General features: G+C 69.5%; 110 protein-coding genes, 2 tRNA genes, 5 pseudogenes and 1 riboswitch (2 of these 118 cut by a window edge). Of the genes and pseudogenes, 73 read left to right on the top strand and 44 right to left on the bottom strand.

Features of this window, described 5'->3' with window-relative positions:
- Positions 1 to 1,042 carry the 5' portion of a UDP-N-acetylglucosamine 1-carboxyvinyltransferase gene (murA, locus tag OG524_RS14045; protein ID WP_361884629.1) on the bottom strand. 299 nt of this gene lie to the left of the window's left edge, so 1,042 of the gene's 1,341 nt are visible here — the first part of the coding sequence; its start codon is at positions 1,040 to 1,042; its stop codon lies beyond the left edge, outside the window.
- 298 nt (positions 1,043 to 1,340) lie between these two features.
- Here murA and OG524_RS14040 point away from each other — a divergent pair, with 298 nt between their 5' ends.
- The 16 genes and pseudogenes from OG524_RS14040 (at position 1,341) to OG524_RS13965 (ending at position 20,827) form a co-directional block, all read left to right on the top strand.
- Positions 1,341 to 1,901 carry a YqgE/AlgH family protein gene (locus OG524_RS14040; protein ID WP_384498964.1) on the top strand — a complete coding sequence of 187 codons (561 nt, stop codon included), beginning with the start codon at positions 1,341 to 1,343 and terminating at the stop codon, positions 1,899 to 1,901.
- 30 nt (positions 1,902 to 1,931) lie between these two features.
- Entirely contained in the window at positions 1,932 to 2,231 is a 300-nt protein-coding gene (locus OG524_RS14035) for a DUF3039 domain-containing protein (RefSeq protein WP_383561538.1), read from the top strand.
- 275 nt (positions 2,232 to 2,506) lie between these two features.
- A complete protein-coding gene (locus tag OG524_RS14030; protein ID WP_405390476.1) occupies positions 2,507 to 3,811 on the top strand; it encodes an extracellular solute-binding protein in 1,305 nt (434 codons plus the stop codon).
- Positions 3,812 to 3,813: 2 nt separating this feature from the next.
- Entirely contained in the window at positions 3,814 to 4,785 is a 972-nt protein-coding gene (locus tag OG524_RS14025) for a carbohydrate ABC transporter permease (RefSeq protein ID WP_405390477.1), read from the top strand.
- Positions 4,786 to 4,793: 8 nt separating this feature from the next.
- Positions 4,794 to 5,633, top strand: a complete 840-nt coding sequence (locus OG524_RS14020; RefSeq protein WP_405393202.1) for a carbohydrate ABC transporter permease — start codon at positions 4,794 to 4,796, stop codon at positions 5,631 to 5,633.
- Position 5,634: 1 nt separating this feature from the next.
- On the top strand, positions 5,635 to 7,272 hold the full coding sequence (locus tag OG524_RS14015; RefSeq protein ID WP_405810469.1) for a beta-N-acetylhexosaminidase: 1,638 nt from the start codon (positions 5,635 to 5,637) through the stop codon (positions 7,270 to 7,272).
- A 339-nt stretch (positions 7,273 to 7,611) separates the two neighbouring features.
- Positions 7,612 to 8,505 carry an FAD binding domain-containing protein gene (locus OG524_RS14010; RefSeq protein WP_405390479.1) on the top strand — a complete coding sequence of 298 codons (894 nt, stop codon included), beginning with the start codon at positions 7,612 to 7,614 and terminating at the stop codon, positions 8,503 to 8,505.
- Complete coding sequence (locus OG524_RS14005; RefSeq protein WP_405810467.1) at positions 8,502 to 10,082, top strand: 2Fe-2S iron-sulfur cluster-binding protein; 1,581 nt, start codon at positions 8,502 to 8,504, stop codon at positions 10,080 to 10,082. Before OG524_RS14010 ends, OG524_RS14005 begins: the two co-directional genes overlap by 4 nt.
- A 79-nt stretch (positions 10,083 to 10,161) precedes the next feature.
- Positions 10,162 to 12,495, top strand: a complete 2,334-nt coding sequence (locus OG524_RS14000) for a xanthine dehydrogenase family protein molybdopterin-binding subunit (RefSeq protein ID WP_405810465.1) — start codon at positions 10,162 to 10,164, stop codon at positions 12,493 to 12,495.
- Positions 12,496 to 12,677: 182 nt separating this feature from the next.
- Positions 12,678 to 13,136: a hypothetical protein gene (locus OG524_RS13995; protein WP_405810463.1), complete on the top strand. Its 459-nt coding sequence runs from the start codon at positions 12,678 to 12,680 to the stop codon at positions 13,134 to 13,136.
- 48 nt (positions 13,137 to 13,184) lie between these two features.
- Positions 13,185 to 14,657: a hypothetical protein gene (locus OG524_RS13990; protein ID WP_405810461.1), complete on the top strand. Its 1,473-nt coding sequence runs from the start codon at positions 13,185 to 13,187 to the stop codon at positions 14,655 to 14,657.
- A 28-nt stretch (positions 14,658 to 14,685) separates the two neighbouring features.
- Positions 14,686 to 16,059: a type VII secretion-associated serine protease mycosin gene (gene mycP / locus OG524_RS13985; protein WP_405810459.1), complete on the top strand. Its 1,374-nt coding sequence runs from the start codon at positions 14,686 to 14,688 to the stop codon at positions 16,057 to 16,059.
- A gap of 431 nt (positions 16,060 to 16,490) precedes the next feature.
- Positions 16,491 to 16,921: pseudogene (locus tag OG524_RS13980) on the top strand (hypothetical protein).
- Positions 16,922 to 16,935: 14 nt separating this feature from the next.
- Positions 16,936 to 19,295 (top strand): annotated as a pseudogene (locus OG524_RS13975) (hypothetical protein).
- 46 nt (positions 19,296 to 19,341) lie between these two features.
- On the top strand, positions 19,342 to 20,001 hold the full coding sequence (locus OG524_RS13970; protein ID WP_405390486.1) for a hypothetical protein: 660 nt from the start codon (positions 19,342 to 19,344) through the stop codon (positions 19,999 to 20,001).
- Positions 20,002 to 20,176: 175 nt separating this feature from the next.
- Positions 20,177 to 20,827: a hypothetical protein gene (locus OG524_RS13965; RefSeq protein WP_405390487.1), complete on the top strand. Its 651-nt coding sequence runs from the start codon at positions 20,177 to 20,179 to the stop codon at positions 20,825 to 20,827.
- 437 nt (positions 20,828 to 21,264) lie between these two features.
- Here OG524_RS13965 and tnpB read toward each other — a convergent pair whose 3' ends face one another.
- Positions 21,265 to 22,743, bottom strand: coding sequence for an IS607 family element RNA-guided endonuclease TnpB (gene tnpB, locus OG524_RS13960; RefSeq protein WP_405810455.1), 1,479 nt, complete (start codon positions 22,741 to 22,743; stop codon positions 21,265 to 21,267).
- A gap of 373 nt (positions 22,744 to 23,116) precedes the next feature.
- Here tnpB and OG524_RS13955 point away from each other — a divergent pair, with 373 nt between their 5' ends.
- From OG524_RS13955 to OG524_RS13940, 4 genes are all read left to right on the top strand, one after another.
- Positions 23,117 to 23,551 carry a hypothetical protein gene (locus OG524_RS13955; protein ID WP_405390489.1) on the top strand — a complete coding sequence of 145 codons (435 nt, stop codon included), beginning with the start codon at positions 23,117 to 23,119 and terminating at the stop codon, positions 23,549 to 23,551.
- Positions 23,552 to 23,568: 17 nt separating this feature from the next.
- Positions 23,569 to 25,914, top strand: a complete 2,346-nt coding sequence (locus OG524_RS13950) for a hypothetical protein (RefSeq protein WP_405810453.1) — start codon at positions 23,569 to 23,571, stop codon at positions 25,912 to 25,914.
- Between the two features lie 34 nt (positions 25,915 to 25,948).
- Positions 25,949 to 26,620 (top strand): hypothetical protein, encoded by a 672-nt coding sequence (locus tag OG524_RS13945; RefSeq protein WP_405810451.1) that lies wholly within the window; start codon positions 25,949 to 25,951, stop codon positions 26,618 to 26,620.
- Between the two features lie 393 nt (positions 26,621 to 27,013).
- Entirely contained in the window at positions 27,014 to 28,045 is a 1,032-nt protein-coding gene (locus OG524_RS13940; protein WP_405810449.1) for a MarR family transcriptional regulator, read from the top strand.
- Positions 28,046 to 28,049: 4 nt separating this feature from the next.
- On the opposite strand, the gene OG524_RS13935 is transcribed toward OG524_RS13940, so the two are convergent.
- The gene (locus OG524_RS13935) at positions 28,050 to 28,475 is read right to left on the bottom strand and encodes a hypothetical protein (protein WP_405390493.1); all 426 of its coding nucleotides are present in this window, start codon (positions 28,473 to 28,475) and stop codon (positions 28,050 to 28,052) included.
- Between the two features lie 78 nt (positions 28,476 to 28,553).
- Between OG524_RS13935 and OG524_RS13930 the strand changes: the two genes are divergently transcribed.
- From OG524_RS13930 to OG524_RS13920, 3 genes are all read left to right on the top strand, one after another.
- Positions 28,554 to 29,375, top strand: coding sequence for a Scr1 family TA system antitoxin-like transcriptional regulator (locus OG524_RS13930; protein WP_405390494.1), 822 nt, complete (start codon positions 28,554 to 28,556; stop codon positions 29,373 to 29,375).
- A complete protein-coding gene (locus OG524_RS13925) occupies positions 29,372 to 29,620 on the top strand; it encodes a DUF397 domain-containing protein (RefSeq protein ID WP_405390495.1) in 249 nt (82 codons plus the stop codon). The genes OG524_RS13930 and OG524_RS13925 overlap by 4 nt, the downstream gene beginning before the upstream one ends.
- 96 nt (positions 29,621 to 29,716) lie before the next feature.
- A complete protein-coding gene (locus tag OG524_RS13920; RefSeq protein ID WP_405390496.1) occupies positions 29,717 to 30,124 on the top strand; it encodes a hypothetical protein in 408 nt (135 codons plus the stop codon).
- A 250-nt stretch (positions 30,125 to 30,374) separates the two neighbouring features.
- On the opposite strand, the gene OG524_RS13915 is transcribed toward OG524_RS13920, so the two are convergent.
- Positions 30,375 to 30,449 (bottom strand) — tRNA-Cys (locus tag OG524_RS13915).
- 186 nt (positions 30,450 to 30,635) lie between these two features.
- Here OG524_RS13915 and OG524_RS13910 point away from each other — a divergent pair.
- The 6 genes from OG524_RS13910 to OG524_RS13885 all read left to right on the top strand — a co-directional run bounded on the left by OG524_RS13910 (position 30,636) and on the right by OG524_RS13885 (position 36,677).
- Positions 30,636 to 32,102 (top strand): MFS transporter, encoded by a 1,467-nt coding sequence (locus OG524_RS13910; RefSeq protein ID WP_405810446.1) that lies wholly within the window; start codon positions 30,636 to 30,638, stop codon positions 32,100 to 32,102.
- Positions 32,103 to 32,134: 32 nt separating this feature from the next.
- Positions 32,135 to 32,332, top strand: coding sequence for an Arc family DNA-binding protein (locus OG524_RS13905; RefSeq protein WP_405810444.1), 198 nt, complete (start codon positions 32,135 to 32,137; stop codon positions 32,330 to 32,332).
- Positions 32,332 to 32,700, top strand: coding sequence for a type II toxin-antitoxin system death-on-curing family toxin (locus tag OG524_RS13900; protein ID WP_405390500.1), 369 nt, complete (start codon positions 32,332 to 32,334; stop codon positions 32,698 to 32,700). The genes OG524_RS13905 and OG524_RS13900 overlap by 1 nt, the downstream gene beginning before the upstream one ends.
- Before the next feature lie 164 nt (positions 32,701 to 32,864).
- The gene (locus tag OG524_RS13895) at positions 32,865 to 34,646 is read left to right on the top strand and encodes a DEAD/DEAH box helicase (protein WP_405390502.1); all 1,782 of its coding nucleotides are present in this window, start codon (positions 32,865 to 32,867) and stop codon (positions 34,644 to 34,646) included.
- Positions 34,647 to 35,160: 514 nt separating this feature from the next.
- Complete coding sequence (locus OG524_RS13890) at positions 35,161 to 35,805, top strand: IclR family transcriptional regulator (protein ID WP_384498937.1); 645 nt, start codon at positions 35,161 to 35,163, stop codon at positions 35,803 to 35,805.
- A gap of 83 nt (positions 35,806 to 35,888) precedes the next feature.
- The gene (locus tag OG524_RS13885; protein ID WP_405810441.1) at positions 35,889 to 36,677 is read left to right on the top strand and encodes a S16 family serine protease; all 789 of its coding nucleotides are present in this window, start codon (positions 35,889 to 35,891) and stop codon (positions 36,675 to 36,677) included.
- A gap of 22 nt (positions 36,678 to 36,699) precedes the next feature.
- Here OG524_RS13885 and OG524_RS13880 read toward each other — a convergent pair.
- From OG524_RS13880 to OG524_RS13845, 8 genes and pseudogenes are all read right to left on the bottom strand, one after another.
- Positions 36,700 to 36,885: pseudogene (locus OG524_RS13880) on the bottom strand (MFS transporter); the annotation flags it as partial.
- Position 36,886: 1 nt separating this feature from the next.
- Positions 36,887 to 37,069 (bottom strand): hypothetical protein, encoded by a 183-nt coding sequence (locus OG524_RS13875; protein WP_405810439.1) that lies wholly within the window; start codon positions 37,067 to 37,069, stop codon positions 36,887 to 36,889.
- A 13-nt stretch (positions 37,070 to 37,082) separates the two neighbouring features.
- Positions 37,083 to 37,706: an ArsR/SmtB family transcription factor gene (locus OG524_RS13870; RefSeq protein ID WP_405810437.1), complete on the bottom strand. Its 624-nt coding sequence runs from the start codon at positions 37,704 to 37,706 to the stop codon at positions 37,083 to 37,085.
- Positions 37,707 to 37,827: 121 nt separating this feature from the next.
- Positions 37,828 to 38,799, bottom strand: coding sequence for a glycine betaine ABC transporter substrate-binding protein (locus tag OG524_RS13865; protein ID WP_405390506.1), 972 nt, complete (start codon positions 38,797 to 38,799; stop codon positions 37,828 to 37,830).
- Positions 38,796 to 39,644, bottom strand: coding sequence for an ABC transporter permease (locus OG524_RS13860; protein ID WP_405390508.1), 849 nt, complete (start codon positions 39,642 to 39,644; stop codon positions 38,796 to 38,798). Before OG524_RS13860 ends, OG524_RS13865 begins: the two co-directional genes overlap by 4 nt.
- On the bottom strand, positions 39,641 to 40,909 hold the full coding sequence (locus tag OG524_RS13855; RefSeq protein WP_405390510.1) for a betaine/proline/choline family ABC transporter ATP-binding protein: 1,269 nt from the start codon (positions 40,907 to 40,909) through the stop codon (positions 39,641 to 39,643). The genes OG524_RS13860 and OG524_RS13855 overlap by 4 nt, the downstream gene beginning before the upstream one ends.
- Positions 40,902 to 41,549, bottom strand: a complete 648-nt coding sequence (locus OG524_RS13850) for an ABC transporter permease (protein ID WP_405810434.1) — start codon at positions 41,547 to 41,549, stop codon at positions 40,902 to 40,904. Before OG524_RS13850 ends, OG524_RS13855 begins: the two co-directional genes overlap by 8 nt.
- A 15-nt stretch (positions 41,550 to 41,564) precedes the next feature.
- The gene (locus OG524_RS13845) at positions 41,565 to 42,038 is read right to left on the bottom strand and encodes an Lrp/AsnC family transcriptional regulator (protein ID WP_405390512.1); all 474 of its coding nucleotides are present in this window, start codon (positions 42,036 to 42,038) and stop codon (positions 41,565 to 41,567) included.
- 122 nt (positions 42,039 to 42,160) lie between these two features.
- Between OG524_RS13845 and hppD the strand changes: the two genes are divergently transcribed.
- Positions 42,161 to 43,306 (top strand): 4-hydroxyphenylpyruvate dioxygenase, encoded by a 1,146-nt coding sequence (gene hppD, locus OG524_RS13840; protein WP_405390514.1) that lies wholly within the window; start codon positions 42,161 to 42,163, stop codon positions 43,304 to 43,306.
- 47 nt (positions 43,307 to 43,353) lie between these two features.
- Here the strand turns inward: hppD and OG524_RS13835 are convergent, their stop codons facing one another.
- Positions 43,354 to 45,030, bottom strand: coding sequence for a tetratricopeptide repeat protein (locus tag OG524_RS13835; protein WP_405810431.1), 1,677 nt, complete (start codon positions 45,028 to 45,030; stop codon positions 43,354 to 43,356).
- A 97-nt stretch (positions 45,031 to 45,127) separates the two neighbouring features.
- Between OG524_RS13835 and OG524_RS13830 the strand changes: the two genes are divergently transcribed.
- Positions 45,128 to 46,495, top strand: a complete 1,368-nt coding sequence (locus OG524_RS13830; RefSeq protein ID WP_405390517.1) for an FAD-binding oxidoreductase — start codon at positions 45,128 to 45,130, stop codon at positions 46,493 to 46,495.
- 108 nt (positions 46,496 to 46,603) lie between these two features.
- Here OG524_RS13830 and OG524_RS13825 read toward each other — a convergent pair whose 3' ends face one another.
- Entirely contained in the window at positions 46,604 to 47,080 is a 477-nt protein-coding gene (locus OG524_RS13825; RefSeq protein WP_405390519.1) for an SsgA family sporulation/cell division regulator, read from the bottom strand.
- Between the two features lie 215 nt (positions 47,081 to 47,295).
- On the opposite strand from OG524_RS13825, the gene OG524_RS13820 reads away from it, so the two are divergent.
- Complete coding sequence (locus OG524_RS13820) at positions 47,296 to 48,885, top strand: RDD family protein (protein ID WP_405810429.1); 1,590 nt, start codon at positions 47,296 to 47,298, stop codon at positions 48,883 to 48,885.
- Positions 48,886 to 49,016: 131 nt separating this feature from the next.
- On the top strand, positions 49,017 to 49,679 hold the full coding sequence (locus tag OG524_RS13815) for an RDD family protein (RefSeq protein WP_405390522.1): 663 nt from the start codon (positions 49,017 to 49,019) through the stop codon (positions 49,677 to 49,679).
- Between the two features lie 38 nt (positions 49,680 to 49,717).
- On the opposite strand, the gene OG524_RS13810 is transcribed toward OG524_RS13815, so the two are convergent.
- Positions 49,718 to 50,011, bottom strand: coding sequence for a hypothetical protein (locus OG524_RS13810; RefSeq protein ID WP_405390523.1), 294 nt, complete (start codon positions 50,009 to 50,011; stop codon positions 49,718 to 49,720).
- Between the two features lie 383 nt (positions 50,012 to 50,394).
- Between OG524_RS13810 and OG524_RS13805 the strand changes: the two genes are divergently transcribed.
- On the top strand, positions 50,395 to 52,794 hold the full coding sequence (locus OG524_RS13805; protein WP_405810426.1) for an immune inhibitor A domain-containing protein: 2,400 nt from the start codon (positions 50,395 to 50,397) through the stop codon (positions 52,792 to 52,794).
- 122 nt (positions 52,795 to 52,916) lie between these two features.
- A complete protein-coding gene (locus OG524_RS13800) occupies positions 52,917 to 53,261 on the top strand; it encodes a hypothetical protein (protein WP_405390525.1) in 345 nt (114 codons plus the stop codon).
- A 14-nt stretch (positions 53,262 to 53,275) separates the two neighbouring features.
- On the opposite strand, the gene OG524_RS13795 is transcribed toward OG524_RS13800, so the two are convergent.
- Positions 53,276 to 53,860 carry an isochorismatase family protein gene (locus OG524_RS13795; protein ID WP_405390526.1) on the bottom strand — a complete coding sequence of 195 codons (585 nt, stop codon included), beginning with the start codon at positions 53,858 to 53,860 and terminating at the stop codon, positions 53,276 to 53,278.
- A gap of 268 nt (positions 53,861 to 54,128) precedes the next feature.
- Positions 54,129 to 55,457: a nicotinate phosphoribosyltransferase gene (locus OG524_RS13790; protein WP_405390527.1), complete on the bottom strand. Its 1,329-nt coding sequence runs from the start codon at positions 55,455 to 55,457 to the stop codon at positions 54,129 to 54,131.
- An 88-nt stretch (positions 55,458 to 55,545) separates the two neighbouring features.
- On the opposite strand from OG524_RS13790, the gene clpS reads away from it, so the two are divergent.
- From clpS to OG524_RS13755, 7 genes are all read left to right on the top strand, one after another.
- The gene (gene clpS, locus OG524_RS13785) at positions 55,546 to 55,854 is read left to right on the top strand and encodes an ATP-dependent Clp protease adapter ClpS (RefSeq protein WP_031100168.1); all 309 of its coding nucleotides are present in this window, start codon (positions 55,546 to 55,548) and stop codon (positions 55,852 to 55,854) included.
- A 42-nt stretch (positions 55,855 to 55,896) separates the two neighbouring features.
- The gene (locus OG524_RS13780; RefSeq protein ID WP_405390528.1) at positions 55,897 to 56,484 is read left to right on the top strand and encodes a DUF2017 domain-containing protein; all 588 of its coding nucleotides are present in this window, start codon (positions 55,897 to 55,899) and stop codon (positions 56,482 to 56,484) included.
- Positions 56,485 to 56,814: 330 nt separating this feature from the next.
- On the top strand, positions 56,815 to 58,245 hold the full coding sequence (locus OG524_RS13775; protein WP_405810423.1) for an amino acid permease: 1,431 nt from the start codon (positions 56,815 to 56,817) through the stop codon (positions 58,243 to 58,245).
- A 117-nt stretch (positions 58,246 to 58,362) separates the two neighbouring features.
- A complete protein-coding gene (locus OG524_RS13770) occupies positions 58,363 to 58,797 on the top strand; it encodes a Mov34/MPN/PAD-1 family protein (protein WP_405390530.1) in 435 nt (144 codons plus the stop codon).
- 122 nt (positions 58,798 to 58,919) lie between these two features.
- Positions 58,920 to 59,033 (top strand): putative leader peptide, encoded by a 114-nt coding sequence (locus tag OG524_RS13765; RefSeq protein WP_015577357.1) that lies wholly within the window; start codon positions 58,920 to 58,922, stop codon positions 59,031 to 59,033.
- Between the two features lie 113 nt (positions 59,034 to 59,146).
- Positions 59,147 to 59,425: a MoaD/ThiS family protein gene (locus OG524_RS13760; protein ID WP_405390531.1), complete on the top strand. Its 279-nt coding sequence runs from the start codon at positions 59,147 to 59,149 to the stop codon at positions 59,423 to 59,425.
- On the top strand, positions 59,425 to 60,375 hold the full coding sequence (locus OG524_RS13755) for a PLP-dependent cysteine synthase family protein (RefSeq protein WP_405810420.1): 951 nt from the start codon (positions 59,425 to 59,427) through the stop codon (positions 60,373 to 60,375). The genes OG524_RS13760 and OG524_RS13755 overlap by 1 nt, the downstream gene beginning before the upstream one ends.
- A gap of 103 nt (positions 60,376 to 60,478) precedes the next feature.
- Here OG524_RS13755 and OG524_RS13750 read toward each other — a convergent pair whose 3' ends face one another.
- Positions 60,479 to 60,949 (bottom strand): type II toxin-antitoxin system PemK/MazF family toxin, encoded by a 471-nt coding sequence (locus tag OG524_RS13750; RefSeq protein WP_405810418.1) that lies wholly within the window; start codon positions 60,947 to 60,949, stop codon positions 60,479 to 60,481.
- A gap of 171 nt (positions 60,950 to 61,120) precedes the next feature.
- Between OG524_RS13750 and OG524_RS13745 the strand changes: the two genes are divergently transcribed.
- Positions 61,121 to 61,873 carry an MBL fold metallo-hydrolase gene (locus tag OG524_RS13745; RefSeq protein WP_405390534.1) on the top strand — a complete coding sequence of 251 codons (753 nt, stop codon included), beginning with the start codon at positions 61,121 to 61,123 and terminating at the stop codon, positions 61,871 to 61,873.
- 91 nt (positions 61,874 to 61,964) lie between these two features.
- On the opposite strand, the gene OG524_RS13740 is transcribed toward OG524_RS13745, so the two are convergent.
- Both OG524_RS13740 and OG524_RS13735 read right to left on the bottom strand, forming a co-directional pair.
- Positions 61,965 to 63,230, bottom strand: a complete 1,266-nt coding sequence (locus tag OG524_RS13740; RefSeq protein WP_405390535.1) for a PTS transporter subunit EIIC — start codon at positions 63,228 to 63,230, stop codon at positions 61,965 to 61,967.
- A gap of 254 nt (positions 63,231 to 63,484) precedes the next feature.
- Positions 63,485 to 64,804: a PTS transporter subunit EIIC gene (locus OG524_RS13735; protein ID WP_405390536.1), complete on the bottom strand. Its 1,320-nt coding sequence runs from the start codon at positions 64,802 to 64,804 to the stop codon at positions 63,485 to 63,487.
- Between the two features lie 221 nt (positions 64,805 to 65,025).
- On the opposite strand from OG524_RS13735, the gene OG524_RS13730 reads away from it, so the two are divergent.
- From OG524_RS13730 to rdgB, 4 genes are all read left to right on the top strand, one after another.
- Positions 65,026 to 65,259 (top strand): glucose PTS transporter subunit EIIB, encoded by a 234-nt coding sequence (locus OG524_RS13730; protein ID WP_014156020.1) that lies wholly within the window; start codon positions 65,026 to 65,028, stop codon positions 65,257 to 65,259.
- Positions 65,260 to 65,392: 133 nt separating this feature from the next.
- Positions 65,393 to 66,130 carry a ribonuclease PH gene (rph, locus tag OG524_RS13725; RefSeq protein WP_405390537.1) on the top strand — a complete coding sequence of 246 codons (738 nt, stop codon included), beginning with the start codon at positions 65,393 to 65,395 and terminating at the stop codon, positions 66,128 to 66,130.
- A 102-nt stretch (positions 66,131 to 66,232) separates the two neighbouring features.
- The gene (locus OG524_RS13720) at positions 66,233 to 66,622 is read left to right on the top strand and encodes a hypothetical protein (protein WP_405390538.1); all 390 of its coding nucleotides are present in this window, start codon (positions 66,233 to 66,235) and stop codon (positions 66,620 to 66,622) included.
- A gap of 20 nt (positions 66,623 to 66,642) precedes the next feature.
- Positions 66,643 to 67,245, top strand: a complete 603-nt coding sequence (gene rdgB, locus OG524_RS13715) for an RdgB/HAM1 family non-canonical purine NTP pyrophosphatase (RefSeq protein ID WP_405390539.1) — start codon at positions 66,643 to 66,645, stop codon at positions 67,243 to 67,245.
- Positions 67,246 to 67,308: 63 nt separating this feature from the next.
- On the opposite strand, the gene OG524_RS13710 is transcribed toward rdgB, so the two are convergent.
- The 4 genes and pseudogenes from OG524_RS13710 to bcp form a co-directional block, all read right to left on the bottom strand.
- Positions 67,309 to 67,392 (bottom strand) — tRNA-Leu (locus OG524_RS13710).
- 48 nt (positions 67,393 to 67,440) lie between these two features.
- A pseudogene (locus tag OG524_RS13705) lies at positions 67,441 to 67,559 on the bottom strand (HNH endonuclease); the annotation flags it as partial.
- Between the two features lie 9 nt (positions 67,560 to 67,568).
- Positions 67,569 to 69,065, bottom strand: coding sequence for a glycine betaine/L-proline transporter ProP (gene proP / locus OG524_RS13700; protein WP_405810414.1), 1,497 nt, complete (start codon positions 69,063 to 69,065; stop codon positions 67,569 to 67,571).
- 108 nt (positions 69,066 to 69,173) lie between these two features.
- Positions 69,174 to 69,641, bottom strand: a complete 468-nt coding sequence (gene bcp / locus OG524_RS13695; protein ID WP_405390541.1) for a thioredoxin-dependent thiol peroxidase — start codon at positions 69,639 to 69,641, stop codon at positions 69,174 to 69,176.
- Positions 69,642 to 69,769: 128 nt separating this feature from the next.
- Here bcp and OG524_RS13690 point away from each other — a divergent pair, with 128 nt between their 5' ends.
- The 3 genes from OG524_RS13690 to OG524_RS13680 all read left to right on the top strand — a co-directional run bounded on the left by OG524_RS13690 (position 69,770) and on the right by OG524_RS13680 (position 70,977).
- Positions 69,770 to 70,090: a DUF3618 domain-containing protein gene (locus OG524_RS13690; protein ID WP_405390542.1), complete on the top strand. Its 321-nt coding sequence runs from the start codon at positions 69,770 to 69,772 to the stop codon at positions 70,088 to 70,090.
- A 61-nt stretch (positions 70,091 to 70,151) separates the two neighbouring features.
- Complete coding sequence (locus tag OG524_RS13685; protein ID WP_384498877.1) at positions 70,152 to 70,490, top strand: GroES family chaperonin; 339 nt, start codon at positions 70,152 to 70,154, stop codon at positions 70,488 to 70,490.
- Between the two features lie 64 nt (positions 70,491 to 70,554).
- Positions 70,555 to 70,621: riboswitch (guanidine-III (ykkC-III) riboswitch) on the top strand.
- Between the two features lie 35 nt (positions 70,622 to 70,656).
- The gene (locus OG524_RS13680; protein ID WP_056798402.1) at positions 70,657 to 70,977 is read left to right on the top strand and encodes a multidrug efflux SMR transporter; all 321 of its coding nucleotides are present in this window, start codon (positions 70,657 to 70,659) and stop codon (positions 70,975 to 70,977) included.
- A 50-nt stretch (positions 70,978 to 71,027) separates the two neighbouring features.
- Here the strand turns inward: OG524_RS13680 and OG524_RS13675 are convergent, their stop codons facing one another.
- The gene (locus OG524_RS13675; RefSeq protein WP_405810411.1) at positions 71,028 to 73,391 is read right to left on the bottom strand and encodes a transglycosylase domain-containing protein; all 2,364 of its coding nucleotides are present in this window, start codon (positions 73,389 to 73,391) and stop codon (positions 71,028 to 71,030) included.
- A 155-nt stretch (positions 73,392 to 73,546) separates the two neighbouring features.
- Here OG524_RS13675 and OG524_RS13670 point away from each other — a divergent pair, with 155 nt between their 5' ends.
- Genes OG524_RS13670 through OG524_RS13655 form a run of 4 tightly spaced genes read left to right on the top strand, consistent with a single transcriptional unit; the run spans position 73,547 to position 76,943 of the window.
- On the top strand, positions 73,547 to 74,347 hold the full coding sequence (locus OG524_RS13670) for an ABC transporter permease (protein WP_405390544.1): 801 nt from the start codon (positions 73,547 to 73,549) through the stop codon (positions 74,345 to 74,347).
- Complete coding sequence (locus OG524_RS13665; RefSeq protein ID WP_405810409.1) at positions 74,340 to 75,221, top strand: ABC transporter permease; 882 nt, start codon at positions 74,340 to 74,342, stop codon at positions 75,219 to 75,221. Before OG524_RS13670 ends, OG524_RS13665 begins: the two co-directional genes overlap by 8 nt.
- Before the next feature lie 9 nt (positions 75,222 to 75,230).
- Entirely contained in the window at positions 75,231 to 76,202 is a 972-nt protein-coding gene (locus tag OG524_RS13660; protein WP_405390546.1) for an ATP-binding cassette domain-containing protein, read from the top strand.
- Positions 76,203 to 76,250: 48 nt separating this feature from the next.
- Entirely contained in the window at positions 76,251 to 76,943 is a 693-nt protein-coding gene (locus OG524_RS13655) for a DUF1707 domain-containing protein (RefSeq protein ID WP_405390547.1), read from the top strand.
- 36 nt (positions 76,944 to 76,979) lie between these two features.
- On the opposite strand, the pseudogene OG524_RS13650 reads toward OG524_RS13655, so the two are convergent.
- A pseudogene (locus OG524_RS13650) lies at positions 76,980 to 78,232 on the bottom strand (SGNH/GDSL hydrolase family protein).
- Positions 78,233 to 78,373: 141 nt separating this feature from the next.
- Here OG524_RS13650 and OG524_RS13645 point away from each other — a divergent pair.
- Complete coding sequence (locus OG524_RS13645; protein ID WP_405390549.1) at positions 78,374 to 79,873, top strand: DUF445 domain-containing protein; 1,500 nt, start codon at positions 78,374 to 78,376, stop codon at positions 79,871 to 79,873.
- Between the two features lie 419 nt (positions 79,874 to 80,292).
- Here OG524_RS13645 and OG524_RS13640 read toward each other — a convergent pair whose 3' ends face one another.
- The gene (locus OG524_RS13640) at positions 80,293 to 80,595 is read right to left on the bottom strand and encodes a hypothetical protein (protein WP_405390550.1); all 303 of its coding nucleotides are present in this window, start codon (positions 80,593 to 80,595) and stop codon (positions 80,293 to 80,295) included.
- A 138-nt stretch (positions 80,596 to 80,733) separates the two neighbouring features.
- Here OG524_RS13640 and OG524_RS13635 point away from each other — a divergent pair, with 138 nt between their 5' ends.
- Both OG524_RS13635 and OG524_RS13630 read left to right on the top strand, forming a co-directional pair.
- Entirely contained in the window at positions 80,734 to 81,039 is a 306-nt protein-coding gene (locus OG524_RS13635) for a hypothetical protein (RefSeq protein WP_405810406.1), read from the top strand.
- A gap of 47 nt (positions 81,040 to 81,086) precedes the next feature.
- On the top strand, positions 81,087 to 81,611 hold the full coding sequence (locus tag OG524_RS13630) for a hypothetical protein (protein WP_405390552.1): 525 nt from the start codon (positions 81,087 to 81,089) through the stop codon (positions 81,609 to 81,611).
- Between the two features lie 27 nt (positions 81,612 to 81,638).
- On the opposite strand, the gene OG524_RS13625 is transcribed toward OG524_RS13630, so the two are convergent.
- Entirely contained in the window at positions 81,639 to 82,424 is a 786-nt protein-coding gene (locus OG524_RS13625) for a DeoR/GlpR family DNA-binding transcription regulator (RefSeq protein WP_405390553.1), read from the bottom strand.
- A 44-nt stretch (positions 82,425 to 82,468) separates the two neighbouring features.
- Positions 82,469 to 83,311, bottom strand: a complete 843-nt coding sequence (locus OG524_RS13620; protein ID WP_405390554.1) for a ketose-bisphosphate aldolase — start codon at positions 83,309 to 83,311, stop codon at positions 82,469 to 82,471.
- A 166-nt stretch (positions 83,312 to 83,477) separates the two neighbouring features.
- On the opposite strand from OG524_RS13620, the gene OG524_RS13615 reads away from it, so the two are divergent.
- Complete coding sequence (locus OG524_RS13615) at positions 83,478 to 83,963, top strand: GNAT family N-acetyltransferase (protein ID WP_405810402.1); 486 nt, start codon at positions 83,478 to 83,480, stop codon at positions 83,961 to 83,963.
- Between the two features lie 177 nt (positions 83,964 to 84,140).
- The gene (locus OG524_RS13610; protein ID WP_405810400.1) at positions 84,141 to 85,154 is read left to right on the top strand and encodes a Ku protein; all 1,014 of its coding nucleotides are present in this window, start codon (positions 84,141 to 84,143) and stop codon (positions 85,152 to 85,154) included.
- 39 nt (positions 85,155 to 85,193) lie between these two features.
- Here OG524_RS13610 and ligD read toward each other — a convergent pair whose 3' ends face one another.
- On the bottom strand, positions 85,194 to 86,153 hold the full coding sequence (ligD, locus tag OG524_RS13605; RefSeq protein ID WP_405390556.1) for a non-homologous end-joining DNA ligase: 960 nt from the start codon (positions 86,151 to 86,153) through the stop codon (positions 85,194 to 85,196).
- A gap of 145 nt (positions 86,154 to 86,298) precedes the next feature.
- On the opposite strand from ligD, the gene OG524_RS13600 reads away from it, so the two are divergent.
- From OG524_RS13600 to OG524_RS13590, 3 genes are all read left to right on the top strand, one after another.
- Positions 86,299 to 86,649 carry a YciI family protein gene (locus tag OG524_RS13600; protein WP_384498855.1) on the top strand — a complete coding sequence of 117 codons (351 nt, stop codon included), beginning with the start codon at positions 86,299 to 86,301 and terminating at the stop codon, positions 86,647 to 86,649.
- A gap of 5 nt (positions 86,650 to 86,654) precedes the next feature.
- The gene (locus OG524_RS13595) at positions 86,655 to 87,941 is read left to right on the top strand and encodes an RNA polymerase sigma factor (protein WP_405390557.1); all 1,287 of its coding nucleotides are present in this window, start codon (positions 86,655 to 86,657) and stop codon (positions 87,939 to 87,941) included.
- A gap of 394 nt (positions 87,942 to 88,335) precedes the next feature.
- Positions 88,336 to 88,890, top strand: coding sequence for a peptidoglycan DD-metalloendopeptidase family protein (locus OG524_RS13590; RefSeq protein WP_405390558.1), 555 nt, complete (start codon positions 88,336 to 88,338; stop codon positions 88,888 to 88,890).
- Positions 88,891 to 89,333: 443 nt separating this feature from the next.
- Here the strand turns inward: OG524_RS13590 and OG524_RS13585 are convergent, their stop codons facing one another.
- Complete coding sequence (locus tag OG524_RS13585) at positions 89,334 to 93,476, bottom strand: CHAT domain-containing protein (RefSeq protein ID WP_405810397.1); 4,143 nt, start codon at positions 93,474 to 93,476, stop codon at positions 89,334 to 89,336.
- A 109-nt stretch (positions 93,477 to 93,585) separates the two neighbouring features.
- Between OG524_RS13585 and OG524_RS13580 the strand changes: the two genes are divergently transcribed.
- Positions 93,586 to 94,020, top strand: coding sequence for a hypothetical protein (locus tag OG524_RS13580; RefSeq protein WP_405810395.1), 435 nt, complete (start codon positions 93,586 to 93,588; stop codon positions 94,018 to 94,020).
- Positions 94,017 to 95,000 carry a hypothetical protein gene (locus OG524_RS13575; RefSeq protein WP_405810393.1) on the top strand — a complete coding sequence of 328 codons (984 nt, stop codon included), beginning with the start codon at positions 94,017 to 94,019 and terminating at the stop codon, positions 94,998 to 95,000. The genes OG524_RS13580 and OG524_RS13575 overlap by 4 nt, the downstream gene beginning before the upstream one ends.
- Before the next feature lie 69 nt (positions 95,001 to 95,069).
- On the opposite strand, the gene OG524_RS13570 is transcribed toward OG524_RS13575, so the two are convergent.
- Positions 95,070 to 95,654 carry a cysteine hydrolase family protein gene (locus tag OG524_RS13570; RefSeq protein WP_405810391.1) on the bottom strand — a complete coding sequence of 195 codons (585 nt, stop codon included), beginning with the start codon at positions 95,652 to 95,654 and terminating at the stop codon, positions 95,070 to 95,072.
- A 112-nt stretch (positions 95,655 to 95,766) separates the two neighbouring features.
- Here OG524_RS13570 and OG524_RS13565 point away from each other — a divergent pair, with 112 nt between their 5' ends.
- The 5 genes from OG524_RS13565 (at position 95,767) to OG524_RS13545 (ending at position 98,475) form a co-directional block, all read left to right on the top strand.
- Positions 95,767 to 96,336: a PadR family transcriptional regulator gene (locus OG524_RS13565; protein WP_405390560.1), complete on the top strand. Its 570-nt coding sequence runs from the start codon at positions 95,767 to 95,769 to the stop codon at positions 96,334 to 96,336.
- Positions 96,323 to 97,126 carry an SGNH/GDSL hydrolase family protein gene (locus OG524_RS13560; RefSeq protein ID WP_405390561.1) on the top strand — a complete coding sequence of 268 codons (804 nt, stop codon included), beginning with the start codon at positions 96,323 to 96,325 and terminating at the stop codon, positions 97,124 to 97,126. Before OG524_RS13565 ends, OG524_RS13560 begins: the two co-directional genes overlap by 14 nt.
- Before the next feature lie 37 nt (positions 97,127 to 97,163).
- Entirely contained in the window at positions 97,164 to 97,379 is a 216-nt protein-coding gene (locus OG524_RS13555) for a hypothetical protein (RefSeq protein WP_405810388.1), read from the top strand.
- 203 nt (positions 97,380 to 97,582) lie between these two features.
- Positions 97,583 to 98,113: a DUF6232 family protein gene (locus OG524_RS13550; RefSeq protein ID WP_405810386.1), complete on the top strand. Its 531-nt coding sequence runs from the start codon at positions 97,583 to 97,585 to the stop codon at positions 98,111 to 98,113.
- Positions 98,110 to 98,475 carry a hypothetical protein gene (locus OG524_RS13545; protein ID WP_405390564.1) on the top strand — a complete coding sequence of 122 codons (366 nt, stop codon included), beginning with the start codon at positions 98,110 to 98,112 and terminating at the stop codon, positions 98,473 to 98,475. Before OG524_RS13550 ends, OG524_RS13545 begins: the two co-directional genes overlap by 4 nt.
- A gap of 15 nt (positions 98,476 to 98,490) precedes the next feature.
- Here the strand turns inward: OG524_RS13545 and OG524_RS13540 are convergent, their stop codons facing one another.
- Positions 98,491 to 98,928: a DUF4240 domain-containing protein gene (locus tag OG524_RS13540; protein ID WP_405810384.1), complete on the bottom strand. Its 438-nt coding sequence runs from the start codon at positions 98,926 to 98,928 to the stop codon at positions 98,491 to 98,493.
- Positions 98,929 to 99,264: 336 nt separating this feature from the next.
- Entirely contained in the window at positions 99,265 to 99,765 is a 501-nt protein-coding gene (locus OG524_RS13535) for a GNAT family N-acetyltransferase (RefSeq protein ID WP_405810382.1), read from the bottom strand.
- Positions 99,766 to 99,863: 98 nt separating this feature from the next.
- Between OG524_RS13535 and OG524_RS13530 the strand changes: the two genes are divergently transcribed.
- Positions 99,864 to 100,409, top strand: coding sequence for an AAA family ATPase (locus OG524_RS13530; protein WP_405810380.1), 546 nt, complete (start codon positions 99,864 to 99,866; stop codon positions 100,407 to 100,409).
- Between the two features lie 27 nt (positions 100,410 to 100,436).
- Here the strand turns inward: OG524_RS13530 and OG524_RS13525 are convergent, their stop codons facing one another.
- On the bottom strand, positions 100,437 to 100,796 hold the full coding sequence (locus OG524_RS13525) for a hypothetical protein (protein ID WP_405810378.1): 360 nt from the start codon (positions 100,794 to 100,796) through the stop codon (positions 100,437 to 100,439).
- A gap of 159 nt (positions 100,797 to 100,955) precedes the next feature.
- A complete protein-coding gene (locus tag OG524_RS13520) occupies positions 100,956 to 101,612 on the bottom strand; it encodes a TetR/AcrR family transcriptional regulator (protein ID WP_405390569.1) in 657 nt (218 codons plus the stop codon).
- A 141-nt stretch (positions 101,613 to 101,753) separates the two neighbouring features.
- On the opposite strand from OG524_RS13520, the gene OG524_RS13515 reads away from it, so the two are divergent.
- On the top strand, positions 101,754 to 102,188 hold the full coding sequence (locus OG524_RS13515; RefSeq protein WP_405810376.1) for a Dabb family protein: 435 nt from the start codon (positions 101,754 to 101,756) through the stop codon (positions 102,186 to 102,188).
- Between the two features lie 28 nt (positions 102,189 to 102,216).
- Here OG524_RS13515 and OG524_RS13510 read toward each other — a convergent pair whose 3' ends face one another.
- Positions 102,217 to 103,059 carry an oxidoreductase gene (locus OG524_RS13510; RefSeq protein ID WP_405390571.1) on the bottom strand — a complete coding sequence of 281 codons (843 nt, stop codon included), beginning with the start codon at positions 103,057 to 103,059 and terminating at the stop codon, positions 102,217 to 102,219.
- Between the two features lie 66 nt (positions 103,060 to 103,125).
- On the opposite strand from OG524_RS13510, the gene OG524_RS13505 reads away from it, so the two are divergent.
- A complete protein-coding gene (locus tag OG524_RS13505; protein WP_405390572.1) occupies positions 103,126 to 103,803 on the top strand; it encodes a DNA-binding response regulator in 678 nt (225 codons plus the stop codon).
- 77 nt (positions 103,804 to 103,880) lie between these two features.
- Here the strand turns inward: OG524_RS13505 and OG524_RS13500 are convergent, their stop codons facing one another.
- From OG524_RS13500 to OG524_RS13470, 7 genes are all read right to left on the bottom strand, one after another.
- The gene (locus tag OG524_RS13500; RefSeq protein WP_405390573.1) at positions 103,881 to 105,578 is read right to left on the bottom strand and encodes a cellulase family glycosylhydrolase; all 1,698 of its coding nucleotides are present in this window, start codon (positions 105,576 to 105,578) and stop codon (positions 103,881 to 103,883) included.
- Positions 105,579 to 105,853: 275 nt separating this feature from the next.
- Positions 105,854 to 106,528 (bottom strand): hypothetical protein, encoded by a 675-nt coding sequence (locus tag OG524_RS13495; RefSeq protein ID WP_405390574.1) that lies wholly within the window; start codon positions 106,526 to 106,528, stop codon positions 105,854 to 105,856.
- A 237-nt stretch (positions 106,529 to 106,765) separates the two neighbouring features.
- On the bottom strand, positions 106,766 to 107,602 hold the full coding sequence (locus tag OG524_RS13490) for a hypothetical protein (protein ID WP_405810373.1): 837 nt from the start codon (positions 107,600 to 107,602) through the stop codon (positions 106,766 to 106,768).
- A gap of 71 nt (positions 107,603 to 107,673) precedes the next feature.
- A complete protein-coding gene (locus OG524_RS13485) occupies positions 107,674 to 108,684 on the bottom strand; it encodes a MarR family transcriptional regulator (RefSeq protein ID WP_405810371.1) in 1,011 nt (336 codons plus the stop codon).
- Positions 108,685 to 109,095: 411 nt separating this feature from the next.
- Positions 109,096 to 109,632: a GNAT family N-acetyltransferase gene (locus OG524_RS13480; RefSeq protein WP_405810369.1), complete on the bottom strand. Its 537-nt coding sequence runs from the start codon at positions 109,630 to 109,632 to the stop codon at positions 109,096 to 109,098.
- A 218-nt stretch (positions 109,633 to 109,850) separates the two neighbouring features.
- On the bottom strand, positions 109,851 to 110,159 hold the full coding sequence (locus tag OG524_RS13475) for a hypothetical protein (RefSeq protein WP_405810367.1): 309 nt from the start codon (positions 110,157 to 110,159) through the stop codon (positions 109,851 to 109,853).
- Positions 110,160 to 110,613: 454 nt separating this feature from the next.
- Positions 110,614 to 111,006, bottom strand: coding sequence for a DUF6415 family natural product biosynthesis protein (locus OG524_RS13470; protein WP_405810365.1), 393 nt, complete (start codon positions 111,004 to 111,006; stop codon positions 110,614 to 110,616).
- A 122-nt stretch (positions 111,007 to 111,128) separates the two neighbouring features.
- Here OG524_RS13470 and OG524_RS13465 point away from each other — a divergent pair, with 122 nt between their 5' ends.
- A protein-coding gene (locus OG524_RS13465; protein ID WP_405810363.1) for a hypothetical protein crosses the window boundary here: on the top strand, positions 111,129 to 112,125 show its 5' portion. It continues 353 nt past the right edge of the window; 997 of the gene's 1,350 nt are visible here — the first part of the coding sequence; the start codon lies at positions 111,129 to 111,131; its stop codon lies beyond the right edge, outside the window.

Below are 112,125 nucleotides of genomic sequence, written 5' to 3'. Positions count from 1 at the left end.
TGAGCGCCGACGTGAAGCCGAGCCGGGACTCGTACACCGTCTCGTGGACGATCGACAGGCCCGCGGCCTGCGTCAGGGCCACCACGAGCGGCTGCTGCCAGTCGGTCTGGAATCCGGGGTGGACGTCCGTCTCCAGCGCGATGGCGTTCAGCGCGCCGCCCGGGTGCCAGAAGCGGATGCCCTCGTCGTCGATCTCGAAGGCACCGCCGACCCGGCGGAAGGTGTTGAGGAACGTCATCATCGAACGCTGCTGGGCACCGCGCACGTAGATGTTGCCCTCGGTCGCCAGCGCCGCCGACGCCCAGGAGGCCGCCTCCAGGCGGTCCGGGATCGCCCGGTGGGTGTAACCGTCGAGCCGGTCGACACCCGTGATCCGGATCGTCCGGTCGGTGTCCATGGAGATGATCGCGCCCATCTTCTGCAGTACGCAGATGAGGTCCTCGATCTCCGGTTCGACGGCCGCGTTGGACAGCTCGGTGACGCCCTCGGCGAGGACGGCGGTCAGCAGCACCTGCTCGGTGGAGCCCACCGACGGGTACGGCAGCCGGATCTTGGTGCCGCGCAGCCGCTGCGGGGCCTCCAGGTACTGGCCGTCCGCCCGTTTCTCGATGGTCGCGCCGAACTGGCGCAGCACCTCGAAGTGGAAGTCGATCGGCCGGCCGCCGATGTCGCAGCCGCCGAGCCCCGGGATGAACGCGTGGCCCAGGCGGTGCAGCAGCGGGCCGCAGAAGAGGATCGGGATGCGCGACGAGCCCGCGTGGGCATCGATGTCGGCGACGTTCGCGCTCTCGACGTGCGACGGGTCGAGGATGAGTTCGCCCGGCTCGTCACCGGGGCGGACGGTCACGCCGTGCAGCTGCAGCAGTCCCCGGACCACCCGCACATCGCGGATGTCGGGCACGTTGCGGAGCCGGCTGGGCCCGCTGCCGAGCAGCGCGGCGACCATTGCCTTCGGCACCAGGTTCTTGGCGCCTCGGACGCGGATCTCGCCCTCCAGCGGGGTGCCGCCGTGGACAAGCAGGACATCGTCTGTGCCGGTCATGTATCTCGCGTTCCGGAGTGGTCGGGCAGGGGGCCATCGAAAAGGGTAATGGCCCCCCACCCCCCTTCCGTAAGTCACGGGGGGGTGTACGAACGTCATGAATCCGCCACAACACGTTCCGCTCGGCATCCCTTGCGGAGGGTTACCGTCCGCAAGGGCTGTTCGACGCGCCCGCACCCGTGCGCTCTCCGCGCGCCTGTGCGGCTCCTGTGCGCCCTGAGCTGCGCACGGGCATCGGCCGGGACCGGGCGGACCGGTTGGGTCCCGCGGAGGGCGAAGATGCGGGATCATTTCTGCCATGACCGAGGTGTCCTCGCTCACAGGGCGACTGCTCGTGGCCACACCCGCCCTGGCGGACCCCAACTTCGACCGCGCGGTCGTGCTGCTCCTCGACCACGACGAGGAGGGCTCGCTCGGCGTTGTCCTGAACCGCCCGACCCCCGTCGGCGTCGGTGACATCCTCGCGTCCTGGGCCGGCCTGACCGGCGAACCGGACGTGGTCTTCCAGGGCGGTCCGGTCTCGCTCGACTCCGCGCTGGGCGTCGCGGTGATCCCCGGCGACGAGGGCCCCCTGGGCTGGCGCCGGGTGCACGGGGCGATCGGCCTGGTGGACCTGGAGGCGCCGCCGGAGCTGCTGGCGGCGGCGCTCGGTTCGCTGCGGATCTTCGCGGGATACGCGGGCTGGGGGCCCGGCCAGCTGGAGACGGAGCTGACCGACGGTGCCTGGTACGTGGTGGAATCGGAGCCCGGCGATGTTTCGTCGCCACGCCCGGAGAGCCTCTGGCGGGCCGTCCTGCGGCGCCAGCGCAGCGAACTGGCGATGATCGCGACGTATCCGGACGACCCTTCGCTGAACTGATGCTCGGAGCTTTCAGTACGCTTGGCAGTTATGAGCACTCTTGAGCCCGAACGCGGGGCAGGTACGGGGACCCTCGTAGAGCCGGCGCCGCAGGTGTCGAACGGCGACGGCGACCACGAGCGCTACGCCCATTACGTCCAGAAGGACAAGATCATGGCGAGCGCCCTGGAGGGCACTCCCGTGGTGGCACTGTGCGGCAAGGTCTGGGTCCCGGGGCGCGACCCCAAGAAGTACCCGGTCTGTCCGATGTGCAAGGAGATCTACGAGTCCATGGGCGCCGGCGGCGACAAGGACAAGGGCAAGGGCGGCAAGGACAGCGGCAAGAAGTAGTCCCGGCCCATCTTCCTCAGGCCCTTCGGGGCCTCGGCCCCCGGGGCGCGCAGCGATGCGTGCCCCGGGGGCCTTTTCGTATGCCCGGCGGCCTTCCGTGCCCCCGGTGCCGGGTGGGCGGCGGGCGGGCGGTGCGTTGCACCGGGTGCGTCCGGTGGTCACGAATTGGTTGAGACCACTTGTCCGGGTGGTGGTGCGCCCTTACTCTCCTGCCAGTTGTGCAGAACGAAACGCACGTTGCAGAGAATGCAACGACTGACCGAAATGGGTCCCGGATGAAGCTTTCTGCCCGAATTGCCGCCCCGGCCGCCGCGCTGGTGCTGGCGGGCCTCACGGCCACCGCCTGTGCACCGCAGACCTCCGACACCGGCGCCGAGGGGGACGAGAAGAGCGGCACGCTCCGCGTGTGGCTCTTCCAGGAAGTCGGCAACAAGCCCAAGGAGAAGGTCGTCGACGCGGCCGTCGCCGACTTCGAGAAGTCCCACGAGGGAGCGGAGGTCGAGGTCGAGTACATACCCGTCGACACCCGCGCCCAGCGCATCAAGGCGGCGTTCAACGACCCGAAGAGCGCCCCCGACCTCATCGAGTACGGCAACACCGACACGGCCGGCTACGTGAAGGACGGCGGACTCGCCGATGTGAGCAAGGAGTTCGCGGCCTGGGACGAGGCCAAGGACACCGACCCGACCGCCAAACAGTCCGTGACCGTCGGCGGCCAGGTGTACGGGGCGCCGCTCTTCGTCGGCGTACGGGCGCTGTACTACCGCACCGACGTCTTCGACGACCTCGGCATCGAACCCCCCAAGTCCCAGGCCGAGCTGATCTCCACCGCCAAGAAGGTCCACGGGGAGAAGCCCGAGCTGTACGGCCTCGTGGTCGGCGGTGCCTACACCTACGGCGCGATGCCCTTCATCTGGGCGAACGGCGGCGAACTGGCCGACGAGACCGGCGTGAGCTACGAGTCGGCCATCAACAGCGAGAAGGCCCGCAAGGGCATCGAGGCCTACACCTCGCTCTTCGGCGACGACAACTGCCCCGCCGCCAAGTGTGCGGCCATGGGCGGCAACGCGACCGTCACCGCCTTCGCGTCCGGCAAGGCGGCCATGGCGATCGGCGGCGACTTCAGCCACGCGGCCGTCGAGGCGGGCAGCGTGAAGGGCAAGTACGCGGTCGTCCCGCTGCCCGGCGTCGAGAAGGGCTCCATCGCGCCCGCGTTCGCGGGCGGCAACAACATCGGCGTACTCAGGAGCAGTTCGCACCGCACCCTGGCCGTCGACCTGATGAAGTCGCTGACCGGCAAGAAGGCGCAGGCGAAGATGTTCGACGCGATGGGCTTCCTGCCGACCTATACGGACGTGCGGGCCACCGTCGCGGAGAAGGAGCCGTTCGTCGGGCCGTTCGTCGACACGCTCGGCGCGGGCGCCAAGTTCGTCCCCGCCTCCCCGGCCTGGGGCCAGATCGATGCCTCGCTGGTCCTGCCGACGATGTTCCAGGAGATCGTCAGCGGCCGTAAGGACGTGGCTGCCGCCTCGGACGACGCGGCGAAGAAGATGGACGCGGCGTTCGCCGACGCGAGCTGACGATGACCGTGGACACGACGGCGTACAAGGCCCCCGAGAAGTCCGGGGCGGGCGGCCCGCCGGCCCGCCCGCCCCGGCGCCGCCCGGCATCCCCGGCGCTGAGCTCCAGCTGGACCCCCTGGCTGTACCTGCTGCCCGCGCTCGTCCTGCTCGGCGGACTCCTCGTCTACCCGATCTACCAGCTGGGCCTGATCTCCTTCCTGGAGTACACCCAGGCCCAGGTCAGCGGCGGCGAACCGACCACGTTCGTGGGCTTCGGCAACTACGCGACACTCTTCGGCGACAGCCAGTTCTGGCAGGTCCTCCTCGCGACCGTGCTCTTCGCCACGGCCTGCGTGCTCGCCACCCTGTTCGTCGGCTGCGCCCTGGCCGTCCTGCTGACCCGCATCCGGGCCCTGCCCCGGCTCGTGCTCATGATGGCCGCGCTGGGCGCCTGGGCGACCCCGGCGATCACCGGCTCCACCGTCTGGGTGTTCCTCTTCGACCCGGACTTCGGACCGGTCAACAGGGTGCTCGGGCTCGGCGACTTCTCCTGGACGTACGGGCGCTACAGCGCCTTCGCCCTGGTGCTCCTCGAAGTGCTCTGGTGCTCGTTCCCGTTCGTGATGGTGACCGTGTACGCGGGCATCCGCGCGATCCCCACCGAGGTGCTGGAGGCGGCGTCCCTGGACGGTGCCTCGCAGTGGCGGATCTGGCGGTCGGTCATGGCGCCGATGCTGCGGCCGATCCTGATCGTCGTCACGATCCAGTCGATCATCTGGGACTTCAAGGTCTTCACCCAGATCTATGTCATGACCAACGGCGGTGGCATCGCCGGCCAGAACCTGGTGCTCAACGTGTACGCGTACCAGAAGGCGTTCGCGTCCTCGCAGTACAGCCTCGGATCGGCGATAGGCGTCGTGATGCTGGTGATCCTGCTGGCCGTGACGCTGGTCTATCTGCGCCTGGTGCGACGCCAGGGAGAGGAACTGTGAGCACGCCGATGACCCGTCTTCGCATCCGGCGTCCAGGCAGGCTGGCGGCGGAGGCGGCCGCCCTCGTCATCGCCGTGCTGGTCGCCTTCCCGCTGTACTGGATGGTCCTCTCCGCGCTCAAGCCGGCGGGCGAGATCCAGTCCACCGAAGCACGGCCCTGGACGCTGTCCCCGTCCCTCGACTCGTTCCGCCGGGTCTTCGAACAGCAGGATTTCGGCCACTACTTCCTCAACAGCCTGCTCGTCGCGGGCACGGTCGTCATCGTCTCCGCGCTGATCGCCTTCCTCGCCGCGACGGCGGTGACGAGATTCCGCTTCAAATTCCGCACGACCCTGCTGATCATGTTCCTGGTCGCGCAGATGGTGCCCGTCGAGGCGCTGACCATTCCGCTGTTCTTCCTCATGCGGGACTTCGGACAGCTGAACACCCTGGGCTCGCTGATCCTCCCGCATCTCGCCTTCTCGCTGCCGTTCGCGATCTGGATGCTGCGCGGTTTCGTCAAGGCCGTTCCCGACGCGCTGGAGGAGGCCGCCTACATCGACGGGGCGAGCCGCACCCGCTTCCTGTGGCAGATCCTCTTCCCGCTCGTCTTCCCGGGGCTTGTGGCGACCAGCGTCTTCTCGTTCATCTCCACCTGGAACGACTTCCTGTTCGCGAAGTCGTTCATCATCAGCGACACCTCCCAGTCGACGCTTCCCATGGCGCTTCTGGTCTTCTTCAAACCCGACGAGAACGACTGGGGAGGGATCATGGCGGCCTCGACGGTGATGACCATTCCCGTCCTGGTCTTCTTCGTACTCGTACAGCGCCGTCTGGTCTCCGGGCTGGGTGGAGCGGTGAAGGACTGACGTGGACAACCTGATTCCGGCCCCCCTACGCACCGAGGGCGAAGGGGGGCGCGGATTCCTCCTGGACCCGTCCACCACCCTCACGGCACAGGCCGGCACCGAGGGCACGGAGCGCTGGCTGCGCACCACCCTCGGCGCCGCCTTCGGCCTGCCCCTCGCCCCGGGCACCCCGGCGGACGGGGCGGGGAACACCGTCGAGCTGCGCGTCGACGCCACCCTGGAACCCGAGGGCTACCGGCTGTCCGTGGCGCCAGGCTCCGGTGTACGCATCACCGGCGGGAGCGCCGCCGGTGTGTTCTGGGGGGCGCAGACCCTCCGTCAGCTCCTGGGACCCGAGGCGTTCCGCCGCGCACCCGTCGGCGCCGGTACAGGCAAGGGCGTCCCTGCCACGGAGATCGAGGACCGGCCCCGCTTCCCCTGGCGCGGCCTGATGCTCGACGTGGCACGGCATTTCATGCCCAAGGACGACGTCCTGCGCTACCTCGACCTCCTCGCCGCACACAAGCTGAACGTCTTTCACTTCCACCTCACCGACGACCAGGGCTGGCGCATCGAGATCAAGCGCCACCCCCGGCTCACGGAGACCGGTGCCTGGCGCGCCCGGACCAAATACGGCCACCGCGCCTCCGAACTGTGGGACGAGACCCCGCACGGCGGTTTCTACACGCAGGACGACATCCGCGAAATCGTCGCGTACGCGGCCGAGCGGCATATCCGGGTCGTCCCCGAAATCGACATCCCGGGGCACTCGCAGGCAGCCATCAGCGCATATCCGGAACTGGGCAACACCGACGTCATCGACACCTCCGCGCTTTCCGTGTGGGACACCTGGGGCATCAACCCGAACGTACTCGCCCCCACCGACACCACCCTGCGCTTCTTCGAAGGCGTCTTCGAGGAGGTGCTCGACCTCTTTCCCGCGGCCACTTCGCCGTTCGTCCACATCGGTGGCGACGAATGCCTCAAGGACCAGTGGAAGGAGTCCCCGGCGGCGCAGGCCCGGATGGCCGAACTCGGCCTGCCCGACGAGGACGCGCTCCAGTCCTGGTTCATCCGGCACTTCGACCGCTGGCTCACCGCCCGGGGACGCCGCCTCATCGGCTGGGACGAGATCCTCGAAGGCGGCCTCCCCGAGGGCGCCGCGGTGTCCTCGTGGCGGGGTTACGCGGGCGGCGTCGCCGCCGCCGAGGCCGGGCACGACGTCGTGATGTGCCCCGAGCAGCAGGTGTACCTGGACCACCGTCAGGACGGCGGCCCCGACGAGCCGATGCCCATCGGATTCGTCCGGACGCTGGAGGACGTCTACCACTTCGAACCCGTACCCCCGGGCCTGTCCGAGGACGCGGCCGGCCACATCATCGGCACCCAGGCCAACGTCTGGACCGAGGTCATGCAGAACCGGGCCCGCGTCGACTACCAGGTCTTCCCCCGGCTCGCGGCGTTCGCCGAGGTCGCCTGGTCCGCGCTGCCGGCCCCCGGCGAGCGGGACTTCGCCGACTTCGAACGCCGCATGGGCACGCACTACGACCGGCTCGACGCCCTGGGGGTCGCCTACCGTCCGGCCGGCGGCCCGCTGCCGTGGCAACGCCGGCCCGGGGTCCTGGGTCGCCCGATCGAGGGACCGCCCCCGCGGGTGTGAGTCCGGGGCCGGCCAGGTGCTTCCGCCCGTGCGGGCCAGGTGCTTCCGCCTGTGCGGGCCGTGTGCTTCCGCCCGGACCGGGTGTCCGGCCCGGACCCCGGACCGTGGCGCGCGCGAACCGAATATGTCGTACGAACTCGCTGAAGAGTGGCAATGCGTGCGCCGGGCGGAAGTCGGGTGGAATGCGACTTATCCCCTGATCGGGGACGGATGTGTCCTTCGTGGACCCTCGCGCCGGTCCGCCCGGAAGATGTGCCAGAGTTGCCACGTCCCGGCCGTGAGCACGTACCGTACGGCGGACGGGCGGGACTGCCGGGACACCGGGAAGGGGCAGCTGGGTTGACCACGCACGCACCGCAGGCGACGCAGTCGGTAACGCTGCCGGCCTCGCTCGACGAGGCCGTGGCGGCTCTAGGAGCCATGCCTGCCGCCGTTCCTGTGGCCGGGGGCACGGACCTCATGGCAGCCGTCAACAAGGGCCTGTTGCGCCCCTCGGGGCTGGTCGGGCTGAGCCGGATCAGCGAGCTGCGCGGCTGGCACTACCAGGACGGCCACGCCCTGCTCGGGGCCGGCCTCACCCACGCACGCATGGGGCGGCCCGACTTCGCCGCCCTCATCCCCGCGCTGGCCGCCTCCGCGCGCGCCGCCGGACCGCCCCAGATCCGCAACGCCGGAACACTCGGCGGCAACATCGCCACCGCGGCCCCGACCGGCGACGCCCTGCCGGTTCTGGCGGCCCTGGAGGCCGAGCTGGTCGTCGCGGGTCCGGGCGGCTCACGCCGCGAGATCCCGGTCTCGCACCTCCTCGCGGGCCGCGAGATGCTGGGGCCCGCCGAGCTGATCGGCTTCGTGCGCGTACCCCTGCTGCACGCGCCCCAGGTGTTCCTCAAGGCGACCGGCCGCACCGGCCCGGGCCGCGCCACCGCCTCCGTCGCGATCGTCCTGGACCCGGCGCGGCGCGGGGTGCGCTGCGCGGTGGGCGCGATCGCCCCGATGCCGCTGAGGCCCCTGGAGGCGGAACGCTGGATCGCCTCCCTGATCGACTGGGACGGCGAACGGGGCCTGGCCCCCGACGCGCTGGCCGCCTTCGGCGAGTACGTCGCCGCGGCCTGCATCCCGGACCAGGCACCCGACGACGGGGGAGAGGCACCACCGCTGCCCCCCGCCGTACTCCACCTGCGGCGCACGGTCGCCGCGCTCGCCCGACGCGCGCTGGGGAGGGCACTGTCGTGAGCAATGAAGAGAATCCCGACCGGCGGCACGGGCAGCCCGACCCGTACGGCGGCTGGCAGCCCACTCCGCAGAGCGGTGAGTACGACGCGGAGGCGACCGCCTTCGTCCACCTGCCCCCGGAGGACCTCGCCAACCTCGGCAACGACCCGCTGGCCGCCCCCGGCCAGGGCTACGTACCGCCGATGATCCTTCCGCTGACCCCGGCGGCGGGGCTCGACCCCGCGACGACGGGCAGCTGGGTCGTGCAGACGCAGAGCCAGCAGGAGCGGGCCGCCCGCGCGGAGACCGCGCCCGACGCGGTGCACTGGCCGGACCCGAACCAGCAGGAGCCCTACGGGCAGCAGTACCCGCAGACCTACCCCTCGACGTCGCAGTACGAGCAGACCTCGTCGACGACGGCCCAGTGGAACTTCACCGAGCCGGTGCCCGCCGCAGAGCCCGACGGCCCGGCGCACCCGCACGCGCCCGGACACGTACCGGCTGCGCCGTCGGCTTCCGCCGCCGCTTCCGCCGAGCCCATGGGGCACACCGGCCAGTGGACGATCCCGGTGGCGAACGGCGACCTCCCGGACGAGTCCGGGGAGTTCGCGGCCTCGGCCCTGGCGTCCCAGTGGTACGCGGACACGCCCCCTGCCACCCTCCCGGGGGGCGCGGCGGCACCGTGGGCCACCCAGGAGCAGCCACTCCCGGAGCCGCCCGCGCCGGAGCCGCTGCCCGAGCCCTCGTCGGAGGTCCCGTCCGAGCCCGACGCGCCGGCGGAGGCTGCCGGGGAGGAGGCGTCCGCCGAGACCCCGTCGGCGCCCGAGCCGCCGGTGGACGGACAGGACGCGCCCGGCACCCCGGCCGGTCCCGACGAGGGGGTGCCCGAGGCCGCCAAGGCTGCCGAGGTATCCGAGACACCCGACGACGCCCTGGCACACGCCACACCCCCCGGTCCGGACCCCGCCCCCGTGGACCTCGCTCCCGCGGACCTCGCCCCCGTGGGTGTGCCGGACAGGCCCAGCGAGCACCCCGCCGCCTCGTACGTCCTGCACGTGAACGGTGCGGACCGTCCCGTCACCGACGCCTGGATCGGCGAATCGCTGCTGTACGTGCTCCGGGAGCGCCTCGGCCTCGCCGGTGCCAAGGACGGCTGCTCGCAGGGCGAGTGCGGTGCCTGCAACGTCCAGGTCGACGGCCGCCTCGTGGCCTCCTGCCTGGTTCCCGCGGCCACCACGGCGGGCAGCGAGGTCCGTACGGTCGAGGGCCTCGCGGTGGACGGCGAACCGTCCGACGTCCAGCGGGCCCTGGCCCGTTGCGGTGCCGTCCAGTGCGGCTTCTGCATCCCCGGGATGGCCATGACCGTCCACGACCTCCTGGAGGGCAACCACGCCCCCAGCGAGCTGGAGACGCGCCAGGCCCTGTGCGGCAACCTCTGCCGCTGTTCCGGCTACCGGGGCGTGCTCGACGCCGTACGCGAGGTCGTCGCCGGCCGGGAAGCGGCCGACACGGACGACGAGGAACCACGGATCCCGCACGAGGCCGCGCCCGGCGCGGGCAGCGTCCAACCGCACGCGCACGAGGGAGACCCCCGGTGAACACCGCGTCTCCCGCAGCACCGGTCATCCACACCACCAACAGCTGCTTCCGCAGCGGGGCGAACGACAAGGAGGCGGCGTGACCAACGACGCAGCCACCGCGACCAGCACCACCCGGACCGCACCGCAGCCCGAGGGCACAAGCCCGGTCCAGGAGCTGCCCGCGCTCGGCCTGGGGGCCTCGCTCCCGCCGGCCGACGCCCGCGCGAAGACCGAGGGCACGTTCCCGTACGCGGCCGACCTCTGGGCCGAGGGCCTGCTGTGGGCCGCGATGCTGCGTTCCCCGCACCCGCACGCGCGCATCCTGTCGATCGACACGTCCGCCGCCCTGGAGATGCCGGGCGTGCGCGCGGTCGTCACGCACGAGGACATCCCCGGGGACAGTTCGTACGGCCGGAGCGTCGTCGACCGCCCCGTCTTCGCCTCCGACCTGGTCCGGCACCACGGCGAGGCCATCGCGGCCGTCGCCGCGGACCACCCCGACACCGCACGCCTGGCCGCCGCCGCGGTCGCCGTCGAGTACGAGGTGCTCGAACCGGTGACCGACCCGGAGAAGGCCTTCGCGGCCGAACCGCTCCACCCCGACGGCAACCTCATCCGCCACATCCCGCTGCGCTTCGGCGACCCGGACACGGTCGGCGAGGTCATCGTCGAGGGCCTGTACCGCATCGGCCGCCAGGACCCCGCCCCGATCGGAGCCGAGGCCGGCCTCGCCGTACCCCGCCCCGACGGCGGCGTCGAGCTCTACACGGCGTCCACGGACCCGCACACCGACCGCGATCTCGCCGCCGCCTGCTTCGGCCTGGACCCCGACCGGGTCAAGGTCGTCGTGACGGGCGTCCCGGGAGCGACCGGCGACCGTGAGGACCCCGGCTTCCAGATCCCGCTCGGCCTCCTCGCCCTGCGCACCGGCTGCCCGGTCAAACTGGCCGCTACGCGCGAAGAGTCCTTCCTCGGCCACGCCCACCGCCACCCCACCCTGCTGCGCTACCGCCACCACGCGGACGCCGAGGGCAGACTGGTCAAGGTCGAGGCCCAGATCCTCCTGGACGCGGGCGCGTACGCCGACTCCTCGTCCGAATCGCTGGCCGCCGCGGTGGCCTTCGCCTGTGGCCCGTACGTCGTCCCGCACGCCTTCATCGAGGGCTGGGCGGTGCGTACGAACAACCCGCCCTCCGGCCATGTGCGCGGCGAGGGCGCGATGCAGGTGTGCGCGGCCTACGAGGGCCAGATGGACAAGCTGGCGGCGAAGCTGGGCATCGACGCGGCCGAGATCCGCCTCCGCAACGTCCTCTCCACCGGCGACATACTCCCCACCAGCCAGACCGTGACGTGCCCGGCCCCGGTGGCGGAACTGCTCCGCGCGGTCCGCGACCACCCGCTCCCCACGCTTCCCAAGGACGCCCCCGAGGACGACTGGCTGCTGCCGGGCGGCCCGGAGGGCGCCGGTGAGCCCGGAGCCGTACGCCGGGGTGTCGGCTACGCACTGGGCATGGTCCACATGCTCGGGGCCGAGGGCACGGACGAGGTCTCCACCGCCACGGTCCGGGTCCACGACGGTGTCGCCACGGTCATCTGCGCGGCCGTGGAGACCGGCCAGGGCTTCACCACCCTCGCCCGGCAGATCGTCCAGGAGACCCTGGGCGTCGAAGAGGTCCACGTGGCGGCGGTGGACACCGACCAGCCCCCCGCGGGCCCGGCGACGCACGGCCGTCACACCTGGGTCTCCGGCGGCGCGGTGGAACGCGCGGCCAAGATGGTCCGCACCCAGCTCCTCCAGCCGCTGGCCCACAAGTTCGGCATGTCCACGGAGCTCCTCCAGATCGCCGACGGCAAGATCACCTCGTACGACGGTGTGCTGTCCACGACGGTCATGGAGGCCATGGACGGCAAGGAACTCTGGGCCACGGCCCAGTGCCGCCCCCACCCGACCGAACCCCTGGACGAGTCCGGCCAGGGAGACGCGTTCGTCGGCCTGGCCTTCTGCGCGGTCCGCGCGGTGGTCGACGTCGACATCGAGCTCGGCTCGATCCGCGTGGTCGAGATGGCGGTCGCCCAGGACGTCGGCCGCATCCTCAACCCCGCCCAGCTGGCGACCCGCATCGAGGCGGGCGTCACGCAGGGCATCGGCGCGGCCCTCACGGAGAACCTCCGCACGGCCCGGGGCCTGATCCGGCATCCCGACCTCACCGGTTACGCACTTCCGACGTCTCTGGACGCTCCGGACATCCGCATCGTCAAACTGATCGAGGAACGCGACGTGGTGGCCCCCTTCGGCGCCAAACCCGCCTCCGCGGCCCCGGTGGTGACGTCCCCCGCGGCGGTGGCCTCGGCAGTCCGCGCGGCCACGGGCCGCCCGGTCAACCGCCTCCCGATCCGCCCGCAGGCGGCGGTGGCCACCCCCAAGTCCTGAGGGCCCGGCCCCCGGTGTGATCCACGTTGCACGTGCAACCCGGGGATGCGGGGTGTCACCGGTGCTGGCTACAGTGATGCCCTTAGCTATAGCCAGCTGCATACGGGGAGGTTGCTGTGGCGAGCGACGCAGGGTCAGGATCGGGGCCGGCTCCGGGATGGCCGTTCGGTGGAATCATCGCCATGGCGCAGGACGCCGTGGGCGATCTGGTCACGGAACTCGAGTCGTTCACGAAGTTCCGCAACCACATCGACGAACTGCTGGCGGACCTCAAGGCGTCCCCGGCCGATGCGAAGAAGCTGAACGAAGTCTCCATCGGAGAGTCCCAGTTCGGGGACCCTGGATGGGCTGAGGCCACGGGGCTGTTCTCCTCGTACAAGAAGGTCGTCACGGAGCTCGAAACCTTCTCGAAGCTGCTGTCGGACTCGATGGAGGGCATGAGCATCGCGGTCCTCGCGTCGCACAAGGGTTACGAGAACCTGGACGACGACATCCGTGAGCGCATGCTGGCGATCCGAGAGGGCGCGCAGGAGCACTACGAGGGCGAGTACGACCCGCAGCCGGAGGGCGGCAACGGGAGCAGTGAGAAGCCGGTTGAGACTCCGGAGCCTTCGTCGACGGAGGAGATCGGGGGCGCGTGATGGTGACGGGGTTCACGTGGGGATCGTTGGTACTGACGGGGGAGCGACATGGCTGAGGCACCCGAGACATCCGGGGCATCCTTGACATCCTTTGAAGGGATGTCACACAAGCAGATGATCGCGTGGCTCGACCAGGCGAACAGTACGGCTGTGCAGGCTGTAGCAGACCGCCTGGCGCACGCTGGGGCGGAGATCGGGAAGATCGCTGCCGAACTGAAGATCCGTCCGCAGTGGGTGAACTGGGAGGGCGAGGGGGCGTTCTCGTTCCGTTTCTGGAGTGCGGACCTGGCCAACGAGACCCAGCGCCTGAGTGATTACAGCAAGGGGGCGGCGGAGGAGCTTGGTCATGCCGCGGACGCGATCGCTCTGGCCAAAGCGGCAGTGCCTCGTCCCAACGCGGGTGATCAGGCCAACCTTGAGGCTGCTCTCTCGGCCCCGAACGACCCGGACGCGTCGATGTTGGCACAGAAGCTGAGTGCGTCTCTGGACAAGGAGGCGCTTGCTGCGGCTGCGGAGATGACGAAGCTCTCTCAGACGTACCAGCAATCGGTGGCGGGTTTCGGTCGGCTGGACAGGCCTGAGTTTCCGCCGCCGCCGAAGGTGATCGCGCCGGACGATGAGCTGGTCGAGCGGGGCGGCACCAGCGGCTCCTTCTCACGCACGGGCTCGCCGACGGGAGTCGACAGCGGCGCGCCAAGCGCCGTTTCGGCGTCTGGAAGCCGTTTCGAGTCGTCTGACACCGCGGCAGTGATCTCTGGACCTCCAAGCGTGACAATGCCGGTCGGTAGCGTGGTGCAGCGCCCGGTAGACATGGAGATCGCCGGAGTCGACACGTTGCCGGCGCCTTCGACGATTCCTTCGGTCGTTCCTCCCGTAGCGCCAGGACCAGGTAGGCCCGACGCCGGCCTTCCGACGACGCCTGTGGTTCTGCCGCCCGGTATCGGCGGCGGACCGGTGCAGCCGTCGACAAACACTGGTGGTCGAACGGGTACTACTCGGCCACCGATGTCCACCGGTGCTGGAAACCTGGGAACGAATCCGATCGGCCGACCGACCCGCGACGGCGGAATCGTCGGTGGCCGCCCTGTTGCCCAGAGTCAGGGGCGTCCTGTGGGAGGTCTCCCTCGCGGCACCGTGATCGGTGGTGACGGCACCCATGCCGGTCGCGGAGCGATGGGGCACGGCGGTGGCATGGGCGGAACCGGGGGAGGCGGCCAGGGCGGAATCACCGGTGGACGCCGACTCGCGGGTGAGACCGGCGGCATGGTGGGCGGCCGTCCACAACAGCCAGGACGCACGACCGGTCGGCCGTTCACGCCCGGTGGCACAGGACTGGTGCGGGGTGCGGCAACGGGCGACGGCAGTCGTGTGGCCGGCCAGGCCGGGCGAGGAGCAGCGGGCTCTCCCCAGCGAGCCCGCGACCCGCGCCGTGATGAGGGGGAGCGGCCGGACTACCTCGTCGAGGACGAGGAAACGTGGCAACAGGGCGGCCGACGCGTCGTCCCGCCAGTGATCGACTGAGCTGCAAGACATAAATAAAGGGAATCGGATGCGTACCAGCAGTGCAGCGGTCACCCGTCGTGGAACCGTCACTTCCATTGCAGCGGCCCTGCTGCTGGTAGGTGCCAGTCCCGTGTACGCGGACTCGGTGCGGTCGAGCCAGTGGCACTTGGATGTAATGCGGGCTGACCAGATGTGGGAATCGAGCACCGGCGAAGACGTAACGATTGCTGTTATCGACTCAGGTGTCGATTCGGCCAACCCTGATCTTCAGGGGCGTGTGCTCGAAGGGAAAGACCTGGCGGAAGGTTCCCCAGGGGGTGAGCATGTGGATTACAGGAATCACGGAACGGGGATTGCTGGACTTATTGCGGGGACGGGAGATGCGAGTGGTGATGGAGCTTTCGGTCTCGCACCCTCGGCTAAAATTCTACCTGTTCGCGTACGGGATAACTTCGGCAAAGTCAATGGAGCTACGGGGGATAAGAACTTCAACGAAGATGTCTCTGTAGGCATTCGCTTCGCGGTCGATAACGGCGCCAAGGTTATTAATATTTCCCTTGGTAATAATACTGGATCGCAACAGCTTACGGATTCGGTGAAATACGCTCTGGATAAGGGGGCTCTCGTATTTGCGGCCGCAGGAAACAGTGCCGATGAGGAAAATGCGGTCGAATACCCGGCCGGAACCCCTGGAGTAGTCGGTGTGGGGTCGGTAGGAAAGGACCTGAAGCGGGCTAAGTCCTCTCAATACGGGCCGCAGGTCGATCTCTCCGCCCCCGGTGTGGACATGGTTCACGCGTGTAGCGGTGGGACCCAGTTGTGCAAGAGCAGCGGCACCAGTGATGCCACCGCCATCGCCTCCGCGTCCGCAGCCCTCATTTGGTCCAAGTACCCTGACTGGACGAACAACCAGGTCCTGCGCGTCATGCTCAACACGGCCGGCGGCCCCATCAGTGGTGATGAGCGTACGGATTACATCGGCTACGGGATCGTCCGCCCTCGCATCGCCCTGAAGACTCCGGGTGACCCCGGCCCGGCCGACGAATACCCGCTGCCGGACCTCGCCGCCGCAGCGTCCCAGAAGCCGTCGTCGGAGCCGTCCAAGGCGACCGGCGGCGCCGAGAAGAGCGACGAGCCGGAGACCGCGGCAGCGGCCTCGGACGGCAGCGGCAACACCGCTCTCTGGGTCGGCATCGGTATCGGCGCAGCGGCGCTCGTCGGCGTCGCGGTGGCTGTCGTAGTGATCCGCTCCCGCCGTCGCAACGCGGCCGTCCCGGCGGCGCCGTCCTATCAGTCGCCGTACGTGTATCAGCAGTCCCAGCCCCCGTACCCGCCCTACTCGCCCCCGTCGGGCGCTCCCGGACCCCAAGCCCCGTACGGCGGCCCCCCGCACCAGGGTGGCCCTGGCCCCACTACGTGAACGTGTTCCTTCCGGTGCCCGGGAGAGGTGTGTCCGCCTTCGCCGCTGGGCCGGCGCTGTTGACGGTCGGCGCATCGGCCACCGCGCCACCGCGGCGGCTGCGGATACGATCCTGTCGCAGCAGTGGCATCTCGAAGCGATGGGCGCAGAAGAGTAGAAGAGATGTGGCGGACCAGCACCGGTGAAGGTGTGGCCGTCGCCCTGCTCGATACCGGAGTGCGCGAAGCCCCCGAGTTGGCAGGGCAACTGCCCGGAGGCCCGTGTATGCGTGCGGGACAGCGCGGACGCCTCGTGATCCGGCCACATTCGGATGCGGCCGTAGCGCGTTTTCTCCCGGCCTGTATCAGCGGAATCCGAAGCGCTAGCGTGAGCGTTACTGAAGGCGAAGTCGATGGCTTCGGCGGTATCCGGGATTGAGTACGGGGGAATTCGTGACGTTTGACGCAGAGTGGCGGCGCTTCGGGCGGAGTCGACGCAACGGGTCGATATGCGGCTCAACGGTGTCGATGACGGCAACGGTGGTCATGGTGCGCCCAGCAGTCCCGATCTGGCGGTCAACCAGGACGACCTGGGGGCTATCGGGCACGACGCGTACGGTCTGCGCACCCGTCTGTCCAAGGACGGCGACCACGCCCGGCCCGCGACCTTCGACGCGGCGATCGCGCTGACCAACGGCAACTCCAGTGGGTCGGCGCTGTTGAATGTCCATGACCGCTGGAACACGCACGTGAAGACGCTCCTCGATGCATGTGCGCAGATTTCGGATCACCTCGATTACACCAAGTCGGCGCACGCGAAGGATGATGTGCAGATCGGTGGCGATCTGATCTCCGTCTCCAAGCTCAACGACTATCTCAAGTAATCGGGGGGTCAGGAATAGTGGAGTACGCGGACATCGTCGACGCGCCCGTGGCGAAGCTGAAGGCCGCGGCCGACGACTGGGCGGACATGGTCACGAAGTTGGACCGGTTGGCCGACGACGCCAACGACGGCATGAAGGTCAAGGCGGACAAGGCCGAGTGGGAGGGCGTCAACGCGGGCGTCACCAAGGCGTTCATAGGCAAGACGGCCAAGGAGTTCAAGGACCCGCCGCCGAGGCCAAGGGGGTCAAGCAGATCCTCGAGGAAGCCCACACGGCCATCAAGAAGGCCAAGGACGACCTCGTCGGCATCAGGGACGACGAGGGGCCCGCGGCTGGCATCCACGTGGATGCCAAAGGCAAGGTCACGGCGAGGGATCCCGTGGAGGACATCCCGCTGCAGCAGCGCCGCAACGACCCCGACATCAACTACCCCGAACTCCTGCGCCAGCAGAAGGCGAACATCCAGGCCTGGCAGAAGAAGATCGATCTCATCGTCGACAACTGCAACGACACCGATGTGTCCTTGAAGAACTCCCTCGAGGCCAACGTCACCGAGGGCAAGGACTTCAGCGCCCCGAAGTACACGAAGATGGACCGGGAGGAGGCCGCGCGCGCCGCTGCCCTGGCAGCCAAGGGCCGCGACATCACGCATACCGAACTCCAGGCGCTCAACGAGCTGCTGCATGACAACAGCAGGTCGCCCGAGTTCTCCAAGAGCTTCTACGAGAAGCTCGGTCCGGAGAAGTCGCTCGCGTTCTTCGGGCAGCTCTCGACGAGTACGTACGTCTACCCCAAGGTCGACAAGGAGCGGCTCAAGGATGTTCAGGCGCTGCAGAAAAACCTGGGACTGAACCTTGCCACGGCTTCCCGGGACAAGGCGTTCACCGCCGAGTGGGGACCGGAGCTGCGCAAACTCGGCACGGAGCGCATCCCACTGGCCAAGTATGACTATACGGGCCCCTTCGGTTACCAACTGTTGGGCGGCATCATGCGGTACGGGAACTACGACGCGAAGTTCCTGAACCCGATTGCCGAGCACGTCGCACAACTGCACCAGAAGAGCCCGGCCATGTTTGCCGACAACAAGGTGGCTAACAACTCGCTCAAGAACCCGTTCAACCCTTCGGGCGTGAACGGATCCGGATACGACCCGACCGTCTCCATGCTGGAAGCGCTCGGAAACAGTCCGGACGCGGCCAAGCGCTTCTTCACCGATGCGCCGACCGCGTACAACGAGGACGGAACGGTCAATCAGGGCGCCAAGGCTGAACTCGGCAAGGACAAGGACGGGGAGAAGATCGAGAACTACCTCGACTTCTTCGGTAACGAGAAGTGGGAGTCCCTCGGGGATATCGATCAATCGGACGAGGCCAAGCGGGAAGAATCGCTCGGCTACATGCCGGATGCCCTGGGCCATGCACTGGAGGCGGCGACGCTTGGCTATCCTGCCGGTCACCCGGACGTGAGCGTGGTGCGGGACGCCGAGAACGCTGAGGTCATGAAGCAGGTGATGGAGAAGTACGGCGCGGACGCGGGGCTCCTCAAGAAGCAGGAGGCGATGGCGGACAGCCTCGGCACGATGGGGGCCGGGTATATCGGAGACATCAACTGGTCGCTAGATAAGAGCAGGGGAGACAGCGTTTTTGCCCCTGGGAGGAACCCGGAAAACCACATTGACTTCTCCGACGGGTCTGAGCGGGACGGCCGCGATATCGCACGGAAGTTCCTCAGCGTCCTGGGGCAGCATCCGGACGCGTACGCCACGCTGTCCACAGCTGAGCAGGTGTATACGGCAAGTGCGCTGGAGGCCCAGGTAGGCCCGGACGGGAAACCTGATCCCGGGGGCGCCAGATCAGTGGTATTCCGTGGCGCTGAGGTGCATGGAATGCTCGACCAGTCCAGGGCCGACCAGGTCGAGGCCGACCACATGAAGACCCATGAGGACTACGAAAAGGCCGTGGCCAAACGAGCGGGCTGGGTGGAATTTGGGGCCACGGTCGGTGTGGCGGCTGGTGTGGCGTTCCTGCCCGTGACCGCTGCGGTGGGCACGGCGGCGGTGCTCGTTACCCTGGCGACCGACACAGTCACCGGGGCGGCGGAGCAGGTCATCAGCCAGGCCGTCGGCAATTTCTCGGAAAGCTCGGTGGAAAAGAGCAAGGAGAAGGCCGAGGATCTCACCGTAACGGAATGGAATAATATCTACCGGTCTGGTGAGTTCATGGCCGAAGCTCCGATGGACAGTTTTCACGATAGACATGCATCCGGCAAAGAGTACGGCGAATTTCGTCAAGAAATGATCGAGTCCTTGGCGCTCGGATACCTGCAAGGTAATGGTCGTGAGAACCAGCAGGGCAGTGCCCCTGAGACCGGTTGATGTAGATGGGGAGGGGTGCGGGATGCCCGTCGTGGGGTGTGCGCGGATGAGGCGATGGCTGACGGCTGCCGGCCTGGTGGTGGTCTTGGGTGCTGGAGGTGTGGCGTGCGCTTCGGGGGAGGAGGCGGAGGAGGTGCACGAGGAGTATGTCGGGGCGGGAGAGGTGTGTGACGGCTTGTTCGCCGGTCCGCTGGCGAAGATGGTCGAAGACGTGACGGGCCAGAAGCTGTTTTCCTGGAGAAATGTGAAGGGCATGGAGAAAGTGGTGAAGGCGCTCAAGGAGGGGTATGCGTCAGGGCGCACCTGGGCCGGAGGGGCCGACCTTTGCCGTTTGCATCCGAAGGGGGCAATGCCAACGGATTCGTTGGGCGGAGCGAAGTTTTCGATGTACGCCCCCCATGACGTGGGTGATTTCAACCTTCCGGTGGGCTCGGAGCTTTACACCATGGGCAAGCAGTCCGAGGTAGGGCGAAGTGGGGCGTCCCTCTATTTCGAGTGCGTCACTCCGCAGTTGAGGGGCTCCCGAGAGCGCCCGTTGCGGATCCTGGGCCATTTCGGGAGAGGGGAGAGCAACGCGCCGGATACGCGCGCATACCGCGACACCAACCTGAGGATTTTGCATGCCGTTTCGCTCAAGTTGGTGAAGGAGTTCGACTGCGAGAACAACGGTGGCCTGCCGAAGACCCCGGTCCTCACTCCAAAGTAGAGAGGTCATGTCCGGCACGGACTCTCCGGAGTGGGTATCCGTGGCCCTCGTGGTGACGGGCGGCCGTGAACCGGCGATGTCAGGCCGCGTTGTGTAAGAGCCGTGCACGTTGGTCGGCCGACGGATCGGCTGATGACGAGAAGAGTTGCCGGATGAGTGAAGTGGGTGTGCACGGATGAGGCGATGGCTGACGGCTGCCGGCCTGGTGATGGTCTTGGGTGCCGGGAGCGTGGCATGCGCTTCGGAGAAGAAAGAGGAGGAGAAGACGTTCGTCGGCGCTGATGAGGTGTGCGGCGATGTGTTCGCCGGTCCTTTGGCGGAGATGGTCGAGAAGGCGACGGGTGACGAACTCTTCTTCGCGGAGAGCCCGAAGGGCATGGAGAGGGTGGTCGCGGCGCTCAAGGAAGGGTACGAGTCCGGGCGTCCGTGGGCTGCGGGGGACACGCTCTGCCCGTTGCACCCGAAAGGTGCGAAGCAGACGGACGAGGGGGGAGCGAAGTTCTCCATGTATGCCCCGCAGGACGTGGAGGACGAAGGGCTTCCGACCGGTCAGGAGTTGTACACCATGGGTGTGCAGTCCACTGTCGGGCGAGGCAACGCGACCATCTTTTTCGAGTGTGTCACCCCCCAGTTGAAGGGTTCGGACAAAACGCCACTGCGCATCCACGGCGGTTTCGGGCGCGGTAAGAGCGACGCGCCGGACACGCGCGAGTACCGCAACCTGAACATGACCATTTTGCATGCCGTTTCGCTCAAGTTGGTGAAGGAGTTCGGCTGCGAGAACAACGGCGGTCTGCCGAAGACCCCGGTCCTCACTCCGAAGTAGAGAGGTCATGTCCGGCACGGACTCTCCGGAGTGGGTATCCGTGGCCCTCGTGGTGACGGGCGGCTGTGAACCGGCGATGTCAGGCCGCGTTGTGTGGGAGTCGTGCACGTTGGTCGGCCGGCGGATCGGCTGATGACGAGAAGGGTTGCCGGATGAGTGAAGTAGGTGTGCGCGGATGAGGCGATGGCTGACGGCTGCCGGCCTGGTGATGGTCTTGGGTGCCGGAGCCCTGCGTCCGCACCCCGTGCGATGTAGCGCCGCTCCGGGACCGGCAGGGCGCCGGGACCGCTCGGGTCGATCCGGGTGACGACGAAGTACGGGCCGATCTGCCGGACGGAGGTGCGGCGCGGCTGTTGCATGGATGAAGATCCCGTTGCTTTGAGTATCAGTAGATCTCAGCAATCCCGGCGTTTCTGCCGGAATGGTCCGTAGCGGTGTCACCAGAGTGCGAGTTGTGTTCTGGTGTCCTGTTGACGGTCTCCCGTTTCTGTCCCGGCTCTGGGGCTGGGGATTGTGCCACCTGCCCGCCCCGCCTGTGCCGTTGTCCGGCTCGGGCGGGTGGTGCGGGTCTTGCGGTCGGCTCCACGGGGCTTCGACCCCACCACGGTGGGGTCCAGGTCTCCGGCCACTCCGGTACCTGTGAGGCAGGTCGTGCGGGTGTTGCGGGTCGCGAGGGCGACCAGGTTGTGTCCGGCGTTCTCGTCCCGGTCCAGGACGAGTCCGCAGGTGTCGCACTCGAAGAAGCGGACGCTCAGGGGCAGTTTGGCTTTCACCGCACCACAGCGTGAGCACGTCTTCGACGAGGGAAACCACCGGTCGGCCACCACAAGCCGTGTCCCGTGCCGACGGGTCTTGTACGTCAGCTGGCGGCGGATCTCGCCGAACGCCGCATCCGCGATCCGGCGCGACAGCCGCCGGTTGCGGCCCATCCCCGCCACGTTGAGGTCCTCGACCACGATCGTGCTGTACTCGCGGGTGAGGCGGGTGGTCAGCTTGTGGAGGGTGTCCTCACGCAGGTTCGCCACCCGGTGATGCACCTTGTTCCGGACCCGGTTGGCCTTCTCCCACCGGCGGGAGGGCTTCTGCCCCGTGCGCCGGTCGGGGCCCTGCCGCCGGGACACGGCACGACCGGCCCGGCGCAGTTGCTTCTGCGCGCGGTCGAGGTGGCGTGGGTTGGGTTCTGCGGTGACCGTGCCGTCGCTGTCGGCGAGGACGGCCAGGGTTTTGATGCCGAGGTCGATCCCGACCGCGGCATCGGGGCGGGCGACCTTCACCAGAGGTTGCTGTTCCTCGACCTGGAAGGAGACGAACCAGCGTCCCCGGTCAAGACGTACCGTCGCGGACAGGATCCGCATGCTCCCGGCGTCGATACGGGCCCGCAGGCCAGGGTGGTGCTCGTGGAGACGGACCGTTCCGATCCTGGGCAAGGTCACATGCCTACCGTCCGGCTCCACACGGATCGCACCGGTCGTGAACCGGCACGTCAGGCGCGCCTTCCGCTTCGACTTGAAACGGGGAACACCCACCCGCGCACCCCTGCGCCCGCCGCCCTTCGACTTCGCGTAGTTGTCGAACGCGGCCGAAGCGTTCGCGAGACCGGTGTTGTAGGCCTCCTTGGAGTTCTCCTCCCACCAGCCGACGAAACGCGGATCGGACCGCTTGCCCTCGTTGAACGCCTTCCGCAACGACGGCAGCGACCACGACCGCCACGCAGTCAGCTCCTCCTCCGGGACACCGTACGAGGCCTCGGCCCCGCGCTGCCACCACACCGCCGTGACATGCCCGACAGCCCAGTTGTACGCAGCCCGCGCAGCACCCGCATGCGAATGCAGACGGCCCACGACCGTCGCATTCGGATCCAGGGCCAGCCTGTACGCGGACACGGTGAAGCCCGGCCGCGGCCTGAACTTCTTCACGCACCCACCCCATCAGGGCGGCGACAACGACTACAGAGCTTCACCACATCAGCATATTCACGGACATGCCACACAACCACTGAAGAAAATGGGAACAGTTGTCTACCCCCGAGCGATGTCGCAGCCAGGGCAGCCTACTTAAGCCGGGTGCGGCGCGCTGCGAGGGCATCCCGGATACCCGTCCTGTGAAGAGCGGGCCCCCGTGTACGCGTCCGGGGCAGCGCTGCCACCTCTTGATCCTGCTATATCCGGATGCGGCCGCAGCGTGTTTCCTCCCGGCCTGTATCAGCGGAAACCGAAGCGCTAGCGTGAGCGTCACTGAGGGCGAAGTCGATGTCTTCGGCGGTATCCGGGATCGAGTACGGGGGAATTCGTGACGTTCGACGCAGAGTGGGCGGCGCTTCGGGCGGAGTCGACGCAACGGGTCGATATGCGGCTCAACGCTGTCGATGACGGCAATGGCGGTCATGGTGCGCCCAGCAGTCCCGATCTGGCAGTCAACCAGGACAACCTGGGAGCCATCGGGCACGACGCGTACGGTCTGCGCACCCGCCTGTCCAAGGACGGCGACCACGCCCGGCCCACGACCTTCGACGCGGCGATCGCGCTGACCAACGGCAACTTCTCCAGCGGTTCCGCGCTGCTGAAGGTTCATGACCGCTGGAGCACACACATGAAGACGCTTCTCGACGCCTGCGCGCAGATTTCGAACCACCTCGACTACACCAAGTCGGCCCACGCGAAGGACGACGTGCAGATCGGCGGCGATCTGATCTCCGTCTCCAAGCTCAACGACTATCTGAAGTAATCGCGGGGGATTCGGAAATGCTGGAGTACGAGGACATTGTCGACGCCCCGGTGGCGAAGCTGAAGACCGCGGCCGACGACTGGGCGGACATGGTCACGAAGCTGGACCGGCTGGCCGACGACGCCAACGACGGCATGAAGGTCAAGGCGGACAAGGCCGAGTGGGAGGGCGTCAACGCGGGCGTCACCAAGGCGTTCATAGGCAAGACGGCCAAGGAGTTCAAGGACGCCTCCGCCGAGGCCAAGGGGGTCAAGCAGATCCTCGAGGAAGCCCACACGGCCATCAAGAAGGCCAAGGACGACCTCATCGGCATCCGGGACGACGAAGGACCCGCCGCGGGGATCCATGTGGATGCCAAGGGCAAGGTCACGGCGAGGCACCCCGTGGAGGACATTCCTCCGCAGCAGCGCCGCAACGACCCCGACTACCCCGATCTCGTGCGTCAGCAGAAGGAGAACATCCAGGCCTGGCAGAAGAAGATCGACCTCATCGTCGACAACTGCAACGACACCGACGTGTCCTTCAAGAACTCCCTCGAGGCCAACGTCACCGAGGGCAAGGACTTCAGCGCCCCGAAGTACACGAAGATGGACCAGGAGGAGGCCGCGCGGGCCGCCGCCCTGGCCGCCAAGGGCCGCGACATCACGCACACCGAACTGCAGGCGCTCAACGAACTGCTCCACGACAACAGCAAGTCGCCCGAGTTCTCCAAGAACTTCTACGAGAAGCTCGGCCCGGAGAAGTCGCTCGCGTTCTTCGGCCAGCTCTCGACGGACACGTACCAGTACGGCAAGGCCGACAAGGAGCGCCTCAAGGACGTCCAGGAGCTCCAGAAGAACCTGGGTCTCAACCTGGCCACCGCCTCCCAGGACAAGGCGTTCAGCGCCGAGTGGGGCCCGGAGCTGCGCAAGCTCGGTACGGAGCGCATCCCGCTGGCGAAGCACGACTACGGCGGGCCGTTCGGCTACCAGCTGCTCGGCGGCATCATGCGGTACGGGAACTACGACGCGAAGTTCCTCAACCCGATCGCCGAGCACGTGGCGCAGCTGCACCAGAAGGACCCGTACATGTTCGCCGAGAACAAGGTGGTGAACAGTCCGTTCAAGAACCCGTTCAACCCGTCCGGCGTCAACGGCGCGGGATACGACCCGGCCACCGCCATGCTGGAGGCGCTCGGCAACAGCCCGGACGCGGCGAAGCACTTCTTCAACGACCCGCCGACCGCGTACAACGAGGACGGAACGGTCAACAAGGGCGCCACGGCCGATCTGGGCAAGAACGGCGACACGCCGATCGGCAACTACCTCGACTTCTTCGGCAACGAGAAGTGGGAGTCCTTCCCCGACGTCAACTCCCTCGACGAGGACGAGCTCAAGAACTCCCTCAACCAGATGCCGGACGCCTTGGGGCACGCCCTGGAGGCGGCCACGCTCGGCTATCCGGCCGGTCACCCCGACGCGGGCGTGGTGCGGGACGCGGACAACGCGGCGGTCATGCAGCAGGTCATGGAGAAGTACGGGGCGGACGCCGGCCTGCTCAAGGAGCAGGAGGCGATGTCCGACAGCCTGGGCACCATGGGCGCCGGCTACATCGACGACATCAACTGGGCCCTGGACAAGGGCGGGACGGACAGTGTCTTCGCCCCCAAGAACTCGGACGGGCACATCGACTTCGAGGACGACACAGAGGGCCGGAGTGTCGCCCGCGGCTTCCTCAGCGCCCTCGGTCAGCACCCGGACGCCTACGCGACGGTCTCGGCCGCGGAAGAGGTGTACACGCGGAGTGTGCTGGAGAACCAGGTCGACGCCAACGGGGTGATCGACAAGGGTAGCGCCCGGTCGGCCGTGCACGTCGGCGCGGAGGTCCAGGGCATGCTGGACCAGTCCCGGGCCGACCAGGTCCAGGCCGACAACATGAAGAGCCACGAGGACTACGAGAAGGCCGTCGCCAAGCGCTCCGGATGGGTGGAGTTCGGCGCGGCGGCTGGCATCGCCGCGGGCGTCGCCTTCCTGCCGGCCACCGCGGCGGTCGGGACGGCCGCCGTGCTCATCCCGCTGGCCACCGACACGGCCAGCGGTGGGGCGGAGCAGCTCATAGGGCAGTTCATCGGTGATATGTCGGACAACTCGGTCGACGCGAACAAGGAGAAGGCCGAGGAGCTGACGAGGGAGGAATGGAACAAGATCTATCGTGCCGGCGAGTCCATGGCCGAAGCGCCGATGGAGGAGTTCCTCGCTCGTAACACCGGGGACACGGACGCGGACAAGGTTTTCCGTCAGGACATGAAGGAGTCCATGAGGCTCGGCTATTCGACCGGTAACGACCGGGAGAACCAGCAGGGCCAGGATCCGGAAACGGGCTGACGGGAACATGGGTACCGGTGGAGGGATGAGGATCGTGGGACTGGCACGGGCAGGGCGCCTGGCAGCCGCTGTCGGCCTGGTCGTGGCCGCGGGGGCAGGCCTGGCGGCCTGCGGCTCGGACGCGGAGGGCAAGAGCGCCGAGGAGACCTTCGTGGGGGCCGACAAGGTCTGCGGCGGTCTGTTCGGCGCGTCCTTGGCGAAGAAGGTCGAGGCGGTCACGGCGGATTCTGAGTTCTTCGCCAATGGCCCCGGCGGCCGGGACAAGGTCGTCGAGGCGCTGACGGACGGATACGAGTCCGGGCGTAGCTGGGCCACGGGGGCGGACCTGTGCGAACTCAGCCCCAAGGGCGGCGGGGCCGGCGATGGAGCGGCGGTCAAGTTCTCCATGTACGCCCCGCAGGACGTGAAGGACCTGAGGACCGACCCCGGCACGGTGTCCTACACGATGGGCAAGAGGTCCGAGGCGAGGGCCACCGGAGCCTCGCTCTACCTCGAGTGCGTGAGTCCGCGACTCAAGGGCTCGGATACCGAACCCCTGCGCATCTACGGGAGCTTCACGGTGGGGGAGAGCGACGCCCCGGACACGCCTGAGACCCGTGACGCCAATCTGGAGATCCTTCACACCGGGGCCCTCTCCGTGGTGAAGGAGCTGGGCTGCGAGAAGAACGCGGGGCTGCCCGAGACTCCCGATCTCGCGCCGAAGTAGATGCTCGGCGGGAGTGTGCCCCGCGGGGTCGGATGGCGGCTCCGGCGCTCGGGCCCCGAGTCTCGGGGCCCGAGCGCCGGGTGCGGCCCTGTCATTCGTTCGGGGGACCCGGGGATGCCTGCGGGCCGGCGCTTGAGCTTCGGGCTTCGAGACCTGAGACGCGAGGATCGGGGTTCGAGACGTGTTGTTCATCCGGGGGGTAGGTAAGGGCTTTTTGGGAAACCCCCCTCCCTCCCCACCCCCGCCACGGCCAGCAAGTATGACTAATCGTGACCGAGTTGCGGCGGAGAGTCGCCGCTGCTTACGGTGCCCACAACGAGACGACCCCGACGCGGTGTTTGGCGCACCGGCCGGGGTCTGACCCAAGATCGATTACCCAAGAAAGACGATCTCGTGGCTATCCAGCAGCTTAGCTCCGCCCCGCCCGCCCCCGCAGCCTCGCGCCCGTACCGCAAGGCGCACACCGGCTACGGCAAGCAGACCGTCCCGGCCCAAAGCCCCTCCGGTGCAGGTGTCTTCGGTGCAGGCGCCTTCGCCCTCCTGCCTGAGCGGGAGCGCTATGTCGCCGGGTATGTCGACCACCTGCCCGACGGTGCTGCCATGGACATCAAGTCGCTGGCCAAGGACCTGCCGCTGTACGGCCAGATGGCCATCGGCACCGCGCTGCGCGCCCTCGCCGTGGCCGGACATCTGCGCCGTGTCCGCTGCCGGGTGGAAGGGGCCGGTCAGTGCCGGTGGGTGACGCTCACCTACTGGTCACGCACCGCCCACGACAACGAGTGGTGGACTGCCAGGCTCGCAGGCGAGGCGGCCACCGCTCCGGAGCAGGGACCCGCACCCTTCGCCGAACGGGCACCCGCACCCGCCGCCGAACCGGCGGCCGTACCCCAACAGCGCACAGCGGAGCGACCCAACCCGAACCCGCCCATGCCTCCGGCACAGGAGGAGTCGAACACAGAGGCCCAGGCCCCTTCCCCCGCCTACCTCACCCTCGCCCAACTCGGCCGCAGTGAACCCCGCCTGGCGCTCTCCGCAGCCGACTGTGCCGCGCTGGAACCGCTCGCCGCCGCTTGGTTCGCGCGAGGTGTCAGCGTCGAGTACCTGACCTCGGCGCTCACCGCCGGGCTGCCCGAGCGCATCGGCTCGCCCGTCGGCCTGGTGCGCCGCCGCCTCACCGACAAGATGCCACCCCACCTGCCCACAGCACCCGCACCGACCCTGGGCCTACCCGTCCGCAGCGTCCTGGTCGAGTGCACCGACTGCGGCCGCCCCGGCCCGGCCGAAGCGCTCCCGGACGGCCTCTGCCGCCCCTGCGGGACCAGGCACCAGCCGGCTGATTCGTCAGGGGCCGCAGCCCCGGCCGAGGTCGAACGCGACGTCCCTGCCCTCGTCGCGAGCCTCCGCAACCTGATGCGCACGCCCTGAGCGGTCACGCGTCGGCGACGTGTGGGGGATCCTCCGGGGCGAGTTGCGCCATCACCAGCCCGTACAGCAGCTCCGCGTCCACGAAGTCCCCGTCCTGCGGAGGCCCGCACCGCCAGCTCAACGGATATGTGTTGCCGTGGGCGGCCGGAATCCCCACGTATTGGTCGCGGGCCGCCGGGCCGAAGCACTTCGCGCCGGGCGGCCAGTCGAAGTCCTGGCTCGCGCCGGGTTCCAGCAGGAAGTACGTCCACCGCGCCCCCGCGATCTCCCGCACGACGGGCCCCGGATCGCCGTCCGTGAGGGTCGCGAGGTGGTGCAGCACCGCCTCCCCCCGGACGCCGCGCAGCCGGATGGCGTCGAAGTGGATGCCGATGAGGCGGAGTTGGAGCCCCGATGCGGGTACCCATTCGGGGAGCTTCTTGCTCGTCATGGCTATGAGCATCGCGGTGACTGCGTAGCGTGACCAGCAGGACGCGATCCACATCCACGCGATGTGGGAAGGGCGGTGATGGCTGTGGGGACGGGTGGCGAGACGACGCGCGGGCGACGGCTGGTGGGGGAGCTGATCCGCATCCACCGGGTGCGGGCGGGTCTCACACAGAAGGAGGCGGCGGAACAGCTGCTGATTTCGGAGTCGCTGATGGGCGCGGTGGAGCGGGCGGAGCGCATTCCTTCGCGCGACCTGCTGATCGACGCGGACCCGGTGTTCGGTGCGGGCGGGGCGCTGAAGGCGTGCTGCGAGCTGGTGGACGAGGAGAAGTACCCGCCGAAGTTCCTGGACTGGGCGAAGCTGGAGCGGAACGCGCGGGTGATCAGCGCGTACGAGACGATGCTGATCCCGGGCCTGCTCCAGACGGAGGCATACGTGCACGCGCTGTACCGGTCGCGGGTACCGGCATACACGGAGGACGAGATCGCCCGGCACGTCGGGGCGCGGCTGGAACGGCAGACGGTGCTGTCGCGCACACCGCCGCCGCGCATCGGGTACGTCATCGAGGAGTCGGTCCTGGACCGGACCCTAGGCGGACCGGAGGTGCTGAAGGAGCAACTGCGGCACGTGCTCGACTGCGTGAAGCGGTTCAACCACTTGACGGTGCAGGTGATGCCGTCGGCTCAGCACACGCATGCGGGGTTGAACGGGCCGATGCAGCTGATGTCCACGGTGGAGGGCCGCACATTGCTGTTCGCGGAGGGGCAGGGCGGAGGTAGGTTGCTTTCGAAGCCGGAGCAGGTGGGCGACATGTTCGACCTCTTCGGCATCCTGCGGGCGCAGGCGCTCAACCCCTGGAAGTCCGCGGAGGTCATCGAGACGAAGGTGAGGCAACTGTGAGCGACGGGCCCGGACTTTCCTGGTTCAAGTCCAGCTACAGCGGCAACGAGGGTGGCGAGTGCCTGGAAGTCGCCTACGACTGGCACAAGTCCAGCTACAGCAACAACGAGGGCGAGGCCTGCGTAGAGGTGGCCACCTGTCCCCACACCGTCCACGTCCGCGACTCCAAGGTCACCGACGGCCCCACCTTCACCGTCAGCCCCGCCGCCTGGACCGCATTCGTGGCGGGTGCGGTCCCGGGCTGACCGACCCGCAGCCCGTCGCAGCCCGCCGGCTGCTCCCGTCAGTCGCAGGATTGCGTGCCCGGACAAGCGAGTTGCACAACCAACGGGAGACTTCTCATGCAATGGCCAGCCCGACAGGAATTCGACCGCTGGGCCGGACGGCAGCAGAGCTGGGGGGCCGGCCTGATGGCGGTGTCCGCAGCCCTGTTCCTCTGGTTGGGGTACTTGCTACTGATCCCGTTCAGTGTGCAGGACTACCGTGATGAAATCGCTTGCGAGGCCCCGGTGTTCTACGACAGTGAGCGCACCTCATACAGCCAAGGCGCGGGAAAGCTGTGCAGCGTCGAGCGAGACTGGCCGGAACTCCTCGGAATCGGATTTCTTGCCGTACCCCCCGCCGTCGCGGGTGCGGCGCTGTTCACGAGCGGGAGCGCACGCAAGCGGGCGAGTTCCCATGTCTTCCGGATCCTCGAGATGCAGGAGTCCGAGGAGCGAGCCCGGCAGAAGACGCGGCCAAAACCTTGAGGGTGGGGGCGGCGGTGGTGGCCTCGCTCCTGGCTGGATGCTCCGGAGAGACCGAGGCGGTTCCGGAACTCCCCGACCGGCTCTGCTCAAGAATTTCGCTGCTTCGCGCAGCGTGAGCTGAAATGCATGTAATTGCACCCAGCAGGCCGGAGCGTGAAGCGCAGCCCTCGCTGGACCCCGCGTAGCCGCTGACGTACGCAGAAACGGCCGCCCCCACGCAAGCGACGTGGGGGCGGCCGTTGTCTTCTGCTGGAGACCGTGACCGGAATCGAACCGGTGTAACTCGAGTTGCAGTCGAGCCCCTGAGCCTCTCGGGCACACGGTCAGGTGTTGTCGTTCTGTGGTCGACCGTACGGGCCGGCGCGACGCCCCTCAAGGGCGCCGGGGGCCCTGCAACGCGACTGCCACACCGCGTTCACGTTTCGGGCGGCCGGGCCTACGACCAAGGACCGATGCCGGCTCCCACCACCGACAGGGTTCATCCGGCATTACGGCCCTTACTCTTGGGTCCATGAGTGCCCTGGAACCGCGTGACGCCGAGGTCACGGCCCCTTTCGAAGACATAGCCGTCGACACCCCCGCGGAGGGTGTGCTGGGGCGGACCCACCGGGCGCTCAGCATCGGCATCGTCTCCGTCGTGCTACTGATCGCCTTCGAGGCGACCGCCGTCGGTACCGCGATGCCGGTCGCCGCCCGTGAGCTGCACGGCATCCCGCTGTACGCGTTCGCGTTCTCCGCGTACTTCACCACCAGCCTCTTCGCCATGGTGCTCTCCGGGCAGTGGGCCGACCGGCGCGGGCCGCTCGCCCCGCTCGCCACCGGGATCGGCTCCTTCGGGGCCGGGCTGCTGCTGTCCGGGACGGCGGGCAGCATGTGGATGTTCATCCTGGGGCGGGCCGTCCAGGGCATCGGCGGCGGGCTCGTGATCGTGGCGCTGTACGTCGTCATCGGGCGGGCCTACCCGGAGCGGATCAGGCCCGCGATCATGGCCGCGTTCTCGGCGGCCTGGGTCGTCCCGTCCGTCGTCGGGCCGCTCGCCTCCGGGACCGTGACCGAACACCTCGGGTGGCGCTGGGTCTTCGTCGGCATCCCGGTGCTCATCCTCCTGCCGCTCGCTCTGGCCCTGCCCGCGATCCGGCGGATGGCGGGAGGCCCGGCCGACGCGGAGTCGGCCGCGAAGCCCTTCGACAGGCGGCGCATCCGGCTGGCCCTGGGCATCTCGCTGGGCGCCGGGCTCCTGCAGTTCGCCGGACAGGAGCTGCGGTGGGTCTCGCTGCTTCCGGCCGCCGTCGGTGCCGCGCTGCTCGTGCCCGCCGTGCGCGGGCTGCTGCCCCGGGGGACCGCACGGGCGGCCCGGGGGCTGCCCGCGGTGATCCTGCTGCGCGGGATATCGGCCGGCTCGTTCATCGCCGCCGAGTCCTTCGTACCGCTGATGCTGGTGACCCAGCGTGGACTGTCCCCGACGATGGCCGGCCTGTCGCTCGCGCTGGGCGGCCTCACCTGGGCCCTCGGCTCGTACGTACTGGCCCGGCCCCGCCTGGAGAAGCACCGGGAGTCGCTGATGGTGGCCGGAATGGTGCTGGTGGCCCTGGCGATAGCGGCCGCGCCGGCCGTGCTGATCGAGTCGGTGCCGGTGTGGACGCTGGCCGCCGCCTGGGGCGTCGGGTGCTTCGGCATGGGCATGGTGATCGCTTCGACGAGCGTGCTGCTGCTGAAGCTGTCGGCGCCGGAGGAGGCGGGCGGCAATTCCGCGGCGCTGCAGATCTCGGACGGGCTGTCCAACGTGCTGCTGCTCGCCGGCGGCGGAGCGGCGTTCGCCGCGCTGGGCGGCGGTGCGGTGGGCGCGGCGGCCCACGGGGCGGTGGGCAGCGGCGCCGCCGGATCGCACCCGGGGGCGTTCACGGCGGTGTTCCTGCCGATGGCGGCGGTGGCCCTGGTGGGGGTGTGGGTGGCTACGCGGGTGAAGGAAAGCTCATAGTGCCGCCTGGTACCGCGCGGTACCATTTTTTCATGGCTGGTCTGAATCTGCGGTTCACCGAAGAAGAGCTGGACGCGTTGCGTGCGCGCGCCGAGGCGGAGGGCCGCAGTATGCAGGCCTTCGCCCACGACGCGGTGATCACCGCCATAAACGAACACTCGCGTCTCTTCGACGAGGCGGCGGATCATGTGCTGAAGGCGAGTGAGGAGCTCAACCGGAGGCTTGCCTGATGCAGTACCTGACACTGCCCGAGCTGCTCAACCTGGCGGAGCGCCTCCGTGCGGCCGAGGTGCGTGACTACGGGCTGCTCGATTCGGCGCTGGCGCGCCCGCAGGCGAGCGTATTCGGCCAGGACGCCTATCCGGACGTGTGGCAGAAGGCCGCGGCGCTGATGGAGTCACTGGCCCGAAACCACGCGCTCGTGGACGGCAACAAGCGCATTGCTTGGTACGCGACCTGGGTTTTCCTGCACATGAACGGGCACCCGCTCGACCCCGGCTTCGACGTGGACGAGGCCGAGCGGTTCGTACTGGACGTATGCCAAGGGGCCTTGGACATGCCCAAGATCGCGGAACAGCTGCCCGGGTTCGCCAGGTAGCCGTCCCCTGTGAAGCGGGTCTCAGCGGCGCCGGGTCACGGCTGGTTCGTACGGGGTTCCGGCCCGCCCGCCGGTAGGGTGGCCCGGTTGTCGTATCGCGTACGAGTCCGTCCCGGCCCGTACGGGCAGCACCCCACGTACCCGAGTGCCCCGAACCGGAGACCGTGACTACTACCGCCTCCCACCACCTCTCACCCGCCTTTCCCGGCCGCGCCCCCTGGGGTACGGCCGGGAAGCTGCGAGCCTGGCAGCAGGGCGCCATGGAGAAGTACGTCCAGGAGCAGCCGCGCGACTTCCTCGCCGTCGCGACGCCCGGCGCAGGGAAGACCACCTTCGCGCTGACCCTCGCCTCATGGCTGCTGCACCACCACGTGGTGCAGCAGATCACCGTGGTCGCGCCCACCGAGCACCTCAAGAAGCAGTGGGCGGAGGCCGCGGCCCGCATAGGCATCAGGCTCGACCCCGAGTACAGCGCCGGTCCCGTGAGCAAGGACTACCACGGGGTCGCGATCACGTACGCCGGTGTCGGCGTGCGCCCGATGCTGCACCGCAACCGCTGCGAGCAGCGCAAGACCCTCGTGATCCTCGACGAGATCCACCACGCCGGTGACTCGAAGTCGTGGGGCGAGGCCTGCCAGGAGGCGTTCGACCCGGCGACCCGGCGCCTCGCGCTCACCGGTACGCCGTTCCGGTCCGACACGAACCCGATCCCGTTCGTGGCGTACGAGGAGGGCAACGACGGCATCCGGCGTTCCTCGGCCGACTACACGTACGGCTACGGCAACGCGCTCGCGGACGGCGTCGTCCGCCCCGTGATCTTCCTCAGCTACAGCGGCAACATGCGCTGGCGCACCAAGGCCGGCGACGAGATCGCCGCCCGGCTCGGCGAGCCGATGACCAGGGACGCCATCGGGCAGGCCTGGCGCACCGCGCTCTCGCCCACCGGTGACTGGATCCCCAATGTGCTGGCCGCCGCCGACAAGCGGCTGACCGAGGTGCGCAAGGGCATTCCTGACGCGGGCGGTCTGGTCATCGCGACGGACCAGGAGTCGGCGCGCGAGTACGCCAAGATCCTGAAGAAGATCACCGGCGACCGCCCTGCCGTCGTGCTCTCCGACGAGAAGGCCGCGTCGAAGAAGATCGACCAGTTCAGCCAGGACGGATCGCGCTGGATGGTCGCGGTCCGCATGGTGTCGGAGGGTGTCGACGTGCCGCGCCTCGCGGTCGGGGTGTACGCCACGACCATCTCGACACCGCTCTTCTTCGCCCAGGCCGTCGGCCGTTTCGTGCGGTCGAGGCGGCGCGGCGAGACCGCGTCCGTGTTCCTGCCGACGATCCCGATGCTGCTCGACTTCGCGAACGAGATGGAGGTCGAGCGCGACCACGTGCTCGACAAGCCGAAGAAGGGCAGCGACGAGGAGAACCCCTTCGCCGAGGAGGACCAGCTCCTCGCGGACGCGGAGAAGCTCGAGGACGAGGAGACCGAGGAGCAGCTGCCCTTCGAGGCGCTGGAGTCCGACGCGGTCTTCGACCGGGTGCTGTACGACGGCGCCGAATTCGGCATGCAGGCGCACCCGGGGAGCGAGGAGGAGCAGGACTACCTGGGAATCCCGGGGCTGCTCGAACCCGACCAGGTGCAGCTGCTCCTCCAGAAGCGGCAGACCCGGCAGATCGCGCACAGCCGCCAGAAGCCGGCCGCGGAGGCCGACCTCCTGGAGAAGGCGGCCGAGGACCGGCCCGTGGTCACGCACAAGAAGCTGCTGGAGTTGCGCAAGCAGCTCAACACGATGGTGTCGGCGTACACGCACCAGAGCGGCAAACCGCACGGCGTGATCCACACCGAGCTGCGGCGGGTGTGCGGCGGCCCGCCGAGCGCCGAGGCGACGGCCGGACAGATCCAGGACCGGATCAAGAAGGTGCAGGAGTGGGCCACCCGGATGCGGTGAGGTGACCCCGGGCGACGGGCCCGGTGCGGGGGAGACCATCCCTCGCACCGGGCCCGTCGCCGTGCCCGGTGCCCGGTGCCCACCGCCCGAGGCCCGGCGAGGCGCCCCGCCCCGGAGCGTGCGGCGCTCGTGAGGGCGTGCGCGAACCCGTTGCGCGGAAAACTTCGTCACATTAATTTACGGTGGGTTAACACCCGTTCACGTCCGGTGCACGGAGCGTCGCGGCGGAGTCACGCGACTAGAACGCGCGTAGATGTTCGCGTTCCGGACGGTTCCGCGCTGACCGGCGGTTATGTCATCGCGTTCCGGAGGGAGACCGGATTCTGGACGAGGTCTTCCGCTGAGCGGACCCGCTCGCTAATGTCCCCGAAACATGAACGCACTGTGGCAGTGTCGCCGCGGTGCGCAGCCGGTGCCATGGCCAGTCGGCGGCCTCTCGGTACGTCGCCGTCGGGTCCGGCGTCGGCACTCCGAAGAGAGATCCGCCCCGCTCACCAAAGAGGGAGAGGGCGTCGTGACCGCGGAGACTTCCCAGACGCTCGACAGAGGACTGCGTGTCCTCAAGCTGCTCGCCGATACCGATCACGGCCTGACCGTCACCGAGCTGTCGAACAAGCTCGGCGTCAACCGCACGGTGGTCTACCGACTCCTCGCCACTCTCGAACAGCACGCTCTCGTCCGGCGTGATCTCGGCGGCCGGGCCAGAGTCGGCCTGGGCGTGCTGCGCCTGGGCCGCCAGGTGCATCCGCTCGTCAGGGAGGCGGCGCTGCCCGCACTGCGCTCGCTGGCCGAGGACATCGGGGCCACCGCCCACCTCACCCTGGTCGACGGCGCGGACGCACTTGCCGTCGCCGTCGTCGAACCCACCTGGACCGACTACCACGTGGCCTACCGGGCGGGCTTCCGGCACGCACTGGACAGGGGCGCCGCAGGCCGGGCGATCCTCACCGCCCGGCAGAAGTCGCTCGCCGACCATCCCGGCTACACCCTCACCCAGGGCGAGCTCGAAGCCGGCGCCTGCGGTGCCGCGGCACCGCTGGTCGGGGTGTCCGGGGTCGAGGGCAGCGTGGGCGTCGTGATGCTCGCGGACGCCGTGCCCGAACGGGTCGGCCCTCGCGTGCTCGACGCGGCCCGGGAGGTCGCGGACGCGCTGCGCTGAGCCCGCCGCGGACGCGCTGCGCCGCCCTGCGCCCGGGGCCGGGGGAGTCGTCCGGGGCGTGCGGCGGCGGATAGATTGGGCGGGTGCTCACTCGTCTCACGCGCCCCCGCGCCCTCGCCCTCTGTGCGCTGCCCGTCCTCGCGCTCTTCGGTACGGCGGCCTTCGCGCCGCTGCCGTTCACCCTGGCGCAGCCCGGCACGACCGCGAACGTGCTGGGCGACGACCAGGGGAAGCCGGTCATCACGATCAAGGGTGCGCCGACCCTCCCCACGGACGGCAAGCTGCTGATGACGACGATCATCGCGACCGGGCCCACGGCCGACGTCACGGCCGGGGACGTGGTCGACAGCTGGTTCAGGACGGACCGAGCGGTCATGCCGCGCGACTCCGTCTACCCCACCGGGGGCTCCGAGAAGGAGATCGAGCAGCACAATCTCCAGGACATGAAGAAGTCGCAGAACGTCGCCGTCGAAGCGGCCTTGGACTACCTGGACAAGGACCCCGGTTCGGTGGACGTCACCCTGCACCTCGCCGATGTCGGAGGTCCCAGCGCCGGGCTGTTCTTCTCGCTCGGCATCATCGACAAACTCGCCGGTGACGGCTCCGGCGGCAGTCTGACCGGTGGCCGTACGGTCGCCGGTACGGGAACGATCGAGGCCGACGGCACGGTCGGAGCCGTCGGCGGGGTCTCCCTGAAGACGCAGGCCGCGCGGCGTGACGGCGCGACCGTCTTCCTGGTGCCGAAGGCCGAGTGCAGGGAGGCGGAGGCGGAGCGCCCCGAGGGTCTGCGGCTGATCCCCGTCACGACACTGAAGAGCGCGGTGTCCTCGCTGCGGGCCCTGGATCAGGGGGACAAGGTTCCGAGCTGCTGACCTGCGGCCCGGGACCCTCCATACCGCGCCACGCGGGGAACACCAGCGGGCTCAGCGTCGCCAGGAAGTACACCCCGCCCATCGTGGTGTCGAGGACGAACCACGGCACGCCGATGAGCGTGAGCGAAGTGCCCGCTGTGGATATCGAGTTGGCCGCGAGAACGGCGGCGAGCGGGATACGGTCCCGCGCCGGCTTCCCCCCGTCCACGTCAGGCCGCTCGCGCGGCACATGCCGGGGGCGGCGCGCTCCGGGCCAGCCGGAGGCCCAGCTCGACCATCGTCCAGCCCATCCGGTGACGCAGTCCGGGGCGTACCGGGGTGAACCCGGCCGCGTCGCGGTGGAGTTCGGCGGCGCGGCAGGTGTGGAGCAGAAGGTGGACATCGCTGTGCATGACGGTGATCCCCTCAGTCGGTGGGACGCGGGAACACGTGCAGGTGGGTGCGGACGACGGCCGACCCCTCGGTGCCCTCGGGGACGCGGCCCCGGTAGCTGTTCACCAGCTCCTGCATCTTCTCCGTGAGTTCCAGGGAGAGTTCAGGGGTGAGGCGCAGCTTGAAGTCGCTCATGTCGAACGCCTGACGCCACTCCTCGGGCCATTCGTGCATCGTCCCGAGCCAGGTGTTCAGCTCCTGGGCGTGCGTGGTCGCCACCTCGTGGAGCACGACTCCGATGGCTCCGCGCACCTCGGGATCCGGGTGCTGCAGGAAGTTCTCCGTGCGCCCGAAGACGGTGCCCGTGTGGACGGCCTTCCACCACCGCTCGCGCCCTTTGCCGCGCTCCGGGTCGTCCTCGACGAAGCCGTACGCGGCGAGCTGGCGCAGGTGGTAGCTGGTGGCACCGCTGGACTCGCCGAGCCGGTCGGCCAGACCGGAGGCGGTGGCGGGACCGAACTCCCGGAGGGCGTTCAGCAGCCGGATACGCAGCGGGTGCGCGAGGCCGCGCAGGGTGCGGGTGTCGACGTGGTGGATCTTCGGGTCGTCGGCGTACGAGGGCGGGGCGGGCCGGTCTTCGGGCTCGTTCGGTGGCATGACACGACCATAAAGTTGCAAAGACTGCTTTGCAACATGTTTTTTGCAACGACTTCTTTGGAAGCTCTCGGTCCCGCCCGAACCCGCTCCCGCCCGGCCTGCTCAGCCCGCCCGCTCCCGCTCAGCCCTCCTCGATGAACCCCTCCTCCAGCAGCCAGTCCTTCGCCACCTCGTGCGGGTCCTGCCCGTCCACGTCCACCTTGGAGTTGAGCTCCTGCGCGAGCTCGGTCGTCAGCTTCTCGGTCACCGGAGCCAGCATCGTGGCGATCTCCGGGTACTTGTCGAGGGTCGCCGTGTGGATGGCGGGGGCGGCGTTGTAGTTGGGGAAGAACTGCCTGTCGTCCTCCATCACGTCCAGGTTCATCGCCTTGATCCGGCCGTCCGTGGTGTACACCTCGCCCAGCAGGCAGGAGTCGGACTTCGACACCTGGGTGTAGATGATCCCGGCGTCCATCTTCTTGATGTTCGCGGACGGAAGCTCCAGCCCGTACTTCTCCTGCATGCCCGGCAGCCCGTCGTCGCGCGACGCGAACTCGTTCTCCACGCAGACCGTCACGGCCCCGGGGTCCTTCTTCGCGAGCGCGGCCACGTCCGAGAGGGTCTTCAGGTGGTGCTCGGCGTTGTTCTCCTTGCTGATGGCCAGGGCGTACGTGTTGTCGAGGGTGGCCGGCGGCAGCCAGGTCACCCCGTTGCCCAGGTCCTCGTCGCGGACCGCCTTCCACTGCTTCTGCGGGTCGGTGATCGGCTCGGCGTGGCCCAGATAGGTGATCCACCCCGTACCCGTGTAGTCGTACATCGCGTCGGCCTCCCCCTGGATGACCGCCTCACGCGCGCTGATGGACCCCGGCAGGTTCGTGCGGTCCAGGACCTCGGCGCCGGCCGCCTTGAAGACCAGCCCGATCACGTTGCCGAGGATGATGTTCTCGCTGAAGTTCTTCGAGGTCACCGTCAGCGAGGCACCCTGGAGCGGCTGCCCCTGCCCCACCGACCCAGGGACCACGTCGTCCACCAGCGGCGACCCGCTCTTCAGCCCGCACCCCGAGAGCACGAGGGCGAGCGTGGCCGCCGATGCCAGGCACGTACGTACCCTCACGCTTCCTCCAGCCCGCGCGGCGTCAGCCACAGTTCGACCAGCGAGGCCAGCCAGTCCACGAGCAGTGCCAGCACCACCGTCAGTACGGAACCGAGCACCAGCACCGGCATGCGCTGCGTCTGGATCCCCGAGGTGATCAGGTCGCCGAGTCCGCCGCCGCCCCCGAAGGTGGCGAGGGTCGCCGTGCCCACGTTGAGCACCAGGGCCGTGCGGACGCCCGCCAGGATCAGCGGGACGGCGAGCGGCAGTTCGACCTTGGTGAGCGTGCCCATCGCGGACATGCCGATGCCCCGGGCGGCCTCCACGAGCGTCGGCTCGATCGAGTTCAGGCCCGCCACGGTGTTGGAGAGCACCGGCAGCACCGCGTAGATCACCATTCCGATGATCGCCGTCGAGGGGCCGATGCCCAGCCAGATCACCAGCAGGGCCAGCAGCCCGATCGCGGGGGTCGCCTGGCCGATGTTGGCGAGGACAGTGACCCCGGGGGCGGCCCTCTTCAGGCCGCGCCGGGTCAGCGCGATGCCGAGCGGGATGGCGATGATCAGCACCCAGAAGGTGGAGATCGCGGTCAGCCTGACGTGCTGCCACCAGCGGACCTCGACGGTGTCGCCGGCCAGCGAGTTCTCGGCGATCGAGTCGAGGTCCACGTTGGAGATCCAGAAGTAGGTGGCGACCAGGACGACCGCGAGGACGGCCGGGACGACCACGAGCTTCTGCCAGGTGATCCGGCGGGCCGGACCGGGCGGCGCCGGGGAGGGCTCCGCCTCCTCGTCGCGGAAGGCGTGGCCCCGCACGTCGTGTTCCCCTGGCGGTCGCGTGGAGGGTGCCCGATGGCTGGGGGTCATAGCCCGCCGCCACCCCCCTCCAGCTCCTGCTCGGTCTGATGGACCCGCAGGTGCTCCAGATCGTGCTGGTGCTCCATCGCGGTGAGCCGGTCGGCCTCCAGCAGTTCCTGCACGGAGTTCATCAGGGTGTGCATGTCGACGACGCCGATGAACTCCCCGCGCCGCCCCGTCACGGCCACCCGCCCTCCGCTGTCGGTCAGCACCGCCTCCAGCGCGTCGTGCAGCGTCGCGTCCCGGGTCACCGTGTCGTGCACCAGCTGCCCGGCCCTGGCGAGCGAACCCTTGGCCCGCATCAGGTCGCCGCGCCGCAGCCACTTGTACGGACGGTTCCTGCGGTCCAGCATCAGCAGCTCGTTGTGCCGGCCGTCCCGGAGCTTGTCGAAGATCGACTGGAGCGGGTCCTCGACGGTCACCGTGGGGAAGTCGGCGATGCCCACATCCCGTACGCGGGTGAGGTTGAGCCGCTTCAGGGCCGCGCCCGCACCCACGAACCCGGAGACGAAGTCGTCCGTGGGGTTGGTGAGGATGGCCTCCGGGGTGTCGAACTGCGCGATGTGCGAACGCTCCCGCAGCACCGCGATCCGGTCGCCCAGCTTGATCGCCTCGTCGAAGTCGTGCGTGACGAAGACGATCGTCTTGTGCAGCTCGTGCTGGAGCCGGATCAGCTCGTCCTGGAGGTGGTCGCGGGTGATGGGGTCGACCGCGCCGAACGGTTCGTCCATCAGCAGCACCGGCGGATCCGCGGCCAGCGCCCGTGCCACGCCGACCCGCTGCTGCTGGCCGCCGGAGAGCTGGCGCGGGTACCGCCCGTGGAACTCCCGCGGATCGAGACCGACCAGGTCGAGCATCTCCTCGACCCGGTCCTTCACCCCCGACTTCGACCAGCCGGTCATCTTCGGCACGAGGGCGATGTTCTCCGCGACGGTCATGTGCGGGAAGAGCCCGGAGGACTGGATCGCGTAGCCGATCTTGCGCCGCAGCTTCACCGGGTCCATGTCGGTGACGTCCTCGTCGTTGATCCTGATCCGCCCGGACGTCGGCTCGATCAGTCTGTTGATCATCTTCAGCGTGGTGGACTTACCGCAGCCGGAGGGCCCCACGAGGATCACGGTCTCGCCGGCCCTGATGTCCATGGAGACGTTGTCGACGGCCGGGGCGGGGCTGCCGGGGTAGGACTTCGTGAGGTTCTCCAGCTGGATGGTGGCCCCCGAGGTCGCGGCGGGGGACGGGGGAGTCTCCTTCGGCCCGGTGACGGTTTCAGACACGGATCCCCCTGGGGATGGTGAGCCGTCCGAGCAGGACGTAGGCGGCGTCGAAGAGCAGGGCGAGGATGACGATGCCGAGCGTGCCCGCGAGGACCTGGTTGATCGCGTTGGCACTGCCCAGCGAGGCGAGACCCCGGAAGATCTCGTTCCCGAGACCGGGCCCCGAGGCGTACGCGGCGATGGCGGCGATACCCATCAGCATCTGCGTGGAGACCCGGATCCCGGTGAGGATGGGCGGCCAGGCGAGCGGCAGCTCCACCCGGCACAGCCGCGCCGTACGTGACATCCCGATGCCCTTCGCCGCGTCGACCAGGGACGGGTCGACGCCGCGCAGTCCGACGATGCAGTTACGGACGATGGGCAGCAGCCCGTACAGGGTCAGGATGATCACGGTGGGCGGGACCCCGAGGCCGACCAGCGGGATCAGCAGGCCGATCGCGGCGAGCGACGGGATGGTGAGGATCATGGCCGTGGACGTGATGGCCAACGGCCCGCCCCAGCTGCTCCGGTAGCTGACCACACCGATCAGGACGCCGAGCAGGGTGGCGATGACCATGCACTGGAAGACGGCGCTGACGTGCTGGAACGCGTCGGTGAGCAGCTGCTGGTGGCGGGTGGTCACGTACTCCCAGAAGTTCACATGCCGCTCCTCGGGTCAGCCGATGTCCTGTGCAGCCTGCTCGACGAGCGGGAGAATACGCAGGGGGACCGGGTTTTCCATGACGATCGCGGTGGAGGCCCGGACAATCCCATCCAAACCGACGACCCGGTCGATCACCCGCTGGAGATCGGCGTTGGAGCGGGCGACGAGCCGGCAGAGCATGTCGCCGTGCCCGGTGGTGGTGTGCAGTTCGAGCACCTCGGGCACCCCACCCAAATGGGCCCGTACATCGGCACCTTGGCCCTGCCTGATCTCCAGCGTGGCGAACGCGGTGACGGGGTAGCCGAGTGCCGCCGGGTCGACGTCCGGACCGAAACCGCGGATGACGCCGTTCGACTGAAGGCGGTCGAGCCGCGCCTGGACCGTCCCGCGCGCCACCCCGAGCCGCCGGGAGGCCTCCAGTACACCGATACGGGGCTCACGGGCCAGCAGCGCGATGAGCCGGCCGTCCAGATGATCGATCGCCATGATCCGTCTCCCGATGGTCACCCTGTACAGATAGCAACCCCATCCTGCCCATCCGCTGGGCAGATTGACCAGCGTTCACGCGAACTGTTGCGCACCTTGCGAAGCGGCGGGAACCTTCGGACATGACTGAGACTCTGCACACCACCCCCGACACCGCCCGGCAGGCCGACCCCTTCCCGGTCAAGGGAATGGACGCGGTGGTCTTCGCCGTGGGCAACGCCAAGCAGGCGGCGCACTACTACTCGACCGCCTTCGGAATGAAGCTCGTCGCCTACTCCGGACCGGAGAACGGCAGTCGCGAGACGGCGAGTTACGTCCTGACGAACGGTTCCGCCCGCTTCGTCCTCACCTCCGTCATCAAGGCCTCCACCGAGTGGGGCACCTTCCTGGCCGACCACGTGAACGCCCACGGTGACGGTGTGGTCGACCTCGCCATCGAGGTCCCGGACGCCCGCGCGGCGTACGCGTACGCGGTCGAGCACGGCGCCAAGGGCATCACGGAGCCGTACGAGCTCAAGGACGAGCACGGCACGGTCGTCCTCGCCGCCATCGCCACGTACGGCAGGACCCGCCACACCCTCGTCGAGCGCTCCGGCTACGACGGCCCCTACCTTCCGGGCTTCGCCACCGCCGCCCCGATCGTCGAGGCGCCCGCCAAGCGGACCTTCCAGGCCATCGACCACTGCGTCGGCAACGTCGAGCTCGGCCGGATGAACGAGTGGGTGGCGTTCTACAACAAGGTCATGGGCTTCACCAACATGAAGGAGTTCGTGGGCGACGACATCGCCACCGAGTACTCCGCCCTGATGTCGAAGGTCGTCGCCGACGGCACGCTGAAGGTGAAGTTCCCGATCAACGAGCCGGCGATCGCGAAGAAGAAGTCGCAGATCGACGAGTACCTGGAGTTCTACGGCGGCGCCGGCGTCCAGCACATCGCGCTCGCCACCAACGACATCGTCGCGTCCGTCAAGGCGATGCGGGCGGCCGGCGTCCAGTTCCTGGACACCCCGGACTCCTACTACGACACCCTCGGCGAGTGGGCGGGCGAGACCCGCGTACCCGTGGAGACACTGCGCGAGCTGAAGATCCTGGTCGACCGTGACGAGGACGGCTACCTCCTGCAGATCTTCACCAAGCCGGTCCAGGACCGGCCGACGGTCTTCTTCGAAATGATCGAGCGCCACGGCTCGATGGGCTTCGGCAAGGGCAACTTCAAGGCCCTGTTCGAGGCGATCGAGCGCGAGCAGGAGAAGCGCGGCAACCTGTAGCCGGCCATGCCCCGGGACGCGCGCGCCCCGCACGTCCCGGGGAAGGGCTACTGAGCCACCGCCTCCGCGCCCGGCTTCGCCTTCGGGGACGGAGCGGCCTCCTGCGCGGACCGCTTCGGCCCCGGCTCGTCCTTCGCCGCCTTCTCCCGGCTCTCCGCCTTCCCAGGCCCGGCGTCCTTTTCGTCCGCCCCGTCCGTCCCGCTCCTCTCCGGCGCCCCGGGGCTCGGTTCCGGCTCCGGAGCGGGCTCAGGGGCCGACGGCTCCATGTCAGCCGGGCCACCGGAGGCCGGTGCGCCCAGCGCGTCCAGGGCCTCCTGGGCCAGGGGCGCGGCCAGCGGGGAGAACTCCGGATTCGTACGGAGGGACTCCTCCAGATCACCGCGGGCCGGACCGCCCTGGCCGAGCGCGCTCTCGATCATGCCCAGGTGGTACGCGTACGAGGCGTTCCGCACTCCCGTCTCCACCGCCCGCTCCGCGTACTGCAGGCCCTCCTCCGACCGGCCCGCCCGGTGCAGCGCCCAGCCCAGGGCGTCCGACACGGCCGAGCTGCGGCGCAGCGCGGACCACTCGGTGCGCATCAGCTCCACGGCCGCTTCGGGGTCGCCGTGGTCCGCCTCGAACAGGGCCTCCGTCACGGACTCGTCGACCCCGTCGGTCCTGCCCTGCGCGAGCAGTTCGCGGAGCCTCGTGTACTGGGTGCGGGCGTCTCCGTCCAGATTCAGCGACTCGTACAGCTCGCCCAGTTCGAGCACGTACTCCGGGCGCGGCAGCTTCGTCGTCACCGTGCGGTAGTCGGCCAGCGCCTCGTCCGTGCGGTCCAGGGCCACCAGCGCGCGGGCCCGGCCGGCCAGGGAGGCGAGGTGCCCCCTGTCGGTGCGCAGGGCCGCGCCGTACTGGGCGACGGCCTCCGCGGGCTCGCCGCGCTCCCACGCCAGGTCGCCCAGCCGGTGCAGCGCCGCCGCCTTCTCCGCGGGGGCGGTGGCGCGGTCCGCCGCCTCCTGCGCGGTGGCAAGGGCGTCCTCGCGCCAGCCCTGGTTCCGGTACATCTCCGCGGTCCTGCCCAGCGCGGGGACGCCCTTGCGCAGCGACCCGAACTTCTCCGTCGCCCTGACCGCGGCCTCGTACTCGCCGAGACCGTTGTACGCGTCGATCAGGACCGGGTACGCCGCCCAGTTCTTCGGCTGCCGCGCGCGTACCGTCTCGCCCCACTTCTTCGCCGCGAGGTGGTCGTGCCGGGCGTTGGCGAGGGCCCCCAGCCCCACCCAGGCCTCCGTGTTCCCGCGCTCACCGGGCTGTGCGGCCAGCGAGCGCTGCAGCGCCTGCTCCGCCCGGGTGTAGTAGGCCGCGTCCGCGGAGCGCCGGCCCCACTCCACGTACGCCGTACCGAGCACCGCCCAGGACGGGGCGTCGGACGGGTGCGTCTCCACCCACTGCTGCCGGTCGCCGATCAGCGCCGTGAGGTCGGACAGCGACGCCGGGGAGCCCGCGGCCGCAGCGGCCTCGGCCCGCGCGACCGGCCCCGGCACGGGGGGTGAGGCATCGTTCGCGTCGTCCGGTACGGCGACCACCGCACCGGCCACGAGTACGGCACCGGCCACCGCACCGAACGCCGCCCTGCGCAGCGTGGTGCGCATCGGCGCGGGGGGCGGGGGAACGGCCGTCGCACCCTCCGGCGGCAGGGTGGAGGGGGGTGGCTCCGGGTTCTGCTGCGGCATGGCATCCATGGCCATCACTCTGCGTCAGTACGAAGATCGCATCGGGTTGCGTGAACCCTGGCGCAGACGGGTTCACACCATTGGCCCCGGGTGTCACCCTTGGATCATGGACGCTCTCCTCGAACAACTGCGCGCGGGCCTTCCGGCCGAGGCACTGATCACGGACGGGGAGGTCACCGCCTCGTACGCCCACGACATGGCGAGCTTCTGCGACGCGGGTGCCCCCGCCGTCGTCGTGCTCCCGCGCACGGTCGAGGAGGTCCAGCACGTCATGCGGACCGCCACGGCGCTGCGTGTCCCCGTGGTGCCCCAGGGGGCGAGGACGGGCCTGTCGGGCGCGGCCAACGCCACCGACGGCTGCATCGTGCTCTCCCTGGTGAAGATGGACCGGATCCTGGAGATCAGTCCGGTCGACCGGATCGCGGTCGTCGAGCCGGGCGTCATCAACGCCACGCTGTCCCGCGCCGTCAACGAACACGGCCTGTGCTACCCGCCGGACCCGTCCAGCTGGGAGATGTGCACCATCGGCGGCAACATCGGCACGGCGTCCGGGGGCCTGTGCTGCGTGAAGTACGGCGTCACCGCCGAGTACGTCCTGGGTCTGGAGGTGGTCCTGGCCGACGGACGTCTGCTGAACACGGGCCGGCGCACGGCCAAGGGCGTCGCCGGATACGACCTGACCCGGCTCTTCGTCGGTTCGGAGGGCAGCCTCGGTATCGTGGTCAAGGCTGTCCTCGCGCTGCGGCCCCAGCCGCCGCAGCAGCTCGTGCTCGCCGCCGAGTTCCCCTCGGCGACCGCCGCGTGCGACGCGGTGTGCCGGATCATGGAGCGCGGACACACGCCGTCACTCCTCGAACTGATGGACCGTACGACCGTGCGTGCCGTCAACGCGATGGCCTCCATGGGCCTCCCCGAATCCACCGAGGCGCTGCTGCTCTGCGCCTTCGACACGCCCGACCCGACCGCCGATCTCGCCGCCGTCGGCGAGCTGTGCCGCGAGGCGGGCGCCACCGAGGTCGTGCCCGCGGACGACGCCGCCGAGTCCGAACTCCTCCTGCAGGCACGCCGGCTCTCGCTGCCCGCGATGGAGACCCTCAAGCCCGCCACGATGATCGACGACGTGTGCGTACCGCGCTCCAGGCTCGGCGCGATGATCGAGGGGACCGCCGCCATCGCCGACAAGTTCGGCCTGACCATCGGCGTCGTCGCCCACGCGGGCGACGGCAACACGCACCCCGTCGTCTGCTTCGACCACACCGACGCCGACGAGTCCCGCAGGGCGCGTGAATCCTTCGACGAGATCATGGCGCTGGGCCTCGAACTCGGCGGCACCATCACCGGCGAACACGGCGTCGGAGTCCTGAAGAAGGAGTGGCTCGCCCGCGAACTCGGCGAGGTGGGGGTCGAGCTGCAGCGCGGTATCAAGGCGGCCTTCGACCCGCTGGGGCTGCTCAACCCCGGCAAGCTGTTCTGACCCGCCCTCCCGGGCGCTCCCCGTCCCTCCCGGGCGCTCCCCGTCCCTCCCGGGCGCTCCCCGTCCCTCCCGGGCGCTCCCCGTCCCGCTCGGACCTCCCCGTCCCACTCAGACGTCCCCGTCCTGCGGCTCGTCCGAGGACCAGGGGTCGCTCAGCCACAGGTCGTCGGCCGGCAGCGGGGTGAGCAGCTCCGCGAGCGCGTCGTCCAGGCCGAGCAGCGAGCTCTCGGACCCCGGCGGCACCACCCGCAGGGTGCGCTCCACCCAGGCGGCCACGGCGGCCGACGGCACCTCCAGGAGGGCGTTCCCGTCGGGCGAGGTGAGCGCGACGCAGATGACACTGCGGTCGTCGACCTTCGTCGGCCAGATCCGCACGTCCCCGTGTCCGCAGGGCCTGAACACCCCTTCCACCAGCAGCTCACGGGCGAACGTCCAGTGCACGGGCGTCTCGGAGCCGATGTGGAAGGTGATGTGCACGGCGTACGGGTCGTCCGTCAGGTAGGACAGCCGGGCGGGCACGGGGACGGACCGCTCGGGCGACAGGACCAGCTTGAGTTCCAGCTCGCGTTCCACGATGTGCTGCATGAGGGTGCACGACCTTCCGATGCTCGTAGGGGCCGGTCCCATGACCGGTCCGCACAAGGAGAGAGCGCCCTCCCGGCGATCCATGACGCGACTTTCCAGAAAAACTTCCCCGGTCCCGGAAAGTGGTCCAAACGGCAGGACGTGCCCGGGGATACGCGGTGGTCTGATAGATGTGGACCCTTGTATTGAGGCCTAAGAGATACGGGACCACGGTGATGAGCGCCCCAACCCCGGCACCCGGTGACGAAAGCCCCCGCGAGGGGTACTACCCCGACCCGTCCATTCCCGGATACGTCCGGTACTGGAACGGCGCGTCATGGGTTCCCGGCACGAGCCGGCCCGCGCCCCAGCAGGGCGGAGCGACCCCTGCGGCGGAGCCCGCCCCGGCGGCGGACGCCGCCCCTCGGCACACCGCGCAGCGGCCTGCGCCGGTCGACGAGACCGGGCCGATGTACCTCGACGACGTCGAGGGATCCGCCGTGTCCGGTGGACGCGGCGAAGCGGGCACGGCCGGCAGCCGCCCCGAACCGTCGTCCGCCTGGCAGGCCGACACCTCCCGGCAGACCGGCTTCGGCGGCGAACGCGACCACCGGGTCTCGTGGGGCGGCCCCGATCCGCGTACGGCGGACGGACCGGCCCCCGCTCCGGCGCCCGCTCCGGCGGACAACGGCCCCGCCGATCCGCGTCGGTCGGCCCAGGACCCGACGCGCGGAGCGCTGCCCGGCATGCGGGACGGCAGCGGCACGGGCCCCGGTACCGGGGAGGTCGGCGCCGTCGCCATACGCCCCCCGTCCGGCGACCGGGGCACCGGCGGTGACACGGGCCGTCCGCCCGCCGACGGGACGGTCACCATGCGCGCCGTGGGACCGGCGGGCACCGCCCGACCCCCACGGCCGCGCGAGGAGAACCCGGCCGACGGCACGATGGCGATCCGCGCCGTGCCCCCCGGCGCCACCCCGCGCACCACGGCCCCGCAGGCGCCCGAGCCGTCCCCCGCACCGCCCCAGGCGCACGCCCCGGCGTGGACGAACTCGCAGAGCCCACAGAACGCACAGAACTCGCAGAGCCCGCAGAGCCCCCAGGGCCCGCCGGGCCCGCAGAACCCCATGACCTCCGGCCCCGGCGGCGGGTCCGCGTCCTGGGTGCAGCAGGCGCACCAGCTCGCCCGGCCGGAGCGGACGGCCCCTCAACAGCCGCAACCGCAGCAGCCGCACCCGATGCCCGCGCAGCAACAGGGCGGCCGGCCCGAGCAGCAGCAGCCCGTCGTGCCCTGGAAGCCGCCGGTCGACGACCACTTCCAGCAGCTGGCCCGGGCCCAGGCGTCCGCCAGGCCCGCCGGGCTCGGCAAGCGGCTGGCCGCCCGTCTGATCGACACGGTCGTGCTCGGCGCGCTCGTCGGCGCGATCGGCTTCCCACTGGTCACGCGGGCGACGGACCACATCGACGGGAAGATCGAGGCGGCGAAGCAGTCCGGCGAGACGGTCACCGTCTGGCTCCTGGACACCACCACGGCCGGGCTGTTCGGTGCGGTGCTCGGCATCTTCCTGGTGTTCGGCCTCGTCCTGGAGGCACTGCCCACCGCCAAGTGGGGCCGCACACTGGGCAAGAAGCTCTGCGGCCTCGAGGTGTGGGACATCGAGTCCCACGGGCCGCCCACTTTCGGAGCGGCGCTGCGCCGCTGGCTCGTGTACGGGGTGCTGGGCCTGCTCCTCGTCGGCGTGGTCAACGTGCTGTGGTGTCTGGTCGACCGCCCCTGGCGCCAGTGCTGGCACGACAAGGCGGCCCGCACCTTCGTAGCCGGCTGAGGCGCGGCCGGGGGGCGCCGGGGCCGGTCCGTACGCCGTGGAGCGGCCCCGTACGCCCGTGTGCTGACGCTCCGTCCCCCGAAAGCACCTCAGCCGTTGCGGGCCTTTGCGGGCCGGGGTGCACTGCCCCCATGAGCAACGAACCGCCTCCGCCGCCGCCCGGTCAGCCGCCCGAGGACGACCCCTTCTCCAAGAAGCCGCCGCAGGGCCCCCCGCCGGGCGGTTCGCCCTACGGCAGCGAGCCGCCCCCGCCGCCGTACGACCCCGGTCCGTACGGCGGCGGCGGTCCGTACGGCGGGGCCGATCCGCTGGCCGGTATGCCGCCGCTCGCCGAGCCCGGCAAGCGGATCCTGGCGCGGCTGATCGACCTCCTCATCATCTCGATCCCGCTGTACCTGATCTCGCTGCCGTTCGGCGGGGCGGTCGACGTCACCTCGGACAACGGCGACGACGACTTCGGTGACGCCATCAGCAACTCCTACAGCGGCCATCAGCTCATCTGGTCGCTGATCGGCCTGGTCGTCTACGTCGCCTACGACACGTATCTGACCCACAAGGACGGCCGGACGCTCGGCAAGCGGCTGCTGAAGATGCGCGTCGCGATGCTCAACGACGGCACGGTGCCCGACACCGGATCCGCGCTGATGCGGGCCGTCGTGCTCTGGCTGCCCGCGCTGCTGTGCTGCCCGTGCCTGTGGTGGCTCATCAACATCGTGCTGATGTTCACCGACAAGCCCTACCGCCAGTGCCTGCAGGACAAGGCGGCCAAGACAGTGGTGGTCACCGTCCCCTGACGCCGCGTCCGCCGGGGCCGCGGCGGCCCGGTGGTCGTTCAGCGGCGCAGGGAATGCCCGCCCACCCGCTCCTTCTGCGCGTCGGCGATCTCGACGTCCTCGACCGGACGCCGTGTACGCGCGGTGGCCGACGCGGTGGTCCGCGGAGCCGTCCTCGCGCGCTTGGGCAGGGGCACGGTCAGAGCCACCAGCAGACCGAGGGCCAGCGCCGCGGCGCAGACGACGGCCACACCGAGGCCCGACTCCGTGCGGGACAGGAGCAGCATGGCGAGGGTCGAGACGATGACGGTGACCGAACCGTAGGAGAACTGTGCGGCAGTCGGACGCGGCATGGCGGTATCCGTCCTCGGGGCGTCGGATGGGGGCAGTCTCTCAACACGTTCGCACTGTCGATCGACCCTATGACGGTGGATGCCCGTGAGGAACAGGTAGTAAGCGTGACCTAACCCACGGTACCGGTGCACGGGGGGCGCATCGAGTCACGCGGCCAGCAAACGGACGCTTCGGCGCGCCGGTCACCCTCCGGCGGCGGACTCAGGTGAACGTCCGGATACCGGGAAGCGACTCCCACATAGTGCACTTGGTATGTGCAAGTCAAGATCTGTCTTTTCTCTCATAACTCCGATCGAATGTCGTCACTTGTGACGCGTTAACGCGCGCGGCCCTTACCACCCCCCTGGCCGCGGACGCGAACGCTGGGGAGGAACTGCATCAAGTGACCACTCAGAGACGGGCGCTACGCGCCACCGCGGTAGCCGTGGCGCTGGCCGCCACCGCCGCGACGGCTTCGGCCTTCGCCACCGCCCAGGCGGATGACAGGACGTCAGGGTCCGGAGCCTCCATCGTCGACCGCCGCGATCCCGCGCCGGTCAAGGCGGGAGAGCACGACCTGGAAGGCCCCTTCAGCAAGGAGCAGGACGCTCAGCGTCAGGCCGCGCTGGAGCAGGTGCTCGCGGGCGACAAGACGGTGTCGACCCGCGGCGGTTCCAAGGTCGTCAAGCTCGGCAAGAGCAAGTACGTCGAGCTGGGCCGGGAGAAGACCGACAAGATCTTCACCATTCTCGTGGAGTTCGGCGACCAGGTCGACGACACCACGATGTTCGACCCCGACGGTGACGGCCCCGAGCCGCCCGTCAAGAAGTACGGCGGCACGCCCGGCCCCCTGCACAACGCGATAGCCGAGCCGGACCCGGCGAAGGACAACAGCACCGCCTGGCAGGCCGACTACAACCAGGCCCACTTCCAGGACCTCTACTTCGGTGAGGGCACGGACAAGGACTCGCTCAAGACGTACTACGAGAAGACGTCCTCCGGGCGCTACTCGGTCGACGGCGAAGTCTCCGACTGGGTCAAGGTCCCGTACAACGAGGCCCGTTACGGCTCCAACTACTGCGGTTCCACCAACTGCGCCAACGTCTGGGACACGGTCCGCGACGGCGTCAACGCGTGGGTCACCGACCAGAAGGCCAAGGGCCGCACACTCGACCAGATCAAGACGGACCTCGCCCAGTACGACGAGTGGGACCGTTACGACTTCGACGGCGACGGCAACTTCAACGAGCCCGACGGCTACATCGACCACTTCCAGCTGGTCCACGCCGGCGAGGACGAGTCCGCGGGCGGCGGCGCGCAGGGCACCGACGCCCTCTGGGCGCACCGCTGGTACGCGTACGGCACCAACGCGGGCGCGACCGGCCCGGCGGGCAACAAGGCCGGCGGCGCGGAGATCGGCGACACGGGCATCTGGGTCGGCGACTACACCGCGCAGCCCGAGAACGGCGGCCTGGGCGTCTTCGCCCACGAGTACGCCCACGACCTCGGCCTGCCGGACCTGTACGACACCTCCGGTGGCGGCGAGAACTCGGTCGGCTTCTGGTCCCTCATGTCGGCGGGCTCCTGGCTCGGCACCGGCCAGGGTGAGATCGGCAACCTGCCCGGGGACATGACCGCCTGGGACAAGCTGCAGCTCGGCTGGCTCGACTACGACACGGCCAAGGCCGCCACGAAGTCGACGCACAAGCTGGGTGTCGCGGAGTACAACACCGAGGACAAGCAGGCGCTCGTCGTCGAGCTGCCCGAGAAGGCCGTCACCACGACTGTCGCGAAGCCCGCCGAGGGCTCGAAGCAGTGGTGGAGCGACATGGGTGACGACCTGTCGAACACCCTGACCCGCTCGGTCGACCTGACCGGCAAGACGTCCGCCTCGCTGGACCTGTCCGGCTGGTACGACATCGAGGCCGACTACGACTACCTCTACACCGAGGTCTCGGACAACGGCGGCTCCTCCTGGACCGCGCTCGACGGCACCGCCGACGGCAAGGCCATCCCGCGCGACGCCAGCGACAAGCCGGCCCTGACCGACGTCTCCGGCGCGGTCAGGAAGCTCTCGTACCCGCTGGACGCCTACGCGGGCAAGAAGGTCGACCTCCGCTTCCGCTACCAGACGGACGGCGGCGCGGGCGGCAAGGGCTTCACGGCCGACGCCATCACGGTCACCGCCGACGGCGCCGTGCTCTTCACGGACAACGCCGAGGGCGACGACAACGGCTGGACCGCCAAGGGCTTCTCGCGGATCGGTGAGTCGTTCACCAACGACTACCCGCAGTACTACATCGCCGAGAACCGCCAGTACGTGTCGTACGACAAGACCCTCGAGGTCGGCCCGTACAACTTCGGCTTCTCCACCACCCGTCCGGACTGGGTCGAGCACTACTCGTACCAGAACGGCCTGATGGTGTGGCTCTGGGACACCTCCCAGAAGGACAACAACACCTCGCAGCACCACGGCCAGGGCCTGATCCTGCCGGTCGACTCGCACGCCAAGCCGCTCACGTGGTCCAACGGCACGCTCCTCCGGAACAAGATCCAGCCGTTCGACGCGCCGTTCAGCTGGTACCCGAACAAGGGCTTCACGCTGCACAGCGCGGACGTGCCGCTGAAGATCAAGCCGTCGCTGGGCGTCCCCGCCTTCGACGACCGCAAGGGCACCTACTGGTACGCGGAGAACCCGACCGGAAGTGTCAAGGTGACTGACACGAACACCCGGATCGCGATCGTCAACGAGCCCCTCAGCGGCTCGACGATCACCGTGAAGGTCGGCCCCTCGGGCAAGTAGTCAGCAACACCGCAGGTCAGAGCATGATCGGCCGTCGCCCTCTAGCGGGCGGCGGCCGATCGTGTTTAGGTGCGTCTTGTTCGATCCTTATTGACGCGATGTCTCACGGGGGAGCGCAAAGCATGGCAGGCGGAGGTTTCTGCAGGTTGCCCAACGGCACGGTGGTGGTCGCACTGGCCCTGAACCGTCCGGCGGACGGAGCCGGGCCCGGCGCTCCGGTCCGGGTGCTGGTCCACGCGGCCAACCGGGCGCGCGCCCTGACCAGGCTGCGCAACCTGGGGCTGCGCTCCGTCTACCTCCGGGGCAACGCCCAGCCGCCCACCCCGGACGAGATCACCGCGGTGCTGCACCATCCGGACGGGCTCCTGTGGCGGACCGCGCCACAGACCGGCCAGGAGCTCTGGCACCCGATCCGGGCCCTGCTGGGACCCACCGGCTACGCGGGACCGGTCCGCCCCGCGGCCTGAGTGCCCGGGAGCGGTCAGACGACCGGCTTGCCGGACAGCGTTACGCCCGCGGCACGGAGCTCCTCCAGGGCCCGCTCCGTGGTCCCCTCGGCGACACCGGCGGTCAGGTCCAGCAGTACGTGCGTGGTGAAGCCCTCACGGACCGCGTCCAGCGCCGTCGCCCGCACACAGTGGTCGGTGGCGATGCCGACGACGTCCACGTCCGTGACGGAACGGTCCCGCAGCCACTGGGCGAGCCCGGTCCCGTTCTCGTCGAGGCCCTCGAAACCGCTGTACGCCGCGGCGTACGCCCCCTTGTCGAAGACGGTGTCGATCGCGCCGGAGGCGACGGCCGGGGCGAAGTTCGGGTGGAAGCCCACGCCCTCCGTTCCGGCGACGCAGTGCGCCGGCCAGGAGTGCTCGAAGTCCGGCTCCGCCGAGAAGTGGTCACCCGGGTCGATGTGATGGTCGCGGGTGGCCACCACATGGCGGTAGCCGGGCTGGGCCTCGCCGATCAGGTCGGTGATGGCGGCGGCGACATCGGCGCCGCCCGCCACCGCGAGGCTGCCGCCCTCGCAGAAGTCGTTCTGAACGTCGACGACGATCAAGGCGCGATGCATGACGGGTGTCCTTCGGTGGGGGTTTCGACGGTGGAGAGGGGACGGCGGTCGTGGGAGCGGGTGGGGATGCCGTCGAGCCTAGAGACTCGGCAGGCCCCGCGGGAGGGGTCACACCTTCCGGGTCTGCGCCCCCGCGCCGCGGGCCTCACGGGCCCGCGGGGCCGTCGCGCCCGCCGTGCGGGGGCCCGCACCCCGGGCCCGGCCGGGGCCCGGTGGACGGCCGCGCCCTCCGGAAGACACCGGTGCGCCGTACCGTCCGGGCGGGTCGTCACACGTACTCCGTGGGGATCACCGGCTCGCCCCGCGACAGCTGGATCGCCGACATGGGCAGGCCCGAACGTGCCGTGACGTGCCGGTCGCGCGCGGTCTCCAGCGGCTCCCGGGCGACCACCTCGCCGCCCCGGACCAGCTCCACCTGGAGCTGCCGGTCCGCCAGCTCCGCCGGGACCGGGCCCGTGCCGATCACCTCGGCCTCGGCCACGCCGTGCTCGTCCAGCCTGCGGGCCGCCCACTTGCGCCCGCCCCGCGACGACTTCGCGCCCAGCGACTTCTTCACGACCGGCAGCAGCGGATCGGCCGGGTCGGCGGACGCCGCGCGCGCCACCAGCTTGTAGACCATCGAGCACGTCGGGTGCCCGCTCCCGGTGACCAGCTGCGTGCCCACCCCGTACGCGTCGACGGGCGCTGCGGCCAGCGACGCGATCGCGTACTCGTCGAGGTCCGACGTCACCACGATCTTCGTCTCCGTGGCGCCCAGCTCGTCCAGCTGCTGCCGCACCCGGTGCGCGACCAGCAGCAGGTCGCCCGAGTCGATCCGTACGGCGCCGAGCTCCGGCCCCGCGATCTCCACCGCCGTACGGACCGCCTCGGTCACGTCGTACGTGTCGACCAGCAGCGACGTGCCCCGGCCCAGCGAGTCCACCTGAGCCCGGAACGCGTCGCGCTCGCTGTCGTGCAGCAGTGTGAAGGCGTGCGCGCTCGTCCCGACGGTCGGGATGTTGTACCGGAAGCCGGCCGCCAGGTCGGAGGTGGTGTGGAAACCACCGATGTAGGCGGCGCGGGCCGAGGCCACCGCCGACAGCTCGTGGGTGCGCCGCGCGCCCATCTCGATCAGCCTGCGGCCACTCGCCGCGGCCGACATCCGGGACGCCGCGGCGGCGATCGCCGAGTCGTGGTTCAGGATCGACAGGATCACGGTCTCCAGCAGCACGCACTCGGCGAAGGAGCCCTCGACCCGCAGCAGCGGCGAGCCGGGGAAGTACACCTCGCCCTCCGGGTAGCCCCAGATGTCGCCGCCGAAGCGGTAGTCCGCCAGCCAGTCGACCGTGGGGGCGTCCACGATCCGCTGGTCGCGCAGGAAGGCGAGCATCTCGTCGTCGAAGTGGAAGTTCTCCACGGCGTCCAGCACCCGCCCGATGCCCGCGACGACCCCGTAGCGCCGCCCCTCGGGCAGCCGCCGGGTGAAGGCCTCGAAGACGGAGCGCCGGTCCGCGGTGCCCGCCTTCAGTGCGGCCTGCACCATCGTGAGTTCGTACTGGTCGGTGAAGAGCGCGGTCGACGGAACACCGACCCGTCGCCCAAGGTCCGCTGAGTTCATGCCGGGGATGCTACCCCCTATTCGTCAAAGTGACGAGATGTGGCCTCCGTTTATGCGCGGGACCCTTCCTGGTGGCAGCATGGGGTAGGTGAGCGTTGCTGCCCCCGTAGAGATCGAACGTCCCGAATCGGCCGAGGAGACCTTCGCCGTCCCTGAGCCCGATGTCCCCTGGGTGACGCTGGTGCACAACGACCCGGTCAACCTCATGAGCTATGTGACCTATGTCTTCCAGGCGTACTTCGGCTACTCCAAGGACAAGGCGCACAAGCTCATGCTCGACGTCCACCAGAAGGGGCGCGCGGTCGTCTCCAGCGGCAGCCGCGAGGAGATGGAACGCGACGTCCAGGCCATGCACGGCTACGGCCTCTGGGCGACGCTGACCCAGGACCGCAACTGAACCAACCGCTGCCCCTCCGTCCGACCCACCATCGGAGAATTCATGGCCGGCCACTTCGAGGCCACCCCCGGCGGCGGCGCGGCCGTCGCGCTCGACGAGGTCGAGATCGCCATCCTGCGCTCCCTCGCCGTCCAGCTGCTGGAGCTGATCGGTCCCGGCGACGAACCCGTCGAGGGCGAGGACCCGCTCGCCGCCCTCTTCGCCGAAGGGCCGAGCGAGCCGCCCTCCGACCCGGCACTGGCCAGGCTCTTCCCCGAGGCTTACGGGGACGAGGACAAGGAGCTCCGCGAGGCGTCCGCCGAATTCCGCCGCTTCACGGAGAACGACCTGCGCAACCGCAAGCGCGAGGACGCGCTCACCGTCGTACGCACACTGGACGGCCTCAGCCCCGGCGGGGACGGCGGGGCGGTGCTCAGGCTCGGCGCCGACGAGTGCCGCAGCTGGCTGGGATCCCTGAACGACCTCAGGCTCACCATCGGCACCCGCCTGGAGGTGTCCGACGAGGACGAGGGCCAGGACGGTTCCCTCTATCGCCTCCCCGACGATGATCCGCGCAAGCCGATGGTGATGGCCTATCTCTGGCTCGGCGCACTCCAGGAAACACTCGTCGAAACGATGATGCCGAAGTAGTACGCGGCAGAGGTGCGGGCCGGGCTCCGGGTCCGGATCCCGCTCAACGGAGCCTCAAATCCGAATAACGATCCCGTCACCTGAATGGCCTTCTTTGCAGCGGCTGGAAACCCTTGTCCGCTTTTTCCTGTGGCGTGCGCCACATAATGTCCGATGGTCGAACCGGGCGACCGTGATAGATCTTCACGACCGCCCGGGGACGCCACCCCTGTCCCCGGGGGCGCTACGAGCCGGCCGAACGCCGGCGGCACTCCATCCATATCCGGGGGGATCAGGACCTGATCCGACGCCTACGAGGGCGCGGATCGGCGTGGAGAAAGGCGCACCACCATGACATCGGCGCAGGTCGACAAGGGACAGGCGGACGGCCCCGAGGCCGTGGACACCGGCACCGGCGAGGGATACCAGCGAGGACTGGGAGCCCGTCAGATCCAGATGATCGCCATCGGCGGCGCCATCGGCACGGGACTCTTCCTCGGTGCCGGAAAAGCCATCGACCGGGCCGGGCCCAGCCTCATCCTGGCGTACGCCATCGCGGGTCTGGTCATCTTCTTCATCATGCGGGCCCTGGGTGAACTCCTCATGTACCGCCCGGTGTCCGGCTCCTTCTCGGAGTACGCGCGCGAATTCCTCGGCCCCTTCTTCGGATTCGTCACCGGATGGACCTACTGGCTCTTCTGGGTCGTCACCGGAATCACCGAAGTCACCGCCGCGGCCACCTATATGACGTACTGGTGGGATATCCCGCAATGGCTGTCCGCGCTGGTGTTCACCGTCATCCTCTACGGCGCCAACCTGATCTCGGTCAAGCTCTTCGGCGAGCTCGAGTTCTGGTTCTCGATGGTCAAGGTCACCGCGATCATCGGCATGATCCTCATCTGCGCCGGTGTGCTCACGATCGGCTTCTCCGACGCCGGTGACACCGCGACCGTCGCCAACCTGTGGAACGACGGCGGCTTCTTCCCCCAGGGCATCGGCGGCACGCTGATGACCCTGCAGATCGTGATGTTCGCCTTCCTCGCCGTCGAACTCGTCGGCGTCACCGCGGGCGAGTCCAAGGACCCCAAGACCGTCCTGCCCAAGGCCATCAACACCGTGCCGTGGCGCATCGCCGTCTTCTACGTCGGCGCGCTGATCATGATCCTCTCCGTCGTTCCGTGGAGCACTTTCAAGCCCGGTGTCTCGCCGTTCGTCGCCGCGTTCGAGGAGATGGGCCTCGGCGTCGGCGCCGCGATCGTCAACTTCGTCGTGCTCACGGCCGCGCTCTCCTCCTGCAACTCCGGCATGTACTCCACCGGCCGCATGCTGCGTGACCTCGCACTCAACGGGCAGGGGCCGAAGGCGTTCACCAGGCTGACGAAGAACGGCCTCCCGCTGGTCGGTACCACCTTCTCCGCCGCCCTCATGCTCGTCGGCGTGTGGATCAACTACCAGTGGCCGGGCGACGCGTTCACCTACGTCGTCTCCTTCGCCACCATCTCCGGCATGTGGGCCTGGATCATGATCCTCGTCTGCCAGATCCGCTACCGCGCCAGGGCCGACCGCGGCGAACTGCCCCAGTCCACCTTCAAGGCACCCGGCGCACCGTTCAGCAGCTGGTTCGCACTCGGGTTCATCGGCCTGGTCATCGTCATGATGGCCGTCGACGAGGACGCCCGGATCTCGCTGTACTGCGCGCCCCTCTGGGGTCTCATCCTCGGCGTCTCCTACCTGACGCTCAAGTCCCGAAACCCCCGGAACACGTCCTTCGCCAAGCGCTGACCCGCGCCACGGCGTACCCCGAGGCACACCGGCCGCCCCAACGGCCCGTGTCCGGCATCCGGGCCCTCCCGCACCACTCCTCGGTACGGGAGGGCCCGTCTGCTTATCCTGGGCGCCATGCTGACCATCACCCAGGCGCTGTTCGACCAGATCGTGGCGCACTCCCGCGCCGACCACCCCGACGAGGCGTGCGGCATGGTCGCGGGTCCGGCCGGAACGGGCCGCCCGGAACGCTTCATCCCGATGCTCAACGCCGCGCGCTCGCCCACGTTCTACGAGTTCGACTCGACGGACCTGCTGAAGCTCTACCGCGACCTCGACGACCGTGACGAGGAGCCGGTGATCATCTACCACTCGCACACGGCGACCGAGGCCTACCCCTCGCGCACCGACGTCACCTACGCCAACGAGCCCGGCGCCCACTACGTCCTGGTCTCCACCGCGGACGCCGACGCCGCAGGCCCCTTCCAGTTCCGCTCGTACCGCATCGTGGACGGCGAGATCACGGAGGAGGACGTCGAGGTCGTCGAGGCGTACCCGTCGGCGGCCTGACCCCCCCGGGGGCGGTGCGCCGCGCGCTCCGCCCCCACCTTTTGTCCAAATGGCGAACGCTCACCATCCACGATGTGGGATCACACTCCGGGTTCCGGGGCGGGAATCGATACGATGAGCCCATGGTTCCCCATGACGTGAGCGACAAGACGCCGGGCATGCTGCTCGTCGCGCGGCTGCACGTCGACCTGTGCCGGCTGTCCAGCGCGATGTGTCCCGCCGCGGCATGCCCGTGAGCCGCACGGCCTGAGCCGCGGTCCGAGCGCCACCACGTACGCACCACCCCCTGCGCGGGGGGCACAAACGCGCGCCCCACGCCACCTCCCCGCTTTCGACAGGAGCCCACGCCATGGCCATCGAGGTCCGCATCCCGACCATCCTCCGCACCTACACCGACGGCGCCAAGGCGGTCGAAGGCAGCGGTGACACCCTCGCCGACCTCTTCGTCGACCTGGAAAGCCGCCACAACGGCATCCGTGAGCGCATCGTCGACGGCGACCAGCTCCGCCGCTTCGTGAACGTCTACCTCAACGACGAGGACGTCCGCTTCCTCGACGGAATCTCCACCAAGCTCGCCGACGGCGACAGCATCACCATCCTCCCGGCCGTCGCCGGCGGCATGCGCTGATGCGGTACGACTCCCCGCTGGCGGCCGTGGGCAACACCCCCCTCGTCCGCCTCCCGCGACTGTCCCCGTCCGAGGACGTCCGCATCTGGGCCAAGCTGGAGGACCGCAACCCCACCGGCTCGGTCAAGGACCGCCCCGCGCTCCACATGGTCGAGCAGGCGGAGAAGGACGGCCGCCTGACACCCGGCTGCACGATCCTGGAGCCCACCAGCGGCAACACCGGCATCTCGCTCGCCATGGCGGCCAGGCTCAAGGGCTACCGCATCGTGTGCGTCATGCCGGAGAACACCTCGCAGGAACGGCGCGACCTGCTCACCATGTGGGGAGCCGAGATCATCTCCTCGCCCGCCGCGGGCGGCTCCAACACGGCCGTACGCGTCGCCAAGGAACTCTCCGCCGAGCACCCCGACTGGGTGATGCTCTACCAGTACGGCAACCCGGACAACGCCGGCGCCCACTACGCCACCACCGGCCCCGAGATCCTCAGCGACCTCCCGTCCATCACCCACTTCGTCGCGGGCCTCGGCACCACCGGCACCCTCATGGGAGTCGGCCGCTACCTGCGCGAGCACAAGCCGGACATCACGATCGTCGCCGCCGAGCCGCGCTACGACGACCTCGTGTACGGCCTGCGCAACCTCGACGAGGGCTTCGTCCCCGAGCTCTACGACGCTTCGGTACTCACCACACGCTTCTCCGTGGGCTCCGCCGACGCGGTCACCCGTACCCGCGAACTCCTCCAGCAGGAGGGCATCTTCGCGGGTGTCTCCACCGGTGCCGCACTCCACGCGGCCATCGGTGTCGGCCGCAAGGCCGTCAAGGCGGGGGAGCCGGCGGACATCGTCTTCGTCGTCGCGGACGGCGGCTGGAAATACCTGTCCACAGGTGTCTACACCGCCCCCACCACGGAGGCCGCCATCGAAACCCTGCAAGGCCAGCTCTGGGCCTGACGGCCGGGCCGGTGCCCGGCCCTCACGCACCGGACGCACCACACCCAAGAGCGCCGGACCGACTGGGAAACCCAGCCCGTCCGGCGCTCTTCGGCATTCCGCGTCACCCTCGCTTACGGACCCGCGCCCACATCCCCGGATCCAGCTCGCCCGCCTTCCGGCGGAACCCCGAAACGAGCACGTCCCGCAGCTCGTCCGTCTCCAGGAAACTCCGCCGCCCCCGCGCGTCCCCCACCGCCCCCGGCGGCAACGCGATCACCCCGGGCCGCTCCTCGTGATGCCTACTGGTGATCTTGGCGACGACCGCCGTGCCACCCCGCACCGACAGCACCAGACACGGCCGGTCCTTCGACCCCGGCCCGTCCTCGTACGGCACCTCCGCCCACCAGATCTCCCCCGGCCGAGGAACCCCGTGCGGCCCCGGCCGCTTCCGCTCCGGCGCCCGTCCCGGCGGCCGGGTCCGACCACCGGGACGCCGCGGCCCCCGACCGCCCCGCCCCCGCGCATCGGTCACCGTCGCGACGAGAGCCAGCAGGACCACGACGACCAGCGCCACCCACCACCACGTGTTCATATCCCGACCGTACCGGCGCCGGACGGCACCCGGCCTTCCATCGAACCGGTGACAGCACAGGTGAGTTCCCCCACAACGGCAGGCCCTGGAGGAGCGACCAGCGGTTTCGCGCCTTACGCTCGACGCACCGCACGACCCTCCCCGTTCCCACGCCTCGGAGGTTCACGCTCCATGAAGCTCACCGTCGTCGGCTGCTCCGGCTCGTTCCCGTCCGCGGGTTCCGCATGCTCGAGCTACCTCGTAGAGGCCGACGGCTTCCGGCTGCTCCTCGACATGGGCAACGGCGCCCTCGGCGAGCTGCAGCGCCATGTCGGTCTCTACGACCTCGACGCCATCTTCCTCAGCCACCTCCATGCCGACCACTGCATCGACATGTGCGCGTACTTCGTCGTCCGGTACTACCGCTTCGACGGCGGACGCCCCGAAGCCATTCCCGTGTACGGCCCCGAAGGCACCGAGCAGCGGCTGACCACCGCACACGCCGACACCCCGTCCGAGCACGCGATGGGCGAGGTCTTCGACTTCCACACACTCAAGTCGGGATCCTTCGACATCGGCCCCTTCTCGGTCCGCACGGAGAAGCTCTTCCACCCAGTCGACTCCTTCGGCATCCGCATCGAGCACAACGGCCGCACCCTCGTGTACTCCGGTGACACGGGCACCTGCGACGCCCTCACCGAACTCGCCGAGGGCGCGGACCTGTTCCTCTGCGAAGCGTCGTTCGTCGACGGCAAGGAAGACATCCCGGACCTCCACCTCAACGGCCGCGAAGCCGGCGAGTACGCCGCACGCGCCGGAGCCGCACGCCTCGTCCTCACCCACATCCCGCCGTGGACGGATGCCGAACGCAACCTCGGCGACGCCCGCGAGGCCTACGACGGCCCGGTCGAGCTGGCCGTCCCCGGAGCGGTGTACGAGATCTAGGGCCCCTCACCCGGCCCGGGGTGACGACGAAGGCCCCGCCCCCTCGGAGAGAGGGGAGCGGGGCCTTCGGTCTGCCGTGTACGGGCGGGGCCTACTTGGCCTCGGCCTTCTGGAGCTCGGCCAGCTCCTCGTCGGACTCGCGGCCGGGCGTCGGCAGGTTGAACTTCGTGATCGCGAAGCGGAAGACCACGTAGTAGACGACCGCGAAGCAGAGACCGACGAGCACCAACAGCCAGGGCTTCGTGGCGATACCCAGGTTCAGACCGAAGTCGATGAGACCGGCGGAGAAGCCGAAGCCGTCCTTCATACCGAGTGCCCAGGTCAGAGCCATGGACACACCGGTCAGAACCGCGTGGATCGCGTACAGCACCGGGGCGATGAACATGAACGTGAACTCGATCGGCTCGGTCACACCGGTGACGAACGAGGTGGCGGCGAGGGAGAACATCATGCCGCCGACGACCTTGCGGCGCTCCGGACGGGCACAGTGGACGATCGCGAGGCAGGCCGCCGGAAGGGCGAACATCATGATCGGGAAGAAGCCGGTCATGAACTGGCCTGCCTGCGGGTCACCGGCCAGGAAGCGGGCGATGTCGCCGTGGGCGCCGTTGTACTCGCCGGCCTGGAGCCACGGGAACGAGTTCAGCAGGTGGTGCATGCCGACCGGGATCAGCGCACGGTTGGCGACACCGAAGATGCCCGCGCCGACCGCGCCGGAACCGACCAGCCACTCACCCAAGTTGTGCAGACCCGCGCCGAGCACCGGCCAGATGAGCCCGAAGACGATACCGATGACCAGACCCGCGAACGCGGAGAGGATCGGGACCAGACGACGGCCGCTGAAGAAGCCCGCCCAGTCGGGCAGCTTCGTCCGGTAGAACTTCTGGTACAGCAGGGCCACGACTATGCCCATCACGACACCGCCGAGCACACCGGCGTTGACCGGTGCGTCGTTCATGACGATCTTGCCGTCCACGACGCTCGCGACCTGCGGCAGGTTGCTGTCCGTGAAGGTGGCGAGCACCTTCTGGAAGACCAGGTAGCCGGTGACGGCGGCGAGGGCCGTCGAGCCGTCGGACTTCTTTGCGAAGCCGATGGCGATGCCGACCGCGAACAGCAGCGCCATGTTGTCGAGGATGGCGCCACCACCGGCGGCCATGTAACCGGCCAGCTTCGTGATGACGGTCGGGAAGGACTCGCGGCCGAGCATGTCGGCATTGCCGAGCCTGACCAGCAGCGCCGCCGCCGGCAGCACTGCCACCGGCAGCATGAGGCTGCGGCCGATGCGCTGCATGACAGCCATCACGCCTGCGCCCCGCTTCTTCGCGGGTGCCGCCGGAGCGGTATCCGTACTCATCAACTTCCTCCATGGGGCACGGAGCCGCCCAGGTCAGTGATGAGGGGAGGCGGCTACTCGAGGAACGCGGCGGGGGAAAACAACCGCGTGGTCTGGACCACTGAGTGGTGTAGACCAGTTTTAGCACGGTGAGGGTTAGATAAGGAACCTTCAATTTCCGGTGTAGTTCGCCCACCACCCTCGGTGACACGACGAAGCCCCCGGACCACCAGGTCCGAGGGCCGTGCCGAGCCGCGCCCGAAGGCCGGGAAGGCCTACTTGGTGAGATCCTTCTCGATCTCCTCCTCCACCTCGTCCGGCTCCCGCCCGGGCGTCTGGAGATTGAACTTCGTGATTGCGAACCGGAAGATCGTGTAGTACACGACCGCGAAGGCCAGCCCGATCGGAATGATCAGCCATGGCTTGGTCGCCAGGCTCCAGTTGATGACGTAGTCGATCAGACCCGCCGAGAAGCTGAAGCCGTCCTTCGTCCCCAGTGCCCAGGTCACCGACATCGAGACGCCGGTGAGGACCGCGTGGATCACGTACAGCAGAGGTGCGACGAAGAGGAACGAGTACTCGATCGGCTCGGTGATCCCGGTGACGAAGGACGTCAGGCCGACCGAGACCATCAGTCCGCCGACCGCCTTGCGCCGATGCGGCTTCGCGCAATGGGTGATCGCCAGAGCCGCCGCCGGCAGCGCGAACATCATGATCGGGAAGAAGCCGGTGGTGAACTGGCCGGCCGTCGGGTCGCCCGCCAGGAACCGGTTGATGTCACCGTGCACGACCGTGCCGTCGGGCTTGGTGTAGTCGCCGAACTGGAACCAGACGAACGTGTTCAGGAACTGGTGCAGACCGAAGACGAGCAGGGCGCGGTTCGCGACACCGAAGATGCCGGAGCCCAGCCAGTCCAGGTCCACCAGCCACTCGGAGAAGCTGGTCAGGCCGTCGCCGACCGGCTGCCACAGCCAGGCGCACAGGCTCGCGAAGAGCAGGCCGACGAACGCCATGATGATCGGGACGAGCCGGCGGCCGTTGAAGAAGCCCAGCCAGTCGACCAGCTTGACCCGGTGGTACCGCTGCCAGAACCAGGCCGACAACAGCCCCAGTACGATGCCGCCGAACACCCCGGGATTCTGGTAGGCGGCTGCCGTCACGGTGGTGTCGTCGGCGACACAGACGCCGCCCCACGTGCCTGCCCCGGCGAAGTCCGAACCCTCCGTACAGTCGACCGGGAACGCGTGCAGGACCGCGTAGTAGACGAGGAACCCCGTGACGGCCGCGAGCGCTGTCGAGCCGTCCGACTTCTTCGCCATGCCGATCGCGACACCGACGCAGAAGAGCAGCGGCAGGCCGAGCCCGGAGTCGAGCAGGGCGCCGCCCGCCGCCGCGAAGACCTTGGCGATGTTCGTCCAGCCGAGGCCGTCGTCGCCGAAGACGTCCGGCTGGCCGAGCCTGTTGAGAATGCCCGCCGCGGGAAGTACGGCGATCGGCAGCTGGAGGCTGCGACCCATCTTCTGCAGCCCCTGGAAGGCGCTGTTCCACCACTTCTTCCGCGGCACTGCCGCGCCTGCTGCGCTGCTGGAGCTCATCGGCATCCTCCTGGAACACGCCTGGGCCGGCGGTCGTTGCACACTGGTGTAGACCAGTTGCGGTACGGTGCGGAGCCTGGCCGGAAGGCAGGGCGCCGGTGATCGTCATCATTGGGGACAGTGCGGATACCCGCCCGTGAAGTTGGGCCAACCGTGCGTTACCGTGACAAAACGGGACCCACGGTGGGCTGCCCCCGCACGCACAGACCAGGGAGTAGGACATGGCCAGCAAGGCTGAGAAGATCGTCGCCGGGCTCGGCGGTATCGAGAACATCGACGAGATCGAAGGCTGCATCACCCGCCTCCGCACCGAAGTTCACGACCCCAGCAAGGTCGACGAAGCCGCACTCAAGGCCGCCGGCGCCCACGGCGTCGTCAAGATGGGCACCGCGATCCAGGTCGTCATCGGCACCGATGCCGACCCCATCGCCGCCGACATCGAAGACATGATGTGACCGGCTGACCCCGGCCGACCCACCCAGGTCCGCGCCACACTCCGCAGGCCCCTCGCCCGCCCGTCCCCGGCCGAGGAGCGGGGCCTGCGGTGCACCCGACGGAGCCGCACCCGCCAGCCGATAGGCTCGGCAGATGTCTCGCATCGACGGCCGCACCCCCGAACAGCTCCGCCCCGTCACCATCGAACGCGGATGGAGCAAGCACGCCGAAGGCTCCGTACTCATCTCCTTCGGCGACACCAAAGTCTTCTGCACCGCCTCCGTCACCGAAGGCGTCCCCCGCTGGCGCAAGGGCAGCGGCGAGGGCTGGGTCACCGCCGAGTACTCCATGCTGCCCCGCTCCACGAACACCCGCGGCGACCGCGAATCCGTACGCGGGAAGATCGGCGGGCGCACCCACGAGATCAGCCGCCTCATCGGCCGCTCGCTCCGCGCCGTGATCGACTACAAGGCCCTCGGCGAGAACACCATCGTCCTGGACTGCGACGTCCTCCAGGCCGACGGCGGCACCCGCACCGCGGCCATCACCGGCGCCTACGTCGCCCTCGCCGACGCCATCGCCTGGGCCCAGGGCAAGAAGATCATCAAGCACGGCCGCAAGCCCCTCACCGGCACCGTCGCCGCGATCAGCGTCGGCATCGTCGACGGCATGCCCCTCCTCGACCTCTGCTACGAGGAGGACGTCCGCGCCGAGACCGACATGAACGTCGTCTGCACCGGGGACGGCCGCTTCGTCGAGGTCCAGGGCACCGCCGAGGCCGAGCCCTTCGACCGCGACGAGCTCAACGCCCTCCTCGACCTCGCCACCGCCGGCTGCACCGACCTCGCCAAGCTCCAGGAAGAGGCACTCGCCCGCACCCTCGGCGAGTAAAGAAGGAACCAAATACCCACCACGAAACGTCGATACGAGTACGGGCGCACGGGTCGAACCGTGCGCCCGTCCACGTATCGACCCCCGGGGAGGGACCGCTCCATGGCCTCGCGCCGCCACCACCGCACCGCACTCGCCGTCACGGCCACACTGCTCACGCTCACCGCAGCGGCCGGCTGCGGAGCCGTCGACAAGGCCCTGGACTGCGTCCGCACCGCTGACGCCATCGCCACCAGCGTCGACAACCTCCAGAAGGCCGTCTCCACCGCCTCCGACGACCCGACCCAGGCCACCGAAGCCCTCGACCAGATCGACAAGGAGCTCAAGGACCTCGGCGACACCACGGACAACGCCGACCTCGGCAAGGCCGTCGACGATCTCCAGGCGGGAGTCACCAACGTCCGCGAGTCCATCGAGAAGGGCGACGCCACCCCCGACATCACCCCGGTCACGGACGCCGCCACCGAGATCGGCAACGTCTGCACCCCGTAGCACCCGGCCATAATCAGGGCATGACGCGCCTGATCCTCGCCACCCGCAACGCCGGGAAAATCACCGAACTCCACGCGATCCTCGCCGACGCGGGTCTCACCCACGACCTCGTCGGCGCGGACGCGTACCCCGACATCCCCGACGTCAAGGAAACCGGCGTCACCTTCGCCGAGAACGCCCTCCTCAAGGCCCGCGCCCTGGCCCGCGCCACCGGCCACCCGGCCATCGCCGACGACTCCGGCCTCTGTGTCGACGTGCTCGGCGGCGCCCCCGGGATCTTCTCGGCCCGCTGGGCCGGCACCCACGGCGACGACCGCGCCAACCTGGACCTGCTCCTGGCCCAGCTCGGCGACATCGAACCCCCGCACCGCGGCGCCCACTTCGCCTGCGCCGCGGCCCTCGCCCTACCCGACGGCACGGAACGCGTGGTCGAAGGCCGTTTGACGGGCACCCTGCGCCGGGTCCCGGCCGGAACCTACGGCTTCGGCTACGACCCGATCCTCGTCCCCGACGGCGAGACCCGGACCTGCGCGGAACTGACCCCGACGGAGAAGAACGCGATCAGCCACCGGGGGAAGGCGTTCCGGGCGCTGGCGCCGGTGGTGCGGGAGCTGGTGGGCTGACGCCCGAGGCACACCGAAGGCCCGGTCGCAGCGTGTGCGAACCGGGCCTTCGATCCAGAGGTGTGCGGCCGATGGGACTCGAACCCACATGGGATTTCTCCCACGACATCCTAAGTGTCGCGCTTATACCAATTCAGCAACGGCCGCTAGCCGTCTGCCATCGTAGCGTTCCAGTGGCTTGGGTGGGCGCGTGTTTCATCGGGGGTTGCGACGCCGGCCCCCCCCTCGGCACCACGGGTCGGTGACGGCGTGGCAGTTCGGGCACAGGGCCGAAGGTTCTCGGCGCGGTCATCGCGCCGGTCGCCGTTGACGTGGCCGGCGGGTCAGAACTTGGGGTCCGGGCTCTGGGCTTGGACCAGTTCTGCCGCTTCCTCCGCCGTTTCCACCGAGGGCGGAGAGCCGGCCAGGGGCTGGTTGGCGGTTTCCTTCATGCAGGCCACCGCGATCACGCCCACCAGCGCCGCCGCCATCGCGTAGTACGCGGGCATCAGGTTCGAGCCGGTCCAGCTGATCAGGGCGGTGATCACCAGTGGGGTCGTACCGCCGAAGAGCGACGCCGAGAGGTTGTAGCCGACCGACAGGGAGCCGTAGCGGACGTTGGTGGGGAACAGGGCGGGGAGGGCCGCGGACATCGTGCCGAGCATGCAGACCAGGGACAGCCCCAGCAGCAGCATGCCGATCGTGATCGCGGGGATGCCGTCCTGGCGGATCAGGAGGAAGGACGGCAGGGAGAGGAAGAGGAAACCGAGCATGCCCGTCATCAGCAGGGGCTTGCGGCCGAAGCGGTCGGAGAGCTTGCCGACCTGGCTGATGATCAGCATCAGGAAGACCATGACGGCGAGCAGGATGAGCAGACCGTGTGTCTCGCTGTAGCCGAGTTCGTCGGAGAGGTGCGTCGGCATGTACGACAGCAGCATGTAGTCGGTGATGTTGTACGCGCCGACCAGGGCGATGCAGAGGATCAGCGTCGGCCAGTACTCCCGGAAGATCTTGGCGAGGTCGCCCTTGGCGGTGGACTCGACGCCGTCCGCGGCCTCGCTCGCGTGGGCCGTGCCGCCCTCCAGTTTCTGGAACGCGGGGGTCTCGTCGAGGCGCAGTCGCAGGTAGAGGCCGACCAGGCCGAGGGGGCCGGCGACGAGGAACGGGATGCGCCAGCCCCAGGACTCCATCTGGCCGGTGTCGAGGAGGGCGTACAGGGCGGTGACCAGGCCCGCGGCGCCGACGTAGCCGGCCAGGGTGCCGAATTCGAGGAAGCTGCCGAAGAAGCCGCGGCGCTTGTCGGGGGCGTATTCGGCGATGAAGGTGGAGGCGCCGCCGTACTCACCGCCGGTGGAGAAGCCCTGGAGCATGCGGAAGAGGATCAGCAGGGCGGGGGCCCAGAGGCCGATCGTGCCGTGGGAGGGGATGAGGCCGATCGCGAAGGTGCCGATCGCCATGAGGATCATGGTGAGGGCGAGGACCTTCTTGCGGCCGATCTTGTCGCCCATGGGGCCGAAGAACATCCCCCCGAGTGGGCGTACGAGGAAGGCCACGGCGAAGGTCGCGAAGGAGGAGAGGAGCTGGGTCGTGTCGTTCCCCGACGGGAAGAAGACGTGCCCGATGGTGACGGCGAGGTAGGAGTAGATGCCGAAGTCGAACCACTCCATGGCGTTACCGAGCGATGCCGCCTTGACCGCGCGCTTGACCGCCTGGTCGTCGGTGACGGTGATGTCGGTCCGACGGAGCCGGGGGTTGCGGCGCTTCCTGATGGCGCGGAAGAGCGCGGGGTGACGTTTGACCGCTTCCGGGTCGGCCGCCTTGTGGGGGTCGGAGGCCGCCATGGCCGGTTCCTTTCCTCGAAGGGTGTTCCAGGAAAGGCTTCTGCGCGGTCATGGCGGTTGCAAACCGAATCCGTGCGCGATTGCGACGTCGCTCACAGGTTGTTCACGTCAGATGCCGAGATCCTTGATGATCTTCGCCACGTGGCCGGTCGCCTTGACGTTGTAGAGGGCGCGCTCCACCTTGCCCTCCTCGTCGACGACGATCGTCGACCTGATGACGCCCGTCACCACTTTGCCGTAGAGCTTCTTCTCGCCGTAGGCGCCGTACGCCTCCAGGGTCTCCTTGGAGGGGTCGCCGACCAGTGTGACCTTGAGGTCTTCCTTCTCGCGGAACGTGGCGAGCTTCTCCGGCTTGTCGGGGGACACGCCGATGACGTCGTACCCGGCTCCGGCGAGGAGGTCCAGGTTGTCGGTGAAGTCGCAGGCCTGCTTGGTACAGCCCGGGGTGAGCGCGGCGGGGTAGAAGTAGACGATGACCTTGCGGCCCTTGTGGTCCGCGAGCGAGATCTCGTTGCCGTCGGCGTCCGGAAGGGTGAAGGCGGGAGCGGTGTCGCCGGTCTGGAGTCGCTCGCTCATGTTTCTCCTCAAGTGGCACGCGGGGTGTGTGGGACCGAGCGTAATAGGGGTGCCGCCGGGTGTGCGGGCGGTCGAGCTGACAGACTGTCGACGAAGGTTTACCCGACGACGACCACGGAGGCGGCGCAGTGTCGGATACCAGGACCCCTGCGCAGATCGAGGCGGACATCATCAGCAGGCGTGAGCGGCTTGCGGTGGTGCTGGACGAGATCGGGGTGCGGGTGCACCCGAAGACGATCATCGGTGACGCGAAGGCCAAGGTGGCGTCGACGGTCGACCGGACGGCGGGGCGTGCGTACGTCGCGGTGAACCGGTCGGTGTCGGACGTGAGGGCGCAGTTCGTGTCGGAGGACGGCTCGCCGCGGTTGGGGCGGGTGGTTCCGGCGGTGCTGCTGGTGGTCGGCGCGGTGGCGTTGCTGACGGTGGCGCCGGGGCGGAAGAGGCGCTGAGGGCGGATTCCGGGGTGCCCGGGGACGTGCGGGGCGGTGTGGGGCAGGTAGGTTTCGGGTCGTGAGCAACGACACCGACGACAAGCTGCCCATCCGGATGCTGCACGACCGTGTGCTGGTCCGGTCCGATTCGCCCGAGGGTGAGCGGCGTTCGGGCGGCGGGATCCTGATTCCGGCTACGGCGGCGGTCGGCCGGCGTCTCGCGTGGGCCGGGGTGGTCGCGGTCGGTCAGAACGTGCGGACCGTGGAGCCCGGTGACCGGGTGCTGTACGACCCGGAGGACCGTGCGGAGGTCGAGGTGCGGGGCGTGGCGTACGTGCTGATGCGGGAGCGGGATCTGCACGCGGTGGCCGCGGACCGGTTCGAGGGGTCGGTGGATTCGACCGGGCTGTATCTGTAGTCCGGATCTGTCGGTGTGGGTGGCCTGGTGACTGCTGTCACCAGGCCTTTTGGCTGTCCGCTTCGTTTTGCTACGGTGGGTGGACCCCCGACGAGACGCGCCGTACCGGGTTTCCGCAAAGACGACGCATCCGTGTTGTTCGCGTGTTTCGTCGTGGAGGTCTGTCGTGGCGTGGGTTCTGTTGATCGTGGCCGGTCTGCTGGAAGTGGGCTGGTCGATCGGGATGAAGTACACCGAGGGGTTCACGCGGCTGTGGCCGAGTGTGTTCACAGGGCTGGGGATCGTGGCCAGCATGGTGTTGCTGTCGCATGCGGCGAAGACGCTGCCGATCGGTACGGCGTACGGGGTGTGGGTCGGGATCGGTGCGGCGGGTGCCGCGGTGCTGGGCATGGTGGTCCTGAACGAGCCGGTGACGGCTGCCCGAATCTTCTTCGTCTGTCTGTTGCTGGTCGCGGTGGTGGGACTGAAGGCGACGTCCGGGCACTGACGTCCGGGCGCTGACGTCCGGGCACAGACGAGGCCCAGGCCGATGACGGGTCAGCGGCCTGGGCCTCGTGCGCCTTCGACGAAGCCGTCGTCCTCGAAGCGGTCGCGTTCGGGTGTGTCCGGGGCGGGGGGTGTGGGTTCCGTGCTTGCGGGGGCGCTCGGGAGCGTGCGTGCCGGGGTGGTGGCGGGGGTTTCCGGGGTGGCTGTGGGGTCGGTGCGGCGGCGGGGGCCGTCGGATGCGCGGGAGGCGGAGTTGCCGGCTTCTTCGGCCTCGTCCTCGTCGGGCTGTCCGGTTTCCCCGGCGTCCTCGTCGGGATCGGGTTCTTCGGGCCCTTCCTCGGCTTCCAGTTCGAATTCCTGTGCTTCGCCGGATTCGAGTGCGGCGGCGGTGTACGCGGCCCAGGTCCGGGCGGGTGGGCCCCCGCCGTTCATACGGGCGAGGCCGAGGGCTCCGTACAGGGGTTTCTGTACGCCGGTGTCGGGGTCCTGGCCCATGACGGCGATGACGGTGGCGAGGTCGGGGGTGTAGCCGGCGAACCAGGCGGCCTTGTCCTCCTCGGCGGTGCCCGTCTTGCCTGCGGCGGGGCGGTTCGCGGCGCGGGCGGCGGTGCCGGTGCCGCCTTCGACGACGCTCCGCAGTACGGAGGTGGTGGTGTCGGCCGCTTCGCGGCCGACGGCCTGCCGGGTGTTGCGGGAGGGCAGGCCGAGGGCGGTGCCGTTCTTGCTGACCTTGGCGACGAGGGTGTACGCGCGTTGTCTGCCGTGGTCGGCGAGGGTGGCGTAGGCGGCGGTCATGTCGACGACGCTGGCGGTGGCGGGGCCGAGGGCGATGGAGGGGGACGGGGTGAGGTCGGGGGTGGTGCGGGGGATGCCGAGGGCGATCGCGGTGTCCCTGACCTCGGCGGGGCCGACGTCCTGGGCCATCTGCGCGTAGACGGCGTTGACGGACTTGTCGGTGGCTTCGCGGACGGTGAGGGAGCCGTAGTCGACGTCGTCCTCGTTTGCGGGTGCGTAGCCGGTGGATCCGGCGGCGCTCTGGACGGTGCGTTCGTTGGTGCCGTCGTAGCGGGTGTTGGGGGTGATGGCCCGGTCGTCCTGGGTGGTGGATCCGTTGGCGACGGCGGCGGCGAGGACGAACGGCTTGAAGGTGGAGCCGACTTGGTAGTCGCGGCGGGTCGCGTTGTTGACGTACTGCTTGGTGTAGTCGATGCCGCCGTACATGGCGACGACGTGTCCGGTGGCGGGGTCGATGGAGGCGCCGCCGACGCGGACGTTGCGGTCGGCCTTGCGGTCCTTGCTGGTGTGGGCGAGGACGTTTTCCTCGACGGCTTCGACGAGGGCGTTCTGCTTCTTCTTCTGGAGGGTGGTGGTGATGCGGTAGCCGCCGGTGGCGAGGGTCTTCTCGTCGACGATCCCGTTGCCGGTGAGGTAGTCCTCGACGGCCTGTACGAGGTAGCCGCGCTGGCCGGAGAGCGCGGTGGCGGGCTTGGCGGGGCCGGGGACGGGAAAGGTCATGGCGCCGCGTTCGGTGGTGCCGAGCCAGTCCTCCTTGACCATGCCGTCGAGTACGTAGTTCCAGCGGGCGAGGGCCGCCTGCTTGTTCTCGGGGTGGGCGACGACGTCGTAGGCGCTGGGGGCGTTGAGGAGTGAGGCGAGGTAGGCGCCTTCGCCGGTGTCGAGGTCTTCGGCGTTCTTGCCGTAGTAGGCGTGGGAGGCGGCCTGGATGCCGTAGGAGTTGCGGCCGAAGTAGCTGGTGTTCAGGTAGCCCTCGAGGATCTCGTCCTTGCTCTGTTCGCGGCCGAGTTTGATCGAGATGAAGAATTCCTTGGCCTTGCGGACGACGGTCTGTTCCTGGCCGAGGTAGTAGTTCTTGACGTACTGCTGGGTGATGGTGGAGCCGCCCTGGCGGCCTTTGCCGGTGAGGGTGTTCCAGCCGGCGCGGGTTATGGCTTTGACGTCGATGGCGGGTTCGGAGTAGAAGTCCCGGTCCTCGGCGGCGAGTACGGCGTGCTGGACGGTGCGGGGGATGCGGTGGAGGGGGATGTTCTCCCGGTTGACCTCGCCGTCGCGTGCGATGACGGTGCCGTCGGAGTAGAGGTAGACGTTGGACTGGGCGGTGGCGCTGGCGTTGGCGGCGGGGATGCCGACGAGCTGGTATCCGACGAGGAATCCGCCGACGAGGAGGAGACAGAGGAGGAGGGCGCCGCCGAGGGCCGTGCGCCAGGTGGGGACGGCCCGGCGCCAGCCGGTGCGTCGGGGCCGCTTGACGCGTTTTGTGCGCCCTTTGCGGTTGTGCGCGCCGTCCGGGGGCTGTGGACCCGGGGTGGCTGCCGCGGCCGTGGGGTCACGCGGTGGCCAGCCCGCGGGGCCCTGCTGACCAGTGTCTCCGCTGTTCTGCGGTGGCTCTTGGCTCATGGCTGTGGAGGCTCCTCGACTGCGGACAGTTATCCCATAGTGCACTTTTCGGTCGAATAACCGCCGCATCGCTCCCCGTAAAAAAGGGTCGCGGCGGCTGATCGCGGTCGACTAAGGTCGTGCGCTTTGGCCCGACGAGCGGGGGAGGGGGCGCGGTGCGGCTCTACGCGGTGGTGGCGGCCGGGGGTTTCCGGCGGCATGCGACGTACCGGGCGGCGACGGCGGCGGGGGTGTTCACGAACACCGTCTTCGGCTTCATCCTGGCCTACACCTACATCGCCCTGTGGGACGAGCGTCCGCAGCTGGGCGGTTACGACCAGTCCGAGGCGCTGACGTACGTGTGGCTGGGGCAGGCGTTGCTGATGACCTGCGCCATGATGGGCGGCGGTTTCGAGAGCGATCTGACGGAGCGTATCCGTACGGGTGACATCGCGGTCGATCTGTACCGGCCGGCCGATCTTCAGATGTGGTGGCTGGCGGGCGATCTGGGCCGGGCGGCGTTCCACCTGCTGGCACGCGGGATCGTGCCGATGGTGCTGGGGGCGCTGGCCTTCGATCTGGCGCTGCCGGGGTCGCTGTGGACATGGCCGGCGTTCCTGGTGTCGGTGCTGCTGGGGGTCGTCGTGAGTTTCGCGCTGCGTTTCCTGATCGCTTTGTCGGCGTTCTGGCTGATGGACGGGGCGGGCGCGCTGCAGATGGCGATGCTGGCGGGGCTGTTCTTCTCCGGGATGCTGCTGCCGCTGACGTTGTTCCCGGGGGTGCTCGGCGAGGTGGCGCGGGCGTTGCCGTGGTCGTCGTTGTTGCAGGTCCCGGCGGATGTGTTCCTGGGCAAGCGCACGGGGTGGGGCCTGGTGAAGGCGTACTCCTTCCAGGCGGGATGGGCGGTGGCGCTGTTGCTGGCGGGGCGTCTGCTGCAGTCCGTGGCGACCAGGAGGGTGGTGGTGCAGGGTGGCTGAGGTCCGGACGGAGAGGGTGGCCGCGCGGGAGCCGGAGCGGCCGGAGATCGCGTTCGCCGACCGGTCGCGGCTGGTCGAGGGGGTGCGGGCGTACGGGCTGATCGTGGCGATGTGGCTGCGTTCGACGCTGGCATACCGGGCGTCGTTCGTGATGACGACCATCGGCAACTTCGTGATGACCGGGGCCGACTTCGTCACGATCATGCTGATGTTCTCGCACGTGGACGCGCTGGGCGGCTACACGCTGCCGGAGGTCGCCTTCCTGTACGGGGTGTCGGCGACCGCGTTCGGGTTGTGCGATCTGCTGCTGGGGTCGGTGGACCGGTTGGGGCAACGGGTGCGGGACGGGACGCTCGACACGCTGCTGGTGCGGCCGGTGCCGGTGCTGGCGCAGGTGGCGGCGGACCGGTTCGCGTTGCGCAGGCTGGGCCGGATCACGCAGGCGCTGCTGGTGCTGGGCTATGCCCTGGCGACGCTGGACATCGCGTGGACCCCGCTGAAGGTGCTGATGCTGCCGGTGATGGTGCTCAGCGGTGCGGCGATCTTCGGGGCGGTGTTCGTGGGGGGTGCGGCGTTCCAGTTCTTCGCGCAGGACGCCTCTGAGGTGCAGAACGCGTTCACGTACGGGGGGACGACGCTGCTCCAGTACCCGCCGTCGGTCTTCGCGCGGGATCTGGTGCGGGGGGTGACGTTCGTGGTGCCGCTGGCGTTCGTGAGCTGGCTGCCCGCGCTGTATGTGCTGGACCGGGACTATCCGTTGGGGCTGCCTCGGTGGGTGGCGTTCCTGCCGCCGTTGGTGGCGGGGCTGTGCTGGGGGCTTGCGGGGCTGGCCTGGCGGGCGGGGCTGCGGGCGTATCGCAGCACGGGAAGCTGAGGAGTGGGCATGGACATGGACTTCATCGAACTCGACGGGGTCGAGAAGGTCTTCGACGTACGCCGCAAGGCGGGTTTCCTGCGCCGGGAGCGGCACGAGGTGCGTGCGGTGGACGGCATCAGCTTCCGGGTGCCGCGCGGTGAGATGGTCGGGTACATCGGTCCGAACGGGGCGGGCAAGTCGACGACGATCAAGATGCTGACGGGGATCCTCACCCCGAGCGGCGGCCGGCTGCGGGTCGCGGGCATCGATCCGTCGCGGGAGCGTACGAAGCTGGCGCACCGGATCGGTGTGGTGTTCGGGCAGCGTACGACGCTGTGGTGGGACCTGCCGTTGCGTGACTCGTACCGGTTGATGCACCGGATGTACCGGATTCCTGACCGGCGTTACCGGGAGAACCTGGACCGGTGTGTGGAGCTCCTCGACCTGGGCGAGTTGCTGGACGTGCCGGTGCGGCAGTTGTCGTTGGGGCAGCGGATGCGGGGTGATGTCGCGGCGGCGCTGCTGCACGATCCGGAGGTGCTGTACCTGGACGAGCCGACGATCGGTCTGGACGTGGTGTCGAAGGCCAAGGTGCGTGAGTTCCTGCGGGACTTGAACGCGGAGCGGTCCACGACGGTGCTGCTGACCACCCATGACCTGACCGATATCGAGCAGTTGTGCAAACGGGTGATGGTGATCGACCACGGTCGTCTGGTGTACGACGGTGCACTGGCGGGGCTGCACGAGGTGGGAGAGAGCGAGCGGACGCTCGTGGTGGACCTGGAGCGGGTACTGCCGCCGATCGAGCTGGGGGAGCCTTCGGTGCGGGTGGTGAAGGTGGAGGGGCCCCGGCAGTGGCTGGCGTTTCCCGCGTCTGCGTCCGCGGCTCCGCTGGTGGCGCGGGTCGCGGCGGACTATCCGCTGGTGGACCTCTCGGTGCGGGAGCCGGACATCGAGGCGGTGATCGCGAAGATGTACGCGACGGATTCGCGCCTCTAGGTGTCTCGCTCCGGGCCGGTCTCCGGGTTGCTCTATAAGCTGCGCGATATGACAAGTGAACGTCCGGACATGCGTGCCTCCGATGCGGAACGTGAGCGGGTCGCCGAGACCCTGCGGGAGGCCGTGGCCGAGGGCCGGCTGGAGATGGACGAGTTCGAGCAGCGGCTCGACGCGACGTACAAGGCCCGTACGCACGGGGAGTTGGTGCCGCTGGTGAGTGATCTCCCGGTGCCGGGTACGGCGGTTGCCCCGGTGGGTCCGGCGGCGGTGGTGTCCGGTGGTTCGTCCACGGACGTGGACTGGTCGCGCCGGATCGGGGGGCCCGCCACGTCGACGTGGGGGGTCGCCTTCTGGGGCGGGTTCGGCCGCAGGGGGCGCTGGACGGTGGGCCGGGTGTTCACCGCCTTCGCGATGTGGGGCGGCGGCGAGATCGATCTGCGTGAGGCGGACTTCGAGGACCGCGACGTCGTCATCCGGTGCTTCGCGATCATGGGCGGGCTGCAGGTGAAGGTCCCGCCGAACGTGCACCTCCAGGTCAACGGCATCGGGATCATGGGCGGGTTCGACGAGCAGACGAAGGACGCCGGCTACGGCGAGCCGGCTCCGGACGCGCCGCGGGTGCGGGTGACCGGATTCGCGCTGATGGGCGGGGTCGGTGTGGACCGGAAGTGGAACAAGGCGCAGCGGCAGCGTCTCAAGGAGGTGGAGCGGCGGCGGCTGGAGAAGCCCGACCGTTTCTGAGAGGGGTCCCCGGGGAGGGTTCCCGGGACGGAGCGGTCAGAACGCGTCGGACTTCGGTGTTCCGGCGACCGCGTCGAGGTCGACGAGGCGGCCCAGGGTCCGGTAACCGGTGTCGTTGAAGTGGAGCCGGTCGCCGGAGTCGTAGGCGGGCAGGATCCGGTTGGGCGCGTAGGGGTCGCGTACGGCCCGGTCGAAGTCGACGAAGTCGTCGAAGATCCCGCCGGCCCGGATCCGCTCGTTGACCGCGAGGCGTACAGCGTTGCGTTCGGGTGTCCAGGTGGGGAAGCCCTGGAACGGTGTCAGGGTCGTCCCGATGACGCGCAGTCCGCGTGCGTGGGCGCGTTCCGTGAGGGAGCGGAGTCCGTCGACGATGCGTTGCGGGTCCGGCTCCTGGGGGGCTGCTGCACGTCGTTGATGCCGAGGGCGATGATCACGGTCTTCGCGCCGGCGACGGAGAGCACGTCGCGTTCGAAGCGGTGGACGCCGGCCTGGCCGCCCCGGCCGCTGACGTGGCTGGGGCTGTCGCGCAGGAGGCGGTTGCCCGCGATGCCCTGGTTGGCGATTCCGTAGCGGTGGTCCAGGCGGTCGGACAGGACGTCCGGCCAGCGGCTGTCGGCGTCGGTGGTGGAGCCGCTGCCCGCGGTGAGGGAGTCGCCGATCACGACGACGGCGCCGGGCGGGACGTCGTTGCGGACGTCGACGGCGGTCAGGTAGCGCCACGTGGTGGTCCGCCAGGTGCCGTCGGTGTCGTCGAGGTAGGACGTCCGGTGGGTGTTGGGGTGGTGGGTGACGGGTCCGCCGGCCTGCGGGGTGCGCAGGGCGACGACGAGTTCGGCGTCGGGTGCGACGGGGACGGTCACCGGGTCGCTGACGATCTGCCGGCCCGCGGCGACGGTGACGGTGGGCAGGCCGCGGAAGGTCACGGGGCGGGTGTTGACGGTGGCCTGTTCTACGACGAGCGGGGTCGTGCCGAAGAGGTTGGACAGGGTGATGCGGGCGGCGTCACCGCCGACGCTGGTGTGCACGATGTTGCGGATGGTGCGGCCGGGGAAGCCGTTCCGGGTGTCCGGCTCGCCGGTGACGGGTGCTCCGGTCCAGGTGACCACCCAGGTGCCGGTGGAGTTGGCCGGCGCGGCGGGGTTGCGCGCCGCGGCCTGTGTCCCGGACCCGGAGGTCGTCGGCTGCCGTTCCGTGGTCAGCCGCGCGGTGCCGAACGCGACGGCGGCGGCGAGTACGGCGGTGCCTGCGACGAGGGCGATGAGCAGGGCGTACCCCTGGCGCCTGGGCATGTGCGGTTTTTCTCCTTGTGGTGTTCGGACTGGTCTCATGATGCGACAGGCCCCGGGGAACTCGACGTGCGGCCCGGGAGTAGGTGAGGTAGGGACAATGCGTACGGCACGGGGTGTTGCGTACGCGGACGGGTGGAGCGGATGGAACAGGACGCGGGGCAAGGGACGGAGCCCGGAGCGGGGGGCGGCAGGCCCGGACCGGCACCGGAGGGCGGGGGCGGTGACGAACCGGGGGCACGGCCCCTGACGTCCGGACGCCCGGACACACCGGGGACGGACGGCACCGGGGCGGCCGACGGTGCGGGCACCGCGGGCGGGACCACGACCGTGGGCGGCACCGGCGGCGGCACCGGGCGGCGGGTTGCGACGCCGCTCGCCGTGTTCGCGTACACCGCCGCCGACGAGGAGAAGCAGCGCGGTGTGCGCCGTATGAAGACCACCGCCACGGGTCTGCTCCTGTTCGTCGCGCTCGTGTACGTCCTCGCGACCTGGGCGAAGAACTCCGGAGTGGGCGGCTGGCCGGGCTACGTCGCAGCGGCTGCCGAGGCGGGGATGGTCGGTGCGCTGGCGGACTGGTTCGCCGTTACGGCGCTCTTCCGGCGCCCGCTGGGCCTGCCCATCCCCCACACCGCCATCATCCCCACCAAGAAGGACCAGCTCGGGGAGTCGCTCGGTTCCTTCGTGGGGGAGAACTTTCTCTCCGGGGACGTTGTTCGTGACCGAATTCACGCGCTGGGCGTCGGTGCGCGGCTCGGCGCCTGGCTGGCCGAGCCCGAGCACGCCGACCGGGTCACCGCCGAGCTGGCCACCGCGTTGCGCGGTGCGCTGACGGTGCTGCGGGACTCCGACGTCCAGGCGGTGGTCGGCGAGGCGATCACCCGGCGGGCGGACGCGGCGGAGGTCGGTCCGGGCATAGGGAAGATGCTGGAGAAGATCGTCTCGGACGGCGGTCACCGCAGGGTCGTCGACCTCGTCTGCGTACGGGCGCACGACTGGCTGGTCGAGCACGGCGAATCGGTGATGGACGCGGTGCAGGGCGGGGCGCCGGGCTGGACGCCGCGGTTCGTCGACAAGCGGGTGGGGGAGCGGGTCTACAAGGAACTGCTGCGCTTCGTCACGGAGATGCGCGACATGCCGGGTCACCCGGCGCGCGGCGCGATCGACACGTTCCTGACGGACTTCGCCGCCGACCTCCAGACGGACACGGACACCCGGGCCCGGGTGGAGCGGCTGAAGTCGGAGATCCTGGGGCGCGGTGAGGTGCAGGACGTCATCGCCTCGGCATGGTCCTCCGTCCGTACGATGATCATCGCGGCGGCCGAGGACGAGCGGAGCGAACTGCGGCTGCGGGCCCGGGCCTCGCTCATGTCGCTGGGCGCCAGGCTGGCGACGGACGAGCGGCTGCAGGCCAAGCTGGAGGGCTGGCTGGAGGACGCGGCGGTGTACGTCGTCACGACGTACCGCACGGAGATCACGTCGCTGATCAGCGACACGGTCGCCGGCTGGGACGCGGACCAGACGTCGAAGAAGATCGAGGCGAACATCGGCCGGGACCTGCAGTTCATCCGGATCAACGGCACGGTGGTGGGTGCGCTCGCCGGTCTGGTGATCTATACGGTCTCGCGGGCACTGGGCGCGTAACGGCGCGCAGGGGCCTGCGGTGCGGCGGGGCGCGGTCGCGCCCCGGGGGGACGTGCAGCGGCGTACGCGACGGCCCCGTCCCGGCGTGCTCCGGTGGGCGTGCGGCGGGGTCCGTTCCGGTCGCCCCCAGGCGTGGCTCCGGCGGATGTGCGGGGGTGCGTCCCGGTATCGCGTTCCGGGAGGGCCGCTGGGGCGTGAGGCGGGTCGTCCCGCCCGGGATGCGTGGCGGTCGTCCGCCCTGGGGGTGCGTGGGCGTCGTCCGCCCCGTCCGCGCCCCGTCCCCGGGAAAGGCTCCGGGGACGTGTCCGTCCTGTCGTACGGACACGTCCCCGGGTCACGCGGGGGAGTTGTTGTTCAGTACGCACCCCACGGCGCCCGTGTTCAATCCCCGGGCACCAATTTTTTCTGCCGGTGCGGTGTCAGGCGCCGCGACGCGTGACCGCCCAGGAGGCCGCCGCCACACCGCCGGCCACGGCGAACACCGCGGGCCAGGCGCCGACCTTCTTGGCGAGCGGGTGCGATCCGGCGAACGCGGCGACGTACGCGACGGTCAGCCCGACGGCCGCACCGGTCCCCGCCTGCCGGTTCCACCCGTAGGCGGCCACCGATCCGGCGGCGGCCAGCGCGACCCCGCCCAGCGGGCGCTTCCCCGTCCACCGGGCGATTCCGTATCCGCCGACGAGCCCGCTCGCCGCCACTGCCGCTGTCGGAACCTTCGCCATCGCAGCCACCTTCGTTTCCTTCGTCTCCGTCGTACAGGCCGAGGAGTCCGAGGCTAACGGGCGCCGATCGGTCGCCGACTTCGGCCCGGGGCCGAGGAGCTCTTCGACGCCCCGCTCGACGGGCTCGGCCGCCACCTGGTGCTGACGCTCGTACGCCGCCGCGGGGAGCACCGGACCGATCCCCTGCTGCGGGTCGTCTTCTCCCTCGGCAACCAGGACGAACGCTCCCTGCTCCGTGAGCGTTTCCGTGAACAGGTCTCCGGGAAGCTGACGGTCCGCCTTCCCGGCCGGGAACGGGCCCTGCGCGCCGAGCTGATCGCCGGCCGGCTGATCGGCCTTGGTGCGGCCCTCGGCCTCCACCGCGACGGTGCGGGCTCCCGCGCCACGCCGGAGCACCTTGTGGATCTGTACGGTCCCGCGCTGCAGGTTCTGGTGTCGGGCTGACCGGCCGGTAGCGATAGGGTCTGGGCCAAAACGACGAGGGGGGCCTCATGTTGATCCGTACCGGCCTGCGTGCCGCGATTCCGGCCGTGCTTCTGGCGGCGTTCCTGGTGGGCTGTACCCAGGCGGACACCGGCGAGGCGCTCGGCGGTGACGTCCCGTACGTGGACCCGTCCGTGGCAGCCGCGGCCGCCGACAAGGCGCCTCGGATGCCGGAGCCGTCGCCGACGCCCACGCTCATCATCCAGGCGGATCCGAACGCGCCGGAGCTGGTACGTGACGCCTTCGCCGGGCTCCAGGCGACCTACCAGGACGGCTGCACCCCTGGGGGCGGGAACTGTGCCTACTTCCTGGGCCGGGTCAACGACGAACTCAGCCGTCTGGACAAGGCGATGAAGGCGGACAAGAAGGGGCCGGGCCACTTCGAGGAGCCCATCGCCTGGGTGGGCACGCTGCGTTCGACGCTGGACGGCGACGTCTCCACCCCGAATCTGGAGAAGCACCGCACCGAGCTGATCGGCACCCGGGACCGCGTCAACACCTGGATGCAGGGCCACCCGGAGGACTACCGCTGACGCGGCGTCACGGCTGCCGGGGCGTCGTCAGACGCGTAGTACGTCGATCCCGAGAGCGGTGAACTCCTCGACGATGTCCTCGGGGGCGTCCTTGTCCGTGACCAGGATCGACACGGCGGCCGTCTCGCACACCTGGGCGAAGGCCCGGCGGCCCAGCTTGGACGAGTCGGCCACCACGATCACCGTGCCGGCACACTCGGCGAGCGCCCGGTTGGCACCGGCCTCCGACTCGTCGTGGGTGGCGGCGCCGAAGCGGGGGTGCACGGCGTCCACGCCGAGGATCGTGTAGTCCAGCGCGAGGGTCCGCAGGACGGTGTCGACGAGGGGGCCGACGAGCTCGTACGAGTTCGGCCGGGCCACTCCGCCGGTGACGACGATCTTCACCTGGGGGCGGACGGCGAGCTCGTTGGCGATGTTGATCGCGTTGGTCACGACGGTCAGCGCGACGCCTCCGCCGGCGCCCGACGGTTCCGGCCGTACGGCCAGTTCCCTGGCCACCTCGGAGGTCGTCGTACCCCCGTTGATGCCCACGGTGGAGCCCGAGGGGATCAGTTCGGCCGCGGCCTTGGCGATGCGCTGCTTCTCGTCGGCCTTGCGGGCCGCCTTGTAGCGCAGCGGCAGGTCGTAGGCGACGGTGCTCACGACGGCGCCGCCCCGGGTGCGGGTCAGGAGGTTCTGCCGGGCGAGCTCGTCCAGGTCACGCCGGACGGTGGCGGCGGAGCAGCCCAGTTGTTCGGCGGCGTCGAGCACGTCGAGGTGCCCTTGGTCGCCGAGGATCTCCAGCAACCGGGTCCATCGCGTGTGTGCCGCCACCTTTTCCTCCTCGTTCGCCCTGCCTCCTCGTTCGCCGCCGAACCTTATCGCGAGGGCCGGGACAGCACTCCCAGCAGGCGTGTCACCTCCGCGGCGACGGCGTCGCGGGCCGGGCCGAGGTACTTGCGGGGGTCGGCCGTCTCCGCGTGGGCGTCCAGGTAGGTGCGGACGGTCCGGGTGAACAGCTTGTTCAGGTGCGTGGAGATGTTCACCTTCGTCATGCCCGCGCCGATGGCCCTGGCCAGGCCGGAGTCCCCGACACCGGACGAACCGTGCAGGACCAGCGGCACGCCCACCGCGTCGCGCAGCCGGGAGATGAGGGCGAAGTCGAGGACGGCGTCCCGGGTGAGCATCGCGTGCGAGCTGCCGACGGCGACGGCGAGGGCGTCGACGGCGGTGGCGCCGACGAACGCGCGGGCCTCCTCGGGATCGGTCCGCACGCCGGGCGCGTGCGCCCCGTCCTTGCCGCCGACCTCGCCCAGTTCCGCCTCCACCCAGACGTCCCGGCGGTGGCAGTACTCCGTGACGGCGCGGGTCGCGGAGACGTTGTCGTCGTACGGGAGCGTGGACGCGTCGAACATGACGGACGTGAAGCCGAGCCCGACGGCCTCGTGCACCAGGTCGGCCGACCCGGCGTGGTCGAGATGGACGGCCACCGGGACGCCGGCCTTGCGTGCGAGGGCGAGCGAGGCGAGCCCGATCGGTTCGAGGGAGCCGTGGTAGCGGGCGGTGTTCTCGCTGATCTGCAGGATCACCGGCAGCCCGGCCGCCTCCGCCCCGCTGACGATGGCCTGTGCGTGTTCGATCTGCACGACGTTGAAGGCCCCGAGGCCCGTCGATCGCGTACGGGCGGCGTGTGCGATGTCCCCGGTGGATATGAGCGGCATGGCTTCCTTCACAGGTGCATGAATCCTGACGGGTGGTGCTCGAAATTGCTCAGTTATAGCCTGTTCCAATCAGCTTTGAAAATAGCAGCTCGTCGTGGCGGGGCTGGGGCCGCGCCGCCGGACGTATTCGGTGGCCCGGTCCCGCCGGGCGCCCTGCGGTGCCCGGATGACATCAGCAACGGCTTCGCTCCGTCCGGGGAAGGTCACCCCCGACAACGTGCTGGCCGCGTGCCGCCGGGCGGTCGCCCCCGAGCAGGAGCGGTTCGTCCCTCCCGTCGCGCGGTCGCTGGCCGAGGCGTACGTCCAGCCCGGGACCGCCTGGCCGCGGCCGGTCTTCGACGGCGACCGGCCGGTGGGCTTCGTGATGGCCTTCTTCGACGTGCGGTTCTACCCGGCGAGCCCGGACGACCGGCCGCGCTCCGGACTCTGGCGGCCGGCCGTCGCCGCCGGTGAGCAGGGCCGGGGGCACGGGCGCTTCGCGGTGGACGGCGTGTGCGAGGAGATCCTCCGGCGCGGCGGCCGGCGCGCGACGGTGACCTGGCTGCCGGGGGAGCACGGGCCCGAGGACTTCTGCCCGCGGCTCGGTTTCCGCAGGACGGGGGAGATGAGCGGGGACCAGGTGGTGGGGGAACCGGACCTGCCGCGGGTCTGACGGGGACGCGTGGGAGGTTCCGGTCCGTGATCCACATGCGGTACCGGGTTCCCGGCGTGAGGATCGGAATTACGGGTGGTGGCCCGGGCGCGCCTTGACCCTCTCGGGTCGGTTCTCCCTTCCGGGCGCTCCGGTCCACCTCCCGGCCCAGCCACCAGGGGGGTCTGGAGGTACTGGATGCCGCGGCCCCTGTGGACCGGAGCGATCAGCTTCGGGCTGGTCACCATCCCGATCAAGGTGGTGTCCGCCACCGAGAACCACTCGATCTCCTTCCACCAGTACCACCTGGAGGACATGGGCCGGATCCGTACCCGCAAGGTCTGCGAGCTCGACGGCGAGGTGCTCTCGCAGGACGAGATCGGCAAGGGGTACGAGATCGGCAAGGACCGGACCGTGCCCGTCACGGACGAGGAGCTCGACCGGATGCCGCTGCCGACGGCCAAGGCCATCGAGATCGTCGCGTTCGTCGGCGCGGACACGGTCGATCCCGTCCGGATCAGCGACAGCTACTACCTCGCGGTCGACGGCCAGGTCGCGGCGAAGCCGTACACGCTGCTGCGCAAGGCGCTGGAGCGCAGCGACAAGGTCGCCGTCGCGAAGTTCGCCTGGCACAACCGGGAACGGCTCGGTCTGCTGCGGGTGCGGGACGACGCGATCGTGCTGCACGCCATGCGGTGGCCGGACGAGATCCGCAGCCCGGAATCCCTGGCCCCCGGGGACGTGGAGCTGGACGAGGACGAGATCGAGCGGGCCGTCCAGCTCACCGACACCATGGCCCTCGACGGCATCTCCGGCTTCCGGGACCGTTATCAGGAGGCCCTGGAGGAGCTGATCGCGGCGAAGTCGGAGGGCAAGGAGCTGCCGGAGCCGCGCGAGGGCGGGGAGGAGGAGACGGGCAGGGTCATGGACCTGATGGCCGCGCTCAACGCCTCGGTGAAGGCGGCGCGCGAGACGCGGGGCGAGCAGGCGGAGGAAGAGCACGCGACGGTGCACGAGATGAGGCCCGGCACGCGCAAGAGGACCGCGAAGAAGACGGCCGCCAGGAAGACGAGCGCCGGGAAGACGGGCGCCGGGAAGACGGCCGCCAGGAAGACGAGCGCCGGGAGGACGAGCGCCGGGAGGACGGCGAAGACGAGTGCCGGTGGGAAAGCGGCGAAGAAGACGGCCACGAGGAAGCGGACGGCCTCCTGACGCCGGGTCGGGACGCGGAACCGCTCTGCCGCCCCCCCGTCACGGCAGGTCGTCCGGTGCGAGGTCGGGGCGGAGGCGGTGCCAGGATGGCTGGCGCAGCCGTCCCGCCCTGGTCCGGGTCGCGTACCGCACCTCGCCCACCAGCCTCGGCAGCACCCACCGCGCGCCCGCGACCCGGGGCACCTCGTCGAAGGGGCACGTGTCGATCTCGGCGACGGAGAGCAGCCGGGCGAGCCTGGTCCGTTCCGCGTCGCTCCACCCCGTTCCGACACTGCCCGCGTACCGGAGGCCGCCCTCGTGCCGCTCCCCGAGCAGCAGCGCCCCCGGCAGACCGCCCAGCCGGCCGCGGCCGGGCACCCAGCCGCCGACGATCACGTCCATGGTGCGGACATGGCGGATCTTGATCCAGGTGCGGGAGCGGACCCCCGGTTCGTACACGGAGGTCAGGCGCTTCGCGATCACGCCCTCCAGCCCGGCCTCCCGGGTCATGTCCAGGGCCTGCGCGCCGTGCCCGACGACGGCCGCGGGCGTCGACCAGTGGGACGCGGCCAGCCCGAGCGCCTCCAGCGCGGCACGCCGCTCCGCGTACGGCAGGGGCACGAGATCCCTGCCGCGCAGGAACACGGCGTCGAACAGGACGAGATGGGCGGGGACCCGCTCCGCCATGCGCGCGGCCTTCGCCGGGGATCCGGACAGGCCCATCCGGGACTGCAGCCGCTCGAAGTCGCTGCGCCCCTGACTGTCCAGCGCGACGATCTCGCCGTCCAGCACGGCCGGTACGCCGCCGAGTGCGGCCCCGAGCCCCGCGAGATCCGGGTAGGCCGCCGTGATGTCCGTCCCCGACCGGGCCCGCAGTTCCACCGAGCCGTCGCCCGGCAGGTAGGCCATGGCCCGCTGGCCGTCCTGCTTCACCTCGAAGGCCCAGCGGTCGTCGGTGGCCGCGGGCGGCAGGGGACCGGGAGTCGCGAGCATCGGGGCGATCCGGGGCAGAGTGGCCATGGCGGAAGCCTCTCAGCCGACCGTGCGCAGAAGCCGGGACGAGGAATCTTCGAAGGGCGTGTCGATCCGGGCGTGGCCCGTACGTCGTCATGGTGTACGCGGGAAACGTGTACGGGAGACGTCAGAAGCAGACAGGAGCCGGACCATGAAGTACATGCTGTTGATCCACAGTGGTGCGACCGACGAGAACGGTGGTGCCGCCGAGTGCACGGTCGAGGACTGGATGAGCTACGACAAGGAGGTCAAGGACGCCGGGATCCTGGTCTCCGGGGAGTCGCTCGCCGACCTGGTCACCGCCACGACGGTCCGGGTCGGGCCCACGGGGGACAGGACCGTCACGGACGGGCCGTTCGCCGAGACCCGTGAGGTCCTGGGCGGCTTCCTCGTCATCGACGTGCCGGACCTCGACGCCGCCCTCGACTGGGCGGCCCGGTGTCCGGGTGCACGGGGCAGCGGGTCGGTCGTGGTGCGCCCGGTCGCCGACTTCGGGGCCTGACGGCGATGGACGAGGGAACCGCCGGGGCCGGCGGGCAGATGTCGGCCGCGTCGTCCGTCGCCGCGGTCTTCCGGGAGGAGCGCGGCCGGCTGCTGGCCTCCCTCGTCCGCCGTTACGGCGATCTGGACCTGGCCGAGGAGGTCACCTCCGAGGCCATCGAGGCGGCCCTGGTGCACTGGCCGGTCGACGGCGTACCGGCCAGGCCGGGCGCCTGGCTGCTGACGACGGCCCGGCGCAAGGCCGTCGACCGGCTGCGCCGCGACCAGGCGTACGCCGCCCGGCTGGCCGTCCTCCAGATCGAGGCGGAACGGGCCGGCCCGGCCCCGCCCGCCGACGCGGACGGCGACCTGCCCGACGAGCGGCTGCAGCTCTTCTTCACCTGTGCCCATCCGGCGCTCGGCCCCGAGGACCGTGGCGCGCTCACCCTGCGCTGCCTCGCCGGTCTGACGACCCCCGAGGTCGCGCGGGCCTTCCTCGTCCCGCCCGCGACGATGGCGCAGCGGATCGTGCGGGCCAAGAGGAAGATCCGTGAAGCCCGTATCCCGTTCCGTGTCCCCGGTGCCGACGAACTGCCGGACCGCCTGCCGGGGGTCCTCCAGGTCCTCTACTCGATCTTCACCGAGGGGTACGCGGCCAGCTCGGGCCCCGACCTGCGGCGGACCGGACCGGCGGAGGAGGCCATCCGGCTGGCCCGGATCCTGCGGGCACTGCTGCCCGCGGAGCGGGAGACGGCCGGGCTGCTCGCCCTGATGCTGCTGGTCCACGCCCGGCGCGAGGCCAGGACGGGGCCAGGCGGTGCGATCGTGCTGCTCGACGACCAGGACCGGGACCGCTGGGACCGCGCGATGATCGAGGAGGGCTCCGGGCTGGTGGTCACCGCACTGACGGGCGGCCCGCCCGGCCCGTACGGGGTGCAGGCCGCGATCGCCGCCCTGCACGACGAGGCCGATTCGGTCGCCACCACCGACTGGCCGCAGATCGTCGCGCTGTACGACGTGTTGCGGGCGCTGGACCCGTCGCCGGTCGTCGCCCTCAACCGGGCGGTGGCCGTCGCGATGCGGGACGGACCGGAGGCCGGTCTGGCCCTCCTCGACGGGCTCGCCGACGAGCCCCGGCTGCGGGCCTACCATCCGTACGCGACGGCCCGGGCCGACCTGCTGCACCGCCTCGGCCGCCGGGCGGAGGCCGCGGAGGCGTATCGTGAGGCGCTGCGGCTGGCGGGCACGGAACCCGAACGCGCCTACGCGCGACGGAGGTTGACCGAGTCGGAGCAGGGGCCCCGCGAGGGGTGACCCGCTCTCCGGGCTCTCCCGGTCCTCTCGTGCCGCTCTTGCCCGGACCCCCTTCCCGGCGAGGGTGAGCAGGGGCGAACACACCTCCCGCGCGCACTTTCCGGCGCCCGGGCCGGACGCCGTACGCGGCCGGCCGACGGCGGGCGCCACCCACCTGGACTTTTGCTTTCCGATTCCGGTCACGGTGCTGTTGGCCTGCACCAATGCGGGCGGGCGGCGCGTGGGGCGGGTCAGTGGTCGAGGCCGATCAGGGGCACTTGCGGGTTCTTACAGGTTCTTGCCGGTTCTTTCCCCGGGCCTTGTGCGACGGGTCGGCCGGGCCAATCCTTGCCTCCTCTCCGCCCCCGGCAGGGACGCGGAGTCCGGTTCTCGTGGAAGACGAACGGAGACGTACATGAGCGGAGTGAGAACGGTCCTGCGCCGCATGGCCGTTGGGGCGAGTGCGCTGCTGACGGCGGTGGGCATCACGATGACGGGGGCGACCCCGGCCGCCGCCGTGGACTACTACTACGAGCTGCCGTACCCGGCGGGGGAGGCCTACACGGTCACCCAGGGGCCGGAGGGCACGTACTCGCACACGGGGCCGTACAACGAGTACGCCTGGGACTTCGGGCTTCCCGCCAACTACGAGGTGTCCGCCGCGCAGGCGGGCACCATCGTCATCTCGAACTGGTCGCCGTACTGGCAGAACGGCATCGAGGTGATCATCAGGCACTCGAACGGCCAGTGCACCCACTACGCCCACCTGAACCAGTCGTTCTACGAACCGGGTGACTGGGTCCCGCAGGGCCGGATCGTCGGTTACTCGGGCAGCACGGGCGCCTCCACGGCCCCGCACCTGCACTTCCAGGTGATCGACTGCAACAGCCGCGTGGGCCTGCCCGCCACCATCCAGGGCTGGACGCCGTACACCGGGACCAGGCCGGTCAGCGTGAACTACTACGCCTGATCCGGCGGCCCGTGCCGTTCCTCGCGGGGAACGGGTTTGCGGGCCGGAAGGGTAGGCGGAGCGGCGCTTGAAGGTTGACCCGTCCGTCGGACTTCTGTTCCAGCCGTGCCGAGAGGGCCATACCGGCGTGGTCCAGGAGTTCGACGAGGCGGTCAGCGGCGGGAAGCAGGAGCGGTAGGACACCGGGTGGCCAAACGGCCGGGCCGGGCTCAGGTCCTCGTCGCCGATGTGGCCTCCGGGCATCAGGTGGCCGCCGGGCGCGAGGGCGCGGTGGAACTCTACGAAGACCCGGACGAGTTGTTCCGGTGGGGTGTGGTGGGCGGAGTGGACGGCCAGGATGCCGCCCGGCCCGACGTCCGGAATGCCGAGCGCGGGAGTTTCTCGGTAGTGTCGGCGTACTCGCTGACGGGCCCCACGCCGCTGCGTCCAGGATCGCTGTGCACTCAACATGCCGGCGGAAGTACGGGCCCCGCCGGACCTAGATGGGTGTGGCTGATCCAGGCGAACGGATATACGAGATCGTCCTGCAGCTTCTCCTGCGCCAAACGGGCTCGCAGCGTGAACAGTGTTCGATGAAGGGCGAGTCCGGGATCCCGGATGTGCCGCAGTTCCTGGTAGAAGCCGGTGGCGATGCGTTCGGCCGTGAGGTCGTCGACAGCATGACGGGCCGCGATGATATGGCGGAAGCCGGCGGAGTGGAATGCTGCCGCCAGGTGCAGTGCTTCGTCAGGTTGGTCAGGGCTTGGTGTGGCGCCATGACAGCTGGACAGGAAGGCAAGTTCGGCGTCGGTGCGCATGGCGGTGGCAAGGTCCGCAAGGGTGACCGGGGCATCGAAGGCGGACAGTGCCGCGTCGCTGGGGTCGCTGATCCCTGTGGTGCCGTGGCCGGCATAGTGGAACCACGTGTGCCCCGGCAACTCGGCGAGTATGCGGTCACGAGTTGCAGATTCGTCGTTCAACGGAGTTGCGGGAATCGGTGACTGTTCCACTACGGCGGCCACCTCGTCGGAGACCGCGGCGAGTGTCCTGTTCAGGCCGCGGGGCCTCGGCACGCCGACGGAGAGCAGCCGTGCCGGGCCAGCTGGGGCCGGGCGTCCGCCAGCCTGGGACAGGGCACGCAGGGTGACCATCTCCGAGGACGCGAACCGGTCCATGACTGCTCTGCCGGAACCGTCGTGGTAGCCCGTCGCGTGCAGCGGGAACGGAGTGAGTGGCCCGGTCGCCCCCCACCAGATCCGCCGCACCTGGGTGGTGCCGTCCGCGGGACGGACACGTTCGATCGCTTCCAGAACCGGTCCGGTGATCGATTCCCATCCCCATGCCAGCAGGTCCCCGAGCTCGTCCACCGAGCTATGGAAGGCGGCCCGGGTCGTCCGGCTGCTGGGCCGCTCCGCACACCGGTCCGCCAGAAGGCGCCGGTGGGCCGTACGAGCCGTGGCGATGGCTCTGGCGAAGGCCCTGACCTTGTCTTCCGTCTCCTCCATGGTTACAGCGGTCAGGTGAACGGGCTCGATGTCCGTACCGGTGCCGTCGTCGGAGGTATGCAGCACCAGCGCGTCGCATCGTTGGGAAGAGATGTTGACGAGTACGGCCGAGCCACCGGCGATTGCCTTCACTTCTGGAACGGCGGGCGTCGGCGACCGTCCCTCCAGGGCGCTCAGCCGGGTCAGGACACTTCGCCGTTCCGCGTTGAGGCGGCCGAGCTGTTCACCCCGTATGCCCTTACCGGATGCGGCCGCCTGCCCGGCTGGCCGGGCAGCGGCGCGGGTCAGCTCATTCAGTGAGGCATTGATCGCGTTCAGTCGCTCCGCCAACTCCAGGCTGCCGGGTGCCTCACTGCTGAGTGGTGTGTGGCTGTCGGTGATCTGCGCCCACAACTGACCGCGGCCCTGTTCGAGCAGCTGTACCGCTTCGGCATACTGTCTCAGATTCAGTGCCCAACTGGCCGCTCGGGAGGGAAATCCCGCCCAATTTCCCAGGATGGACACTCGGTCGGCGATGCGCATACCGTGCCAGTCGACTGTGGAAAAGAGTTCGAAGGCCGTTCGGGCCCCTTCGATTGCCGAGGCCGGATCCAGGACTGCGGTGAGTGCAGCCCAACTGCGGGCCGCCTCGGCGCGATCGTGGATCCGTGCGGTGGTCTGGCTTCGTGCATGGTCGTATAGGTCCAGTGCATGCTGGATCAGCTCGATGGACCTTGTTGCCGGGGCCGCTTGCTCGGCATCGGGCGGAGGGGTGCTCGCGGCCCATGCCTCGGCCACGAAGACCATGTTCTGCGCGCAGGAATTGAACAGCTCGGCCCGGTGGGCGTGTTCCGCAGAGGAAGCCCTGAGCGCGGACTCTCCCAGATCGAGGATCAGACCCAGGTCGGAAGGGTCTTGGTACGCCTTGTAGCGGCTGCGCAGCAGAGTTGCGCGGGCGGAGAGACGTCGGCTCCGCTCGATGTCCCGCAGGGGTGTCGCCCGCACCGCGTCCTCGGCGGCGCCCAGTGCCTCCTGAAGGTCGGCGGGATCCTTGCGTGTCCCGTACCGCCTGTGCAGGGCCATTGCCAGGTTGGCGAGCCTGGTGGGGAGGTGGATTGCCTGAAGAGGGCTGATCTCCACCGCGGTTCGGTGGTGCCGAATGGAGTCGTTCAGGTCCTCGGGGCAGTTGGATCGAGCGTACAACTCGCCGTACGCGGAACCGAGATTGTTGAGAATCGAGGCACGGAGTGGGGGAGATTCGCGGGCTGTCTCATCGGCCTCGACGAGAACCTGGACAGCGATGCGCAGGTCGGGAAGGTCGTGATTGTGCTCGTAGCGTCGCAGCAGGGACAGACCGAGTCTGTTGCGGTTCGTGGCTTCCGCCTCCCCGTCGCCGCCTTCGTGCAAGGCGAACTGGAGGAGCCTGATCGCCTCGTCCAGGTCGTTCAAGTCGCCACGCTGCTCGAACCGGCTCCGCAACATGTTGGCCAGAGACGACCTGCGTACCGCCAAGGAGTGTGCGGAGGGAATGTCAGGAGCGTCGATAGCCGCTGCTCTGCGCGCGAGCGTGATTGCGGAGTCGAGGGCTTCGCTGTTTCCGGTGAGCCGATTACGGTGCTCGTACAGGCTTCCCAGCATGGAGATCAACGGGGTGGCGAGCACCTCGCTGCCGGCCGTCTCCACGGCACTGCCCGCAATGCGGATCGCCTCTTCGAGAAGGGCCGGATTACCGTACGTCGAGTACAGATTGGCGAGCCCGGCCACCGCTTCCATCACGGGCATCACCTGCTCCCAGCCCTCAGGCGCGGGCGTCGAAGGCCCCTTTGCCGCAGTGAGCGAGGCCAGTTGCCCCTGTGCTTGCCGCAGGTTCTGCTGGATCGTCGGCCGTATCGACTCCGGCGCCTCCGCTTCGGCCGTGTGCATATGCCGAATGGCTTCGCTCAGGACGATGACGTCGCCCGTGTACTGGAACCGGGTGGCCAGGGCTGCGCCGAGGTCCGCGGTGAGCAATGCCCTGTCGGTGCCGGGCGGGCAGCAGTTGCACGCTCGCTGAAGCAGCTCGATCTGTTCGTTCAGGTCGCCGAGGTCGTTACCCATCATGAAGCGGGAGCCCACGAGAACGGCCGCGATGCGAATCAGTGGCCACCGGGGCTCATCCCCGCAGAGGTCGAGCAGACGGCGTTGATCTCCGATTGCGGTGTCCAGGTCCGACCCCGGTCCACAGATCTCGGGTACCAGAAGAGAAGCGGTGGCGAGCTTGTCTGCCAGCTCCCACCACCGATCCTCGCCGGGAACGGCCCATGACAGTGCTTCCCGGAATGCGGTGAAGCAATGCCGGAGGGCCTCGGGGTCCTGGTGGATGCGCGCGAATTGGTGGAGCGCAGCGCCGAGGTTGTCGAGTGGAACGGCACGCCGTGCACCCGCCGAAAGTTCAGCGGCCTGCCCGTGGCTGCGCACCGACTCCTCAAGCGGCCTTGCATCCATGGTGATTCGCCACAAATTGAACTGCGCCGTTCCGAGACTGTCGAGATCGCGAATCGACGGGCCGGGGTCGCCGGGTGCGAGTTGGTGAGTGGCAGTTGCTTGACTGAGCACGTCGATGCATTGCTTCAGGGCATCGGTGCTGCCGCTCAGCTGGAAGAAGTAGAACTGCAGGACGCCGACGGCTGAGAGTGCATCCCGGTGGATCCACGGGCTCGACGTCTCGTTGGCGATCGTGGTAAGAGCCGACAGCGCTGATGCGAAGGATTCGATCCTGGGCGTGTTCGACAGGGCGAAGACCTGTAATGCCTCCGTGATCCGCGCAGGCATCGCAGGCATCGGGTCGGGCGGCGCGGAACCGCGCTCCGTCGGGAGCTGGTCGAGCAGAGCGCTTCCGTCCAAGACGCTGCTGACAAGGACCGACTCTTCTGTCACCGACGTGTGGAAGGCATGGAACCAGCATGCTGTCATGAGGGCGGCGGCTTGGTGCTCACCTTGGCCCTGCATTGAGTTCAGCTGCTCTTCCAGCGCATCCATGGAGTCCTGGAGCGGCCACACGTCGGCATGGTCGGCGACTTCTGCGGAGGTATCTGATCCGGGCCGGCTGGGGCGTGGTTCCTGATCGGGTCGGCCTTGCGTCATGTCGGCTCCTCACGTGACTGACTGATCCTGTGGAGACCCGTGTGGTGAAGCACAACGAGAATCTGCGATCGGCTACCCAAACACGGCTGACTGGTCGACGATAGATGTCATGACCGACCGGAAGTGGATGTACCGGCACATCGTCGCGGAAGTGGTGGGCAAGGATGCTTCACCAGCCTCGCTCATGGTGTTTGAGGACCTGGCTGCTTCCCCCCACGATCGGGTCGTGGAAGCCGCAGCTCAGGTGCAGGCGGTCTTCGATCTGTTCCCGGAACTTCCCAGACTCTCGGTGTACGTCGAGGGCGAACCGGTCGGGGTGGCCACGTCCGAGGGCTATCCGACGGCTCCGCACGAACCGGAGTTGGGCGACGAAGGCGTTCTGGATACCAGCCGGAGTGGCGAAGGCGACCATTCCGCATTGACCGGAATATCACGAAGATTCAATGTCTTCACCTTTATGTGTCCGGAATGCCATAATGCCGTTCACACCACAGTGCCGGATTCGCCACCGACGTGCCCGAACTGCGAGACGGTCACCGGATGACGCTCGGCAAAGTACTGACTCCGGCGGGTGGCCCACTCGGCCCGCGGTTCCTGGTGGTGTCCTATCTGCCCACTCTCTTCTGTGCGTTGCTGTTGCTGATGCTCGTGTGGGCGGGCGCTCCCTCCGCCGACTTGGATCCCAACCGAGTCTGGACAACGGCGGCGGAGTTGGGGGTGGGGGAGTTGGTGTTGCTGTGGCTCGGGATCACTCTGGTGGCGGTGGTCAGTCACCCGTTGCAGCTCGGGCTCGTCCGGGTACTTCAGGGGCAGTGGCCGCGGTGGCTTGGACCTCTTGCGCGGTTCTCCAGTCGGCGGCAGGAGCGGCTCCGGGCCCGACTGCGTCGCCAGGCAGTGGTCGCAGGCCCCGGTTCCGGGATCTCGCAGGATGTGCGGAACCGGATGGGTGAGGCACAGACGGACCTGCGCCTCAGGTTCCCGCCGACCGGAATCGCTGCCCAGCCGACGGCCCTGGGCAACGTTATCGTCGCCATGGAGTACGTTGCCGGGTCCGCGTACTGCTTGGACTCGGTGGTCGTATGGCCCCGTCTGTATCCACTCTTGAGGCCGGAGAGCAAGGCCGTCGTGGATGATCACCGTGATGCCGTGGACACGGGGTGCCGACTGGCTGCCACTGTGGCGGTCACCGCGGTAGTCGCGGCTGGTCTTCTCCTGCGGGCAGGGGGTTATTGGTTGTTGATCGTGTTTGCTCTGTTTACGCTTGTGCGTGTCGCGTATCGGGGAGCGGTGTCTTCGGCAGTCGGTTATGGCATCGCGGTCAACGCCGCGTTCGATACGCATCGATTCGATCTCTACAAGAATCTGAGACTGCCGTTTCCCGCGAACCCCGCAGCCGAACGCGCTTTCAACGTCAAGCTCTCCCTGCACTGGAGGCAGGGACAGCCGGACCAGCCGCCTCCGGAGGTGGAGTACTGCGAGACCGGTGACGCGGCGGGGGCGGGAACCCAGGGCAGTACTCCTTGACAGGTGTCCGGTCGGGCCCCTGGGAAGAGGCTCCCTCCGTGTGGACTCCGGCGCCCCACAGCCCGGCCCTCACCCCTGGGCGGCGGCCGGGGCCGTGAACGTGACGTCGGCGGCCCGGGTGGTGACGTCGGCGTCCCTGCTGAGCGGCCATGCGGCGACCCGGGACACCACGGCGGCCGGGACCGCCTCGCTGATGCCGGGCTCGGCCGGTATGTCGTGCGTCGCGTGGGCGTCGTACGGCAGGACGACGCGGTATCCGAGGGCCAGCGCCGTACGGGCCGTGGCCTGGACGCACATCTCCGACATCAGGCCGCAGACCGCGAGCGAGCGCACGCCCGCGCCGGTCAACAGGCCGCCCAGCGAGGTCCCTTCGAAACTGTCGTCGTGCGTCTTGCGGATCACGGCCTCCGTGGGGCCGGTCCGGACGGGGTGGTGGAGCTCCCAGCCGGGCGTGTGCGGCGCGTCGCCCGCACCGGCGGGCCCGTCGTTCTGGATGTGGACGACGACCGCCCCGCCCGTACGCGCGCGGGCGATCAGGTCCGCTGTCCGGTCCACCAGCCGGGCGGCCTCGGGCAGTGCACCGTCGCCGGTGACGGATGCCTCCTGGACGTCCACGACGATCAGTGCCTCTACGGGAATCGAGCGGTTTCTCATGCCGTCATCATCGCCGCGGTCACCCTTTCTCGGTACTCAAGCTTATGACTAGACATATGCTTGAGTACCATGAGACCGGCTGACGGACTCGGAGAGCGAAAGGGGTACGGCGATGGCCCTGCGGCATGCGGTGCTGGCGGCACTGCTGGACGGCGAGTACAGCGGGTACCAGTTGGCGAAGGCGTTCGACATCGGCGTGGCGAACTTCTGGCACGCCGTGCCTCAGCAGCTCTACACCGAGCTGGCCAAGCTGGAGAAGGAAGGGCTGGTCGTCGGCCGGCAGGTGATCCAGGAATCCCGGCCCAACAAACGCCTCTTCAGGGTCACCGACGCCGGTCAGGCCGAGCTGGAACGGTTCGCCGCCGACGTGTCGAAGCCCTCGTTCATCCGTGACGACCTGCTGGTCAAGGTGCAGGCCGCCGACCGCATCGGCACGGCACCGGTGATCGGGCAGCTGGAGGAGCGGGCCGCCGCGGCCGACGCCAAGATCGAGATGCTCGACAAGCTGCTGCTCCGGCTGCGTGGTGACATGGACGAGGACGAGTTCCTGCGGAGCGGCGAGCGCATCGGCCCGTATCTGACCTGCCTGCGCGGCCTGTCCTTCGAGCGGGAACACCGGGCGTGGTGCCTGCGGATCGCGGCCGTACTGGGAGAGAGGCAGGCCAGTCATGCCGAGCGGTGAGTACCTGCGCTACGTCGCCCTGGGCGACAGTCAGACCGAGGGCGTCGGTGACGGGGACGACACGGTCGGCCTGCGTGGCTGGGCCGACCGGTTCGCCGAGCACCTGGGCGCGGTCAACCCCGGTGTCCGGTACGCCAATCTGGCGGTACGGGGACGGGTCGCCGCCCAGGTCCACGCGGAGCAGCTCGCGCCCGCACTGGCCATGCGCCCCGATCTGGCCTCCGTCGTCGCCGGGGTCAACGACCTGCTCCGGCCGAAGTTCGACGCGGAGGAGGTGGCCGGACACCTGGAGGAGATGTTTGCCGCGCTCACGGCGGCAGGCGCCCATGTGGTCACGCTGACCTTCCCCGACGTCGCGAAGATCGCGCCGATCGCCCGGCCGGTCCGCTCCCGCGTGTTCGACATCAACGCCCGCATCCGGGCAGCCGCTGCCCGGCACGGCGTCACGGTCGCCGACTTCGCCCCGCTGCCCGTCGCCACCGACCCGCGCCTGTGGAGCGAGGACCGCCTCCACGCCAGCCCTCTGGGCCACACCCGGATCGCCGCAGCCGCCGCGTACGCCCTCCGGCTGCCGGGCAGCGACGAGTCGTGGGCGCTGCCCCTGCCGGCCCATGAACACCCGACGGGTCTGCGGGCGGCCGGCGCCGAGGTGCGCTGGGCGGCCGGGTTCCTCGGCCCGTGGCTCGGCCGCCGACTGCGCGGCAGGTCCTCCGGCGACGGCCGTACGGCGAAGCGCCCGGAGCTCCTGCCGCTGGGCGTGGCGGCGGCCCCGCCGTCGGCGTCCTTGTAGACCGGTTCCCGGCCGGGACGGGGGTGGCACGGGCAACGTGGCCGGTGCCGACGTCTTCCCGCTCGACGAGCCCGGCCGGATCACGCTCGCGGCCCGCGGGGGCGAGCGCACCGTCACGACGGACGACCGGGCCGGAATGTTCCCCGCGGTGAAGGGCGACGCGATCATCCCCAAGGACGGCGACGACGCCCGTATCGCCCCACCCGCTACCGGGACTGGCCCACTTCCTGACGCCCGCCCCGCGTCCCCGTAGCCGGCCTCCGCACGGGGTGCGGGGACGTTTGTCTGAATCAGGTCGGTCGCCGAGAAAGCCCTCTCCGCATCTGACAACACTTCAGATACCTTCGACAGCAAGGAGTTGATGCACACCATCGGGGGGTCGGTATGCAGGAACCGGGTGCGGAGGAACGGCCGTGGCACAACCGGCCGGAGCCGGTGAGAGTGTCGGCGCAGACGGTGGAGCTTCGAATCAGCAAGCGGCTGCTCTGGGTCGGGGGCGCCGCCTACCCGCTGCACAACATCGCGCGGGTGTACACCTTCATCCTGACGCCGAAGCGCCAGGAAGCCACCATGCGCTTCCTGAAGCGGGTCGGTATCACGCTGGCGGTGCTGTTGATCCTCACGATGATCGGCCAGATCGCCTTCCTCGGCAGGGGCGAGAGCGATGGCTTCGTGAAGTTCGCCTGGTTCGTCGGCCTCGTGGCGTTCGTCGTGTACGTCACCGACCTGCTCACCGTGCTGACAGCGGCCTCGCACCACGTCGTGGCGATCGAGACGGCGGGACCGTCCACCGCGATGGTGACCGGCCGGAACGCGGAGCACCTCAGGCAGCTCGTCGGCTACATCGCCAACGCGATCGAGAACCCCGAGACGGAGTTCCACGTCCGGGTGGAGCGGCTCATGATCAGCAGCCCGCAGAACTACCACTTCGGTGACAACGTCAACATGTACGGGGGATCGGGCAACGTGGGGATCACCAACGCATGAGCGCCGACGGCAACAACTACAACTTCGGCGACATCGTCAACATGCACGGCGGGACGGGCAACTACGGCATCGTGAAGGGCCGGACGACACCCGGCACCACCCCGTCGGCGCCCCCCGCCCTCGAAGCAGCCCTACGGGAACTCCTGTTGCTGGTACAGGAGTTGCGAGACCAGGTCTCTCCCCTGAACGCGCGGACGATCGACGACTCCGTGACGGCCATCGACGGCGACACGGGCACCCCGCCCGAGGAACGGCACAGGGCGCTCCTCGCGGTCGCGGGCATCGCCGCGACGGTCGGCACGGTCGGGGAACCGGTCCTGGAAGCGGTCAACAGGATCCTGGAACTCCTGGGCGTGAAGTAGGGGCGGGGACCGCACTCACCGGCCGGTCCCGGCCCACCCCTCGGCGTTGGAGTACGACTCGTAGCTGTAGCGGGTGGCGCCGTCCCACTCCTCGCCCGTGAGGATCAGGTACGCCTCGTCCGGCACGTACAGCAGCGGCTCGGCCCAGACGAACTCGGCGGCGTACGGCCGGAACAGGCCGGGCGTGGCCAGGACGCGCTCGAACTCCCGGCGCCCGGCGGCGACCACGGCGGCGCGTGTGTAGAGGAACTGGTCCCCCGACAGCTCACCGCCGAACTCCCGGCGGTCCAGCCGGTACAGGGCCCAGGACAACTGCTCTGCGAAGCCGGTCACGGCCGATACGGGACCGGCGGCGAGGCGCTCGGTCAGCGCGGGGGCGAGCAGCTCCGCCTCCGGGTCGGGGGCGGCGGGCCGGCAGTCCTCGATGAGCTGCCAGAAGTCGTCTTCGGTCATGCTCCGCAGCATGCCGGACGGGTCTGACAACGCCCCGTTCGCACAACAGGTCCGGGGCGACCCGGCCGGCCTGCCGCACGGCCTCGCCGATGCCGACGGTCGCGGGTGCGGACGCTGTCGAACCTCCGGGCCGCCCACCGGTGGGAGAGCGAACGGCGGGCGGCCCGGTCGGTGCGGTCAGGGCGTGATCAGGGAGCGAGCACGACCGTCTTGCCGAGCAGTCGCCCGGCACCGGCGTCCTCGTGCACGGAGGCCGGCTCGGCCACCGGGCGGTGGGCGGCCACGCGGTGCGCGTGGACGTCGGTCGGTCACACCGCGCGCGTGGCCGTCGACAGGTCAGACGGTGCGCTCCATGCAGACGAGCCGGTCCCGCTCGTCCCACGGTTCGGTGACACTGAAGCCGAGCCGCTCGTACAGGGCGATGGCGCCCGCCCGCCAGTCCCACACCGACAGCCGGACCCCGCCGACACCGCTCTCGGCGCAGTGGGCGAGCGCGGCCTCGATCAGGCCGGAGGCCACGCGTCGGCCGCGGAACGCGGGGTCGGTCCAGAGCCGCTTGATCTCCGACCGTTCTCCGTCGGCCGCGGTCACGACCACGCAGCCCACGGCGGTGTCCCCGCTCGACGCGACCAGCACGACATCGCCGGCGAACGCGGCCCGCGGGTCCAGGACTTCGGCACGGTAGCGCTCCGGCAGCCCGGCCGCAGCGCCGACGGGCGTGCCCTTCTCGGCCTCCGTGGCCAGGTGGTAGGCGGCGAGCAGGCCGGTCAGCCCGTCCTCGGTGACCGGCCCCGGACCGGGCCACCGGGTGATGACAACCTCACGCTGATCAGCCATGGAACCAGGATCACATACCTGGCTGCGTGCCAATATGAGCCGACGTCCGAGCCGCTGCCGCCGGCCTCCCGGCGCCGCTCCTGTGGAAGAGAGCCGCTATGGGTACCGAGCTGGATTCCGCCGTCGTCCTGATCACCGGTGTGATGGCCTCGGGGAAGTCGACGGTGGCGGAACTCCTGGCCGGACGGCTACCCCGGGCAGCCCATGTGCGCGGTGACGTCTTCCGGCGGATGCTGGTCTCCGGCCGGGAGGAACTCCTGCCGCAGGCGACCGCCGAGGCTTCGGCCCAGCTGGCGCTCCGTTACGGGCTTTCCGCGATGGTCGCCGACGAGTACGCGCGCAACGGGTGGACCGCGGTCGTGCAGGACATCGTCCTGGGGCCGGATCTCGCCGACTACGTCACGACGGTCCGCACCCGCCCGCTGTACGTCGTCGTCCTCGCCCCGTCGCGCGCCGCTGTGCGGGCCAGGGAGTCGCAACGCCCGAAGGCCGGTTACGGCGCCTGGACGATCGAGGCCCTGGACGAGGTGCTCCAGCGGGAGACGCCACGCATCGGACTCTGGCTGGACAACTCGGAACAGACCCCGGCCCGGACGGTCGAAGCCATCCTCGGCAACCTTGCGGCGGCCCGCGTGAATCCGTGAATCGGGCGGCGTACGGGGGGTGTTCCGCTACCAGGCATCCCGGAGTGCGGCATGCCTGGTCTGCTGGACCGGGACCTCCACGTGGCCGTAGTCGGAGCCTGCGCGAATGAGGTGGCGGATCCTCGTCAGGCGGTCGCGCACCGCTGTCCGCGTGCGGGTCTCGGTGTACGACGCCTCAAGCCCGACGTTCTTCCCTCCGTAGTGGCGGGCCGTCGCGGACTCGATCGAACGGGTGTGGAAGACCTTCATCCGTGGGACGGGTCTGCGGCCCTCCTTCTCCGCCGAGGCGCGTTCGGCGGACGAGTAGCGGAACGTCGTGACCCGTTTCGGTCTGCGGGCGCTACGGAACAGGTCGTTGACGGGCGGATGGTGGGCGGTGCGAGCCATGGAACAGCTCCCCTTCCTTGCCCCGGAAGCGTTCCGGGGTAAGGGGAAGCCGACCGTGAACCGTCTGCCCGTGAGCGGGTCGAAGGTCAGCTCCCCTCCTCCGTACCGTCGGCACCCGCACCCACTGCCCGTGAACACCGGCCTTCGCGAGCGTAGTTGTTACGCGGCGGGCCCGTACGCCCGGACGAAGGTGTCGACGGCGGCTGCCGCAATCGCGTTCGTCCGGGCGGCGGGGACCTTGCGGGTGCCCAGGCCGGACGTGGCCTCCATCGGGCCGGTGAGCAGCGCGAGCAGTTGCCCGGCCGCCACCTCGGGGTCGCAGGGGCGCAGTCGGCCGGTCAGTGCGAGCCGTGCCAGACGGTCGGCCAGTGCCTCGGTGAGGCCGAGCGAGGTGCGCGTGTGCACGGTTTCGAGCAGGTCGGGGAAGTCGGCGGCCGTGGCAAAGGCGAGGCGGCGCAGGGCCTGTGAGCGTTCGGAGCAGCAGACCTTGAGCATCCGGCGGGAGACGTCCTCAAGGGCGGCCGGCAGATCCGGCCCCGGGTCCCGCAGCCGGTCCACGGCCTTGATGTTCTCGGCGGCGACGGACTCCGCCGCGCTCTCCATCGCGTGCCGGAAGACGGCTTCCTTGTCCCGCAGGTGGTTGTAGAGCGTCGGCTTGGCCACCCGTGCCTCGTCCGCGATCTCCTGCATGCACGCCTGGGCGTAACCGCGACGGGTGAAGACGGCGAAGGCGGCGTCCAGGATCGCGCGCCGTGTGTCGATCCGTCCGCGCGTGGACCTCGGTGCCGCCTCTCGTGCCGCCTCGCGTGCTGTCACGGTCCCATCGTAGCGCGGTTCGAGCCTACTTGATTGAACCAGTTGGTTCAGTTTTCCAGAACGCGTTGACCACTTCCTGGGAGTGCCCCTAGTTTGAACCCGCTGGTTCAGAATTCGCTACCCTCATGGAAAGGAACCGACGTGATCGTCAACACTCTGAGGTTCAGCTTCAAGGACGATGTCGGACCGGAGCGGCAGGCCGCGGTGCTGGCCGCCATGCGGCGTACGGCAACGGTGGAGTCGGTGTCCTTCTCCACCGTCGGCCCCGATCTCGGCGACCCGGCGGAGGGGTTCACCCACGGGTACTGCACGGGGATCGCGGATCTGGCGGCCCTGGAGCGCTATATGCACGACCCGGTCCATCTGGCCGGGGACCTGGTGATCATCCCGGCCCTGGCGAGGCTGCACGCGGTCCGCTTCTCCGACGACGACGATCCGGAGATCCGCTCCAAGATGTTCGCGCTGCACCGGCGGAAGCTCGCCGCCTACCCGGAGTGGGAGAAGCTGCTCGACTCGATTCCGGACGCCCGGGTGGACGACCGGCCGGCCCCGGAGGTCCCCGGGGCCGGCCGGTGAAGCCGTCGTACAGATAAGGGAGTTCGGGTCAGTCTCGCAGGGCGGCCAGGTCCTCGTCGTCGAGGGCGAGGTCGCCCGCCGCGAGGTTCTCCTCCAGGTGGGCGAGGGATCCGGTGCCCGGAATCGCCAGCACCGAGGGGGACGATGCCAGGAGCGAGGCGATCTGCACCTGCGCGGTGGTCGCGCCCAGGCGGGCCGCGACCTTGCCGAGCCGTTCGGTGCCGAGCGGGTTGCCGCCACCGCCGAGCGGGAAGTACGGGACGTACGCGATGCCCGCCGCCTCGCATTCCGTGAGCAGCCCCAGGTCGTCGGAGTGCTGGTTCTGCACCGCCGTGACGGGCGCGATCGCCCGGGCCTCGGCGAACTGGGCGGCGTCGACATTGCTGACGCCCAGGTGCCGGATCAGCCCCTCCGCGCGGAGCTCGGCCAGCACGGCGAAGCGTTCCGCGATCGACTCGCCGCCGGGTCCGTTCATCGCGCCCACCCGCAGGTAGACGAGGTCGAACCGGTCCAGGCCGAGGTCCCGCAGATCCGTCTCGACCAGGCCGCGCAGCTGGTCGGGCGTCGCCTGTCCGCTCGGAATGCCGTCCGGTCCGGGCAGCGGCCCGACCTTCGTCGCGATCACCAGGTCGTCACGGTAGGGGGTGAGCGCCGTACGGATCAGCTCGTTGGCCCGTACGGCGCCGCTGACGTAGAAAGCGGCCGTGTCGATGTGGTTCACGCCCAGCTCCACGGCGCGCCGGAGCACCGCGATACCGGTCCCGGGGTCTCGCGTCGGACCGTGGAAGGTGCCCGTCGCCAGGCGCATCGCGCCGAAGCCGAGCCGGTTGATGGTCAGGTCTCCGCCGAGGGGGAAAGTCTTGATCGTCATGGCTTCATGCTGTCGGCGACCAAGAATCCCGGCGAGCTCGTGGCAGCTTGCTGCCAGACTGGTGGGGTGCGCAATGAACAGGTGTTCTCGGTCCAGGGGGACGCGGAGCTCGTCGCGCGTGCCGGTCATCTCTTCGAGTCGGCGTTCACGGAGTTCCTGTGCGCGGCCCGGGACCTCAGGACATGGTCGCAGCCGGAGGCCAGGGCGTCGGTCCGGAGCCGGATGCGTGCGACGGACTCCCCGGGGTTCTCCTCGCACAAGCTGCTCAGCCCGGTGGCGCTCGCCGACGAGGAGTACCGCGCGCATCTGCGGTTGGTGCAGGGCAGCGGGGCGATCGTCCGGATCAGCGGCTCGCCGCTGCCGCACGAGACGATCATCATCGACCGGCGGGTGATGATCCTGGCAGGCCGGGAGACGCCCACCGGCCGTGAGTACACGGTGACGACGTCACCGAACCTGGTCGACGGCGTCCACTCGCTGATCCGCGCGATCTGGGACAACTCCGCGGACCTCGACACCTATCTGCGCGGCGACGCCCCGCACCTCGACGCCGACGGCCGCATGATCCTGGAGGCCCTCGGCTCGGGACTCACCGACGAGTCGGCGGCCAGACGGCTCGGCGTCTCGCTGCGTACGTACCGGAGGCGCGTGGCCCAGCTGATGGCCGAGCTGGAGGCCGGCTCCCGCTTCCAGGCCGGGCTGCGGGCCGGTGAGCTGGGACTGCCCCGCTCACCGAAGGGGTGAACGGGGCAGCGGCCGGGGCCGCCGTGCCGGCCGACTCGGATGCGTACGCCCCGAGGCCGGCCGGCGTCCGGTCCGGGTCAGGCGGTGGCGCAGGTGGCGCCGCTGAGGGTGAACGCGGTCGGAGCGGTGTTCGCGGCTCCGCGCGCAGCGGTGAAGCCGACGGTGACCGACGCGCCGGCCGCGATGGACGCGGTGTACGAGGCGGGGGTGACGCTCACCGTGCCGCCGCTCTGGGCGGGGGTTCCGCCCCACATGTTGCTGATGGTCTGGCCGTCGGCGAAGGCGAAGCCGAGCGTCCAGCCGTCGATGGTGGAGGTGCCCGTGTTACGGATGACGATTTCGCCCTGGAACCCCGCCGACCAGTCGCCGACCACGCGGTATCCGACGGTGCAGCCCACGCCCGGTGTGCCGCCGTCCTCGTCGGTGGTGACGCTCACCGTGGCCGAGCGGGTGGAGCGGTTCCCGGCCGCGTCCCTGGCGTAGACGGCGAAGGTGTACGTGGTGTCGGCGGTCAGGCCGCTCACGGTGGCGCTGTTCGTCGCGGAGGCGGCGACCGTGGTGTCGGATCCGCCGCTGACGCGGACCACGTCGTAACCGGCGACGGCAACGTTGTCGGTGGCCGCTGCCCAGGTGAGGGCGGCGGACGTCGCCGTCACCGCGGAGGCGGTCGGCGTGCCGGGAGCGGTCGGGGCCTCGGTGTCGCCCGGGTTGCCGCCGCCGAAGACCGTGGCCTCCCTGGAGGTCTGGGCGATGCCGTTGACGCCGTGGAAGATGCGCTCACCCCAGGAGCTGAGCCGGCTCGGGTCGAAGTCGATCACCAGGTCGAGGATCGGGTCGGTGTTGCCGCTCCAGGACCAGGCGAGGTAGCCGAGGTCGAGCTGCTCGGCGACGGCCATCATGGTGTCCTCGTCCGGGTCGCCCCACTGGTCGGCGGGGCCGCCGAACTCACCGATGAGGAGGGGCAGTCCGGCGTCCACGAAGCCGTTCAGGTATTCGGTGACCTTCTCGGCGGTGTTGTAGACGCTGTACATGTGGATCGAGAAGATCAGATTGCCGGTGGTGTCGGCGTCGTAGACGGCCTGGGCGTTGGCGCGCATGACGCCCTGCCAGTCCTGGCCCCAGTTCGGCGCGTCCACCATGATCGTGTGCTCGAAGCCGGCGGTCCGCAGCTTCTGGACGGCGGCGGTGGTGGGTGCGGTCCAGCCCGCGGGGTCGGTGTTGCCCCAGGGCTCGTTGCCGATGTTGATGATGACGTAGTTCTCTTCGCCGGTGAGGACGTCCTGAAGGCTGATCCAGTAGTCGGCGGCGTGGTCGAGCGTTCCGGCCGCGGCGTCCTCCCCGTAGCCGGTGGTGTCGTGCACCTCCAGGACGCAGATCAGCCGGTTGGCCTTGCACTGGTCCACGATCCCGGCCACCTCCGCGGGACCGTTCTCGGTCCAGCGGTGGCCGTCGGACAGGACGACGCGGACGGTGTTGGCGCCCGTCGCCTTGATGTCGGCCAGCGACTGCGTCTCACCCGGGTACCAGGTGTGGGCGTGGTTGACGCCGCGCATGACGAAGTCGTTGCCGTTGCCTTCGAGCAGGCGGCCGTCGCTGATGTGGAGACCGGTGGCGGCCGCGGCCTCGGCCGGCTCGGCCTGTTCACCGGCCCGTTCCTGGGCCTGGGCGGTCGCGGGGCCGAGGGCGCCGAGGGCCACCAGCCCGAGGAGGGTGGCCAGGGCGGCCAACAGGGCGATGACGGGGTTACTGCGTGCCGTACCTCTTGCTGTTCTCACTGCGACTCCAGATGAGTGAGCGCCAAGGGACCTGAGCATCGGAAAGGGTGGGGGGAATGGGAGCGCTCCCATAAAGCCATCTCGTCAGGGACAGGTCAAGATGTCGCGCGGCACTTCGTGGAGCGGGCGCGGCGGGTGAGGGGGTGGGTCACGTGAGTTGGGTGATGCGCGGGGCGGCGGGCCGCGCCGCGCCCGGGGGCGGGGACGGCATGTCGTCCCCGCCCCCGGGCGGTGGGCCTCGTCTGTCCTCGCGCCGAGGCATTGGCCCCGGGTCGTCAGGCGGCCGAGGCGCAGATCGTGTCGTACGGACGGCCCGGGCTCGGGAACAGGTCGATGGGGCTGTTCGCCGCCGCCGGGCATTCCTCGGCGGTCTTGGTCAGGGCGAGGACCTTGTTCACCGCGCCGCTCGCACCGGCGCAGGCGATCTCCTTCGCCTCGTCGTCCACGCAGTCGCCGACCACCAACTGGCCGCCGCCCGCGCCGGCGTCACCGGGATGCTCGCCGGACAGGTTGCGCCCGCAGACGGTCTTGGTGGGGATGCCGCTGGTCGAGGCGTCGCCGCCGCCGAAGGAGACCTTCACCGAGATGATCTCGTCCGTGCCGGCCGGGCACTGGACGGACTGGGCGAATATCGCACCGTCCTGGACCTCCAGCGCCTTGAGCGTCGCCTTGGGGTCGTCGCAGTCGAGGGCCTGGAAACCGTCCTTGGACTTGCTCGTGTCCGGCCCGGCGCAGTCGCCGACCGCCCAGTCCTTGGCCTTCTGGCTGCCGCCGGACGAGGAGGAGGACGAGGGGAACGGGTTGCAGGCGGTCGTGGCCGCCAGGACGACCGCGACGAGCACCGCCGCCCGCGAGCCGGCCGACAGAACGGTACGGGCGCCACGCCGCGACGGGTCGCCCGTGCTTCCCGTGCCGCTGGTCCGTGGTCGTGTGCTGCCGTGGGCGATCATGCTTCTCCTCGGGTACGTGACGTGGCCCGCACGGCACTCGGGGTGACTCGTACGGAGGTTCGCGCGTGAGGACGGCAGGAGGGAGCGCGGTGGTTCCCGGGTGGTACGCACGGGTACGCGCGTTCACGGGCAGGCCGTCCGCAGCGGCGGTCACGCGTGGGGGCGGCGGTCACGGGTGGATGGCTTTCACGGGTGGGTGCCGGTCATGGGTGGGCGCCGGTCACGCCGGTGTGCCGGTCAGGCCTCCATCGTCCCGGACTCGGGGGTCATGTCGCGCCGGTACTGGACGGCACCCCAGTAGCCGTCGGGGAAGTACCGCCCGCTCGCGTCGTCGAAGTGGACCTCGAAGTCACCGGAGCGGAAGACGACCAGGTCGGTGGGCGCCACAGCGTCCAGGAAGCCGACGCGGTCCTCCTCGGACTCGTCGCCGTTCGCACCCCAGTCCCAGAGGAACTCCGCACCCGTACGGCGGACTTGGCCGAAATCCGCGACGACCTCACGGGTGTGGGGCAGCAGCTCCGCCACCTTCTCCGGCCCGGCACAGTCGAAGCTCACCGACAGTTCCTGCCCGGCGGCCGGCACGACGACGTACTGCCGTCGGACGATCTCGTCGGCCGGAAGCTCACCCCACGCCGCCCCTGGGGACGGGAGGCCGACGGCGGAGGGCTCGCGAGGCCCGTCGGGAAGGAGGTGGGTCGCCAGGAAGGCTTCCTCCAGGTGCTGCTCGTACGCCGGATTGTGCTCAGCTGTGACGATCTTGGGCCAGACGCCGAACTGACCCGGCGTGCCGCGCACTTCGCGGCCGTCACCGGCGGTCAGGACGAAGCAGCCGCCGTCGTACCCGATCCGGCGCACCGGGAAGGACCGGGGCAGCCGCACCTTGCCGACGCTGCCGCCGCCACTCGCACCGACGACGGCGAGCGTCCCCCGCTGCCCACCGTCGTCGGCGGGCCTGATCAGGAACACGCTGGCCGGCTCGGCGGCCGTACACACGAGGCCGTGCTCTCCGGCCAGCTCCCTCAGCCGTACGTCGTCGCCGCGCAGTGCCGACGCGAAGATCTCCAGGTCGTCCACAACCCCACCCCCTGGCCGCCAGGCTAGCGCCGCCCCGGGACCTGTTTCCGGCCGGGCCCGACGCGGGTCGGCTACGGGGCGCGGAGCATGTCGCGGAGGTTGCCGACCAGCGCGTGGACATCGCGCTCGGCGGCTGCCGCAGAGGCTGCCGGGGCTTCGAGGGCCTCGGAGGCTTGGGGGGCGTCGTTCCGAGGGCTCGGTCGGCAGGTGCGGCAGAGCCCGTCGAGGATCGCTTCGGGGGCCCCGGGGGCTCCGCAGTCGGTGCATTCGACCAGCAGGCGGCGGGTGAGGGCGACGGAGGGTTCCGGGGCGGCGGGGAGGTCCGGCGGGAGCTTGTCGAGGAGGCGGCGGCGTACGAACCCGACGGGGGAGCTGACCGTTTCGGGGAGGCCGGAGGTGAGGGCGTGGACGAGGTGGTCGGCGGTCACGCCACGTGCGAACCACTGCGCGGCCATGTCCTCCAGGACCCGGCAGTCGGCGGCGGAGAGACCGAGCCGGGGTTCGCGCTGCCCGAGCCGGGCGAGGACGAGGTAGGCGGGCGAGGCGGTGGCGGGCCGGGCGGCCGGTGCCGGGGCGGGTTCCGGTGCGCGTGTCGGTGCCGGTGCTGCGGTAGGTGACGGTGCTTCGGTGGCCGCTTCGGTCGGCGGGGGAGTGGCCTCGACGCTCGTGGCCTTGCTGCCGTCCTCACCTGAGAGGTGGGTGGTCCACCACTCGTTGTCGTGGGCGGCGCGGGACCAGTAGGTGAGGGTGACCCAGCGGCTCTGACCGAGATGCTCGACGCGGCACCGTACGTGACGGAGATGCCCGGCCACGCCCAGGGCTCGCAGAGCGCTGCCGATCGCCATCTGCCCGTACAGCGGAAGGTCCTTGGCGAGGGACTTGATGTCCATGGCGGCACCGTCGGGAAGGCGGTCGACGTATCCGGCGATGTACCGCTCGCGCACCGGAAGGAAGGCGAAGTCCGCAGCACCGGCCGGGCGTTGTCCGGGAGCGGACCGCTTGCCGTAACCGTGCGGGGCTTTCCGGTACGGGCGTGAGGATGCGGGTGCGCGCAGGGCGGAGCTAGGGTGCTCGGTAGCCACGAGATCGGGTCCTAACGATCTTGGGGTGAGACCCCGGCCTGGTGCTTCCAACACCGCGTCGGGGTCGTTCAGTTGTGGGCACCGTAAGCAGTCGCGACTCCACGCCGCAAGCTGGTCACGATTAGTCATACTTGCTGGCCGTGACGGGTCAGGGAGGGCGGGAAGGTTTTCCTGAACCCCTTCTTTCCCCTACCGGGGACAGACACCACTCGAATCCCGACCCCCGAATCCAGCCCCCCGAACCCCGAAGCTCAAGCGCCGGGCCCGACCCCCGTTCTACACCCCACGAAGGAGTGAACGGCCTGTCCGGAGCTCGGGTCCCGGAACCCGAGCCCCGGGCGCCGAGCACGACCGCCCGCGACTGCCCGCCCTTCCTGACCGTTCCACAGGGACCTGCTGAGTTGGGCCCGGTCAGCGATTGACGCGGATCATCACGGTGAGCACCGGCGAGGCCGGTGACGGCTGACTGCGTCCGATGTCCTCGTAACCCCACGATTCGTAGAGCGCGTGGACCCTTCCGTCTCCGGCTGCCGGGTTGACCATGAGGGTGACGAACGGCTCGTCGCGTGCGGCGAGGAGGGCGTCATGGATACGGCGGGCGGCGCCGGTCTTCCGCCGAGCCGCCCGGACGCCGATCTCCTTCAGAGCGACAGCCGGACGCGCGGTGTACTTCTCTGCCGGCGCTGGGCGGATGCGCTGCCAGTACCGGTCACCGTGCGCGATGGTGTTGCCGTACGCGTAGCCGACCGGCTGGTCTTCCACGTACGCGAGGACGGCCATGAAACCTGGCTCGGCACTGTGCCGGTCTATGCGCTCACCGAACGCAGTGACCGCGTAGTTCGGCAGGTGGAGAAGCGGGGCGCGCACATCGGCGTACACATCGAGCAGATCGCCGCGGATCGTGTCGAGTCCGGTGAACGTGCGCAGTTCTATGGGCGCTGGGGTCATGCGGTGTTCCTCCTGGGTGGACTCGACCGGGCCCTGGCCTGCCCTTCCGGCCATGTCGGCGAGTTGATTCTCTGGCCGTCGGAGCGTGACCTGTCGCCCGATGAAGCGATGGACCCAAGCCCTCGCCTATCAACCGATAGCCCTGTGACACTGCCACTCCAGGGGTGCACAGGGGGTATCGACATGTGGGCTGCCCATGCCGAAAACCCCCGGCGTGATCACAGCCAACGGGCCCAGCCGAAGGTCAGGAGGTAAGCGCGCGTCACTGCAGCCGACCCACGGCGCCCGCGATGAACAACAAGGAAGAGGGCGGCAACGCACGCGAACGCCACCACTCCGCTGACGACCAGAGCCCACAGGGCACCACCGACGACGGCGAACAGGGAGACGACGAGGACCGTTACGGCGAGCCCGGCATGGGCACCGCCGACACTCACACGGAAGGTCCCGCGCACGACCCGACGATCCTCCGCGAGGACCCGCTCGTACGCGTTCGCCTCCCGCCCCGTACCTCTGTGTTTCTCCATACCCCGCCCCCAGAGCCCGTCACGCGGCCGGGCCCCAACTGAACCCGATATTCCTCCAGACGCTCCCGACCCCCATTCCGTTGTCTATCAGCGACTTCTGAAGAACGGGTCAGAGAGAAGTCAGGTGGATCGCGCCGAGCAGCAAGGCCCGGCCCACACCTTCGTGTCGAGTACGTGTGCTTCGAGGCGATCCGGGATGACGCCGACGAAGACGGCGCCCGTGGTGAGCAGGCGCTTGCACCAGACGCAGGCGCGTCCGGCGGATTGGTCCCACGTCAGGGTCTCGGGGGAGGGCAGCATGTGGGTAGTTGGGTTCACGGAGTTCGGTGTCGATAAGCCCTCGTCCGCACCCTGGGCATGTAGGGGTTGTGAGTCGACGGCTTCGATTCGCAGCAATGCTCGCAATGCCGCGCCGGGCACCCGAACAGGTAGTGGAACTTTCACCGGTCCGTGGTCATCCATCGTGGCCACCTGAGGGATGACGCTCCTGCCAGAGGCCGACGAAGTATCTCGTCACTCGCGCGAGCTCACGCATGTACTCGAAGGCCGTGAATTGAGGAGTCTCGGCGTCAGGGCGAGACGTCAACTCCAGAAGGCGATGGGCGGAGCTGCTCATCTGCCGCGCCTCCTGGTTCGCGGAGAATCCGAGATCCTCGGCGAGGAACAGGTTCAGCGCCCCGCGCAACCGGTTCGCCATGGAGTCGATCTCCTGCCGATCCGGCATGCACAACGTGATGGCCAGTGCCCTGTCCACCGAGTCGGTGATGCCCTCCAGATCGACTGGTAGCGCCTCGCACCCGACGACATCAGGGTCGGAAGCCTGGCCCCCTGCCACGGCAGTCATCATGTGCTCCTCTCTTGTCCGGTTTCGATTGCGGTGTGTGAAGAGCTAACTGCGGGACGTGCATGTCCGGGTACCGTGAGTGGGAGCCGTGACCGTGAAAGCCGTGAATCATCCGGGAGTTGGCAATGGCCAAGAAACCCCAGGGCGACCGCAATACGGGACTCGAAACCCTGCTTGAGCAGGCACAATGGTCACGTACGCAGCTCGCCAACGCTGTGAACCGACTCGGTGATCAGCTTGGGATGACCCTCAAGTACGACCACTCGGCGGTCTCCCATTGGCTGAGCGGGACACAGCCGAGGGAACGTGTCAGGCGGATCATCCTTGAAGTTCTCGAACGCAGGATCGGCCGGCCGTTGACGTACGCCGAGGCCGGTCTGCGACAGCCGAGTCGGGGTGAGGCCCCTCACGACGGCGATACCGTCGAGTCGCTTCTGGATCTGGGAAGGTCCGACATGGACCCCTCGCGACGCGGTGTCCTGGCCGTGGGGATGTATTCGGCAGCCCTTGCCGTTCCCCTCTTCGCCGGTGAGGCACAGGCGGAGGAGCGGGAGCGCGCAACGAAACCCACCGGGCGCATCGGGCCGGAAGAAGTGGCAACCGTGCGGACGATGACCGACCGCATCGCGGACATCCTCGACGAGCTGGGTGGCGGCCATGCGCGGCCGATGGCCGCGGCATTTCTCGTCAACACCGTCGCGCCGTACCTCCGGGCATCGGCCACCGCACAGGTGAGAAGCGACATGCTCTCCGCTGCGTCGGACCTGACCTACCTGACCGGTTGGATGGCGATGTACGAGCGGGAGCACGGCCTCGGGCAGCGCTACTACGTCAAGGCGTTGAAGCTCGCCACGGAAGCCGGTGACCATGTGACGTACTGCCGCACGCTGCGCGGCATGAGCCTCCAGGCGTCGAGTCTGCGCCATGGTGCGACGGCCTTGAAACTCGCGGATTCCGCGGCCGAGGCCGCACCGAAGGCGGGTCCCCGGCTGGTCGCCTTCCTGCGCGGGCAGCAGGCACACGCGGCAGCGCTGGTCGGCGACCGGAAGCAGGCCTTCACGCGACTGCGTGAGGCCGAGGCGGCACTCTCCCGGGCTGACTCACGGCGGGAGGCCATCGGTG

The sequence above is a fragment of the Streptomyces sp. NBC_01520 genome (assembly GCF_045040375.1).
In the GTDB taxonomy this organism is placed as follows: Bacteria; Actinomycetota; Actinomycetes; order Streptomycetales; family Streptomycetaceae; genus Streptomyces.
This window is presented reverse-complemented; position numbering and strand designations above follow the sequence as displayed.

Bases quoted from the DNA above. Each gene is read 5' to 3' on its own strand.
- OG524_RS14040 (WP_384498964.1), top strand. From the start codon at position 1,341: ATGACCGAGGTGTCCTCGCTCACAGGGCGACTGCTCGTGGCCACACCC.
- OG524_RS14035 (WP_383561538.1), top strand. From the start codon at position 1,932: ATGAGCACTCTTGAGCCCGAACGCGGGGCAGGTACGGGGACCCTCGTA.
- OG524_RS14030 (WP_405390476.1), top strand. From the start codon at position 2,507: ATGAAGCTTTCTGCCCGAATTGCCGCCCCGGCCGCCGCGCTGGTGCTG.
- OG524_RS14025 (WP_405390477.1), top strand. From the start codon at position 3,814: ATGACCGTGGACACGACGGCGTACAAGGCCCCCGAGAAGTCCGGGGCG.
- OG524_RS14020 (WP_405393202.1), top strand. From the start codon at position 4,794: ATGACCCGTCTTCGCATCCGGCGTCCAGGCAGGCTGGCGGCGGAGGCG.
- OG524_RS13995 (WP_405810463.1), top strand. From the start codon at position 12,678: ATGGCGCAGGACGCCGTGGGCGATCTGGTCACGGAACTCGAGTCGTTC.
- OG524_RS13990 (WP_405810461.1), top strand. From the start codon at position 13,185: ATGGCTGAGGCACCCGAGACATCCGGGGCATCCTTGACATCCTTTGAA.
- mycP (WP_405810459.1), top strand. From the start codon at position 14,686: ATGCGTACCAGCAGTGCAGCGGTCACCCGTCGTGGAACCGTCACTTCC.
- OG524_RS13970 (WP_405390486.1), top strand. From the start codon at position 19,342: ATGAGGCGATGGCTGACGGCTGCCGGCCTGGTGGTGGTCTTGGGTGCT.
- OG524_RS13965 (WP_405390487.1), top strand. From the start codon at position 20,177: ATGAGGCGATGGCTGACGGCTGCCGGCCTGGTGATGGTCTTGGGTGCC.
- OG524_RS13950 (WP_405810453.1), top strand. From the start codon at position 23,569: ATGCTGGAGTACGAGGACATTGTCGACGCCCCGGTGGCGAAGCTGAAG.
- OG524_RS13935 (WP_405390493.1), bottom strand. From the start codon at position 28,475: ATGACGAGCAAGAAGCTCCCCGAATGGGTACCCGCATCGGGGCTCCAA.
- OG524_RS13930 (WP_405390494.1), top strand. From the start codon at position 28,554: ATGGCTGTGGGGACGGGTGGCGAGACGACGCGCGGGCGACGGCTGGTG.
- OG524_RS13920 (WP_405390496.1), top strand. From the start codon at position 29,717: ATGCAATGGCCAGCCCGACAGGAATTCGACCGCTGGGCCGGACGGCAG.
- OG524_RS13910 (WP_405810446.1), top strand. From the start codon at position 30,636: ATGAGTGCCCTGGAACCGCGTGACGCCGAGGTCACGGCCCCTTTCGAA.
- OG524_RS13905 (WP_405810444.1), top strand. From the start codon at position 32,135: ATGGCTGGTCTGAATCTGCGGTTCACCGAAGAAGAGCTGGACGCGTTG.
- OG524_RS13900 (WP_405390500.1), top strand. From the start codon at position 32,332: ATGCAGTACCTGACACTGCCCGAGCTGCTCAACCTGGCGGAGCGCCTC.
- OG524_RS13875 (WP_405810439.1), bottom strand. From the start codon at position 37,069: ATGCACAGCGATGTCCACCTTCTGCTCCACACCTGCCGCGCCGCCGAA.
- OG524_RS13870 (WP_405810437.1), bottom strand. From the start codon at position 37,706: ATGCCACCGAACGAGCCCGAAGACCGGCCCGCCCCGCCCTCGTACGCC.
- OG524_RS13860 (WP_405390508.1), bottom strand. From the start codon at position 39,644: ATGACCCCCAGCCATCGGGCACCCTCCACGCGACCGCCAGGGGAACAC.
- OG524_RS13845 (WP_405390512.1), bottom strand. From the start codon at position 42,038: ATGGCGATCGATCATCTGGACGGCCGGCTCATCGCGCTGCTGGCCCGT.
- hppD (WP_405390514.1), top strand. From the start codon at position 42,161: ATGACTGAGACTCTGCACACCACCCCCGACACCGCCCGGCAGGCCGAC.
- OG524_RS13835 (WP_405810431.1), bottom strand. From the start codon at position 45,030: ATGGATGCCATGCCGCAGCAGAACCCGGAGCCACCCCCCTCCACCCTG.
- OG524_RS13830 (WP_405390517.1), top strand. From the start codon at position 45,128: ATGGACGCTCTCCTCGAACAACTGCGCGCGGGCCTTCCGGCCGAGGCA.
- OG524_RS13825 (WP_405390519.1), bottom strand. From the start codon at position 47,080: ATGCAGCACATCGTGGAACGCGAGCTGGAACTCAAGCTGGTCCTGTCG.
- OG524_RS13820 (WP_405810429.1), top strand. From the start codon at position 47,296: ATGAGCGCCCCAACCCCGGCACCCGGTGACGAAAGCCCCCGCGAGGGG.
- OG524_RS13815 (WP_405390522.1), top strand. From the start codon at position 49,017: ATGAGCAACGAACCGCCTCCGCCGCCGCCCGGTCAGCCGCCCGAGGAC.
- OG524_RS13810 (WP_405390523.1), bottom strand. From the start codon at position 50,011: ATGCCGCGTCCGACTGCCGCACAGTTCTCCTACGGTTCGGTCACCGTC.
- OG524_RS13800 (WP_405390525.1), top strand. From the start codon at position 52,917: ATGGCAGGCGGAGGTTTCTGCAGGTTGCCCAACGGCACGGTGGTGGTC.
- OG524_RS13795 (WP_405390526.1), bottom strand. From the start codon at position 53,860: ATGCATCGCGCCTTGATCGTCGTCGACGTTCAGAACGACTTCTGCGAG.
- OG524_RS13790 (WP_405390527.1), bottom strand. From the start codon at position 55,457: ATGAACTCAGCGGACCTTGGGCGACGGGTCGGTGTTCCGTCGACCGCG.
- OG524_RS13780 (WP_405390528.1), top strand. From the start codon at position 55,897: ATGGCCGGCCACTTCGAGGCCACCCCCGGCGGCGGCGCGGCCGTCGCG.
- OG524_RS13775 (WP_405810423.1), top strand. From the start codon at position 56,815: ATGACATCGGCGCAGGTCGACAAGGGACAGGCGGACGGCCCCGAGGCC.
- OG524_RS13770 (WP_405390530.1), top strand. From the start codon at position 58,363: ATGCTGACCATCACCCAGGCGCTGTTCGACCAGATCGTGGCGCACTCC.
- OG524_RS13765 (WP_015577357.1), top strand. From the start codon at position 58,920: ATGGTTCCCCATGACGTGAGCGACAAGACGCCGGGCATGCTGCTCGTC.
- OG524_RS13760 (WP_405390531.1), top strand. From the start codon at position 59,147: ATGGCCATCGAGGTCCGCATCCCGACCATCCTCCGCACCTACACCGAC.
- OG524_RS13755 (WP_405810420.1), top strand. From the start codon at position 59,425: ATGCGGTACGACTCCCCGCTGGCGGCCGTGGGCAACACCCCCCTCGTC.
- OG524_RS13750 (WP_405810418.1), bottom strand. From the start codon at position 60,949: ATGAACACGTGGTGGTGGGTGGCGCTGGTCGTCGTGGTCCTGCTGGCT.
- OG524_RS13745 (WP_405390534.1), top strand. From the start codon at position 61,121: ATGAAGCTCACCGTCGTCGGCTGCTCCGGCTCGTTCCCGTCCGCGGGT.
- OG524_RS13740 (WP_405390535.1), bottom strand. From the start codon at position 63,230: ATGAGTACGGATACCGCTCCGGCGGCACCCGCGAAGAAGCGGGGCGCA.
- OG524_RS13735 (WP_405390536.1), bottom strand. From the start codon at position 64,804: ATGAGCTCCAGCAGCGCAGCAGGCGCGGCAGTGCCGCGGAAGAAGTGG.
- OG524_RS13730 (WP_014156020.1), top strand. From the start codon at position 65,026: ATGGCCAGCAAGGCTGAGAAGATCGTCGCCGGGCTCGGCGGTATCGAG.
- rph (WP_405390537.1), top strand. From the start codon at position 65,393: ATGTCTCGCATCGACGGCCGCACCCCCGAACAGCTCCGCCCCGTCACC.
- OG524_RS13720 (WP_405390538.1), top strand. From the start codon at position 66,233: ATGGCCTCGCGCCGCCACCACCGCACCGCACTCGCCGTCACGGCCACA.
- rdgB (WP_405390539.1), top strand. From the start codon at position 66,643: ATGACGCGCCTGATCCTCGCCACCCGCAACGCCGGGAAAATCACCGAA.
- proP (WP_405810414.1), bottom strand. From the start codon at position 69,065: ATGGCGGCCTCCGACCCCCACAAGGCGGCCGACCCGGAAGCGGTCAAA.
- bcp (WP_405390541.1), bottom strand. From the start codon at position 69,641: ATGAGCGAGCGACTCCAGACCGGCGACACCGCTCCCGCCTTCACCCTT.
- OG524_RS13675 (WP_405810411.1), bottom strand. From the start codon at position 73,391: ATGAGCCAAGAGCCACCGCAGAACAGCGGAGACACTGGTCAGCAGGGC.
- OG524_RS13660 (WP_405390546.1), top strand. From the start codon at position 75,231: ATGGACATGGACTTCATCGAACTCGACGGGGTCGAGAAGGTCTTCGAC.
- OG524_RS13655 (WP_405390547.1), top strand. From the start codon at position 76,251: ATGACAAGTGAACGTCCGGACATGCGTGCCTCCGATGCGGAACGTGAG.
- OG524_RS13645 (WP_405390549.1), top strand. From the start codon at position 78,374: ATGGAACAGGACGCGGGGCAAGGGACGGAGCCCGGAGCGGGGGGCGGC.
- OG524_RS13640 (WP_405390550.1), bottom strand. From the start codon at position 80,595: ATGGCGAAGGTTCCGACAGCGGCAGTGGCGGCGAGCGGGCTCGTCGGC.
- OG524_RS13630 (WP_405390552.1), top strand. From the start codon at position 81,087: ATGTTGATCCGTACCGGCCTGCGTGCCGCGATTCCGGCCGTGCTTCTG.
- OG524_RS13620 (WP_405390554.1), bottom strand. From the start codon at position 83,311: ATGCCGCTCATATCCACCGGGGACATCGCACACGCCGCCCGTACGCGA.
- OG524_RS13615 (WP_405810402.1), top strand. From the start codon at position 83,478: ATGACATCAGCAACGGCTTCGCTCCGTCCGGGGAAGGTCACCCCCGAC.
- OG524_RS13610 (WP_405810400.1), top strand. From the start codon at position 84,141: ATGCCGCGGCCCCTGTGGACCGGAGCGATCAGCTTCGGGCTGGTCACC.
- ligD (WP_405390556.1), bottom strand. From the start codon at position 86,153: ATGGCCACTCTGCCCCGGATCGCCCCGATGCTCGCGACTCCCGGTCCC.
- OG524_RS13600 (WP_384498855.1), top strand. From the start codon at position 86,299: ATGAAGTACATGCTGTTGATCCACAGTGGTGCGACCGACGAGAACGGT.
- OG524_RS13595 (WP_405390557.1), top strand. From the start codon at position 86,655: ATGGACGAGGGAACCGCCGGGGCCGGCGGGCAGATGTCGGCCGCGTCG.
- OG524_RS13590 (WP_405390558.1), top strand. From the start codon at position 88,336: ATGAGCGGAGTGAGAACGGTCCTGCGCCGCATGGCCGTTGGGGCGAGT.
- OG524_RS13585 (WP_405810397.1), bottom strand. From the start codon at position 93,476: ATGACGCAAGGCCGACCCGATCAGGAACCACGCCCCAGCCGGCCCGGA.
- OG524_RS13580 (WP_405810395.1), top strand. From the start codon at position 93,586: ATGACCGACCGGAAGTGGATGTACCGGCACATCGTCGCGGAAGTGGTG.
- OG524_RS13575 (WP_405810393.1), top strand. From the start codon at position 94,017: ATGACGCTCGGCAAAGTACTGACTCCGGCGGGTGGCCCACTCGGCCCG.
- OG524_RS13570 (WP_405810391.1), bottom strand. From the start codon at position 95,654: ATGAGAAACCGCTCGATTCCCGTAGAGGCACTGATCGTCGTGGACGTC.
- OG524_RS13565 (WP_405390560.1), top strand. From the start codon at position 95,767: ATGGCCCTGCGGCATGCGGTGCTGGCGGCACTGCTGGACGGCGAGTAC.
- OG524_RS13560 (WP_405390561.1), top strand. From the start codon at position 96,323: ATGCCGAGCGGTGAGTACCTGCGCTACGTCGCCCTGGGCGACAGTCAG.
- OG524_RS13545 (WP_405390564.1), top strand. From the start codon at position 98,110: ATGAGCGCCGACGGCAACAACTACAACTTCGGCGACATCGTCAACATG.
- OG524_RS13540 (WP_405810384.1), bottom strand. From the start codon at position 98,928: ATGACCGAAGACGACTTCTGGCAGCTCATCGAGGACTGCCGGCCCGCC.
- OG524_RS13535 (WP_405810382.1), bottom strand. From the start codon at position 99,765: ATGGCTGATCAGCGTGAGGTTGTCATCACCCGGTGGCCCGGTCCGGGG.
- OG524_RS13530 (WP_405810380.1), top strand. From the start codon at position 99,864: ATGGGTACCGAGCTGGATTCCGCCGTCGTCCTGATCACCGGTGTGATG.
- OG524_RS13525 (WP_405810378.1), bottom strand. From the start codon at position 100,796: ATGGCTCGCACCGCCCACCATCCGCCCGTCAACGACCTGTTCCGTAGC.
- OG524_RS13510 (WP_405390571.1), bottom strand. From the start codon at position 103,059: ATGACGATCAAGACTTTCCCCCTCGGCGGAGACCTGACCATCAACCGG.
- OG524_RS13495 (WP_405390574.1), bottom strand. From the start codon at position 106,528: ATGATCGCCCACGGCAGCACACGACCACGGACCAGCGGCACGGGAAGC.
- OG524_RS13480 (WP_405810369.1), bottom strand. From the start codon at position 109,632: ATGACCCCAGCGCCCATAGAACTGCGCACGTTCACCGGACTCGACACG.
- OG524_RS13475 (WP_405810367.1), bottom strand. From the start codon at position 110,159: ATGGAGAAACACAGAGGTACGGGGCGGGAGGCGAACGCGTACGAGCGG.
- OG524_RS13470 (WP_405810365.1), bottom strand. From the start codon at position 111,006: ATGATGACTGCCGTGGCAGGGGGCCAGGCTTCCGACCCTGATGTCGTC.